88 protein-coding genes, 2 other RNA genes and 2 pseudogenes (1 of these 92 running past the window's edge) are annotated in these 115,343 nt (G+C 64.6%); 54 read left to right on the top strand and 38 right to left on the bottom strand.

The features are described from left to right. From yidC to mnmE, 3 genes are all read left to right on the top strand, one after another. On the top strand, positions 1-627 hold the 3' end of the coding sequence (gene yidC / locus ASF90_RS16260) for a membrane protein insertase YidC (protein WP_055852554.1). 1,098 nt of this gene lie to the left of the window's left edge; only the last 627 of its 1,725 coding nucleotides appear in the window; its start codon lies beyond the left edge, outside the window; it ends in the stop codon at positions 625-627. A gap of 91 nt (positions 628-718) precedes the next feature. Further along, on the top strand, positions 719-3,424 hold the full coding sequence (locus tag ASF90_RS16255) for a polysaccharide deacetylase family protein (protein ID WP_055852551.1): 2,706 nt from the start codon (positions 719-721) through the stop codon (positions 3,422-3,424). Positions 3,425-3,585: 161 nt separating this feature from the next. Continuing rightward, on the top strand, positions 3,586-4,929 hold the full coding sequence (gene mnmE, locus ASF90_RS16250) for a tRNA uridine-5-carboxymethylaminomethyl(34) synthesis GTPase MnmE (RefSeq protein ID WP_055852549.1): 1,344 nt from the start codon (positions 3,586-3,588) through the stop codon (positions 4,927-4,929). A 100-nt stretch (positions 4,930-5,029) separates the two neighbouring features. Here the strand turns inward: mnmE and ASF90_RS16245 are convergent, their stop codons facing one another. After that, positions 5,030-8,074 carry a TonB-dependent receptor gene (locus ASF90_RS16245; RefSeq protein WP_055852546.1) on the bottom strand — a complete coding sequence of 1,015 codons (3,045 nt, stop codon included), beginning with the start codon at positions 8,072-8,074 and terminating at the stop codon, positions 5,030-5,032. A gap of 808 nt (positions 8,075-8,882) precedes the next feature. Further along, positions 8,883-9,725, bottom strand: coding sequence for a phosphatase PAP2 family protein (locus tag ASF90_RS16240; protein WP_055852542.1), 843 nt, complete (start codon positions 9,723-9,725; stop codon positions 8,883-8,885). 199 nt (positions 9,726-9,924) lie between these two features. On the opposite strand from ASF90_RS16240, the gene ASF90_RS16235 reads away from it, so the two are divergent. After that, entirely contained in the window at positions 9,925-12,231 is a 2,307-nt protein-coding gene (locus tag ASF90_RS16235) for a TonB-dependent receptor (protein ID WP_055852540.1), read from the top strand. A gap of 97 nt (positions 12,232-12,328) precedes the next feature. On the opposite strand, the gene ASF90_RS22670 is transcribed toward ASF90_RS16235, so the two are convergent. Continuing rightward, positions 12,329-12,403, bottom strand: a non-coding RNA gene (locus ASF90_RS22670) — sX9 sRNA. A gap of 77 nt (positions 12,404-12,480) precedes the next feature. Here ASF90_RS22670 and ASF90_RS16230 point away from each other — a divergent pair. After that, on the top strand, positions 12,481-13,581 hold the full coding sequence (locus ASF90_RS16230; RefSeq protein ID WP_055852536.1) for a glycerophosphodiester phosphodiesterase: 1,101 nt from the start codon (positions 12,481-12,483) through the stop codon (positions 13,579-13,581). A 234-nt stretch (positions 13,582-13,815) separates the two neighbouring features. Here the strand turns inward: ASF90_RS16230 and ASF90_RS16225 are convergent, their stop codons facing one another. Both ASF90_RS16225 and ASF90_RS16220 read right to left on the bottom strand, forming a co-directional pair. Continuing rightward, on the bottom strand, positions 13,816-14,601 hold the full coding sequence (locus ASF90_RS16225; RefSeq protein ID WP_055852532.1) for a rhomboid family intramembrane serine protease: 786 nt from the start codon (positions 14,599-14,601) through the stop codon (positions 13,816-13,818). Between the two features lie 414 nt (positions 14,602-15,015). Beyond that, positions 15,016-15,972 (bottom strand): TerC family protein, encoded by a 957-nt coding sequence (locus tag ASF90_RS16220; RefSeq protein ID WP_055852529.1) that lies wholly within the window; start codon positions 15,970-15,972, stop codon positions 15,016-15,018. A 265-nt stretch (positions 15,973-16,237) separates the two neighbouring features. Between ASF90_RS16220 and ASF90_RS16215 the strand changes: the two genes are divergently transcribed. Both ASF90_RS16215 and ASF90_RS16210 read left to right on the top strand, forming a co-directional pair. Continuing rightward, positions 16,238-17,404: a class I SAM-dependent rRNA methyltransferase gene (locus ASF90_RS16215; protein WP_055852526.1), complete on the top strand. Its 1,167-nt coding sequence runs from the start codon at positions 16,238-16,240 to the stop codon at positions 17,402-17,404. Positions 17,405-17,719: 315 nt separating this feature from the next. Further along, complete coding sequence (locus ASF90_RS16210; protein WP_055852524.1) at positions 17,720-18,040, top strand: hypothetical protein; 321 nt, start codon at positions 17,720-17,722, stop codon at positions 18,038-18,040. Between the two features lie 338 nt (positions 18,041-18,378). On the opposite strand, the gene ASF90_RS16205 is transcribed toward ASF90_RS16210, so the two are convergent. Beyond that, a complete protein-coding gene (locus tag ASF90_RS16205; protein WP_055852519.1) occupies positions 18,379-20,229 on the bottom strand; it encodes an Svx/AvrXca family virulence/avirulence protein in 1,851 nt (616 codons plus the stop codon). Positions 20,230-20,537: 308 nt separating this feature from the next. Here ASF90_RS16205 and ASF90_RS16200 point away from each other — a divergent pair, with 308 nt between their 5' ends. The 9 genes and pseudogenes from ASF90_RS16200 to ASF90_RS16170 all read left to right on the top strand — a co-directional run bounded on the left by ASF90_RS16200 (position 20,538) and on the right by ASF90_RS16170 (position 30,967). Then, on the top strand, positions 20,538-21,776 hold the full coding sequence (locus ASF90_RS16200; protein WP_055852516.1) for a dipeptidase: 1,239 nt from the start codon (positions 20,538-20,540) through the stop codon (positions 21,774-21,776). A gap of 96 nt (positions 21,777-21,872) precedes the next feature. Further along, on the top strand, positions 21,873-23,042 hold the full coding sequence (locus tag ASF90_RS16195) for a glycerate kinase (RefSeq protein ID WP_055852513.1): 1,170 nt from the start codon (positions 21,873-21,875) through the stop codon (positions 23,040-23,042). 148 nt (positions 23,043-23,190) lie between these two features. Further along, entirely contained in the window at positions 23,191-24,939 is a 1,749-nt protein-coding gene (locus ASF90_RS16190) for a diguanylate cyclase (protein ID WP_055852958.1), read from the top strand. Positions 24,940-25,089: 150 nt separating this feature from the next. Continuing rightward, on the top strand, positions 25,090-25,482 hold the full coding sequence (locus tag ASF90_RS16185) for a DUF2628 domain-containing protein (protein ID WP_055852509.1): 393 nt from the start codon (positions 25,090-25,092) through the stop codon (positions 25,480-25,482). Positions 25,483-25,890: 408 nt separating this feature from the next. Then, a complete protein-coding gene (locus ASF90_RS16180; protein WP_236699291.1) occupies positions 25,891-26,583 on the top strand; it encodes a hypothetical protein in 693 nt (230 codons plus the stop codon). Beyond that, positions 26,576-27,226, top strand: a complete 651-nt coding sequence (locus tag ASF90_RS24315; RefSeq protein ID WP_236699290.1) for a hypothetical protein — start codon at positions 26,576-26,578, stop codon at positions 27,224-27,226. The genes ASF90_RS16180 and ASF90_RS24315 overlap by 8 nt, the downstream gene beginning before the upstream one ends. Positions 27,227-27,231: 5 nt before the next feature. Continuing rightward, the gene (locus ASF90_RS24310) at positions 27,232-28,011 is read left to right on the top strand and encodes an XVIPCD domain-containing protein (protein ID WP_236699289.1); all 780 of its coding nucleotides are present in this window, start codon (positions 27,232-27,234) and stop codon (positions 28,009-28,011) included. 95 nt (positions 28,012-28,106) lie between these two features. Continuing rightward, a pseudogene (locus tag ASF90_RS24305) lies at positions 28,107-28,253 on the top strand (TonB-dependent receptor); the annotation flags it as partial. Positions 28,254-28,486: 233 nt separating this feature from the next. Then, on the top strand, positions 28,487-30,967 hold the full coding sequence (locus tag ASF90_RS16170; protein WP_055852506.1) for a GH92 family glycosyl hydrolase: 2,481 nt from the start codon (positions 28,487-28,489) through the stop codon (positions 30,965-30,967). A gap of 259 nt (positions 30,968-31,226) precedes the next feature. Here the strand turns inward: ASF90_RS16170 and ASF90_RS16165 are convergent, their stop codons facing one another. Together ASF90_RS16165 and ASF90_RS16160 are read right to left on the bottom strand one after the other, a co-directional pair. Then, positions 31,227-32,642, bottom strand: coding sequence for an amino acid permease (locus ASF90_RS16165; protein ID WP_055852503.1), 1,416 nt, complete (start codon positions 32,640-32,642; stop codon positions 31,227-31,229). A 152-nt stretch (positions 32,643-32,794) separates the two neighbouring features. Next, complete coding sequence (locus ASF90_RS16160) at positions 32,795-33,415, bottom strand: glutathione S-transferase (protein WP_055852952.1); 621 nt, start codon at positions 33,413-33,415, stop codon at positions 32,795-32,797. 277 nt (positions 33,416-33,692) lie between these two features. Between ASF90_RS16160 and rmuC the strand changes: the two genes are divergently transcribed. The 5 genes from rmuC to ASF90_RS16135 all read left to right on the top strand — a co-directional run bounded on the left by rmuC (position 33,693) and on the right by ASF90_RS16135 (position 37,920). Further along, positions 33,693-35,219, top strand: coding sequence for a DNA recombination protein RmuC (gene rmuC / locus ASF90_RS16155; RefSeq protein WP_193552572.1), 1,527 nt, complete (start codon positions 33,693-33,695; stop codon positions 35,217-35,219). 554 nt (positions 35,220-35,773) lie between these two features. Next, positions 35,774-36,154 (top strand): hypothetical protein, encoded by a 381-nt coding sequence (locus ASF90_RS16150; protein WP_055852496.1) that lies wholly within the window; start codon positions 35,774-35,776, stop codon positions 36,152-36,154. A gap of 82 nt (positions 36,155-36,236) precedes the next feature. Further along, positions 36,237-36,788, top strand: a complete 552-nt coding sequence (locus tag ASF90_RS16145; RefSeq protein WP_055852492.1) for a glutathione peroxidase — start codon at positions 36,237-36,239, stop codon at positions 36,786-36,788. Between the two features lie 55 nt (positions 36,789-36,843). Further along, on the top strand, positions 36,844-37,086 hold the full coding sequence (locus ASF90_RS16140; protein ID WP_055852488.1) for a hypothetical protein: 243 nt from the start codon (positions 36,844-36,846) through the stop codon (positions 37,084-37,086). 264 nt (positions 37,087-37,350) lie between these two features. Beyond that, positions 37,351-37,920, top strand: a complete 570-nt coding sequence (locus ASF90_RS16135) for a hypothetical protein (protein WP_055852484.1) — start codon at positions 37,351-37,353, stop codon at positions 37,918-37,920. 316 nt (positions 37,921-38,236) lie between these two features. Here the strand turns inward: ASF90_RS16135 and ASF90_RS16130 are convergent, their stop codons facing one another. The 6 genes from ASF90_RS16130 to ASF90_RS16105 are packed head-to-tail and all read right to left on the bottom strand — an operon-like array spanning position 38,237 to position 42,351. Continuing rightward, positions 38,237-39,295, bottom strand: coding sequence for a VacJ family lipoprotein (locus ASF90_RS16130; protein ID WP_055852480.1), 1,059 nt, complete (start codon positions 39,293-39,295; stop codon positions 38,237-38,239). Between the two features lie 10 nt (positions 39,296-39,305). Continuing rightward, a complete protein-coding gene (locus tag ASF90_RS16125) occupies positions 39,306-39,599 on the bottom strand; it encodes an STAS domain-containing protein (protein ID WP_055852476.1) in 294 nt (97 codons plus the stop codon). Beyond that, the gene (locus ASF90_RS16120) at positions 39,589-40,251 is read right to left on the bottom strand and encodes an ABC transporter substrate-binding protein (protein WP_055852473.1); all 663 of its coding nucleotides are present in this window, start codon (positions 40,249-40,251) and stop codon (positions 39,589-39,591) included. Before ASF90_RS16120 ends, ASF90_RS16125 begins: the two co-directional genes overlap by 11 nt. Continuing rightward, complete coding sequence (gene mlaD, locus ASF90_RS16115; RefSeq protein WP_055852472.1) at positions 40,248-40,799, bottom strand: outer membrane lipid asymmetry maintenance protein MlaD; 552 nt, start codon at positions 40,797-40,799, stop codon at positions 40,248-40,250. Before mlaD ends, ASF90_RS16120 begins: the two co-directional genes overlap by 4 nt. 8 nt (positions 40,800-40,807) lie before the next feature. Beyond that, positions 40,808-41,557, bottom strand: coding sequence for an MlaE family lipid ABC transporter permease subunit (locus ASF90_RS16110; protein ID WP_055852470.1), 750 nt, complete (start codon positions 41,555-41,557; stop codon positions 40,808-40,810). Beyond that, positions 41,557-42,351: an ATP-binding cassette domain-containing protein gene (locus ASF90_RS16105; RefSeq protein WP_055852468.1), complete on the bottom strand. Its 795-nt coding sequence runs from the start codon at positions 42,349-42,351 to the stop codon at positions 41,557-41,559. The genes ASF90_RS16110 and ASF90_RS16105 overlap by 1 nt, the downstream gene beginning before the upstream one ends. A 395-nt stretch (positions 42,352-42,746) precedes the next feature. Here ASF90_RS16105 and ASF90_RS16100 point away from each other — a divergent pair, with 395 nt between their 5' ends. After that, positions 42,747-43,034, top strand: a complete 288-nt coding sequence (locus ASF90_RS16100) for a hypothetical protein (RefSeq protein ID WP_055852465.1) — start codon at positions 42,747-42,749, stop codon at positions 43,032-43,034. Positions 43,035-43,040: 6 nt separating this feature from the next. Here the strand turns inward: ASF90_RS16100 and ASF90_RS16095 are convergent, their stop codons facing one another. The 4 genes from ASF90_RS16095 to ASF90_RS16080 are packed head-to-tail and all read right to left on the bottom strand — an operon-like array spanning position 43,041 to position 45,328. Further along, the gene (locus tag ASF90_RS16095; RefSeq protein WP_055852461.1) at positions 43,041-43,598 is read right to left on the bottom strand and encodes an N-acetyltransferase; all 558 of its coding nucleotides are present in this window, start codon (positions 43,596-43,598) and stop codon (positions 43,041-43,043) included. Between the two features lie 4 nt (positions 43,599-43,602). Beyond that, a complete protein-coding gene (locus ASF90_RS16090) occupies positions 43,603-44,139 on the bottom strand; it encodes a tail fiber protein (RefSeq protein WP_055852458.1) in 537 nt (178 codons plus the stop codon). Between the two features lie 57 nt (positions 44,140-44,196). After that, entirely contained in the window at positions 44,197-44,724 is a 528-nt protein-coding gene (locus tag ASF90_RS16085) for a tail fiber protein (protein WP_055852951.1), read from the bottom strand. 58 nt (positions 44,725-44,782) lie between these two features. Further along, positions 44,783-45,328, bottom strand: coding sequence for a tail fiber protein (locus tag ASF90_RS16080; protein ID WP_055852455.1), 546 nt, complete (start codon positions 45,326-45,328; stop codon positions 44,783-44,785). A gap of 261 nt (positions 45,329-45,589) precedes the next feature. Between ASF90_RS16080 and ASF90_RS16075 the strand changes: the two genes are divergently transcribed. The 8 genes from ASF90_RS16075 to ASF90_RS16040 all read left to right on the top strand — a co-directional run bounded on the left by ASF90_RS16075 (position 45,590) and on the right by ASF90_RS16040 (position 63,168). Beyond that, complete coding sequence (locus ASF90_RS16075) at positions 45,590-50,398, top strand: putative Ig domain-containing protein (protein ID WP_055852451.1); 4,809 nt, start codon at positions 45,590-45,592, stop codon at positions 50,396-50,398. 580 nt (positions 50,399-50,978) lie between these two features. Then, positions 50,979-54,383 carry an exodeoxyribonuclease V subunit gamma gene (gene recC / locus ASF90_RS16070; RefSeq protein ID WP_055852449.1) on the top strand — a complete coding sequence of 1,135 codons (3,405 nt, stop codon included), beginning with the start codon at positions 50,979-50,981 and terminating at the stop codon, positions 54,381-54,383. After that, positions 54,380-58,285 carry an exodeoxyribonuclease V subunit beta gene (locus ASF90_RS16065; RefSeq protein WP_055852446.1) on the top strand — a complete coding sequence of 1,302 codons (3,906 nt, stop codon included), beginning with the start codon at positions 54,380-54,382 and terminating at the stop codon, positions 58,283-58,285. Before recC ends, ASF90_RS16065 begins: the two co-directional genes overlap by 4 nt. Before the next feature lie 222 nt (positions 58,286-58,507). Further along, complete coding sequence (locus ASF90_RS16060; protein WP_055852443.1) at positions 58,508-61,120, top strand: AAA family ATPase; 2,613 nt, start codon at positions 58,508-58,510, stop codon at positions 61,118-61,120. 50 nt (positions 61,121-61,170) lie between these two features. Next, positions 61,171-61,704, top strand: coding sequence for a hypothetical protein (locus ASF90_RS16055; protein ID WP_055852440.1), 534 nt, complete (start codon positions 61,171-61,173; stop codon positions 61,702-61,704). A 160-nt stretch (positions 61,705-61,864) separates the two neighbouring features. Further along, positions 61,865-62,155 (top strand): HigA family addiction module antitoxin, encoded by a 291-nt coding sequence (locus ASF90_RS16050; RefSeq protein WP_055852437.1) that lies wholly within the window; start codon positions 61,865-61,867, stop codon positions 62,153-62,155. A gap of 148 nt (positions 62,156-62,303) precedes the next feature. Next, entirely contained in the window at positions 62,304-62,780 is a 477-nt protein-coding gene (locus ASF90_RS16045; protein WP_236699287.1) for a hypothetical protein, read from the top strand. Positions 62,781-62,973: 193 nt separating this feature from the next. After that, positions 62,974-63,168, top strand: a complete 195-nt coding sequence (locus ASF90_RS16040) for a hypothetical protein (RefSeq protein WP_055852435.1) — start codon at positions 62,974-62,976, stop codon at positions 63,166-63,168. A gap of 426 nt (positions 63,169-63,594) precedes the next feature. On the opposite strand, the gene ASF90_RS16035 is transcribed toward ASF90_RS16040, so the two are convergent. Continuing rightward, positions 63,595-63,927, bottom strand: coding sequence for a hypothetical protein (locus ASF90_RS16035; protein WP_055852432.1), 333 nt, complete (start codon positions 63,925-63,927; stop codon positions 63,595-63,597). Positions 63,928-65,030: 1,103 nt separating this feature from the next. Between ASF90_RS16035 and ASF90_RS16030 the strand changes: the two genes are divergently transcribed. Continuing rightward, positions 65,031-65,588, top strand: coding sequence for a hypothetical protein (locus ASF90_RS16030; RefSeq protein WP_055852431.1), 558 nt, complete (start codon positions 65,031-65,033; stop codon positions 65,586-65,588). A 551-nt stretch (positions 65,589-66,139) separates the two neighbouring features. Continuing rightward, positions 66,140-66,955 (top strand): peptidoglycan-binding domain-containing protein, encoded by an 816-nt coding sequence (locus ASF90_RS24520; protein ID WP_330218881.1) that lies wholly within the window; start codon positions 66,140-66,142, stop codon positions 66,953-66,955. A gap of 278 nt (positions 66,956-67,233) precedes the next feature. On the opposite strand, the gene ASF90_RS22660 is transcribed toward ASF90_RS24520, so the two are convergent. The 4 genes from ASF90_RS22660 to ASF90_RS16015 all read right to left on the bottom strand — a co-directional run bounded on the left by ASF90_RS22660 (position 67,234) and on the right by ASF90_RS16015 (position 70,576). Further along, complete coding sequence (locus tag ASF90_RS22660; protein WP_153066498.1) at positions 67,234-67,833, bottom strand: hypothetical protein; 600 nt, start codon at positions 67,831-67,833, stop codon at positions 67,234-67,236. 2 nt (positions 67,834-67,835) lie between these two features. After that, on the bottom strand, positions 67,836-68,972 hold the full coding sequence (locus ASF90_RS22655; protein WP_082473579.1) for a toll/interleukin-1 receptor domain-containing protein: 1,137 nt from the start codon (positions 68,970-68,972) through the stop codon (positions 67,836-67,838). 191 nt (positions 68,973-69,163) lie between these two features. After that, positions 69,164-69,640, bottom strand: coding sequence for a TIR domain-containing protein (locus ASF90_RS22650; protein ID WP_082473578.1), 477 nt, complete (start codon positions 69,638-69,640; stop codon positions 69,164-69,166). A 117-nt stretch (positions 69,641-69,757) separates the two neighbouring features. Next, positions 69,758-70,576, bottom strand: a complete 819-nt coding sequence (locus ASF90_RS16015; protein WP_055852424.1) for a restriction endonuclease — start codon at positions 70,574-70,576, stop codon at positions 69,758-69,760. Between the two features lie 836 nt (positions 70,577-71,412). Here ASF90_RS16015 and ASF90_RS16010 point away from each other — a divergent pair. The 3 genes from ASF90_RS16010 (at position 71,413) to ASF90_RS16000 (ending at position 74,078) form a co-directional block, all read left to right on the top strand. Then, a complete protein-coding gene (locus ASF90_RS16010) occupies positions 71,413-72,483 on the top strand; it encodes a pectate lyase (protein ID WP_236699286.1) in 1,071 nt (356 codons plus the stop codon). Between the two features lie 244 nt (positions 72,484-72,727). After that, entirely contained in the window at positions 72,728-73,624 is an 897-nt protein-coding gene (locus ASF90_RS16005) for an RluA family pseudouridine synthase (RefSeq protein WP_055852421.1), read from the top strand. 127 nt (positions 73,625-73,751) lie between these two features. Continuing rightward, positions 73,752-74,078 carry a hypothetical protein gene (locus ASF90_RS16000; RefSeq protein ID WP_055852418.1) on the top strand — a complete coding sequence of 109 codons (327 nt, stop codon included), beginning with the start codon at positions 73,752-73,754 and terminating at the stop codon, positions 74,076-74,078. 106 nt (positions 74,079-74,184) lie between these two features. On the opposite strand, the gene ASF90_RS15995 is transcribed toward ASF90_RS16000, so the two are convergent. Next, positions 74,185-74,616: a hypothetical protein gene (locus tag ASF90_RS15995; RefSeq protein WP_193552571.1), complete on the bottom strand. Its 432-nt coding sequence runs from the start codon at positions 74,614-74,616 to the stop codon at positions 74,185-74,187. A 231-nt stretch (positions 74,617-74,847) separates the two neighbouring features. Here ASF90_RS15995 and ASF90_RS15990 point away from each other — a divergent pair, with 231 nt between their 5' ends. Continuing rightward, positions 74,848-75,249, top strand: a complete 402-nt coding sequence (locus ASF90_RS15990; protein ID WP_055852415.1) for an antitoxin Xre/MbcA/ParS toxin-binding domain-containing protein — start codon at positions 74,848-74,850, stop codon at positions 75,247-75,249. 403 nt (positions 75,250-75,652) lie between these two features. On the opposite strand, the gene ASF90_RS15985 is transcribed toward ASF90_RS15990, so the two are convergent. Further along, on the bottom strand, positions 75,653-77,260 hold the full coding sequence (locus ASF90_RS15985) for an alpha/beta hydrolase-fold protein (protein ID WP_055852413.1): 1,608 nt from the start codon (positions 77,258-77,260) through the stop codon (positions 75,653-75,655). A 225-nt stretch (positions 77,261-77,485) separates the two neighbouring features. Then, positions 77,486-77,950, bottom strand: coding sequence for an XVIPCD domain-containing protein (locus tag ASF90_RS23525; RefSeq protein WP_330218880.1), 465 nt, complete (start codon positions 77,948-77,950; stop codon positions 77,486-77,488). A 318-nt stretch (positions 77,951-78,268) separates the two neighbouring features. Between ASF90_RS23525 and ASF90_RS22640 the strand changes: the two genes are divergently transcribed. Then, entirely contained in the window at positions 78,269-78,556 is a 288-nt protein-coding gene (locus tag ASF90_RS22640; protein ID WP_156364979.1) for a hypothetical protein, read from the top strand. On the opposite strand, the gene ASF90_RS15975 is transcribed toward ASF90_RS22640, so the two are convergent. Beyond that, positions 78,543-78,977, bottom strand: a complete 435-nt coding sequence (locus ASF90_RS15975) for a DUF6393 family protein (protein WP_236699285.1) — start codon at positions 78,975-78,977, stop codon at positions 78,543-78,545. The genes ASF90_RS22640 and ASF90_RS15975 overlap by 14 nt on opposite strands. Before the next feature lie 698 nt (positions 78,978-79,675). On the opposite strand from ASF90_RS15975, the gene ASF90_RS15970 reads away from it, so the two are divergent. Together ASF90_RS15970 and ASF90_RS22635 are read left to right on the top strand one after the other, a co-directional pair. Then, on the top strand, positions 79,676-80,164 hold the full coding sequence (locus tag ASF90_RS15970; protein ID WP_055852410.1) for a hypothetical protein: 489 nt from the start codon (positions 79,676-79,678) through the stop codon (positions 80,162-80,164). Between the two features lie 102 nt (positions 80,165-80,266). Continuing rightward, a non-coding RNA gene (locus ASF90_RS22635) (sX9 sRNA) lies at positions 80,267-80,343 on the top strand. Positions 80,344-80,472: 129 nt separating this feature from the next. Here the strand turns inward: ASF90_RS22635 and ASF90_RS15965 are convergent. Together ASF90_RS15965 and ASF90_RS15960 are read right to left on the bottom strand one after the other, a co-directional pair. Continuing rightward, positions 80,473-81,585 (bottom strand): type II toxin-antitoxin system RelE/ParE family toxin, encoded by a 1,113-nt coding sequence (locus ASF90_RS15965; protein WP_055852409.1) that lies wholly within the window; start codon positions 81,583-81,585, stop codon positions 80,473-80,475. Next, positions 81,572-81,778: a hypothetical protein gene (locus ASF90_RS15960; RefSeq protein ID WP_055852407.1), complete on the bottom strand. Its 207-nt coding sequence runs from the start codon at positions 81,776-81,778 to the stop codon at positions 81,572-81,574. The genes ASF90_RS15965 and ASF90_RS15960 overlap by 14 nt, the downstream gene beginning before the upstream one ends. Positions 81,779-82,027: 249 nt before the next feature. On the opposite strand from ASF90_RS15960, the gene ASF90_RS15955 reads away from it, so the two are divergent. Further along, entirely contained in the window at positions 82,028-82,552 is a 525-nt protein-coding gene (locus tag ASF90_RS15955) for a hypothetical protein (RefSeq protein WP_055852405.1), read from the top strand. Positions 82,553-82,585: 33 nt separating this feature from the next. Here ASF90_RS15955 and ASF90_RS15950 read toward each other — a convergent pair whose 3' ends face one another. Together ASF90_RS15950 and ASF90_RS15945 are read right to left on the bottom strand one after the other, a co-directional pair. Further along, a complete protein-coding gene (locus ASF90_RS15950) occupies positions 82,586-83,851 on the bottom strand; it encodes a phospholipase D-like domain-containing protein (protein ID WP_055852402.1) in 1,266 nt (421 codons plus the stop codon). A 168-nt stretch (positions 83,852-84,019) separates the two neighbouring features. Then, complete coding sequence (locus tag ASF90_RS15945; RefSeq protein WP_055852398.1) at positions 84,020-84,568, bottom strand: RNA 2'-phosphotransferase; 549 nt, start codon at positions 84,566-84,568, stop codon at positions 84,020-84,022. A gap of 333 nt (positions 84,569-84,901) precedes the next feature. Here ASF90_RS15945 and ASF90_RS15940 point away from each other — a divergent pair, with 333 nt between their 5' ends. Both ASF90_RS15940 and ASF90_RS15935 read left to right on the top strand, forming a co-directional pair. Beyond that, positions 84,902-85,453 carry a YdeI/OmpD-associated family protein gene (locus ASF90_RS15940; protein WP_055852394.1) on the top strand — a complete coding sequence of 184 codons (552 nt, stop codon included), beginning with the start codon at positions 84,902-84,904 and terminating at the stop codon, positions 85,451-85,453. 194 nt (positions 85,454-85,647) lie between these two features. After that, positions 85,648-87,009, top strand: coding sequence for an MFS transporter (locus tag ASF90_RS15935; RefSeq protein ID WP_055852391.1), 1,362 nt, complete (start codon positions 85,648-85,650; stop codon positions 87,007-87,009). A 252-nt stretch (positions 87,010-87,261) separates the two neighbouring features. Here ASF90_RS15935 and ASF90_RS15930 read toward each other — a convergent pair whose 3' ends face one another. The 5 genes from ASF90_RS15930 to ASF90_RS15910 all read right to left on the bottom strand — a co-directional run bounded on the left by ASF90_RS15930 (position 87,262) and on the right by ASF90_RS15910 (position 92,582). Next, the gene (locus tag ASF90_RS15930) at positions 87,262-89,433 is read right to left on the bottom strand and encodes an FUSC family protein (RefSeq protein WP_055852388.1); all 2,172 of its coding nucleotides are present in this window, start codon (positions 89,431-89,433) and stop codon (positions 87,262-87,264) included. Further along, positions 89,430-90,890 carry an efflux transporter outer membrane subunit gene (locus ASF90_RS15925; RefSeq protein ID WP_055852385.1) on the bottom strand — a complete coding sequence of 487 codons (1,461 nt, stop codon included), beginning with the start codon at positions 90,888-90,890 and terminating at the stop codon, positions 89,430-89,432. The genes ASF90_RS15930 and ASF90_RS15925 overlap by 4 nt, the downstream gene beginning before the upstream one ends. Further along, positions 90,887-91,810 carry an efflux RND transporter periplasmic adaptor subunit gene (locus ASF90_RS15920; protein WP_055852382.1) on the bottom strand — a complete coding sequence of 308 codons (924 nt, stop codon included), beginning with the start codon at positions 91,808-91,810 and terminating at the stop codon, positions 90,887-90,889. The genes ASF90_RS15925 and ASF90_RS15920 overlap by 4 nt, the downstream gene beginning before the upstream one ends. After that, positions 91,807-92,025: a DUF1656 domain-containing protein gene (locus ASF90_RS15915; protein ID WP_074052590.1), complete on the bottom strand. Its 219-nt coding sequence runs from the start codon at positions 92,023-92,025 to the stop codon at positions 91,807-91,809. The genes ASF90_RS15920 and ASF90_RS15915 overlap by 4 nt, the downstream gene beginning before the upstream one ends. A gap of 101 nt (positions 92,026-92,126) precedes the next feature. Next, a complete protein-coding gene (locus tag ASF90_RS15910; protein ID WP_055852379.1) occupies positions 92,127-92,582 on the bottom strand; it encodes a MarR family winged helix-turn-helix transcriptional regulator in 456 nt (151 codons plus the stop codon). Positions 92,583-92,712: 130 nt separating this feature from the next. On the opposite strand from ASF90_RS15910, the gene folE reads away from it, so the two are divergent. From folE to ASF90_RS15880, 6 genes and pseudogenes are all read left to right on the top strand, one after another. After that, positions 92,713-93,315, top strand: coding sequence for a GTP cyclohydrolase I FolE (gene folE, locus ASF90_RS15905; RefSeq protein ID WP_055852376.1), 603 nt, complete (start codon positions 92,713-92,715; stop codon positions 93,313-93,315). Between the two features lie 19 nt (positions 93,316-93,334). Further along, complete coding sequence (locus ASF90_RS15900; protein ID WP_055852372.1) at positions 93,335-94,804, top strand: DUF3375 domain-containing protein; 1,470 nt, start codon at positions 93,335-93,337, stop codon at positions 94,802-94,804. After that, positions 94,791-95,495, top strand: a complete 705-nt coding sequence (locus tag ASF90_RS15895) for a DUF4194 domain-containing protein (protein WP_055852368.1) — start codon at positions 94,791-94,793, stop codon at positions 95,493-95,495. The genes ASF90_RS15900 and ASF90_RS15895 overlap by 14 nt, the downstream gene beginning before the upstream one ends. A gap of 528 nt (positions 95,496-96,023) precedes the next feature. Continuing rightward, positions 96,024-96,245 (top strand): annotated as a pseudogene (locus tag ASF90_RS24300) (hypothetical protein); the annotation flags it as partial. Positions 96,246-96,557: 312 nt separating this feature from the next. Beyond that, on the top strand, positions 96,558-100,562 hold the full coding sequence (locus ASF90_RS15885) for an SbcC/MukB-like Walker B domain-containing protein (protein WP_055852365.1): 4,005 nt from the start codon (positions 96,558-96,560) through the stop codon (positions 100,560-100,562). 604 nt (positions 100,563-101,166) lie between these two features. Further along, entirely contained in the window at positions 101,167-103,227 is a 2,061-nt protein-coding gene (locus ASF90_RS15880) for a TonB-dependent siderophore receptor (protein WP_055852939.1), read from the top strand. Positions 103,228-103,252: 25 nt separating this feature from the next. Here the strand turns inward: ASF90_RS15880 and ASF90_RS15875 are convergent, their stop codons facing one another. Continuing rightward, positions 103,253-104,026 (bottom strand): TSUP family transporter, encoded by a 774-nt coding sequence (locus ASF90_RS15875; RefSeq protein WP_193552549.1) that lies wholly within the window; start codon positions 104,024-104,026, stop codon positions 103,253-103,255. Positions 104,027-104,617: 591 nt separating this feature from the next. On the opposite strand from ASF90_RS15875, the gene ASF90_RS15870 reads away from it, so the two are divergent. The 6 genes from ASF90_RS15870 to bphP all read left to right on the top strand — a co-directional run bounded on the left by ASF90_RS15870 (position 104,618) and on the right by bphP (position 113,537). After that, complete coding sequence (locus ASF90_RS15870; RefSeq protein WP_055852359.1) at positions 104,618-105,007, top strand: YchJ family protein; 390 nt, start codon at positions 104,618-104,620, stop codon at positions 105,005-105,007. A gap of 812 nt (positions 105,008-105,819) precedes the next feature. Continuing rightward, on the top strand, positions 105,820-106,026 hold the full coding sequence (locus tag ASF90_RS15865; protein WP_055852355.1) for a hypothetical protein: 207 nt from the start codon (positions 105,820-105,822) through the stop codon (positions 106,024-106,026). A 334-nt stretch (positions 106,027-106,360) separates the two neighbouring features. Next, the gene (locus ASF90_RS15860) at positions 106,361-108,523 is read left to right on the top strand and encodes a lytic murein transglycosylase (protein ID WP_055852352.1); all 2,163 of its coding nucleotides are present in this window, start codon (positions 106,361-106,363) and stop codon (positions 108,521-108,523) included. 1,154 nt (positions 108,524-109,677) lie between these two features. Continuing rightward, positions 109,678-110,943 carry a TCR/Tet family MFS transporter gene (locus tag ASF90_RS15855; protein ID WP_055852348.1) on the top strand — a complete coding sequence of 422 codons (1,266 nt, stop codon included), beginning with the start codon at positions 109,678-109,680 and terminating at the stop codon, positions 110,941-110,943. A 99-nt stretch (positions 110,944-111,042) separates the two neighbouring features. Next, positions 111,043-111,636, top strand: coding sequence for a biliverdin-producing heme oxygenase (locus ASF90_RS15850; RefSeq protein ID WP_055852343.1), 594 nt, complete (start codon positions 111,043-111,045; stop codon positions 111,634-111,636). Beyond that, positions 111,633-113,537 (top strand): bacteriophytochrome BphP, encoded by a 1,905-nt coding sequence (gene bphP, locus ASF90_RS15845; protein WP_055852340.1) that lies wholly within the window; start codon positions 111,633-111,635, stop codon positions 113,535-113,537. Before ASF90_RS15850 ends, bphP begins: the two co-directional genes overlap by 4 nt. A gap of 223 nt (positions 113,538-113,760) precedes the next feature. Here the strand turns inward: bphP and ASF90_RS15840 are convergent, their stop codons facing one another. Continuing rightward, entirely contained in the window at positions 113,761-114,936 is a 1,176-nt protein-coding gene (locus ASF90_RS15840; protein ID WP_055852337.1) for a benzoate/H(+) symporter BenE family transporter, read from the bottom strand. Positions 114,937-115,343 lie beyond the last annotated feature (407 nt).

The following is a 115,343-nucleotide window of genomic DNA, read 5'->3' as shown; positions in this document are numbered from 1 at the left end:
TTCTGGGTGCTGAGCCACCTGCACAGCTTCCTGCACAACTGGGGCTGGGCCATCATCGGCCTGGTGGTGCTGCTGCGTCTGGCGCTGTATCCGCTGTCGGCCGCGCAGTACAAGTCCGGTGCCAAGATGCGCCGCTTCCAGCCGCGCCTGGCGCAGTTGAAGGAGCGCTATGGCGATGATCGCGCCAAGTATCAGCAGGCGACGATGGAGTTGTTCAAGAAGGAAAAGATCAATCCGATGGGCGGCTGCCTGCCGCTGCTGATCCAGATGCCGATCTTCTTCGCGCTGTACTGGGTGTTGGTGGAATCGGTGGAGCTGCGTCAGGCACCGTGGCTGGGCTGGATCCAGGATCTGACCGCGCGCGACCCGTACTTCATCCTGCCGGTGCTCAACATTTCCATCATGTGGGCCACGCAGAAGCTGACCCCGACCCCGGGCATGGACCCGATGCAGGCCAAGATGATGCAGTTCATGCCGCTGGTGTTCGGCGTCATGATGGCCTTCATGCCGGCCGGTCTGGTGTTGTACTGGGTCGTCAACGGCGGCCTTGGCTTGCTGATCCAGTGGTGGATGATCCGCCAGCACGGCGAGAAGCCGAGCAAGATCATCCAGGCCAACGCCAAGTAAGTCTTAAGAAAGGTTCAAGAAGGCCCGCCGCAAGGCGGGCTTTCTGCATGCAAGTCCCTCTCCGTTTGTCGCCATTGCCAAGGACGTCGTCGTGAAGCCATTGCCGTTGCATCGCCTGTTGCTATGCGCAAGTTGCGCGGGACTGCTGGCGCTGGCCGGCTGCGGCAAGCGCGATGCCGGTACCCAGGCATCTGCTTCGGCGCCGCCGGCCGGTGGCACTGCCACTGCCGCCGCACAAACGGGCGACGCCGCCAAGGCGCGTGCGCTGATTGCACAGCTGCGCGAACAGCTGGATCGGCACCGCCGCATCATCGTGTTGCTGGCCGATGAGGACAAACAAAGCCCGCGCGATCGCGCCACCTCCAGCAGCGTGGGGCAGCAGCTGTTCCATGAAAATCTGGAACAACGCGAACGCATTGCCGCCGCGTTTGAAACCGTGCTGAGCTCGCGCGACTCAAGCCGCTTCGCCGCGATCGCCACGGTACTGGACGAAGTGGAATCGGCGCCGGATCTGTTCGATGCCGACCGCCTGGCATTTGCCGAGGTGCTGCGCGAGCTGCATGCGCGTATCGGCAAGGATTCGGCGCTGCCGGCAGTCAAACTGCATCAACGCATCGGCGAGGATCTGGAAGCGCTGGACGAGATCGAGCGCAGTTACAACACCGAACTGACGCAGATTTTCAGTCGCTTCGATCGCACCCGGGCCATCGTGCCCAAGCGCGAAAAGTGGGACGACTACGTGGCGCATTTGCGCACCTTGTACACACGCGAAAAGATCCTGCGCGACCATGGCGTGGTGGAGCCGTATCCGTTCTCCGCGCGCGACAGCGACAGCGAAGTGTTCGGCCGCGATCTGCCGCCCAAGACGGTGGTGCTGACCTTCGACGACGGCCCGCACAAGGCCTACACCGAAGAAATTGTGGCGATCCTCAAGCGCTACGACGTGCCCGGCGTGTTCTTCGAAGTAGGGCGAAACCTCGGCAGTCTGGATGCCGATGGCAAGCCCAAGCTGGCGCCATTGTCCAAGATCAGCCATACGCTGATGGAGGAAGGCTATGCGGTGGGCAATCACAGCCTGACCCACGCGCAGTTGTCCAAGACCACCGGCGATGCATTGCGCAGCCAGGTGCTGGATACCGATACTTTGTTGCGTGCAGTAGATGACAAACGTGCGCCGCTGTTCCGGTTTCCGTATGGCGCGCGCAATGCCGAAGGGCTGCAGCTGCTGGGCGAAGCCGGTCTGAAGTCGATCATGTGGAATATCGATTCGCTGGACTGGGCTGACCCGGTGCCAGAGTCGATCGTGCAGCGCGTGCTCGACCAGGTGAACAAGGAACAGCGCGGCATCGTGCTGTTCCATGACATCCACGACCGCGCGGTGAAAGCCTTGCCGCAGATTCTGGACCGGTTGATCGCCGACGGGTATCAGTTCGCCGGCTGGAACGGCCGCGAGTTTTCGGTGGCGCGTGCACCCAGCGCCGTGGCCGACGCAACGGTGACCACCGGCTATGCCAAGTCGTGGGCGATCGTGATCGGCATCGATGACTACGCGCACTGGCCCAAGCTCGAATATGCAGCCAACGATGCGCAAGCGATCGCCAGCACCTTGACCGGCCCGCTGGGATTTCCGTCGTCGCAAGTGATCGTGCTGAAAAACAGCGAAGCCACGCGCAACAATATCCTCGCCGCCTTCCATGACCGGCTTGGGGAAGGGCGGGCGCAGACCAACGACCGCGTGTTCGTGTTCTTCGCCGGCCACGGCGCTACGCGCCGGCTCGCCTCCGGGCGCGACCTGGGCTACATCATTCCGGTCGACTCGGACCCGGAGCATTTGGCCAGCGATGCGATTGCGATGAGCGACCTGCAGAACATCGCCGAAAGCCTGCAGGCCAAGCACGTGTTGTTCGTGATGGACGCCTGCTACAGCGGGTTGGGTCTGACGCGCGGCGGGCCGACCTCCAGTGCGTACTTGCGCGAGAACGCGCGCCGCATTGCGCGCCAGATGCTCACAGCCGGCGGCGCCGATCAACAAGTAGCCGATAGCGGGCCGAACGGGCATTCGGTGTTTACCTGGGTGCTGCTGCAGGCGCTGGCCGGCAAGGGCGATCTCAATGGCGATGGCTTGATCACCGGGACTGAGTTGGCTGCGTATGTCGCACCGGCAGTATCGGCGGTGTCGGCGCAGACGCCGGCATTCGGCAGCCTGCCGGGATCGCAAGGCGGCGAGTTCGTGTTTCAGGTGCCCAGCGGCGAAGAATTCCTGACCGCCGATACTGCGCAGTTGTCGGCCGATGCGATCGCACTCAACGGACGCGTGGACGCCGCGCGTCCTGCTGCTGCGACTACCGGCGCTGCGGTGGCGGCTGCGCCGGTCACGGTCAAGACCTTGCAAGGTGGCGAAGCCAAGCTGGTTTTGCCGACTGCAGTGAAGAGCAGCGATCGTCAACGCGCGCAGTTGGCCAACGAGCGCGGTTTGCAGTTGTACAAGGAAAAACGTTACGCCGAAGCCGCCGAACAATTTGCCGAAGCCTTGAAGCTGCGCCCGGATTTTGCGCTGGCTGCGAACAATCTCGGGTTTGTGTATTACCGCCAGGAACGCTTTGCCGAATCGGCGCGCTGGCTGGAAAACACGCTCAAGATCGATCCATCGCGCGCGGTGGCGTATCTCAATCTTGGCGATGCCTACGCCAAGGCCGGCGATCGCGACAAAGCGCGCAAGGCGTATTCCACTTATCTGGAACTGCAGCCGCAAGGCAGCGGTGCGGCGCAGGCGCGCGCGCAGTTGCAGACGCTTTGATGCACAGTGGCGAGCACTAAGGCGGGCACACCATCCAGGACAGGCCTGCGCCCAGATGGACGCGTGCCAGCTAACGCCCGAGCATCGGCCACACGGCTGACGGCTGTGCAGGCATTTTGATCGTCACCCATTTGGTTCCAATCCACGCAAGAGCAGTGCCCATGTCCTCTTCCACGTCCACCATCGTTGCCATCGCCAGTGCTGCAGGAACCGGCGGCGTGGGCATCGTGCGGCTGTCCGGGCCGCAAGCGGTACAGATCGCAACGCAGCTGGGCATTGCGCCGTTGCAACCGCGGCATGCGCACTACGCGCGCTTTCGCGATGCGCAGGGCGAGGTCATCGACGACGGCATTGCGCTGTGGTTCAACGCGCCACGCAGCTTTACCGGCGAAGACGTGGTGGAGCTGCAGGGGCATGGCAGCCCGGTGGTGTTGCGCCAACTGGTTGCACATTGCGTTGCACTGGGGGCACGCCAGGCACGCGCCGGCGAGTTCAGCGAACGCGCTTTTCTCAACGGCAAACTCGATCTGACCCAGGCCGAAGCGATTGCCGATCTGATCGCTGCCGGCGATGTGCGTGCGGCACGTGCCGCGCGGCGCTCGCTGGACGGTGTGTTCTCGCGCCGCGTCGATGCAGTGAGCGACAGCCTGACGCGCTTGCGCGTGCATGTGGAAGCGGCGATCGACTTTGCCGACGAACCGCTCGATACATTGGGTGGTACGCAGGTGCGCGAAGGATTGCAGCAGGCGCGCACATTGCTGGCGCAACTGCTGCGCGATGCAGAACGCGGGCGCAAGCTACGCGACGGTCTGCATGCAGTGTTGATCGGCCCACCCAACGCGGGCAAGAGTTCGTTGCTCAACGCGCTGGCCGGCAGCGATCGCGCCATCGTCACCGATGTGGCCGGCACCACGCGTGACACCTTACATGAAGCGATCCTGCTCGATGGCTTCGAGTTGACCCTGGTCGATACCGCCGGACTGCGCGATGGCGGCGATGCAATCGAACGCGAAGGCATGCGCCGCGCGCGCGCCGAATTGCAGCGTGCCGATCTGGCGCTGGTGGTGCTCGACGCACGCAACCCGCAAGCCGCGCGCGAGGCGATTGGCGATGCCATCGACGCCGTCCCGCGCCAGCTGTGGATTCATAACAAATGCGATCTGCTGGACAACAGTGCACCGCTGCTCGATACCAATGCAGTAGCGGTCTCGGCAACCACCGGCCAGGGATTGGAACAGCTGCACACCCGCCTGCGCGAGCTCGCGTTAGGCGATGGCGTTGAAAGCGTGGACGGCGAATTCTCCGCACGCACCCGGCACGTGGATGCATTACGACGTGCCGAGCAACATGCCGATGCAGCCGATCTGGAACTGGGATTCGAACAACTCGAACTGGCCGCCGAAGAGTTGCGCCTGGCGCATGCAGCGCTGGGCGAGATCACCGGCAAGCTGAGCGCCGATGAGTTGTTGGGCAAGATCTTTTCGAGTTTCTGTATCGGTAAGTGAAGCGCCTCTGCGCGATGCGCCGCCAAGAGCCTCGTGAGCCGACAAATAAAAATCCGGCCTTTTCAGGCCGGATTCGTAACGCACACAGTGATGCGACACTTTAAAAGTCGTAGCGGGCAGTCAACCGGAACGAGCGCGGCGTCTGATAGTTCTGATCGTTCAGATAGTTCGGGCTGATCACATCACGCGAGGCTTCACTGAACTCGTCGTACTCGGTGACTCGGTCGTTGTTGAACAGATTGAACACGTCGAGCTTGATGCGCAGCTTGTTATCGGCCCAGTTGGGCACATAAGCGGCGGCCAGATCGAAGGTCCAGGTCCACGGCGTGCGGCCTTCGTCGCCACGTTGGCGTAACACGCGGGTACCGTCTGCGTTCAAGCAATAAAAGCTCGAGCCGCTGTAGCCGCTCAGGGTGCCCTGGTCAGGCTGCGGGATGTCGTCCAGCGGGATATAGCCCTGGCAATTGATCGGGCGCCCGGACTGCAGCACCAGATTTCCGCCAAGCTGCCATTCCGGCGTGATCGTATAAGCACCGAACAGCTTGAGCGTGTGCTGACGATCGTTCGGGGTCGGCCCATAGGTGCCATCGGTGAACAGGCGGTGGTCGAAGTCCTGGGTGAGGCCGGCGTCCTCCTGTTCCAGCGTGGAATTGACGTAGCCTTCCACGTTGCCGCGTGTCCTGGCGAACGTATAGGAGCCCTGGAAGTTGAACTTCTCGCCAGTGCGCTCCCAGAAGAACTCCAGAGCGGTATGCAGGCGGCGATATTCCGGCAGGCCAAGATACGAGGCCGGCAAGGTCGCCAGTTCCAGTTCGCCATCGCCATTGAGATCGACGTTGATGGTCACATCGCTGCCCGGATTCAAGAAGTAGCAGCTGGGCACCGAGCCCGGATCGAAATCCGGAAAGCCATTATCCGCCGCCCAATCGATCCACGGATTGGTGGTGCAGGTGTCGTCCATCCCGGACTTCACTTCGCGTCGGATCATGCGCACACCGGCCATCCAGTTTTCCGTCAACTGCAGTTGGCCACCGAGGATGATCTCGTCCTGGTACATCGGCGACAGGTTGGTGGACGCGACAGAGGCCGGATTGGGCGCAGTGAGCGAGCCATTGGTCTGGGTCTGGCCGATTTGCGCGCCTTGGCCCACCGGCGTGCCATCGGCTTCGCTCCAGCCATTGACGAAGTACCAGTTGGACACAGTCGATTCGGCGCCGGTGGCACGGATACTGGAGTTGGTCGCCACCGGGATGTAATAGCGGCCTGCGGTACCGAACAGCTTCAAGCTGGAGTCGCCCAGCACATCCCAGGAGAAGCCCAGGCGCGGGGCCATTTTGTAATCGGATTCGATCCAGGCAATACCATCGCCGTTCTTGTTTTCGAACTTCTCACCGCGCAAGCCGAGCACGGCGAGGAAGTTTTCGGTGACCTGCCAGTTGTCTTCCAGATAAAACGCGCTGTTGGTGTTTTCGTATGTGGAGCTACTGGTCTGATAGACACGCGAGCGTGCGTACAGCGCATTGCGCGGAACCAGCTGGCCGTTGACCGTGCGACCAGGCCGGCCCGCAAACGCACCGGTGGCCACCGAAGTACCTGGCACCGTGTAATACGCCCAGTTGATGCCACCGGCGTAGGTCCGGCCACGGTGACTGGATTCGTACTTTTCCTGATCCACGCCGAAGCGCAGCCGGTGATCGCCCAGTACCCATTCGCCATCGACACGGAACGCCTTGCGGATGTCCTCGTCCGGCTCTGCGTCGGCGTCGGCGATGGTGGAGATCGTGCCCGGGTTGCAGCCGATGTACCGGTCGATCACGCTGGTGGTCAGGCCGAAGCTATAGGCCCACGGGCATTCGCTTCCGGCCGGGTCGGCCGGCAGGCGGGAGTCGATCAGATTGCTCAGGTAGCCGTATTGCGCCGACAGTGTGAAGTTGTCGGTGAAGTAGCCGGTGTACTTGAGGATGCCGATCTTGCCGCCGTTTTCCATCTCGTACTGCTCGATCGGCACTTCGTGCCGGCCAACGTTGTAACGGTTATCGCCGTTGGCGTCGGTGGCGTATTCGTACGTGCGGTACTTGGTCTTGGCCTGGTTGTAGATGCCGGTGAATTCGACCAGGTTACTGTCGTTGATATACCAATCGAGTTTGACCATGCCCTGCGGGGTCGTGTCACTGACGCGCCGGCTGGTCAGCGCATAGAAGTTGTCTTGACTCTCCTGGCGGCCTTCCACCATTGCAAAGAAGAACAAGCGGTCCTTGATGATCGGGCCGCTCGCATAGGCAGAGTAAATGGTGCTGTCGAACTGATCGTCGCTGCGGTACTGGTACAACGGGTCTGCCGCATCAGGATCGCGCTCGCGGACGTTTTTACCTGCCGCAGCACCCCAGTCCGGCGCCCATTCCACGCTACCGCCGTAGTGCCATTCGTTAGAGCCTGCCTTGGTGACGATGCTGACGATGCCGCCCAGCGAGCGGCCGTACTCGGCGCCGTACCCACCTGTTTTGACCTGCAGCTGGCCGATGCTCTGGAACGGCAGATTGGCGAACGACAGGAACGTGCGCATGTTGGTGACGTCGAAGCCATTGATGTAGTAGCCGTTTTCGGCCACCGACGATCCGCCGAACGAGGCAAGGTTGCCCGCACCCAAACCGCTATCGCCGCGGACCGCGCCCGGCGCGAGCAGCGCGACCGAAGAGACGTCGCTGGCCACCGGCAGCGAGACCATCTGATCGGCGGTGAACACGGTGGTCGATTCCACCGAAGAAACGTCGATGGGGTTGAACGCCTGCGCGCCAACCACTTCGATCCGGTCGAGCGTTTTGGCCTGACTGCCGAGCATCACTTGCGAGCCGCTGCCAACCTTGACCTCGACCTCGCGGGTCACTCCATCGGAGGTGATGATGTACTTGCCCGGAGGCAGCTGGCTGAAGGTGAATCTGCCATCTGCGGCGGCGGTCGCCGAGCGGCTCACGCCCGTCTGCGGGCTCTGGATGGCGATGGTGCTGCCGGGCTGCCCACTACCGAAAATGGAGCCAACCGCGCTCTGCGCCTGCACCCCACCGATGACGCACATGCCCAGCGCCAGGCTCAACGCGCTGCGCTTGATGTTGCGCGATAACGAACTACGAACCCCTGGACGCGTCATTCCTCTCTCTCCTGATGAATTCGGTCACGGATACTGCAGACGTGGGACTCGACTGCGAGCGCAGTCGAGGGGGAGCTGGGTTTCAGGGCACGATGTCGACAACCCGAACGGATGTCACATTCCTGAAGCCTGTCTGAAGATTAATCGAAGATGTACGGAAATGTCATCATCCGGCAAAGATTGCCAAATTCAGTGCTTTTGGGCCGAGATTCGGACGCGCAGATGCTGTAAGGGAATGAAGTATTCAGCCGTGAGGTACCAGCGCTAGACAGGCGGCAGTGCTACAGGGGGCCAGGTCGTCGAAGCGGAGCGATACCAGGACCCCGGGACTTGTAGCGTCAGGCGTTGCAAGACAGGCGTCGTGCTTGCCCAGGCGGTGTGTGGATGCTGGATCGCCACGGTCACTGCATGATCAAGAAGGCGTAGCGCGCCGAATAAGGGCTGCAAGGCCGCTTCACGACTCGTTGAGAACGCGCAGGTGCTGCTGCACCCCGGGTTATTGGAGCGCCTGCTGCAAGGCCTACGACGCTGCCCGGCCTGGCGCCGGTTCTGCGTGCTCGGGCGGTAGGCCTGCTGCGGTAGGTCTGCTTGGGTCCGCGTACCAGTGGCGCATAGGCCCACGCTAAGGCGCAGTTTTCCGCGTTCCTCGTGCATGACGCGGCTCTTCGCTTTGTTGGTGTCGCACGTGCATCGGCCGCAGATCGGTGGGCTGTCGCCGGCCGACGTTCGGTAAGACCGCTGCACACAGGCCAGCGCACTTCAGGCTGGCATGGCCGTTCCAGTCAAACAGGGCAACGTGCGCTGTTGCCTACATCGCGCCCGGCAACACTGTCTGCAAAGCCGCCGTTTCCGCTGCGCATGTGGCCGAATCCGCAGGCTTGGCCTTTGCGATTTCGCGGCGTGCAGCGATCAGATCCTTTTCAAACCCAGGGTTGCCGTGCAATGCGGCGACGGTGGCCGCGCCCATCATTCGGCCTTGCAGGACATCGCTTTGCCAGTGCACGTTGCAGACCAGGCGGCTGTCGCCGAAGGCGCGGCCGCGTGCCAGGAGCGCGTTGCGTTGGGCGGGAGCGATCTCGGACAGGATCAGGCCCCAGGTCCAGCCGATGGCGGTGTGGCCGGACGGGTAGGAGCCATTCTTGCGCAGTGCCGCATCGTCAGCCGGGGTGCACATCGGCTGCGCATTGCGCATGAACGGGCGCGGGCGCTGATAGCGTGACTTGGCGGCGCTGGTACTGCTGCTGGCGTCGCGCATGCTGCGCTCGAGCAGGCGCAGCAGATGCGGCGTGCTGGTCTGATCGATCTGCACGCCCAGCGCGCAGCTGAAATGGCTGGCGGCGTCGGGAAAGCTCAGCACCGCGTCGCGCGCAGCCAGGTCCCAGCGTGGTGTGCCGCGCAGCGCGAGCATGGACTTGGCGATGGCTTCGTCGTTGGCGAGCGCGGCGCTGCCGTCCTGCGGCGGGGGCGGCACCAGCTGCAGGCTGTCGGGCAGCTGCTGTTTTTCCAGGTATCCACGCGCGTCGGTGGCGAGCACCGAGTCCGTCGGCTTTGCCGGTTGCCGGGCACTGGCCACGCCGCTGCCGATCACCAAGGCAGCAATGGCGACGCTTGCCAGCGTCCGTTGCGAGTGGCGGGCGATGCGGTGGGCCATGGACGATTCCTCGAAAGCAGTACGACGGGAAGAGTCGCGCAGATTACGACGTACAGATGACACGCGCATGCCAGCACAACGCAGCGACAGCGCGGCATGCGCAGCAGCTGTCTCGGCACTGTCATCTGAGCGTCGCATCGACGCAAGACAGCTGTCGCACGCTTGCCGTCATCTTTTGACTCGTCCCCCAACGCCACTCATGCCCAAGACCCATCTCTTAAGTGCTGCCGTTCTCACTGCGCTTGTGTTGTCGCCGGCCGCGCATGCCGCCGATACGCCGGCCGACGTGTCCGCCGATACCGGCTCCACCGTGCAGCAGCTCGATGCGGTGTCGGTGATTGGCCAGGGCGAAACGCGTCAGGTGCAGCGCATCACCCAGCAGGACATTCCGGTGCTGCCGCCGGGCACCAGCATCCAGAAGCTGCTCAACCGCATGCCGGGCGTCAACGTGCAATCCAACGATGCCTTCGGTGCCAATGAAGAATCGCAGACGATCAGCCTGCGTGGCTTCAATGGCACGCGTCTGGGCTATACGCTCGACGGTCTGCCGCTGGGCGATAACGCCTATGGCAACTACAACGGCCTCAACATCAGCCGCGCGTTGATCGCAGAAAACTTTGGTGGCGTGGAGCTGGCCTCGGGCATCGGTGCGTTGGGCACGGCGTCCACCAGCAACCTCGGCGGCACCATCCAGTACTACTCGGCCGACCCGTCCAGCGTGTTCGGCGGGCAGGTCTCGCAGACGCTGGGGTCCGATGCCAACCGTCGCACTTTCCTGCGCGTAGATACCGGCGATTACAACGGCTTTTCTGCGTATCTGTCGGGAATCGAAGCCACCGCGGACATGTGGGCGCGTCCGGAATCGCCGACCACCACGCGGCAGTTCAACGCCAAGGGCGTGTACCAGTTCGACGGCGGCAAGCTGACTGCTTTCGCCGATACCTCGCGCACCTCGCAGGCCGATTATTCCTATCTGTCCAAGAGCGGCATGGCACGTGGTCTGGGCTGGGACTGGAATCTGTACGCACCAGATTGGAACCGTGCACTGGCGGCCGCGTACTGCGCGCCGGCCACGCGCAATGCCGCACGTTGCGGCTTCAGCGGTGGCGTGGATAACGTCGACGACGCGTACTACCAGAGCCGTGCGCTGCGCGACGACGATCTGTTCTATGTCGCCGGCGACTTCCAGCCCAACGATGCGATCAGCCTGCACACGCAGGTGTATCACCATGAAAACAAGGGGCAGGGCCATTGGTGGTCGCCGGGCCAGGCCTCCAATCCGGGCACACCGCAGGCACTGCCGATCTCGATCCGCAGCACCAATTACTGGATCAACCGCACCGGCGGCATCGCCTCGCTGGGTTGGGACCTTGGCCCGCATCATCTGGAAGCCGGGCTGTGGTACGAGCGCAATCACCACGATGTGGAGCGCAATTTCTACTGGATCACCGGGCCGGTGGACGACGACAAGTTTCTGCAAAATCCCAACCGTCGGCTGTTCTCGCAGAACTACGTGATCACCACCCGGCAGTTCTACGTGCAGGGTAGTTTCAAGTTTCTCGACGAGCGCCTGAGCCTGGATCTGGGCATCAAGAGCCCGAGCACCGAAATGACCGCACGCGAGACGCCGGGCATCGCGGTGGAAGCGCCGGTGGCCACTGGTTCGATCAAGGCCAGCGAGTCGGTGCTGCCGCAGATCGGGCTGGGCTATCGCCTTGCCGAAGGCCAGGAAGTGTTTGCCTCCTACGCAGAAAACATCGCTGCGTTTCAGGGCGGCGGCGCCGGTGGTCCGTTGCTGGTGACCCAAGCTTCGTTCGATGCCAGCGTCGGTGCGCTGGAGCCGGAAAAGTCGCGCACCATGGAAGCCGGTTACCGCTTCGTGCGTGATCGCTTCGAGGCCTCGCTGGTGGGCTATGACGTCACCTTCGACAACCGTCTGCTCTCGCTCAATCCCTGCCCCAGCATCCAGCAGGGCACCACGCCGGCCTGCACCACGCGCTTCTTCAACGTGGGCTCGGTGAGCAGCCGCGGTGGCGAACTGACGGTGATCTGGAAGCCCACCAGCTACCTGCAGTGGTACAACTCGGCGTCGATCAACCGCTCCACCTACGACGACAACTACGTGCAGAACGGGGTGACCATTGCCACCGCCGGCAAGACCACGGTGGATACGCCCAAGCGCATGTTCGCTAGCGAAATCGCCTTCAATTACGCCGGTTGGAACGTCAACCTGCGCGGCAAGTACACCGGTGAACGCTTCTACACCTACACCAACGATCAGGGCTTTGGCGGTTACACGTCATTCGATGCCGGTGCCGGCTATGAGTTCGGCCAGGTCAGCGTGCTGCAGTCGCTCAAGCTCTCGCTCAACGTCACCAACCTCACCGACAAGCGCTACGCCTCCAACCTCACCGCGTTCGCCAACAGCGATCCGAATGGGCGGCAGTTGGCGTTCCACGCCAGTGCGCCGCGGCAGGTGTTCTTGACGCTGGATGCCAAGTTCTGAGGACGGGATTTGGGAATGGGGAATCGGGAATCCTAACAGCAGGTCTGGTTGCTGCTGATTGATTTCCGATGTTGATCGACGTGAATAGTCTTAGAGTGGCTGACACCACCTAGCGAGTGATTGTCGGGCGGGCGCGGACGATGCGGAGGAAGCGGGATGCACGGGCGTGCATCTCTGCTCGATCGTCGGCCAAGCTGGTATGGCGATGACGCGGTGGTGTTGATGGCTGCTTTTTCGTAGGAGAGAGGCATGATGCAGTTCCACCGTGCGTTGGTGTTGGGAGCGATGATGGTCAGCATGAGCGGGCCCGTTTTGGCCGAGGCGCCGTTGGCCAAGACGGTGCAGATCTTTGCGCACCGTGGCGCCAGTGCGTTGCGCCCGGAACACACCTTGGCCTCTTACGCCAAGGCGATCGTCGATGGCGCCGATTTTGTCGAACCAGATCTGGTGTCCACCAAAGATGGCGTGCTGGTGGCGCGCCACGAGAACGAGATCGGTGGCACCACCGATGTGGCCAGTCACCCGGAGTTTGCCGCGCGCAAGACCCGCAAGACCATCGATGGGCAATCGATGGAAGGCTGGTTCACCGAAGACTTCAGCTTGAACGAGTTGAAGACGCTGCGCGCGCGCGAGCGGTTGCCGCAACTGCGTGGCACGCGCTGGGACGGGCAGTTTCAGATCGTGACCTTCGACGAGATCATCGATTTCGTCGCAGCCGAATCTGCCGCAACCGGGCGCACGATCGGGCTGATTCCGGAAATCAAGCATCCGAGTTATTTCAGTGCGCTCGGTTTGCCGATGGAAGACAAGGTGCTGGCCGCCTTGCACGCGCATGCGTATACGCGCACGGCGCCGGTGGTGATTCAGTCGTTCGAGACCGGCAATCTGCGGTACCTGCGCGGCAAGATCGGGCGGCAAAGCAACATCCGCCTGCTGCAGTTGCTGGGTGGGGCGCAGATGCCGTTGCCCGATGCGGGCAAGGGCGACGCGCCCGGCACCTATGCGCAGTTAATGACCCCGGCCGGGCTCAAGCAGGTTGCCAGCTACGCCGATGCGATCGGGCCGGATATCCGCGCCATCATTCCGCTGGACGCGCAGCAACGGCTGGGTACGCCGACCAGCCTGGTGCGCGATGCGCATGCAGCCGGATTGCAGGTGCAGCCGTATACGTTCCGTCCGGAAAATTACTTTCTGGCCGCCGATAACCGCAGTAGCGGCGCGGTGACCGAGCGTAACGACGCAGGTGCCTTGGCCGAGCTCAAGACCTATCTAGACACGGGCATCGATGCGTTCTTTGCCGATGATCCGGGTCTGGCGCGGCGTGCGTTGCGCGGGCAAGCACCGCGATAGGTAGCGCGTTCGTAGGAGCGCGCCTGAGCGCGACGGGCATCACCGGGGTAGCTGCATCGCGCGCGGGCACACTCGCGCGGGATGCGATGACGACGCACTTCGTGTTGCAGCAACGCTCACGTTGCGTGATCCTCGGACACCTATCGTGCCTGGCATCGTCGGTAACGCCCCGTCGCGCGCAGGCACGCTCCTACGGGAGCTCAGCATCGTTTCGATCATCGTTTCATGCAGGTACTAAGTACCTGGTGGGCGCTCGCGCGGCGGGAAATGCAGTACCACGTTTTCCGAGCCGTCGTCCTGGCGTTGCCACAGCACCGGTACCTGACGCGGCGGCGGTGGTTCCAGCATCGCGTGCTCGGCGTCGCGCACTTCCCAGGCGGCGTCCTCGTCCTCATCTTCCCAGCTGTAGCGCGGCTTGGCTTGCTGCGGGTCGCGCAGGCGTAGCAGCAGCGCGGCGATCAAGCCGGCCACCGCGCCGCCCAGATGCGATTGCCAGGACACGCCGGCTTCGTGCGGCAGGATGGTCACCAACATGCCGCCGTAGAACAGGAAGGCGATCATGCTGGTGGCGATGGCCGGGCGGTCGCGCCTTAGCAGGCCCAGCACAAACACCAGAAACATCAGGCCGTGGGTGACGCCGCTGGCGCCCAGGTGGCGGCTGCCAGGCTCGCCCAGCAGCCACGCGCCCAGCCCCGAGCCCAGCCACAGCAGCGGCAATGCCATGGCGGTGGCGCGCGGGTACACGCTGCCGGCCAAGGTGCCCAGAATCAGCAGCGCCGCCGCATTGGCGCCCAGATGCGCGAGCGAGCCGTGCAACAGCGGCGCGGTGAGGATGCCGATCAGCCCGTCGGCCTGCAGTGGCGCGACCGCCCAGGCGCGCCAGTCGAACATGCCTTGCGCGGTGAACACCGCCACCAGTAGCAACACGGCGGCCAAGCTGATGTTGAAGGCGCGCAGGACCCGCGAGCGGTCCAGGCGGCTCTGGGTGGTGGCATCGGAGGCAACAGAATGCGGTGTCATACATTCACGGATGGCGGCGTGGTTTTGCCTTTGCAAGCCCCGTGAGCGCGGGATAACCGGATCCGGCGACGGGACAATCCCGCCGCCTGCCGGGCTGATGCAACGCCCGGCAGGCAGGCCGCGGCGGCAAACAATTCACCGCAGAGGATCGGGTGGCAACCAGGGCGCGGCGCCGATGTTCCGGTATCGCCTGTGGTGCGCTGCGGCCCAGCCGAGCAGTGGGCGGCGTAGCCACCGATCAAGGCCGAAGACCACGACCCGGCTCAGTGGCAAGAGACGAAGCGAAACCGCGGCGTCCCTTGCACCACCATCTGCAGCAAAGCACAACTCCGATTGCCGATTGCCGATTGCCGATTGCCGATTGCCGATTGCCGATTCCCGATTCCCGATTCCCGATTCCCGATTCCCGGCCGGTCAGTGCCCGGCAGGCTTGGCCGGGCGCAACAGGCTCAGCATGATGGTGGCCACCAGGATCGTGACCACGACCGCCAGCGAGACCAGCACCGGGATCTTGTACAGATCGATGATCATCATCTTGGTGCCGATGAACACCAGGATCACCGCCAGGCCGTACGGCAGCAGGTGGAAGCGGTCGGCCATGCCGGCCAGCAGGAAGAACATCGCGCGCAGGCCCAACACCGCAAACACGTTGGAGGTCAGCACGATGAACGGGTCGGTGGTGATCGCAAAGATCGCCGGGATGCTGTCCACCGCAAAGATCACGTCGATCACCGCAATCAGGATCAACACCACAAACAGCGGGGTGAACCAGCGCTTGCCATCCTTGATCACGCTGAGCAGGTTGCCGTGGTACTGCGGGCTCAGGCGCAGATGGCTGCGCATCCAGCGCAACACCGGGTTGGTCTCCAGATCCGGCTCCTTGCCAGCGGAGAACCACATCTTGATGCCGGTCAGCAGCAGAAACGCACCGAACACGTACAGCAGCCAATGGAACTTGGCCAGCAGCATCGAGCCGGCGAAGATCATGATCGCGCGCAGCACGATGGCGCCCAGTACCCCGATGATCAGCACGCGCTGGCGCTGTTCTTCGGGCACGCCGAAGTAGGTCATGACCATCAGGAACACGAAGATGTTGTCGACCGCCAGCGATTTTTCGACCAGGTAGCCGGTCAGAAACTGCAGCCCGATCTGATCGGCCCGCGCATCGCCCATGGTGCCCTGCAGGTACCACCACAGCCCGGCATTGAAGGCCAGCGCCAGCAGCACCCAGCCGATGCTCCACCAGGTGGCTTCCTTGAAGGTGACCTTGTGGGCGCCGCCATGGCGCATCAGCACCAGATCGATCAGCAGCGCGGCGATCACCACCGCCCCGAAACCGCCCCATAACCAGACATTGCCAATGGTTTGCATAAAAGAATCCCGAAAAGTGAAACGACCTGGACAGCCGGTTGGGCTGAGGCCTTGTGACACGGAAATCGTGGATTCCGGGTGACGGACCTTCGCCTGCGCGGCGAAGGTCTCGCTCGCAACCGGCCAGACCGGTTGCCGTTGCACCGGAGCGTCTGCCGGAGCAGGACTCGTAATGACGGCGACAACGTTGGGAGCTACTCCCCTTCTGGGGCCGATTCTGCGTGCCGGGGACGGGCACGTCAATCCAGCCGGATACAATAGGTGAATGAATACTCCTGTCCCCGTCGTCCGACTCAAGAATGCGTGGCGTTCCAGCCACCCGTGGATCTTCCAGAAGCTGGTCGAAAAGCCCATCGCCAAGCCCAAACCCGGCACCATCGTCGATGTGGTCGGCGTGGATGGGGAATGGATCGGCCGCGGCTTCTACAACGGCCACTCGCGCATCGCCGTGCGCATCCTGGAAACCGACCAGTCGGTGCCGGTGGATGCGGGCTGGTTTTCGCGCAAGATCGCCGCGGCGGTGAGCCTGCGCCGCGACTGGCTCAAGCTCGACGGTGTCTCCGATGCCTGGCGCGTGGTGCATAGCGAAGGCGACGGCCTGTCCGGCCTGGTGGTGGACCGCTATAGCGACCTGGTGGTGGTGGAGTTCTTCGCCGCCGGCATGTTCCGCCATCGTGAGTGGATCTACGAGGCGCTGCGCGAGCAGTTCCCGGGTTGCCGCTTCCACAGCTTTGCCGACGAACACGTGCAAAAGCAGGAAAGCTTCGACTTCCACAGCAACACCACCACCGAAGCGTCCGTGATCACCGAGCACGGCATCAAGTTCCGTGCCGACCCGGCCGGCGCGCACAAGACCGGGTTCTTTGCCGACCAGCGCGATAACCGCCAGTGGCTGAGCGAGCAGGTGGAAGGCAAGACCGTGCTGGACCTGTGCTGCAACACCGGTGGCTTTGCGGTGTATGCGGCCGCGCGCGGTGCGGCCGAGGTGCTGGGCGTGGATATCGACGAAGACGTCATCGCCATTGCCAAGGGCAACGCCAAGCTCAACAACGTGCGTCCGAAATTCGTGCAGGCCGATATCTTTCCGTGGCTGCGCGATGCGGCCAATCGCGGCGATCAGTTCGATGTGGTGATCCTGGACCCGGCCAAGATGACCCGCGACCGCGAACAGGTGATCCCGGCGCTGAAGAAGTACCTGGACATGAATAAATTGGCGCTGGGCGTGGTCAAGCCCGGTGGCCTGTTCGCCACCTTCTCGTGCACCGGCTTGGTGGCCGAGCAGGAGTTTTTGGACATGCTGCGCCGCGCCTCGTATTTCTCCGGCCGCACCATCCAGATCCTGAAAGTGGCCGGTGCCGGCCCGGACCATCCGTTCATGGCGCACGTGCAGGAATCGCGCTATCTCAAGGCCGTGTTCTGCCGCGTGATGTGACAGCGGTAGTGATGAGGCAGCGGGCGATGCGTAGCGCCCGCTGCGTGGTTGGGCACCGGCGGTGGCATGGCAGTCGTGGCGGCCCGATGACGGCGCCGCTGTGTGGCTGCGTTGCACTGCAGGTAAGCGGTGCACGGTGGGTGCTCGCATCTGCCGCCGCAGCGCGTGGCGTGTGCTGTTCCATGTGGTGCAGGTGAGGCGGTACGGTCATCGTCATCGCGCAGCGGATGCAGGTCTGCGCGCGATGGCAATGGGTGATGGCAGCGCACTGCAGCCGGGACTTCAACGCAGATATTCACTAGGGAGCGCCAGCCGATGACGTCCAGCGACGAAGACGAACGCAAGGCCTTGCGCCGGTTGCTGCGCGAGATCGAGCGGCCCAATGCCAGCCTGCTGGCCAACAACTGGCCGGTGTTTGGCGTGTGGCTGCTGTTTTCGGGGGCGTTCATGTATCTGTTCCAGACCGGCACCGGCTCGCCGCTGCACCCGTTGCTGCTGGCGCTGGGCTCCACCTGTCTGGGCGTGTTCGGCGCGTGGATCGTGTTCCGCTCGGTGTGGGCGCGGCAATGGCCGCATGTGCGCGAGCATATCGATGTGGAAAGCCTGCGCGCACGGCTGGCCGAACTCGACGATTGAGCCTGCGTTGGACGTGCAGCGTGCACGGTAGCGTCGATGTGCAGTGCTGGTGTGCCTGCGGCCATAGCGCTGCATGCAAGCACACGCCTGCTTGCGATCGCTCTCAAACCCATTCGTCACACAGGACCACGCGCTGCTTTCAACACCTTGCAGCTGTGGTGCGTGACGTGGTCAAAACAGACAAACCAAACGCGACGTGCACAGGCCGAACAAACCACACTTGCCAATGACGCGCGCATGCGGCGTGTGCGTTGTGCGCGCACAACGATGGCCGTCCCTGGCCTGTGTGTAGAGTCTTCTTGCGCTGATGCGCAGCTACCCGCTGCAGCTGTGCAAGATCACCAGCCGGCTGGCCGCGCGGTGATTTCCGGCACCGCCTGGCGCAGGTCTGCACCAAACTCCGGGTTGGTCATCGTGGCCGGATCGACAAACCCGTAGAACACGCCCTGGGTGGGCGAAGCGCCTTGTTCTTCGACATCGCCACGCAGCTGTGCGGTGCCGCCGACGTTGATGGCGCCGAACGCACCCGGGCCCATGAACACGGTATGCGCCTGCGCAGTGGCACCGATGGTGGCGCCCGGATGCCACACGGTGAGCCCGCCGAGCACCGCATTGCCCTGCACCGTGCCGCCCATCACCGTGGCGCGGTCATCGATGCGTGCATTGCCCAGCACATTGCCGGCCAGCACGCGTGCGCGTGGCCCCACGTAGGCGGTGGAGGCGACATTGGCGGTGTTGGCGACCCAGCCGCCGCCGTTGGCATGACGACGTCCCACCGGGGTGGGTGTGGGCGCATTGGGCTGGCTGCCGGCTGGCGCGGCATTGGTCAGCGTCACGCTCCACGGGTAGCGGTAGATCGCGTAGTAGGACTGGTCCCACTTGATCTGCTGCATGGTGCTGGGCGCGCCCATCACCATCAGATACACCGCGCGGTCGCCGCTCTTCAGCGACATGCTGACGCTGGCCTTGGCGCCGCGCTGCAGCGTGCTGTAACGCGCCTTGCCGGCACTGTCGATGGCCACTACGCCCCAGCGCCAGTCCGAGTCCGGGGTGGGAATGCTGGACGGATCGTTGAGCAGGCCGGGCAGGCTGGTGACCGCTGCTGCGCTCTGCACCTGGCCCTCGAAGGCGACCTGGATCGTGGCGGCGCCGCTGGCGGGGATCAGCTGTACCAGGTTGTAGCCCCAGCGCTGCGGTGCCCATTCGAACGGCACGCGATAGCGGTTGGCCTGGCCGGCCACCGGGTCGAGCACGGTCATGCGTAGCGCACGGTCGCGGTTGTCCCAGTCCTGGGTGCGCTGCGGGTCGAACGACAGATTGCTGCCGTAGCGCGCGCGATACAGCACGCCCTGGTCGCTGCCGTCGGGATTGGTGTAATCCCAGTTGACGTTGCGCATGGCCCAGTCGCCGAACACATCGTTCAGTTGCGACTGCGTCCAACCCATGTTGGTCTTGATGACCGAAAACGGATCGGCGCTGCGACGCGCCGGGTTATCGATGCGCGGTGCCTTGCTCCACATGTCGTTGATGATGGCGTAGCCGTAGCGGTTCTTCAGATACTCCATGAACTGCCAGTTGCAATAACGGTCGCGCGTGGAGCCCAGATACACGTGCGGGTAGTTCACCAGCATGCTGGAGCAATGCACGTCGCTGCCGTGGAATTCCGGCAGCTGATGGGTCATCCAATTGGCGTGCGATTCCCAGATCCAGCCGGTGTATTCGGACTCCTGCAAGCCGCCAGCCTGATACTGCAGTGCATGCGTGAGTTCGTGCGCCAGACCCCAATGGTCGCGCAGGCCGCCCGGCGCCATCCACATGCCCATGCCGCCGCTGCTGGTGGCACCGCCGCTCAGGCCGAAGCTCGGGTCCAGATGCAGGTTGGCCTTGTACTTGGTGGCGACATTGCAGAACGGCTCGGGAAATTGCAGACGATTGATGAAGGTGTCCCAGACCATTTCCAGATGCGCGCCGGCCGCACGCACATCCGCGTCGGAGACGCCGTTACCATTCCAGCGGAAGGCGAAATGCGCGGTTTCGTAGCGCACCGGCGGCATGCCGATTTCATTGACGCGCGCCGTCCAGGTGCCGGCGGTGCAGGCCGCACTCGCGGTGGAGGCCGCGCCAAGGCCGGTGGCGATCAAACCAAGGGTGAGCAAGCGCCGGGGCAGCGCACGCGATGCGATGGACATAGAGGGATCTCGCCAAGAGGGAAGGTGTTGCGCACACCCGCACGTCGCGCGCTGAAAGCACGGCGATCTGCGGGTATCGGGAGTGGGGGATGCCGCCAGCGACGGCCGCGCAAGTGTGCGCAGCGCCGACCGCCGCGCAATTGCTTTGGCAGTGTATTTTTTAGAACTGCAACGCGTTCGGCGCTCGTGGTGTGGCGCTGGTTGAACTTGTGCGTGCCATGACCGGGCCATTTGCGTGCACAACGCGCGGCCAGCGCGCGGCCGCGCTGCGGCTATGATCGGATGACCCCACCTGTTTGCGAGCGCGCATGAATCTTCAACTGCGATGTGTGGCCGTGTTGCTGAGCCTGGCTGGCTCGGCGCATGCGCTGGAGTTTTCCAAGGCCGAGTTGGCGCGCGCCACCGCGCTGCAAAAGCGCCTGGTCACCCTGGATTCGCATCTGGATACGCCGGCCAATCTGGAGCGGCCCGACTTCGATATGTTGCAGGCGCATGCCGGCAATCGCCTGTCGCAAGTGGATTACCCGCGCATGGTCGACGGCGCGCTCGATGGCGGGTTCTGGGCGGTCTACACCGGCCAGGGCAATCGCAGCGCCGCCGCCCATCTCGATGACCGCGATGCCGGGCTGCAGCGGCTGATGAAGATCCATCAACTGCTGGCCGCACAGCCGCAGCGGTTTGCGTTTGCGAGCACGCCCGCCGATGCAGCGCGCATCAAGGCCGATGGCAAGCGGGTGGTGTACATCAGCATGGAAAATGCCAGCCCGCTGGTCGCCGACCCCACGCTGCTGCGCTTCTATTACGCGCAGGGGCTGCGCCTGATGAGCACGGTGCACTTTCTCAACAACGAGTTCGCTGACTCGGCCACCGACCCCAAGGGTCCGGAGTGGAAGGGCTTGAGTCCGGCCGGCAAGCAACTGGTGCAACAGGCGCAAGCGCTGGGCATCGTGATCGATCAATCGCACGCCTCCGATGCGGTGTTCGATCAGTTGATTGCGCTATCGCCGGTACCGATCGTGCTCTCGCACAGCGGCGCGCGTGCGGTGTACGACCATCCGCGCAACATCGACGATGCACGCTTGAAGGTGCTGGCCGAGCACGGTGGCGTGATTCAGGTGAACTCCTACGGTGGCTATCTGGTCGACAGCGGTGCCAGTGCCGAGCGTAAAGCCGCCGAAAAGGCGCTGACTGACCAGTACGGCGGCTGGGAACACGTCAAGATCGCCGACGGCTCCCGCCTGAGCGCCGCGCTCAAGGCGCTGGATGCGCGTTACCCAATCAAGCGTGCCACCGAAGAGGATTTCTTCGCCCATCTGGAACACGTGCTGGCCGTGGTCGGGCCCGACCACGTGGGTATCGGCATGGATTGGGATGGCGGCGGTGGTGTGGTCGGGCTGGAAGATGTTTCCAAGCTCCCGCGCATCACCGCCTGGCTGCAGCGCAAGGGCTATACCGAAGCGCAGATCGCCGGCATCTGGGGCGGCAACCTGCTGCGGGTGATGCAACAGGCGCAGGACTACGCGGCCAGGCAGGCCAAGGCGACGTAGGGCGATGTACCGCACCTTGCAGGTGGCATTGCCGCAGCGCATCGGCGCGGCCGCGCCTTGTCCCCTATCGCAGGCACGTCCGCAGGCGCGTCGCTGGTGAGAGTCGTCATCGCCCCGGATGCGTACAAGGAGAGCTTGTCCGCGCGCGCGGTGGCCACGCAGATCGAAGCGGGGTTTGCCGAGGTATTCCCGCAGTGGCACTACACCACCGTGCCCATGGCCGATGGTGGCGAAGGCACCGTGGATGCGTTGGTCGCTGCCACCGGCGGGCGGGTGATCGCATGCACGGTCAGCGGCCCGCTCGGCACGCCGGTACAGGCCTTCTTCGGCCTGACCGGCGACGGCGCCACCGCGGTGATCGAAATGGCCGCCGCCAGCGGGCTGGCCCTGATACCGCCAGCACAGCGCGCGCCGCTGCACGCCAGTACTGCCGGAGTGGGTGCGTTGATCCTGGCCGCGCTGGATGCCGGCGCGCGGCGTTTCATCATCGGCATCGGCGGCAGCGCCAGCACCGATGGCGGCGCCGGCATGGCACAGGCGCTGGGCGCGCGGCTGCTGGACGCGCACGGTGCGCCGATCGGCTCCGGCGGTGGGGCACTGGCGGCGTTGGCGCGCATCGACACCGCTGGCCTGGACGCGCGGCTGCAGCAGTGCCACATCGAGGTGGCCTGCGATGTCGACAACCCGCTGATCGGGCCGACCGGTGCCTCGGCAGTGTTCGGCCCGCAAAAGGGCGCCACCCCGGCGATGGTGCGCCAACTCGACGCCAACCTGCGGCACTACGCCGATGTGGTGCAGCGCGAGCTGGGCGTACGCCTGCACGCGCTGCCTGGCGGCGGCGCGGCCGGCGGGCTGGGCGCCGGGTTGGTGGCGTTCCTGGGCGCGCAGTTGCGTCCAGGCGTGGAGGTTGTCGCCCAGGCGCTGAGGCTGGAAGCGCTGATCGCACAGGCCGATCTGGTGATCACCGGCGAAGGCCGTGTCGACAGCCAGAGCCTGCGCGGCAAGACTCCTGTGGGCGTGGCACGCCTGGCGCAGCGGCACGGTATCCCGGTCATCGCCATTGCCGGATCGCTGGGCAACGGCGCTGAACAGCTGCACGCGGAGGGCATCGCTGCGCTGTTCTCGGTGGTGCCTGGCGCCTGCACGTTGGAGCAGGCGTTGGCCGACGCTGCCCGCAATGTCCGCGTCACCGCACGCAACCTGGCGGCAGCGCTGCAGGTGGGCGGCGCGCTGATGCAGCGCTCTGCCGCCGACCGCCGCGAATGAGGGATCACGTGAACCAGGCCAAGCGGGCGTCCACCCCCTGCACAGCGGCCGCAGCGCATCCTGTGTCCCGGCGCACGGATGCGCCGATTGGCACTCATGCACAGTCCGCTAGACTGGGCGGATTGCACGGGCACGAGCGAGCTTGCCGTTGAATCAGCGCGATACCGTTGTGTCATCCACCACCAGCGAGGCGCAGCGTCTGGCGCGGCTGGCGTTGTTGCAGGTGATCGATACCGAATCCGAACCGTTCTTCGATGCCCTTGCGGCTGCCGCACAGGCCATCGCCGGCACGCCCATCGCGCTGGTGTCGCTGGTGGACGAGCATCGGCAATGGTGGAAGGCCAACATCGGCTTGCCGGGCGTGTCCGAGACCCCGCGCGAGCTGGCGTTCTGCGCCCATGCCATTCAGGGCGATGCGGTGATGGAGGTGCCCGATGCCCCGGCCGACCCGCGCTTCTCCAGCAACGCCCTGGTCACCGATACACCCGGCATCCGCTATTACGCGGGCGCCCCCATCGTGCTGCCCGATGGCCTGCGCATGGGCACGGTGTGCGTGATCGACCAGCGCCCGCGTCAGCTGCAGCCGGCCCAGCTGGCAGCTCTGCAACAGCTGGCCAAAGTGGCCGCCGAAGGCCTGGAGCAGCGCCGGGTAATGCTCGAACGCGCCGACATCAACGCCCAACTGCAGCAGCGTCTGCGCGAGAGCGAAGCGTTTCTGGAGCGCACCGGGCGGGTGGCCGGCGTTGGCGGCTGGGAAGTGGATGTCGGCACCAATACGCTGACCTGGTCCGACGAAACCTGCCGGCTGCACGACTTGCCGCCGGGCTACCAGCCCACGCTGGGCGAAGCCATCACGTTCTATCCGCTGGAGGCGCGCGCGGTGATCACCGAGGCGGTGGAACTGTGCGTGCGCGACGGCACGCCCTGGGATCTGGAGCTGCCATTGATCAGCAGCACCGGCCGCCGCCTGTGGGTGCACAGCACCGGCGCGGTGGAACATGTCGACGGCCGCATGCGCCTGATCGGTGCAATCCAGGACGTCACCGACCGCCATCGCGCGGTGGACGCGCTGGCCGCCAGCGAGCGCAAGTTCCGCAAGATGTTCCAGTACAGCCTGGGGCTGATCTGCACCCACGACATGGATGGCCACCTGGTCAGCGTGAACCCGGCGGCAGCGCGCTCGCTGGGCCGCAGCGTGGGAGAGATGGAGGGCCGCTCGCTGTTCGAGCTGATCCGCCCGGAGCGGCATGACGGCGTGCGCGGCTACCTGTCGCGCATGGTGCTCGACGGCCAGGATTCCGGCGTGATCGAGCTGGTAGCCGGCGATGGCAGCCTGCGCCACTGGAAATACCACAACGTGCTCGACGTTGAGTCTGACGCCACCATCGTCCTGGCCCACGCCCAGGACGTCACCAACCAACATCAGCAGGAAAAACAGCTGCTGGAATGGTCGTTCACCGACCCGCTGACCAACTGCTTCAATCGCCGCTTCCTGGACGACCTGGACAAGCGCGATGCCAGCGTGCGCTGGGGCTGTGTGGTGGTGGACCTGGACAAGTTCAAACTGGTCAACGACACCTACGGCCACCAGCGCGGCGATGAAGTGCTGGTGCAGATGGCCTGGTTTCTCAATGCCCCGTTGCGCCGGCAGGACCACCTGGTCCGGCTGGGCGGCGATGAGTTTCTGGTGCTAATGCACCAGGCCAGCGAGCAGCAGCTGCAAGAGCTGGTGCGCACCTACACGGCGGCCGGCGACGATGCGCCGATCCTGTTCACGCTGGGCACGGCCTTGCGCCAGGAAGGCGAAGCGCTGACCGCGGTGGTCGACCGGGCCGACCATTCGCTTTACGCCATCCGGCGCGCGCGGCGCGGGTCCGGGATCGGCCAGCAGCGTTAGCGGCTGGCCGCGCGGGACGTTCGGGGGTGGCCGGGCAAGGCCGGTTGCGCGTGGCTGGCGGCCTGCAACGCTGCAGAATCTGCCCCAAAACACGTGCTCCTGAATACGCGATCGCCTATCATGTAACCGTTTTCAACTACATGGATTGGAATGGATACCTTCGATCGCACCCAACTCAGCCCCAAGTGGCAGTTTCGCTTCGACTTCTTCGACCGTCACGGCAGCCCCAAGGAGCCGACCTACAAGGAGGCACTGAAGACGCTGAGCTTCGGTGACAAGGTCAAGATCGGCATGAATTTCTATGCCTTCTTCTTCGGCTGCATCTATTTCTTCATCATCGGCCTGTGGCGCAAGGCGTTGAGCCTGATTGGCATCAGCCTCGTGCTGGGCATCGTGGCCGCGTTCCTGCCGGCCGCGTTCCAGAATGTGCTGTGGCTGCCGATGTCGTTGTTGACCGGCATGATCGCCAACTACGCCTATTACCTGGACAAGGCCAAAGGCAGCACCAGCTGGAACCCGTTCGAAGGCATGCGCTGGATCTGACGTCACCGCAACATCGCAGCGCCGGCCCCTCCCGCCGTCGCCAACGTGTCGCCAAGCCCGGTCCGATGACCGGGCTTTTTTGTGGCGACGAAAAAGTAGGCGAGGCGTCGCTTGTCTGCGGGCGCCGCACTGATGCAAATCTACCGATTAGCCCTGACCTTCAGTTGTAGCACCTCCGCGCTTATCGCTAAATCCGCCCAATGCAAGACCGCGATGAGGTCCTGGCTGAAATAACTTCGGACCGGCTCCTCGCGTCAGCGGCGCCTAGAGCGGACATCAAGGAAAACACCAGGAAAACGAAGCTATTTGCAGGACTGCAACAAACATCCTGCTGAGGGTCAGGGCTAATCAGGCAAATCTATGGCTTGGCATTAAGCTATCCAACCTTCAAGCACCGGAGTGTTGGCCATGGATTCTCTTCGCCAAGGGCACCGCATTGCCAAAGTTGTTTCGACCAGCGCTTTGCTGCTGGTATTGGCCGCATGCGCGGAGCCGTCGAATGCCCATCAGGAGAAAGCCATGCAGGATGTCACCTCCGCCGACCTTAAGCGCGAGCAGGACCGCGTCGCCGCACTTGTCGATGCCGCCGCTCCTGAGCGTTCGGCGCCAATGATGGCCTGGGACGGCTATCCCGCATTGCAACCAGGGGCTGAGCACACCCCAGAGCAGCTTCTGAAGCAGATCGAAGCACTCGCCAAGGCTCTCCATGTCCAAGCAGACTCCGACCCGGCCAATGTGGAGCGCGTGTTGGGAATCGCGCTTCCTCCCGACGCCAAACATGAGCGCACAGGGGTGACTGGCAGTGTGGGGCAGGGCACTTACGAATGGGCGGTGTGGAAGCCATCACCCAAGCACCCTGGGCACCGGGTGGAACTGACACTCACCCCAAACGCCTGCCTGGCCTACGAGGGGCTGAAGAAGCAGATGGAGGCTGATCGGTTCCAGGTGTATGTGCCCACGTTTGGCGATGATCAGCGAATCACGTTCCACAAGGTCGTCGGCCCGTCGCTTGGGCTCTACATTGCCGCGAATCCTGACCGACGGGACGCACCGACCTGCGTGACGATCGTCCGCTTCGAGATGGAGCGCAGCGATGCCTGATACCCGCATCGAGCGCATGCTCCAAGAGACCGAGCAGCAATCGTCTCTGTCCCCAAGTGCAGCCAAGGACCTCCGCGAGGCGGTGGAGTCATCGCCTTATCTGATTGAGGTGATGACCAAAGCCATCGACAACGGCGACCTTGAGCACATCAAGTTCGCTCGCACGCCCAACGAAGGTGGGCACTACAACCACGGCGAAAAGACGATCAGCGTCAACGCCGATGTATTGCAACGACCGACCCGGTCAGAGCGGATAGACCAGCTCACCGGAGTCCTAGGGCACGAAACGGGGCACGCTTTGATGGCCCGTTCCAATGAGATCAGCACCTACAAGCTGTCCTATCGAATCGATGAGGCGCTCAAAGAGGGTGCGCGCTACGGCGAGGCAACGGTGGAAATCACTCCTTTGGCAAAGGAATACATCAACGCTTCCCGGGAAAATGAAGCGCTCGCCGAACTGGTATCGATGAATTCGGTGGCCAGTCGGGTCAAGCACCAAGACCCAGACGTCAGCCAAGCCGAACTGCTTCAGCGCCTCGACCCGACTACGCCCTGCGTCACGAACGGGCGGTTGGCTCCAGGCATTCAGATGGATGCCCAGGCATCCAGCACACCGACAACCGCATCGACAGCCTTGCGGTAAAAGCCGTGGCGATTTGTCAGTTCGATCAGTCCGGTAAAGGGCTGGGCGCGTTAGGGCAGTCTGACTACAACGCCCTTTACTTGTCTTACGTCGTGTCCGCCGGGGCTGCCGTATCCCGTGACTTGGACAAGGCTTCCAGCCAGTCGATTCCGAGCCTTGGCCTCAACCTGAAAGAGCTTGGCAGTTCGGTGGAAGAAGTCCAGGCGGCGGGGACTTCCTTGGGTGGACAGGGGAAAGCCTTTGGATTCACCGACACTTCCGACGGGCAGCTACGTCCCACCGAGGTGCGGCAGATCGGAAAAGGCGGCGTCGGTCAGCCGGACACGGTGCCCCAGTCCGTCTCCCGCGACCAGGCCGTGCTGGCCGACAGCCCCGCTCATGCCGACCATCAGACCTATGCCCGCATTCACGACTGGGTCAAAGGCACGGGGAACTGGAGCGACGAGGAAAGCAAAAATGTTTCGGCTGCACTTTACAAGCAGCAGACCGAAGACCCGTTGCTGAAGCAAGTGGACCAGGTCACCGGGGGCCTAGGCCGGGATGGGGCCCACAACGTCTTTGCGGTCTACGCCCCACATGGAATAGGGGTCGCGCCAATGTTCCACACGCATGTCGATGGTCGCCAAGCCGCGCAAGAACCGGCACAACAGAACCTTCAGCAGGCCGAAACCATCAGGCAGGATCAGGTCCGCCAGCAGGCGTTGGAACAGACGCAGCAGCAAAATCAGCAGCAGCAGCAGCAGCAGCAGGAGCAGGAGCCAAGGATCACCATGGGCGGTCCTTGAAAGTGCTCACCGACGTGGCTGCCTCTAATTGAGAGATCACCGCCAGTCACGCCCACCTGCAATCGCTTAATGCCAAGCGCCTGATCTGCCGCCCGAGCGTCGGCCTGCAATGGCTGCTGGTCGACCACCTGTTGCTGCGCGGCAGTTACGCCATCAGTTTCCGTGCCCCGGACATGCATTCCCGGCTCGGCCAACCCAGCTCGGCGCAGGTGCGCACCCTGGATCACTCCCGTTGCATCGCCAGACGGACACAGCCGCTTTTCGGAATCGCGGTGTTCGGAATCGGCATGCACCACTTGTAGACTCGGACTCCGGTACGCCGTCAGCACGCAACTGGCGAGGATTCACCTTAGTTTTACCGGCTGTTCCTAGTCGTCGTTCGAGCACCGTCGTCATGCTGATCGCCGCGTCTTGCAGCGGTCGGTGCGCGTCATTCCACCTGCGGCCTTGGCCGCTCTCCCCCGAGGTGTCTTGCATGCTCTCTGCCGTTGCATCCGATCGCTCTTCGTTGCCTCTTCCATCAACCTCGCTGTGGCGCCGCGCCGCTGCCCTTTGCCTGCTCGGCATGGCGGTTGCGCCGCCGCTGGCCGCGCAGGACCCGGCGCAGGTCAACACCTTCATCGGCAGCAAGGACGACGGCAATACCTATCCCGGCGCGTCCGCTCCATTCGGCCTGATCCAGGTCAGCCCGATCGGCGCGCACTACGCCGGCTGGCGCTACGACGACCCCACTATTCGTGGCTTCGGGCATTCCTTTTTGTCCGGCGCCGGTTGCTGGGAGCAGGGCGGGCAGGTATCGATCCTGCCGGTGACCGGCAGCATCGGCCCGGGCGGGGATTTCGACACCGCCGACGCCAAGACCTTCGACCAGAAGCGCTATGCGGCGCGCTACACGCATGCCGGCGAAGTGGGCCAGGCCGGTTATTACAAGGTGCGGCTCACCGATTACGGCGGCATCGACGCCGAAGCCACTGCGCTTACCCGCGCCGCGGCCGAGCGCTACACCTTCGCGCCCGGCGCCGACACCGGCCACCTGCTGATCAACGTGGCCCAGGCCAACGACCGCCACGTGGTGATCGGCAGCCAGGTGCAGCTGGTCGGCGACCGTGTGGTGGAAGGCAAACTGGTCACGCAGAGTTTCTGTGGTGGCCACGAATACACCACCTGGTTCCGGCTGGAATTCGATCGCCCGTTCACCGCGCACGGGTTGTGGGGCGAAGACGGCGGCGTGCCCGGCGCGCGTCACGGCATGGGCGGTGAGCTCAAACCCAATGGCGCCTGGCTCAGCTTCCCGCTGGGCAAGGGCAAGGGCAAGGACGCGCGCGCGGTGACCGTGGTCAGCGCCATCTCGCATGTGGATGCCGACGGCGCACGCAGCAACCTGCGCGCCGATGGCATGCAGGGCGGCACGTTGCTGAGCCTGGAGCGGATGCGCCAGCGCGCGCAGCAGGTCTGGCGCACCGAACTGGCCAGCCTGCAGCTGGACGGGGCCAGCAAGGACGACCGCAGCGTGGCCTACACCGCGCTCTACCACGCCTTGTTGCAGCCGCTCACCGGCAGCGATGCCGATGGCCGCTACCGCGGCTATGATGATGCGATCCATCGTGCCGAGGGCTGGACCTACTACGAGTACTTTTCGCTGTGGGACACCTATCGCTCGCAAAACCAGTTGCTCGCCTTGCTGCGCCCGCAGCGCGCGCGCGACATCGGCCGCTCGCTGCTGGCGATCCATCAGCAAGGCGGCTGGCTGCCGCGCTGGGGCTACGCCAACTACGACACCAACATCATGACCGGCGATCCGGTGACGCCGTTCCTGGTCGACCTGTGGCGCTTCGGCGCGCTGCAGGGCAACGAGGCCGAGGCCTACGCCGCGCTACGGCAGAACGCCTTCGGCCAACCGCCGATCAACTCGCGGCATTCGGGGCGCTCGGGCAACGCGAGTTATCTCGCCAATGGCTTTGTGCAATACGACCGCGCGTTTCCGTCCAAGGGCATGGACGTGGACCCGCACCACGGTGGCTCGGCCACGCTGGAATACGCCCTGGCCGATTGCGCGCTGGCACAGATGGCCCAAGCCCTGGGCCATGCCGACGACAGCACCCAGCTACGCGCGCGCGGCGGCAACTGGCATCACGTCTGGGACGCCACGGTGCGCGATGCGGACACCAGCTTTGCCGGCTTCCCGCGTCCACGCCTGGAGGATGGCAGCTGGTACGCGCCGTCCAACGACCAGTACAGCCCACGTTCGCAACATGGCTTCCACGAAGGCACTGCCTGGCAATACCAATGGCTGGTGCAGCAGGACATCCCCGGCATGCTGCAGGCCATGCATGGCAGCGACCAGGCAGGCAAACGCCTGGACACCTTCTTCGCCTACGACGACCTGCTCAAGGACCCGCTCAACGGTGCGCGCACGCATTGGGTGGTCGGCCCGTACAGCTATTACAACCAGTACCGCTACAACCCCAACAACGAGCCCGACCTGCACGCGCCGTGGATGTACACGCTGATCGGCCAGCCGTGGAAGACCGCCACCGTGGTGCGCGCCGCGCAGCAGTTGTTCACCAACGCGCCTAACGGCGTCACCGGCAACGACGACCTCGGCACGATGTCGGCCTGGTATTTGTTCAGCGCCTTGGGGCTGTATCCGGCGGTGCCGGGCAGCGGCGAGTTCCTGTTGCACACGCCGCGTTTCAAGCACGCCACGCTGGACCTGGGTAACGGCAAACGTCTGCGTATCGATGCCCCCGGCGCCGATGGCCGCGCGCTGCAGTATGTGCAGGGCGTGCGCTTGAACGGCACGCCGCAGACCAAGGTCTTCCTGGATTGGGCCCAATTGCAGCAAGGCGGCACCTTGTCGTTTGCGCTCACCAAGCAGGCGCCCACGCAAGGCTGGGGCACGCAAGCGGATGCACTCCCAACCTCGTTCTGCGCCACGCCTGCAGCAGCACCTTGAGCCAAAGCTTCTCTCCTGGTTGCGGGGAGTGCGAGGGAAAGCCCTGACGTTGTCGGAGCATGTGCTAAAGCCCCTCTCCTGCGGGGCGATAAGGCACAGCTTGCGCGCCACTGGCGCGCGTGCCTGGGAGCGCCCGCGCTGTTAGCGCGGGCCGGGGCGCGGGTACGGAGCGAAGCCCCTGATCAAATTGGATAACACCAGGTTTCGCCCGTCCCCTCATCCGGCCCTTCGGGCCACCTTCTCCCGATGGGAGATGGAACTACCCAACCTTCGCCAAGCGGCTATTCCGCCGCCCATACGCCAGATAGACCGCCACGCCCAACACATTCCACAGCAAGAACCACAGCTGCGTCTTGCTCGGCAGGCTCCAGAACAGGTACAGGCAGCCCAGGATTGCTACCGGTCCCACCACCCAGGCCAACGGCGTGCGGAACGCCCGCGCACGGGTGGGTTCGCGCACGCGCAACACCAGCAAACATGCCGCCACGGCAGTAAACGCGGCCAACGTGCCGGCATTGGCCAACGCGGCGATTTCGTCCAGCCGCGCCACACCCGCCAACGCCGCCACCAGCACCGCGGTGAACAAGGTGATCGCTACCGGCGTGCCGGTGCGGGCGTTGACCTTGGACAAGCCACGCGGCAACAGCCCGTCGCGCGACATCACAAAGAAGATCCGGCTCTGCCCATACAGGAACGCCAGCAGCACCGTCGGCAGTGCGATGATCGCCACCGCACCGATCACCAACGCCGCCTTGCCGTGGCCCAGCTCGCGCATGATCAACGCCAACGGCTCCGGGCTCTTACTGAACACGGTGAAGCTCAACGCGCCCACTGCCGACAGCGCCACCAGCACGTAGATCAGCGTGCAGCCGATCATCGAACCGACGATACCGATCGACAGATCGCGCCCCGGGTTCTTGGTCTCTTCGGCGGCGGTGGAAATCGCATCGAACCCATAGAACGCAAAGAAGATGATCGCCGCTGCCGCCATCACCCCGCGCTCCACACCGTCCGGCCCCATCGCCTTGGAGAAGCCATACGGCATGAACGGCTGCAGATTGGCGCTGTTGAAGGCCGGCAAGGCGATCGCCACGAACACAGCCAGCGCAATGATCTTCAGCACCACCAGCACCGCATTGAGCGTAGCGCTCTCCTTGGTACCAGCCATCAACATGCCGGCCACCAAAAAGGTGATCACCACCGCCGGCAGGTTCACGATGCCGCCGGCGTGTGGCCCGGCAATCAATGCATGCGGCAGCTCGACGCCCACCCACTGCAGGAACCCGACGAAATAGCCCGACCAGCCCACCGCCACGGTGCTGACCACCAGCGAATATTCCAGCACCAGGCTCCAGCCCACCACCCAGGCGATGCTCTCGCCCAAGGCGGTGTAGCTGTAGGTGTAGGCGCTGCCGGCGGCCGGCATCATCGTGGCCATTTCCGCATACGCCAGCGCCGCGCAGGCGCACACGATGCCGGCGGCAACGAAGGACAGCAGCACGGCCGGGCCGGCCTTGTCTGCGCCCACGCCGATCAGCGTGTAGATGCCGGTGCCGACGATCGCCCCGATCCCCAGCGCGATCAGATGCGGCCAACTCAGGCTGCGCACCAGTTGCCGGCCGGCCTCGTGCACGGTGACCTGATCGATGGATTTGCGCCTGAGCCAAGACGACATGCGGACCTCGAAGGAACCAAAAGAATCAGCGAGTGTCGCCCAACGCGCTGCAGCAAAGCTATCGGTGGTGATGCGATTCGGGTTGAGGCGATACGGCTGCGTGTCCGGAAGCTACGCAGACAGATGACCCATAGGCCGCCACAACGGCGCCCCTAAGCCACCCCATTACACCCATGCCGCTGAAACCCGGCGCGCAGTCCGAGCTGCGCGTAATACGCCTCCACCGTAGGCAACTCCGGCCGATCGATTGGGCTGGCAAACCAGCGCTGCGTCGATAAGCCCAACACGATATCGGCCAGGGTGAAGTTTGCCCCGAGTACGAACGGACCGCGCTGCAGCTGTGCGTCGAGGATGGTCATATGCCGATTCCACTCGCGCACGCTGGCTGCAATCGCCTGCACATCGGTATGCGCCGCACTGCCACGCACCGTCGCCATGAACGCGTAACGCCAGGCGTTGTTGAGCTCGGTGGCCTGCCAATCCATCCGTTGCTCGACCAGTGCACGTGCAGCCGGCGCACTCGGCAGCAGATCGTCGCGGTGGCTGCGCGCGGCCAGATACCGGCAGATGGTGTTCGATTCCCACAGCACCACCGTGCCATCGCGCATCACCGGCACCAACGCATTGGGATTGAGCGCGCGAAACGCCGACGTGTCCACCGAGGCAAATCCGCTGCCATACGCATGCAGCGTGTAGTCCAGCGCCAACTCCTCGCACAGCCACAGCACCTTGCGCACATTGATGGAGGTCGGCTTTCCGTAGAGTTCGAGCATGGTCTGTCGCAGATTTGCCAGGCTGCTCACCTTAGCGTGTCATCACTTTTTCGCGCAGTGACCCAGACAAACCCCTGCACGAGTTCGACGCCCGCGTCGCAGCTACCGCCGTCCGCCGAGTGCGAACCTGCGCCAACCCACCGGGCACCGCGCCATGCCCCCGCACCGATGCATCCAGTCGCCAAGCCGCTGGCGCAGCTGTTGCGACCGGCCCCGTTACACTGCGCGCATGTCATCCGAATCCCTGATCCTTCTCGGACTGCTCGTCGTAGTCCTCGTGCTGCAGCTGCTCGCCCTGCTGCGGCGTCCTTCCACCAGCGGTCTGGAGCTGGCGCTGCGCGCCGAACAACGCGACGGCCGCGGCGAACTGCGCGAGCAACTCGAAGGCCTGGCGCGGCAGCAGGATGCGCGTCTGGAAACCTTCGCGCGCAATCTCACCGAGCTGTCCACCCGCACCGATCAACGTCTGGACCTGCTGCGCGATGCCCTTGGCGAAGATGCCCGCAAGGCGCGCGAAGAAAGCGGCCTGGCCCAGCAACGCACCGGCGAATTGCTGACCCTGAGGCTCACCGAACTGCGCACCCAGCTCGAAGGCTTCGGCCAGCAGCAGGAAACCCGCATCCACGTGTTCGGCCAGCAACTGACCGACCTGATCGCACGCACCGACACGCACATGGCCGCGTTGCGCGAAGCGCTGGCCGAGGATGCGCGCAAGGGCCGCGCCGAAGCCGGCGAGTCGCAGCAACGCTTCACCGAAGCGCTGAGCCAGCGCCTGAGCGAACTCACCCAGCGCAACGAGCTGCGCATCGGCGAGATGCGCGCCACGCTGGAACAGCAACTGGCCAGCCTGCAAAGCGACAACGCCAGCAAGCTGGAACTGATGCGCGCCACCGTCGACGAAAAGCTGCAGACCACGCTCAACACGCGCCTGGATGCATCCTTCAAGCTCGTTTCCGAGCGCCTGGAGCAGGTGCAGCGCGGCCTGGGCGAAATGCAGCAACTGGCCACCGGCGTGGGCGATCTCAAGCGCGTGCTCAGCAACGTCAAGGACCGTGGTGGTTGGGGCGAAGTGCAGCTGGAGAACATCCTCGAGCAGACGCTGACGATGGAGCAGTACGCGCGCGGCGTGCGGGTCAAACCCGAGAGCGCCGAAGCGGTGGATTTTGCGATCCGCCTGCCCGGGCGCGGCGACGACACGGTGGTGTGGCTGCCGGTCGACGCCAAGTTCCCGCGCGAGGACTACGAACGCCTGATCGACGCGCAGGAAAAGGGCGACCTGGACGCGATCAAGCAGTCGACTGCGCAGCTGGAGCGCGCCATCCGCGTGCAGGCCAAATCCATCAGCGACAAGTACGTCAGCCCGCCGCATACGACGGATTTTGCGGTGATGTTTCTGCCCACCGAGGGCCTGTACGCCGAAGTCATCCGCCGCGCCGGCCTGGTCGACCTGCTGCAGCGCGAACATCGCGTGGTACTGGCCGGCCCGACCACGTTCACCGCCTTGCTCAATAGCCTGCAAATGGGCTTCCGCACGCTGGCCATCGAAAAACGCTCCAGCGAGGTCTGGCAGGTGTTGGGCGCAGTGAAGAGTGAGTTCGGCAAGTTCGCCGGCATTCTGGAGAAGGCCGAGCGGCAGATCAGCACCGTCGGCAAGAGCCTCGGCGAAGCCAGCCGCAAGACCCGCACCATCGAACGCCGCCTGCGCGGTGTGGAAACCTTGTCCGGCGACCAATCCCAAGCGCTACTGGACGCTGCCGACAACGGCAACGGCAACGACGACGAAATCGGCGACGAGCAAGAGTGATCCACCCGCAGACGCCAGCCAGCAGACAGCAAACTTAGGAGCGCACCCGGGCGCGACAAGGCATTACCGGTAACGCCTCATCGCGGCCAGGTCCGCTCCTACACCACCAGCCGCAGGACGCGCACGATCGAATGCGGCCCGCGCAGCGCAGAAGTAGTTCGATCGCAAACGGCGATGCAGCAGCGCCCCTGCCCAAGAGACAACACACCATAGGTAGGAGCGCACCCGGGCGCGACAGGGCATTACCGGTAACGCCTCATCGCGGCCAGGGCCGCTCCTACACCGCCAGCCGCGCACCCTCAAATGCGGCCTGCGCAGCGCAGAAGTATTCGACCGCAAACGGCGATGCAGCAGCGCCCCGCCCAAGAGACAGCACACCATAGGTAGGAGCGCACCCGGGCGCGACAAGGCATTACCGATAACGCTTCATCGCGCCCGGGTGCGCTCCTACAGCAGCAGGGTCGAGGCGTCATCTTTCTGCGTCCTATGCCAAGCACACCACGCAGACATCGGCATCGCGATCCTGCGTACCTGACCTTTCAAAGAGAACTGGCATGTCGACCCGTTGGATCTACGCGGCACTGTCCGCGCTGCTGCTGGCTGCCTGCAGCAACTCACCTGCGTCTCGCGCAGAAGCCGCATCCGCGAGCACGCCCGCATCGCAAACCGCAAACGCCGACGCAGCCGCCTGCACCGCAAAAGGCGGGCAGCTGCGCCCGGTGGGCCGCATGCAGATTCCGCGTTGCATCGTGCCGTATGCCGATGCCGGCAAGACCTGCACCGACAAGGCCGATTGCAGCGGCGATTGCCTGGCCACCAGCATTGTGCCGGCCGGTACCGCCACCACCGGCACCTGCCAGCGCGACAGCGATCGCTTCGGCTGCCGTCAGGCTGTAGTGGGTGGCAAAGGCCAGGCGGCGCTGTGCATCGATTGACCGGCTGATATGCGCGCGGGCGACATCGCTCGCGCGCGCGGCGGTTTATGCTCTGGCGCTTCCCGCCAATCAGGACGCACCCATGACTTCGAGCATCCACGCCATTGCGGTGACACGCATCGATGGTGCACCGGCCACCCTGGCCGACTACCGCGGCAAGGTACTGCTGGTGGTCAACGTCGCCTCCAAGTGCGGACTCACCCCGCAATACGAAGGCCTGGAAGCGCTGTACCGCGACAAGCATGCGGCGGGCCTGGAAGTGCTGGCGTTCCCGGCCAACGACTTCAACGGCCAGGAACCCGGCAGCGAGGCGGAGATCGCCCAGTTCTGCCAGCTCACCTACGACGTCACCTTCCCGATGTTCTCCAAGATCGCCGTCACCGGTGCAGACACCCATCCGCTGTACCAGGCCCTGACCAGCGCGCGCCCGAGCGCCACCGGCGATGGCCCGATGCGCGAGAAACTCGCCGGCTATGGCATTGCCGCAAACCCCGCACCGGGCGTGTTGTGGAACTTCGAAAAATTCCTGATCGGCCGCGACGGCACCGTCATCGAGCGCTTCGCTCCCGATGTGCCGGCAGACGATGCGCGCCTGCGCGCAGCCGTGGATGCCGCATTGGCTGAGGCTGCATAACGCAGGCAGCCGTCGTTCAATGCCAGGCAAGACACGCGTTCGAGCCGGTGTTCTGATGCTGATCTTGATCAGCGTGCTTGCCTGCGTCACCGGTCTGGCGCTGTGGTACCACAGCCGCCTGGCCAATCCATGTCCTGGTGGCGCGCTCATCAATGGCGAGCCGGCAACGTGCTTTTACCGTATCGAATGGATGGAAAAGTGGCCAATGATTGCGGTTGTGCTTGTGGTCGGCTTTGCGTTTTGCCTGTTGGCTTCCTGGCTATCGTTCAAAATCCCAATCCTCCGCAAACGGATGTGACCACGCGCAGATGATGCGTCGATTTTCTTGCGATCGAAGATGAAAGTGACCGCCTGCATCGAGCATGTCCTGCCAAACCAGGCACGCGAATCAAGCGCGGCTGCGGCGAGGCAGGCGAAATGATGCAGATCCGCGCGACGCTAACGAATCACCTACGTCTCGCAACGACAGCGCACCAGCAGTAGACGCGGCGTTGGGGGCGAGCACTTGCCGCGCCGGCTGATAACGAGCGACTGGCCTGGCGTCTTTTCGAAGGAACTCTGGATGACCGACGACCTCACTCAGCTTTTTGATCGTGCGACCATCACGCGCACGGCATCTGCCGACGAGATCTCAGACCTCCAAGCGCAGATCGGCCCGCTGCCGCCTTCCTACGCGCTGTTTGCACGCACATTCGGCTACGGCACGACCAACGGCCTTTTCGTCATCGAGATGCCCTTCAGCATGTTCGGCAATGACGGTCTGCTCGTCCGAGGTGTCGAACTCCACGATCAAGTTCATTCGCTGGTCGACCAATACCTGGAAGACGGCATCGCGATCGGCGATCTCGATTGCCTTGAACCCCATGACGACGAAAGCCGTGACATCGCCCACTTCTTCGACGCGCTTCGTTTCTACGGCAGCAGCATCAACGGTGAGTATCTGTGCTGGCGCCGCGACCAGGACGATTTCAAGTTCCATGTCATCGACCGCGCCTGCTTCTCGATCCGTTGTGCCGGAACGAGCCTCATCCAGTTCATCCGCAAAGCGCAGACCAGCGAGATTAGAACAGTGCTTGGTTCCGGTTATCAGGCACTGCCGCGCACCTTCGAAGGCGCCACTGCCGAGGGCTGAGTACAACGTCATCCGGGTCTGCTGCGGACGGGCAATCTCAATGGGTTTCAGATCTAACGGCGGCCAGTCATCTTTTGCGCTCACCGCCGGTGCGCAGCCGCTGCCCGGCACCGGCATACACCACCTGTGCGCTCCGGTGCCGAGCGCACGACTGACGACTACTTGCCGAGTGGTGTTGGCCGCGCTAAAAACACGCAGCAATCAAGGCGGACGTGCCGGACACTGGCGCACGTCATCATCTGCATGATCTTCACAAAGCAAAAAGCCCGGGATCGCTCCCGGGCTTTCGATGCAGGTCACACCACAGCGCAACCGATCAACGAATCCACTGCGGAATCGGCATCGCGTCCACCGGCACGGTGCTGTCCTTGTCTTCGCGCAGATAGTCCGGCAGTTCGCCGTCTTCGGTGCGTCGGCTGCGTAGGTCGCGCACGATCTGATAGTTGCGGCGCTGCATCCAGGCATCGCGGGTCAGCGCGTATTCGTCGGGAGCCTGGTCGCGCAGCGAATCCAGCGACATCAGCTGCGAACGCGTATCCACCAGCTGCAAGCCCTGCAGGGCAAAGCGCGCACCGCCATCGTCGACCTGGCGCACCCACGACAGCGGAATATCGCCACCCAGGCCAACGGTGTCGCGCACGGTGCGTGGGCCAAACAGCGGCAGCTCGAAGTAACGCGAGTTACGCCAGCCCCAGGCACCCAGGGTCTGACCGAAGTCTTCGCTGCGGCGCGGAATGCCGGCGGCGGAGGCCGGGTCGAACAGACCGGCAACGCCCAACGTGGAGTTCATCACGAAGCGGCCCAGCGACTGCACCGCAAAGACCGGGTGGCCCTGCAGCAACTGATTGACCATGGTCAACGGCGTGCCGAGGTTGTCGAAGAAGTTGGTCACGCCCAGTCGCGCCGGTTGCGGCACCACCTTGGTGTATGCCGTCGCCAGCGGACGCGCCACGCCACGGTCCACCGCCAGATTGAAGCGATGCATGCCGCGGTTGTAGCGCTCCCACGGGTCGTAGGCGGGGGCGCCTGGCTGCGCAGGCGCGCCATTGGCACCGGCCTGCGGGGTCGTCGCACCGTACAAGGCATCGAAGTCGTCTTCGGCCGAGGTGGGCGCACCTGCAGTTGCAGCACCGGCATCGCTGCCGGCAGCGGACTGCTCGGCAGGCGCGGCGGCCATGCCGGCAGGCAGTGCATCGGGTGCGGCGAAACCCGCAGCGGCCGGTTGCGCGGTCACCCCGGCATCGTCACGCACCGGTGTTGCTGTGCTGGGTGCGGTATCGGCATTGGCCGACGGCGGTGCCGACTTCGGCGCGTGGCTGGCGCAGGCGCCCAGCAACAGGCAGGCCAACAAGGGGAGGGTGCGTAACTGGGTCATGGCGTGGCGCTCAGGCCTGAAAATCGAGAGTGGGGGACAAGCGATAGGCGGCGCGCAATTCGTCCAGACCGGACGTCTCACCCACCACCGCCGCAGTGCCGTTACCGCGCAACCGCGCGGCCAGTTCGGCCAGCATCGCAACGCCGGCACTGTCCAGGCGTTGTACACCTGTCAGGTCCAGCGTGCGCACGCCATCCAACTGGGCGATCGCCTGCGGCCAGGCCGCAGTGACCGCCGCACGGTCGAGCACGCCGGTCAACGCCAGCGTGTCGCCGTTGCGTTGCACGGTGCTGTTACTTGCCATTGGCCGGTGCCGCGCCAACCTGCAGGTTGCCGCTGCGCAGTTCCGCGGCGACCTTGGCGATGCCCTTCTCGCGCAACGGGCCGTCGAACTGGGTCTTGAAGGTCTGCACGTAGGAAATGCCTTCGATCATCACGTCGAAGATCTTCCACTGGCCACCGCTGTTGCGCATCAGGTAGTCGACCGGGGTTGGGTCGTTGCCGGCGCGCAGCAGGTCGGTGGAGACCTTGACGCCGCGGTTGCCCGGCAGCGCGCTCTCGGACTTGGCGCGGAAGGTCGGCTTGCCTTCGAAGTTCAGCAGCGCGGTGCCGTAACGCTGCATCAGGTTCTCGGCCAGCGCATCGGCAAACAGCTTGATGTCCGCGTCCGACGCACCACGGCCGTGCACGCCCAGCACCAGACGGGCCGAGTAGTCGCGGTCGAAGGCCTTGTTCAATTCGCCATTGATGTACTGGCGCAGGGCGGCCGGATTGCTACGGAACTCGGCGCGGCGCTGGTCCAGCGTGGTGAGGATGCGGGTGCTGCTGTCGATGACGGTCTTGGTGGCCGCGCCTTGCGCAGGCGCGCTGGCGGCGGCGGGCTGGGCCAGCACGGTGGCCGGTGCGCACACCAGCAGGGTCGAGGCCAGGATGGCGGAGAGCAGGGTGGTTTTCATTGGTGGTGAGGTTCCGTAGAGGGAGAAGCGGGCTGGGCAGGCGCGGGCGTCTGACCATCGGTGGCGGCCGGGGCATTGCTGCCACCACTACCGCCACCACTGAACATGTACTTGCCGACCAGCTGCAGCAGATCCACTGCCGGCTGGGTGAAGCCGATCTCTTCGCCCGGCTTGAGCGTTTCCGGGTCGCCGCCCGGCTGCAGACCGATATAGCTCTCGCCCAGCAAGCCGCTGGTGAAGATGCCGGCCGAGGTGTCGGCGGGCAGATCCTTGTATTTGGTGTCCAGCGACAGCGTCACCACCGAATCGAACTTGGTCGGATCCAGGTTGATCTCGGACACCTTGCCGATGGTCACGCCGCCGATCTTCACCGGCGCCTGCGCGCGCAGCTGGCCGATCTGGCTGAAGCGCGCGATCAAGGTGTACTGGCTGGAACCGAAGCCCCAGCGCTGATTGGTCGAGGCCACCGCCAACACCAGCAGCGAGGCCAGGGTCAGCAGCAAAAAGGCGCCAACGGCGAATTCGAGTCGTGGTCCACGCATGGCCATGGGCTATCTCACCTAAACAACATTGCAGAAAGGACGAAGTTGAACATCAGCACCAGCAGCGAGGCGTTGACCACCGCGCGGGTGGTGGCGATCGAGGTGCCTTCGATGGTCGGCTCGGCATGGAAGCCCACATAGGCAGCCACCAGCGCAGCCGTGCCGCCGAAGATCGCCGACTTGAGCATCGCCACGCCGAAGTCGTCCCAGAAATCGACGCTGTTGCTTAGCCCCGACCAGAATGTGCCGTTGTCGATGCCCAACACGTGTACGGCTTCGAAGTAGCCGCCGGTAATAGCCAGCGAACAGAACACGCCGGTCAGCAGCGGCACCGTCAGCACCGCCGCCCAGAACCGCGGCGCCACTGCCTTGGCCACCGGGTCGATGGCCATCAGTTCGAGCGCCTTGATCTGGTCGGTGGCGCGCATCAAGCCGAGTTCGGCGGCGATCGAGCTGCCGGCGCGGCCGATGAACAACAACGCAGTCAGCACCGGTGCCAGCTCGCGGTAAAGCGACAGTCCCAGCAGCGTAGACAGCGCGTCCGACGCACCGTAGGTGGTCAGCGTGCGGTAGCCCTGCAGCGTCAGCACCAGGCCGACGAAGGCGCCGCCCACGGCGATGATCGGCAATGAGCGCGCGCCGACCTTGTAGATCTCGCGCACCAGCTCGGCGATGAAATCGCGCGTGGGCAGCGAGCCGCGCAGCACGGTCAGCGAAAACAAGCCGGCGCGGCCGAAGGCGCGGATCGATTCAACCATGGCCATCAGGCAGCACTCCGGTCGCGACGCGGTGCGGCATCGAAGGCGATCGGACCATCTGGCTGGCCGTGCAGGAACTGCTGCACCAACGGATCGGTACTGTCCTGCAATTGCGCCGGCGTGCCGGCGAACACGATGCCGCCATTGGCGATGACCACCGCCTGGTCGCAGATCGGCAGCGTCTCGTGCACGTGGTGGCTGACGATGATGCTGGTCAGACCCAGGCTGTCGTTGAGGCGCTGGATCAGGCTCATGATCACGCCCGAGGCGATCGGGTCCAGCCCGGTCAGCGGCTCGTCGTAGATCATCAATGGCGGGTCCAGCGCCAGCGCGCGCGCCAGCGCCACACGTCGCGCCATGCCGCCGGACAACTCGCGCGGCCAAGCATCGGCGGCGGCAAGCAGGCCCACGGCGTGGAGCTTCATCTGCACCAGCCGCTGCAGCACCGGCGCCGGCAGGCGCGTATGCGTGCGTAGCGGCAGCGCGACGTTATCGGCCACGCTCAGGTCGGTGAGCAAGCCATTGCCTTGCAGCAATACGCCGACATTACGGCGCATTTCCAGCAACGCTCGGCTGCCATGCGGGATCGGGCTACCGAACAAGGTCACCGTACCGGCAACCGGGCGCAGTTCGCCGGTCAACGCCGCCAGCATCGTGGACTTGCCGCTACCGGAAGGACCGAGCACGGCAGTGATGCTGCCGCGCGGCACATCGAGCGAAACGTCGCGCAAAATCGTCCGCCCGCCGCGATCGATGCGGACACCGGACAACTGCACGACAGGAGAGGCGGACGCCGTCATCGAAGCCTTTAACAGAATTCCAACGCAATAGAGTAGCCGTCACACGGCTGAACATAACCGAACCGCTGCGTGCAGTATTGTCGCATTCATGCGGCAAGCGATGTGGGTGAGCATGTCGCCATCTGCGTAACAGCGTGTCCCGTAACGCAGGGACTGAAGCACTGCATGTCATTGCTGTTCAACGTACGCAGCAGTAGGGTAATTAGCGTGCGATCGCTCGGCACACCTGGCGATACTTGCACCGTCGTGTCGTTTCTCGCGGTCAGGTGTTTCGTCTGAGGGTTTCTGCCCGTCCTTCCGATCTGTCGAGTGCGTCGCGTTGTTGGCATCGCCGTCTTGTGGTGCCAGCGCAAAAGACGCGAGGATCCAGCTCTATCGTCGCCAAGGAATCATCCATGGAGTTGCTGACGCTTGAACACTTCGCCGGGAGTGTCAATGAAACCTTCGCTGCGTCATTGAACGAGGGCGAGGTGCCGTTTGTGTTGGTGGAAGCGCGGCCGCTGCAGGACGCACGCAATGCGCAACGTGCGCCGTTCTCGCTGTTGTTCCGCAATGGCTCGGCGTTTCTGTTTCCGCAGCAGACCTATCAGATGCGCCATGCGCGGCTGGGCGAGATCGGCATCTTTCTGGTGCCGGTGGCACGCGAGCGCGATGGGTTTTTGTATCAGGCCGTCTTTAATTGAGCGCGTTCAACTGACCAGGTGATCGTGCGGATGCCAGTGCATCTGCAGATGTGTCTGGTTGCTGCTGCCTGCAACGAATCCATGACGGACGTACAGGCGCTGCGCGGCGGGATTGGCGTGCAGCACATGCAATGACAGCGCGCATCCCGCCTCGCGGGCGCGTGCCTGCGCATGCGCTAGCAGGTGCGAGCCGATACCGCGGCCACGCCAGTCCGGCAGCAGGCTGATGTCGATCAAGGTGTGCTGGGGCGCAGTGCAATGCAGATAGAGCCTGCCGATACGCGCGTCGTTGGCCTCAACGATCAGAAAATCGGCATCGGCAAAATGCTGCCGGTAATGCGCGCGCTGCAGGTCGAATTGCTGGTCCAGAAACGCACGCTTGGTCGCTTGCGGCCATGGCACGCGCGCAAGCTCGTCGCTGCGCGTGCTGGCGTACAGCTCCTGCAACCATGGCAGGTCGGTATCGCGTTCCGAACGCAAGACGACGGCCTGCGTACCAGACCCGACCGCGTGGTCGTGGCCGAACGTTGCCGTCGCCGCCGTGCTGGAGAGCCGCTGGGCCATGGCCTCAATCGAATACCGGGTAATCGCCCTGCAGTGCGATGCAGAAGTTCACTGCCAGATAGGGCTGCCGGTTCTCGTGGGCCGCGCCGATGCCGGTGGGCTGCAGTGCCATCGGTGCGAACTGCCCCGTCGGTGGCGCGGGGACGAAGGGTCGGGCAGCGCTACTGCCCAACGACGACAGTGCCGCGCCGGAGACAGGCGTGCCGCTCTTCTTGGCTTGATCAGACTGCGAATACGCAGTGACACTGTGCTGATGCGGCGGAATCTGCGTGGTCAGCAGTGCAACCCCTGCCTCGCCGAACGTGTCGCCACGCTGCCGGTTGGTCAAACCCGGGCCTTGGCCTTGTTCGCAGCTGGCGCGCGCGCAGAAGTTCGGTAGCTGGAACGTCGTGCTTCCATTGCCGCCGTAGGCGGCGCCGAGCAACGAGAACAAGGCGCTGTTCTGCTGCACCGGCAAAGTGGCGCCATTGCACAGCGCCCAGCCCACGGGGTTGAAGTCGAAGCCAAACAACTGGATTTCGCCGAGATAGGGTTCGGTCATGGATAAAGTCCTTCGATGGAGCGGACAGACGACGCAGGCGCGCGCGGGGAATGGGGGTCAGCTCTGTTGCGGGAAGATGCCGGCGGTGGAGATGCAGTACTGCACCGTCAGTGTCGGCATGAGGTTGTCGTGCGGCATGCCACCACCAATGAACGTAGTCGACTGTGCGTCCATCGGCACCGCCGTGGCGCCGGCGATGTTGGTCGCGTAGAACACGTCGCCGGTGACCGCGCCGGGCAGCAGGCCGGCCGGCGCGGTGGCGGTCGCGGCCGCCGTCGTGGCCACCAGCGTGTGCGTGTGCGCAGGAAGCTGCGGGCCGAGGAGGGTGACGGTTTCGGTTCCGGAGACCTGGCCGAGCAGATAGTTGCTCAGGCCCGGCCCCTGGCCCTGGTGCAGAGGCAACCGTCCGCGCAGGTCCGGTACCCCGAACGTGTTCTGTCCGTCGCCGCCGTAGGTCGTGCCGATCAGCATGAACAAGGTTTCGTAGTCGGCGATCGGGAGCAGGCTGCCGTCGCACGCCTGCCAGTCCTGCGGGGTACGGCCGAAGCCGAACATGCGGATCTCGCCGATGAATGGAGTGGCCATGGTGTCCTTCCTGGTCAATGGTGCGCTGCGCGCCATCGGCGCGCGGAATAAGGGCGGATCAGCCGCGCGAAGGGAAGATGCCGTTTAGCGCGATGCAGAAATTGAGCGTGGTGTACGGCTGCAGGTTCGGATGCGGCTGGCTGCCGCCTGCCGCTCCCACAGTCGACGGATTCATCGTCACCAGCGTTCCTGGCGCCGCATACAGCGGCGAAGCCGGTCCGGTGGTGCTGGCGTTGTTGCCGAATAAGCGCCCGGCAGGAATACGGTTGTTGCCAGCCGCGCTCGAACACTGCAATAAATGATTGTGCGCAGGCAGATTGTCGGGCACCAGCGTGACGTTCTCTGATCCGCTCACTTGCCCCACCGGTGCCGCTGGCGGTTGCCAACTCGAATCTACTGATGGCCCAGCGCCCAGTGGCGTGCGTCCGCGCATGTCCGGCAACGCGAACGTGGTGCTGCCATTGCCGCCAAAACGGGTGCCGAGCACGCTGAACAGTGCCTGGTTCTGATTGACCGGTAATAGCTGGCCGTTGCATTGCGCAAAATATTTGGGTGCGAAAACGAAACCGGTCAGCATGATCTGACCGATGAAGAACTCGCTCATGCAGATCTCCCCGCGTAGTCCGCCGCCGAGCGAATGTCGGGGCTGAGGTACAGATACCTGCCGAGGTTGCGTACCACAAGGCACCAGTGTTCGAAACTGGAATGAAGTATTAATTTTTCATTCTTTAACTGGCAGTCAGTTCCTGTTTAAATAGTGCCGCAGTCCAAACATATGCCTTTTCAGGCATCACGTTGACTGATCTGAGGCACCAGGACCGTTGCCGACGCCATGGGGTGGCGTGATCTTTCGGGGGAAAGGGAAATGTCTACGAATCGCACCACGGCGTACGCGAGTGCGCGTGTCTTTACGCGTTGGCCGGTGATCCTGGCGCTGCTGTTGATCGCAATGCTGTATTCCGGCCTGGCCGCTGCGGCGGCCTCGCAGGTCTGTCCGACCATCAGCAGGACCGTGGCGCAGGGCGGTTCCGTCGTCATCGACGTGAGCAACTGCGACGGTCCGCTGGACTTCGGGCTCGGTTCGGACAGTAGTCAACCTGCGCACGGCACGAGTGTGCTTAGCGTTCAGGGCGTTGGCGGCGTTCCTGGGGCGCAGACCGTTACCTATACCCATAATAGCGATTCGGCGACGTCTGATAGCTTCTATTTCTTCGACGAGAACGGCGACACCATCACGTTCAACATCACCATCACCCCGGCGATTACCGCCAGCATCGCGGTGAGCCCGGCCAGTCGCAACGAAGACAGCGGTTCATCGTTCACCTATACGGTGACGCTGAGCCAGACCAGCGGTACGGCCACCACGGTAAACCTCAACCGTAGCGGCACCGCCACCAACGGCGTCGATTACACCGGCTCGGTGAGCAGCGTCGTGGTGCCCGCCAACACCGCCTCGGCCAGCTTCGCCGTCACCCCGGTCTCCGATACCTCGGTGGAGGCAGACGAGACGGTCGTGGTCAGCGTCGCCAGCGGCACCGGCTATGGCGTCGGCAGTCCGTCCAGCGCCACCGCAACCATCCTCAACGACGATCTGCCCACCGCGTCGATCACCTTGTCGCCGGTCAGTGTGGCCGAGGACGGTGCCACCAATCTGGTCTACACCGTCACGCTCGACCAGGTGCCGGCGAGCGCAGTGTCAGTTGCTTACAGCGTTGGCGGCAGCGCGACCTCGGGCACCGACTACGCGGCCGTGAGTTCGCCGCTGGTGATCGCTGCCGGCCAGACCACGGGCACCATCACCATCAACCCGACCGCCGACAGCACCGTCGAACCCGACGAGACCGTCGCCATCAGCCTGAGCGCAGGCAGCGGCTACAGCGTGGGCTCGCCCAACAGCGTCACCGGCACCATCCTCAATGACGACCAGGCGTTGCTGTCGATCAACGACGTCTCCGTGAACGAGGGCAACGCCGGCACCACCAATGCCACCTTCACCGTGTCGCTGAGCCAGCCGGCCGGCGCCGGCGGGGTCAGCTTCGACATCGCCACCGCCGACGGCACCGCTACCGCAGGCGTGGACTACTCCGCTTCCAGCCTGACCGGGCAGACGATTCCCGCCGGCAGCAGCAGCTATACCTTCACCGTGCTGGTCAACGGCGACACGCTCAGCGAGCCCAACGAAACCTTCTTCGTCAACGTCAGCAACGTCGCTGGCGCCGCCGTCAGCGACGCGCAGGGTCAGGGCAGCATCGTCAACGACGATACGCTGCCTGCGCTGTCGATCAACGATGTCAGCGTGAACGAAGGCAATAGCGGGTCCACCCTGCTCACCTTTACCGTGAGCCTGAGCGCGGCCAGCGGCCAGACCGTGTCGGTCAACTACTCCACCGCCGACGGCACCGCCATTGCCGGCAACGACTATGTCTCCCGCTCGGGCACGCTGACCTTCGCGCCGGGCGTCACTGCGCAGAGCTTGATCGTCACCGTCAGCGGCGACAACACTGTCGAACCCAATGACACCTTCACCGTGGGCCTGTCCAGCGCCAGCAACGCGTCCATCGCGCGCGCCACCGGCACCGGCACCATCGTCAACGACGATGCGGTGGTCACCGTCGCACCGGCGTCGCTGCCGGCAGCGACGGCAGGCAGCGCATACAGCCAGACGGTGTCGGCCAGCGGCGGTACCGCGCCTTATACCTTCGTGATCACTGCCGGTGCGTTGCCACCAGGGCTGACCCTGAGCGTTGCCGGCGTGCTGTCCGGCACTCCCACCGCCTCCGGCAGCTTCAACTTCACGGTAAGGGCGACCGACAGCGGCGCCCCGACAACCGGCAACCGCGCCTACACCCTGGTTGTTGCCGGTGCCACCGTCACGCTTCCGGCGACCTCGCTGGCCGCCGGCATCGCCGGTCAGGCCTACACGGCGGCCATTACGCCGGCGAGCGGCGGCATCGCGCCGTATACCTACACGCTGAGCGCCGGTGCGCTACCGGCGGGTATCACGCTCAATAGCGGGACCGCTGCGCTCAGCGGCACGCCCACGGCACCTGGTACCTACAACTTCTCCCTGACCGCCACCGACAACACGACCGGTACGCCGTCCACTGCCACTCAGAGCTACACGCTGACCATCGCCGCGCCCACGATCGTGCTGGCGCCCACCACGCTGCCCGCTGCAACCCGCGGTACGGCATACAGCCAGGCGTTGAGCGCCAGCGGCGGCACTGCGCCTTACAGCTACACGATCGCCGCTGGCGTGTTGCCGGGTGGCCTGACCCTGGCCGGCAACGGCACGCTGTCGGGCACGCCGACGGTGGAAGGCACCTTCAACTTCACGGTTGAGGCGAGCGATGCCAACAGCTTCACCGGGACGCGGGCGTATGCGTTGACAGTGGCCGGCCCGACCCTGGTGCTGCCCGCATCCACCTTGCCGGCAGGCACGGCAGGGCAGGCGTACACGGCAGCGATCAGCCCGGCCACCGGCGGCACTGCGCCGTACAGCTATGCGCTGAGCGCCGGCGCGTTGCCGGCGGGCATCGTGCTGGACACCGCAACCGGCGGGCTGAGCGGCACGCCGACGGTGTCGGGCAACTTCAACTTCACGCTCACCGCGTCCGACAGCACGCCCAGTCCTGCGGCGCAGGCCTCGCGCAGTTATGTGTTGACCATCGGCGCAGCCACGCTGGTGATCGGGCAGAACACGCTGCCACCGGCAGTTACCGGCACCGCGTATAGCCAGACGTTGACCGTGTCCGGTGGCGTGGCGCCTTACAGCTTTGCGGTGACCAGCGGCACCTTGCCGGCTGGTTTGACCCTGGCCGCCAATGGCACGCTGTCGGGCACGCCCAGCGGTGAAGGCGTCAGCAACTTCACCATCACCGTGACCGATACCAGTGCCGCCAGCGCTGCGCAGGCCTATAGCTTCAGCGTGGGCAGCGCCGCCCCGGTGGCGGTTGCAGACACCGCCGCGACCATGGATGGCACGGCAGTGACGGTGGCGGTGACCGGCAACGACACCGGCACCATCACCGCGATCGCCATCACCACCGCACCCACCAACGGCACTGCCGTGGTCGATGGCTTGCAGCTGGTCTATACCCCGACCGCCGGCTTCATCGGCACCGACGTGGTGAGCTACACCGCCACCGGCAGTGGCGGCACCTCGGCGGCAACCACGCTGACCATCACGGTCAATGCGCGGCCGGTTGCGGTGTCGGTGACCGCGGAGGCGGTGCCCGGCGAGGCGCAGCAGGTGGATATCACCCGCAACGCTACCGGCGGGCCGTTCGTGGCCGCCGCGGTGGTTTCGGTGCTGCCGGCCTCGGCCGGTACCGCCACCATCACCCGTGTCGGTGGTGCTGCCACCGCATCGGCGGCACGCGCTTCCGGCCTGTCGCCGGCCGCGACCGCGATGGCCGAAGTGCCTACCTTTACGCTGACCTTTACGCCCAACCCGGCATTTGTCGGCCAGGCGACGGTGCAGTTCACCTTGTCCAACGCGTTCGCCACCTCGGCGCCGGCCAGCGTGGTGTTCAACATCGCACCGCGCCGCGACCCGAGCCAGGATGCGGAAGTGCGTGGGTTGATCGATGCGCAGTCCGAGTCCACACGGCGGTTTGCGCGCGCGCAGATCGACAACTTCCAGCGCCGTCTGGAGGCCACCCATCGCGGCGGCGGTAGCTTCAGCAATGCGGTGAGCTTCCAGCCCACCTCGCATTGCCGCCAGGCCGAGCGCGGTGTCAGTGCGCAGCCGTGCAGCCCGGACACGCAAGATGCCGATAACGACTTCCGCGATGCGCCGGCAGTGGCGTCCAGCGGCACCGCGCAGGCGCAGGGGCAGGGCGATCTGGGTCTGTGGATCGGCGGTGCGATCCGCTCGGGCAGCTTGAACCGGCAGGCCAGCAGCAACGGTGTGGACTTCCAGACCGACGGCTTGAGCGTGGGTGCGGATTACCGGGTGGCGCAGTCGCTGGCGATCGGTGCGGGCCTGGGTTGGGGCCGCGACGACAGCGACGTGGGCAACAACGGCAGCCATAGCAAGGGTAATGCGTACACCATGGCCGTGTATGCCAGCTTCCATCCGGGCAAGGCGTTCTTCTTCGACACTCTGGTCGGGTACCAGTTGTTGTCGTACGACCTGCGCCGCTATGTGACCGACGATGGCTCGCTGGCCGAAGGCAACCGCGACGGCAAGCAGTGGATCGCGTCGCTGTCGACCGGTGCGGACCTGCAGCGCGACAGGCTGCAGATCACCCCGTATGCGCGGCTGGATGTCTCGCGCGCCACCCTGGACGGCTATAGCGAAGACGGCGTGGCACCGTTCGCGTTGCGCTATGCCGACATGGATGTGGCCACCACCACCGGTAACCTGGGCCTGCGTCTGGAATGGCGCCGCGAAGTGAGCTGGGGCCGCCTGACTCCGCAGCTGCGGGTGGAATATCAGCGCGACTTCCAGGGCCGTGGCGATGCCACCCTGAGCTATGCCGATCTGTCTGGCGGGCCGTTCTATCGCACCGGCCAGAGCGCGTTCGATCGCAACCGCTTGATGGTGGGCATCGGCGCGGCGTTGCTGACCGAACAAGGCCTGTCCACGCGGCTGGAATACCGTGGCATCACCGATGGCGACAGCGGCAACGACCAGACCTGGATGATCAATCTGGAAAAGAAATACTGATCGCGCCACGCGCGCCGCAGTAAAGGCAATGCGATGGGCCGGGCACTGCTCGGCCCATCGCGTTTGTGGCGCGTGCAGGAGTGGTAGGTAGGGCGCACCGAGGTGCGTGTCGGTTGCGGTTGGCTTACACATGCACGGAGCAGGCGACAGGTCGCACGCAGCATGGCTCGCATGACGCTGCGTAGGCTGCACGGCAGCAAGCGATGGCGATGGCGATTGCTGCCACTGGCCGTGCTCGCCTGAGCGCAGTTGATATGTTGCGGATGCCGCGTGTCGGCGCAGCACGTGCAGGCGCATCGGCCGTCGCCGGCATCGAGCGAGGTGCGTGTCGCTTGCGGTTGGCTTACACATGCACAGAGCAGGCGACACGTCGTGCGCAGCATGGCTCGCATAACGCTGCGTAGGCTGCACGGCCGCAAGCGATGGCGATACCGATCCCTGCCACGGGCCGCGCTCGCCTGACCGCAGTTGCCATGTTGTGGATGTCGCGCCTCTGTGCAGCACGTGCACGCACATCGACTGGAACGCATCGGGCAGGTCGACAGCGCATTCCCTCGCCATCCGGCACAATGCCGCACGCATGCACGCCACCTCCGCGCCCGATTTTCGTCTCTATCCTTCCAATGCGCTGGATACCCTGGCTGCCTTGCTTGCGCAGGAGCTGCGTCGGGCAGTGCCCGGGCAGCCAGTATTGCAGCCGGAGGTGGTGCTGATCCCGCAGGTGGCGATGCGGCGCTGGCTGCAGTCCACGCTGGCCGCCGAGCATGGTGTGGCGGCCAATCTGGAATTTCTCACCCCGGGCGAATTCGTGGCACGCGCGCTTGAGCGCAATCTCGGCCCGGCCGACGATGACCTGGACATGGCGACCACGCAGTGGCGCCTGTACGCGACGTTGCAATCGGATCTGGGCAGCGACGCCGCGCTGGCACCGCTGGCCGGCTATCTGGCCGATGGCGATGCGCTCAAGCCATGGGCGTTGGCCGGCGAGTTGGGCAACGTATTCGAGAAGTACCAGGCATGGCGACGCGACTGGCTGCTGCGCTGGGAGGGTGGCGCCGACCCGGACGACCCGCAGGCACGGCTGTGGCGCAGCATCGCCACCGGGCGGCAATACCGCGCGCGTCGCATCGGCCAGTATCTGGACCGTTACGCGCGCGCCGATGGGCCGTTGCCGCAGGGCTTGCCAACGCGCCTGTTCGCCTTCGCCATCCTCAATATCTCGCCCGACGTGCTGCGCGTGCTGGCCACGCAAGCGCGCGTAGGCACGCTGCATTTCTATCTGCCCACGCCCACGCAAGGCTATTGGGGCGATCTGCAGACGCTGTGGCAGCGCCGCCGCGAAGACGGCGCAGTGCAGCTATTCGTCGATCAAGTGCAGGAAAACCCGTTGCTGCAGGCCTGGGGTGCGGCCGGGCGCGATTTCATGGCGCTGGTGGGCGATTACGAGGTGGTGCATCCACTGGCCGAGATCGCCGCCTACGCCGACCCGCTCGACACCGGCCGTCGCGTACTTGCCGATGGCGGCCTGGGCGACAGCCTGCTGCGGCGGATGCAGAGCGATCTGTTCCATCGTCGTGCACCCGCCATGCCTGCGGCATTGCCAGCGGTGAATCTGCACGACCCCAGCCTGCAGGTGCATGCCTGCCACACGCGCTTGCGCGAGCTGCAGGTGTTGCACGACCAGTTACGCGCCTTACTCGACGACCCGCGCTTCGACCCGCCCTTGCAGCCGCGCGAGATTGCCGTGCTGTCGCCCAACATCGACCCGTATGTGCCGTATCTGGAGGCGGTGTTCGGCAGCCATGGCAGCGACGATGCATTGCCGTACGCCTTGGCCGACGCCAGCCCGTTGGCGAGCGAGCCGTTGGCCGAGGTGTTTTTGACCTTGCTCAAACTGCCGATCGCACGCTTTGGGCTGCATGAAATCCTCGACCTGCTGGCCAGCGCGCCGATCGCCGAGGCGGCCGGACTGGATGACGCCGGGCTGGAACGCCTGCGCACCTGGCTGCACGCGGCCGGCGCGCGCTGGGGGCTGGATGCGCTGCATCGGCGTCAGCATCAGGCGCCCGGCGATGACGCTTACACCTGGCGTTTTGCGCTGGACCGGCTGCTGCTCGGCCATGCCAGCGGCGCCGACGACGACATCGATGGCGTGGCGCCGTGGCCGCAGCTGGAAGGCAGCGCACTGACCGCACTCGACACGCTGATGCGGTTGCTGCGCGTGCTCGAACGCCATCAGTCCGTGCTGGCCGAGCCGATGCCGCCTGTCGACTGGCGCGAGCGTTTGCTCGAGCTGCTGGATGCGTTGATTCCCACCGCGCCATCGGCCCCGCGTGCGCAGCGTGCGTTGGATCGGTTGCGCAGCTTGATCGATCAATTCGCCCGCGATGCGCAGCGCGCGCACTACGCCGGCAAGGTGCCAGCCGAGGTGGTGCGTGCGCATTTTGAAGCGATACTGGGCGAGTCGGACACGCGTGCGCCGCTGCTGACCGGCGGCATCAGTTTCGGCCGCATGGTGCCGATGCGCTTGCTGCCGTTCCGCGCGATCTGTTTGCTCGGCATGAACGATGGCGATTTCCCGCGCCGCGACCCGGCCGCCGGGCTCAATCGGCTCACCGCAGAATTGGGCACCGAGCGTCGCCGGCATGGCGACCGTTCCACCCGCGAGGACGACCGCTTTTTGTTTCTGCAGTTGTTCGCCTCTGCGCAGGACGTGTTCTATCTGAGCTATCTCGGCGCCGATGCGCGCGATGGCAGCGTGCGCGAGCCGTCGGTGCTGGTCAGCGAATTGTTGGCGAGCGCGGCGCAGCACCACGCCGACCCTGCGGCGATCGACACGCTGGTGGTGCATCACCCGTTGCAGCCGTTTGCCGCCGCTGCATTCGGTGCGCTGGGCGATGACGGCGCGGACCCGCGGCGTTTCAGTTATCGCCGGCAATGGCGCCCGGCCGTGGACAGCCTCACCGGCCAGCGCCAGCCGCTGGCGCCGTGGGTGACCGGTGCGCTGCCGGCCGATCACATCGCCTTGCCCACTAGCGTGTCCATTGACGATCTACGCCGCTTGTTCGGCGACCCGGCCGGGCAGTTTTTGCGTCATCGCTTGGGCATGCGATTGCCCGACCCGGCCAGCGAAGACAGCGATCTGGAACCGCTACTCGCGCCCACGCGCGGGCTGGATCAATACGGGTTGCAGCAGCAGGTGTTCGAGGCGGCGCTGGCAGGTGAAGTGGACGGGTTGTACGAGCGGCTGCGCGCGCGTGCCTTGCTGCCATCGGGCCCGCTCGGCCGCCGTCAACTCGACGAGCGTGTGGCGCAGCTGCGCCCGTATGCCGATGCGTTTCGGCAATGGCGTGGCGATGCGCCGGCGCAGTCGCACCGCTTGCAGGTGCAGATCGGCGATATCGACGTCCACGGCCGCGTGCCCGGCTGGTATGCCGATGGCGTGGGGCGCGTGCAGGTCGGCGCGCTCAGTGGCCGCAGCGCGATCCGCCACGGCCTGGAATGGTTGCTGCTGCGCGCCGCCGGCGAGCGCGTGCCGTATGTGCGTTTCTTCGAGCAGGACGACGGCCTGGGCCCGTATCCCATCGATGCCGAACCGCTCTCGCAGACGCAGGCTCAACACGCCTTGGGCGAGCTCTTGCAGCTGTATCGCCACGGCCTGCAAATGCCGCTGGCATTTGCGCCGTACAGCAGCTGGAAATACCACCAGGCCGCGCGCAGCGACGATCTGGACAAGGCCATCAAGGACGCCGCCGGGCAATGGCAGGCCAGCTTCGGTTGGAGCGAATCGCACAGTCCGGAATTACGCTTGGTCAATCGCGGCCGCGACCCGTTTGCCGATGCGCAGCGCTTTACCGACTTCGCCACCACCAGCCATCGCGTGTACGACTTGCTCGAACGCGGCAACACCGACACCACGCTCGATCCTGAGCGTCTGATCGACAGTTGGCGGCACTGGCACGGCGCGCAGGACGACGCCGAATGAGCGCGCCCGTGAGCGACCCGTATCTGCAGTTGCCGCTGCACGGCGTGCGCCTGATCGAAGCCAGCGCCGGTACCGGCAAGACCTTCACCCTGGCCACGTTGTTCACCCGGCTGGTGGTCGAGCGTGGCTTGCGCATCGGCCAGATCCTGGCGGTGACCTTTACCGAAGCGGCCACGCAGGAATTGCGCCGCCGCATCCGCGAGCGCCTGGTGCTGGCCGCCTCCCTCGTCCCCGACGCCGTCGTAGGAGCGGACCTGCCCGCGACCAAACCACCTGCAACGCAGGCATCCAACGCTCCATCAGCGTCTATAGGAGCGGCGTCGGCCGCGACCGACCTCGCCGACGTCCCGTCGCGGCCAAGGCCGCTCCTACAGGAAGCGCCCGACGTCCTGCTCACCCGCGCCATCCTCAACGCGCATCTGGCCACCGGTGATGAAACCCCGGCCGCCTTGCGTCGCCGGCTGCAGCAGGCGGTGGAAGAGATCGACCTGGCCGCCGTGTTCACCATCCACGGCTTCTGCGCGCGCGTGCTGCGCGAACATGCGCTGGAAAGCGGACAGGCCTTCGCCGCGCCGCAACTGCTCGCTAACGACCGCGAACTGCTGGGCGAAGTGGCCGCCGATCTGTGGCGCCAACGTGCGGCCGATGCGGTGATGGCCGAAGACTTGATCGCGCTGTGGTCGGGCGGCCCGCCTGCGCTGGCCACCGATCTGCGCGCGTTGGTGCGGCACGCGGCGATCCTGCCGGCAGCGTCCGATGCCAGCAGCGACGATGCCGCCGCATTGCTGCAGGCGGTGCACGATGCACGCCACGCGCTGGCAAGCGCATTCCACGCGCATGGCACAGCCTTTTTCGAATCCATCATGTCCGCCATCGATGGCGGCATCTTGAGCAAGGTCAGTTACAAACCGGAGTGGCTCACCGCGCTGTGGCACTGGTTCGACAGCTTCGCCGCCGCGCCAACGCACGAGCACGCCCCGCATCCCAAGCTGCTCAAGTTGACCGCTACCGAACTGGCATCGGGCACCAACAAGAAGTTTGTCGATCGCACGCCGGCCTCGCCGATGAGCCACGAAATCGACGGCTATCTCACCGCGCTGGCACGTGTCGAAGAATGGCGCACACGCCGCCGCATCCGTCTGCTGCATGCCCTGCGCGACGATGCCATCGCACGGCTCGCGCTACTCAAGCGCCAGCGCCGTGTGCAGACCTACGACGATCTGGTCGATGGCGTGGCGCACGCGCTGCAAGGTCCGCAAGCCGATGCCCTGGTGCAACGCCTGCGCGCGCAATACGCCATCGCGCTGGTGGACGAATTCCAGGACACCGACGACCGTCAGTGGTCGATCTTTTCCACGGTGTTCGGCGAAGGTCCGCTCGCACGTGCGGCCGGTCTGGAGCCGGCGCTGTTTTTGATCGGCGACCCCAAGCAGGCCATTTACGGTTTTCGTGGCGGCGATGTGCGCACCTATCTGGCCGCCGCAATCACCGCCGAACTGGCCCCACCGCTGAGCCACAATTTCCGCTCGCGCCCTGGCGTGCTGGCGGCGATCGATGCGCTGTACGCGCAGGCCGGCTATACCGACGCCTTTCTCACCGACGGCATCGCCTTCCATCCGGTACAGGCCGGCACCAAGCGCAGCGATGCCGATTTGCAACGCGATGGCGCCACCGCCCCGGCGCTGACGCTGTGGCGCGCGCCGGAACCGCCGCCGCCTGCCGCCGCGACAGCGGCAAAAACCAAGCACGCAGGCAAGCCCAAACCCTGGAGCGCCGGCCGCGCGCGCGAGCTGGCCACCGCCGCCTGCTTGGCCGCCATCCGCGGCTGGCTGGCTGGTGGCCGCGACGGCACCGCCACCATCAATGGCAACCCGGTGCAGGCCGGCGATATCGCCGTGCTGGTGCGTAGCCACGGCGAGGCCACGCGCATCCAGCAAGCGCTGGGCGCGATGGGTATTCCGGCGGTCGCCGCCGGCAAGCAGAGCCTGTTCGCCACCGACGAAGCATTGGAACTGCTGGCCCTGCTACAGGCCTTGCTGGATCCCGGCGACGACAGCCGCCTGCGCGCCGCGCTGGCCACGGTGTTGATCGGCGAAGACGCCATCGCCATTGCCGCGCTGGAACGCGATGGCGAACGCCATCGCCGCTGGCAGCAACATGCACTGGACTGGCGCGAGCGCTGGCAGCGCGGCGGCCCGTTGGCGTTGATCGGCGAGTTGGGCGCCACGCACGGGCAACGCCTGCTCGCGCTGGTCGATGGCGAGCGCCGCCTCACCAATTACCTGCAACTGGCCGAACTGCTGCAGGAAGCCGACGTGCGCGCACTCGGCCCGCATGGTTTGGTGGACTGGCTGGCACGCCGCATCGCCAATGCCGACGATAACGACGAAGCCCAGCAACTGCGGCTGGAATCGGACGCGCGCCGCGTGCAGATCGTCACCCTGCACAAGAGCAAAGGCCTGGAATATCCGCTGGTGTTTTTGCCGTACATCGGCATCGGCCGCGGCGACAAGGGCGCTGGCCGCCATTGCGTGGTGCATGCGCCGGACAGCGGCCGTCAGCTGCATTGGAACGTGTCCAAATGGAGCCGTGAGAAAGACGACCCGACCTGGAGCGCCGCCGAAGCCGCCTGGAAGCAGGAACAACGTGCCGAAGACGCACGCCTGCTCTACGTCGGCCTGACCCGCGCCGAGCATGCGCTGTGGATCGCCAGTGGCAGCTTCCATCAGCACGAACGCACTGCTTTGTCCGGCATGCTGCGCGCGCTCGATGCGTTGCAAGGCGCGGCAGGCGAGGGCGCGGTGGTGGTGGACACCAGCACCCCGCCAGCCAACTTGCCGCGCCTGCCGCCGCCGCTCGAAGCGCAGGTGCCGCCGGCGCGCAGTCCGCAACGGCACATCGCGCCGGAATGGTGGGTCTACAGCTTCACCCAGCTGGCCAACGCCGATGCCGGCGCCGCCATCGACCCGATGGCCAGCGCCACCGTAGTCGGCAGTGGCGGCAGCGACGAACCGTCCGGCAGCGAGGCGGTGGCAGTTGCCGCGGCCACCGAGGCCGAACCGTTCGATGCGCGTTTTGCCGGCAACCGCTTCGGCGTGGTGATGCACGATGTGTTCGAACGCTGCGACTTTGCCGCCTGGCACGCGTGGCAGCCCGGCCAACCCGCGCCCGAGGGCCAGGCCACCGCAATCCTCGACGCCCTGCAACGCGGCGGCTATGCCCAGGACGATCTCGACGACGGCCTGCGCGTGCTCACCGCCCTGATCGGCCACACCCTCACCGTGGTATTGCCCGAAGGCACCCCCTTGGCCGCCGTGCCCGAGCCGCAGCGCCGCAACGAAATGGAATTCCACTTCGCCATGCGGCCCACCCGCGTCGATGCGCTGCTGGCGTTGCTGCATCGGTTTGGTGTGGTCGGCGACCGCCAGGCGTTCGGCGCGCGCCACCGCCTGGAAGGCCTGATGACCGGCCTGATCGATCTCACCTACACCGTCGATGGCCGCTGGTATGTGCTCGACTACAAATCCAACCGCCTGCCCAGCTACGACGCCGACGCCCTGGCTCGCGCCATGGCGCACAGCGAGTACGAGCTGCAGGCGCTGATCTACACCGTGGCCCTGCACCGCTGGCTGCGCTTCCGCCTGGGCGATGCCGCCGACGGCGGCGGCTACGACTACACCCGCGACTTCGGCGGCGTGCGTTACCTGTTCTGTCGCGGGCTAGATGCCACCCGCAATGCAGCCGAGGCCGGCTCCGCCAGCGCTGCCGTTCCCGGCCCGCCCGCCCCCGGCATCCACGCCTGGCGCTTCGACCCGGCCCTGGTCGACGCCCTGGACGCGCTGTTCGCCGGCAGCGCCCTGGAGCCGACCTCCAGCAACCCAGGCACGCCCAATGCCCACTAGCGCGCAGCCTCTCGCTGCCGACACACCAAAGCCCCTGTCCCTCCGGGAGAGCGCGCAGCCCGTCAGCGTCGACGTACCAAACCCCCTCTCCCCCCGGGGCGATAAGGCACTGGTTGCGCGCCACTGGCGCGCGTGCCCTGGAGCGCCCGCGCCGCTGGCGTGGGATGGGGCGCGGAGCGGGGGGTGGAGTGACGCTACGTCCGCGAGTCAGGCATCCACCTTATGAGCCCTCCAACCCTGCTGACCGTTCTCCACCAGAGCGGCGCCCTGCGCACGCTGGATCTGGCCTTCGCCCAAAGCCTGCAACGCCTGGCCCCAGACACCGACCCACAGGTCCTGGCGGCCGCCGCGCTCGCGTCGCTGGCAGTCACCAGCGGCCATGCCGGGCTGGACCCGGCGCGCGCCGCCATGCTGCTGGACCAACGCGACGGCCCATCTCCCGCATTCCCGGACCCCACCGACTGGCAACGCACCCTGGCCGCCTCGCGCTGGGTTGACCAACCGAACCCCGAAGACCCGGCCGCCGCCGACTGCCCGCTGGTCCTCGAACACGGCCTGCTCTACCTGCGCCGCTACCGCGAGTACGAACGCCGGCTTGCGCTAGGCCTGCAACGCGTCGCTGCCCAGCCCATGCCGGCGTTCGACGCCAACGCGCTGGCGCCGTTGTTCGCACAGCTGTTCCCAAACGCGACCGCAACCGCTCAGCCCGTGGACCCAACCCCTCTCCCCCAGGGAGAGGGTGCCCGAAGCGCGGGTGAGGGGTCGGACCTGCCCGCGCCATCCCACCACCAAAACGGCACGAAGCCACCGGCCCCGTCCCACTCCCCCGACCGCCAGGCCCAAGCCGCCGCGCTGGCGCTGCGTCGCGCGCTGTTGCTGATCACCGGCGGCCCCGGCACCGGCAAGACCACCACCATCGCCCGCTTGCTGCTGTTGCGCATCGCCCAGGCCCATGCCGCCGGCCACCCGCCGCCACGCATCGCCCTGGCCGCGCCCACCGGCCGCGCCGCCGAGCGCATGGCCGAAAGCCTGCGCGCCGCCGTCGCCCGCGCCATCGCCGCCGGCATCCAGCTGCTGCCCCATCCCGACGCAGCCCCGCCCAGGCCAACGACACAATCGCCGAACCCCGCCACGTCTCCTCTGCATCCAGCGACAGAGGCAGCAAACCTCGGTGCTTCACCTCTCCCGCAAACGACAGAGACAGCAGGCCCGCATGTTTCCCCTCTCCCGCAAGCGGAAGCAGCAAGCCCTTATGTCTCCCCTCACCTGCAAGCGGAAGCAGCAAGCCCTGATGTTTCCCCTCTCCAGCAAGCGGAGGCAGCAAGCCCGTATGTTTCCCCTCACCCGCTTGCGGGAGAGGGTGCCCGAAGGGCGGGTGAGGGCCCGCCACTGCCCTGGGAATCCCTCCTCCCCACCGGCGCCAGCACCCTGCATCGCCTGCTCGGCGTCATCCCGGATTCGCCAAACTTCCGCCATAACGCAGACAACCCACTGCCGTTCGACCTGATCGTCGTCGACGAAGCTTCCATGGTCGACCTACCGCTGATGTGCAAGCTGGTCGAAGCCGTGGCCGATGGCACCCAGCTGATCCTGCTCGGCGACGCCGACCAGCTGCCTTCGGTGGAAGCCGGCGACGTGCTCGCCGCCATCCTGCAGGCCGCCGGCCCCGGCGATGCCCTGCAACCGCACGACGCCGACGCGCTGCAACCGCTGCTCGGCAGCGCGCCCACTGGCAGCACGCCTGCCAGCATCCAGACCGTTAGCCACACCATCAGCCACACCCACAGCAGCGGCCTGTCCGGCCACCGCGTGCACCTGCTACGCGGCTATCGGCAAGCGGAAAACTTCGCACTCGCCCCACTGGCCGACGCCATCCGCGCCGGCGACGCCGACACCGCGCTGGCCCTGCTGCGCAGCGGCGAGCTGGCCGGCGTGCACTTCCACGAAGACGGCGACGACCCGCTCACCCTCGGCCGCGACGCACTGCTGGCCCACTGGCGCGCGCTGGCCGATGCGCAAGACCCCGCCGCCGCCCTGCGCGCGGCCAGCCGCCTGCGCCTGCTCACCGCCGTGCGCGCCGGCCCGCAAGGCGCGCGCGGCCTCAACGCCCGCATCGAACAACTGCTCGCCGACACCGGCTCCGGCGCCCGCAGACTCGGCGGCGCCTCGCCCTGGTTCCAGGGCCGCCTGCTGCTGATCACCGAAAACAGCTACCGCCACGGCCTGTTCAACGGCGACGTCGGCATCTGTTTGCGCAGCGACGCCAGTCCCTCTTCGGGGCAACGCGACGCGAATTCCTTCTCGGGGCGCGACGACACAAGCGCCACCTCAGAGCGCAGCGATGCAAGCACCGTCACAGCACGCAGCGACGCAGCTGCATCTTCCGGCCCAAGCCACCCCAGCGGCACCGCAACCCGCGCCGACCCCGCCGCCGACCGACGTGCCCAAGGCCCCTTGGTTGCCTGGTTCGAAGGCGACGGCGACGGCCAGGTGCGCGGCTTCCACCCCGCCGCCTTGCCCGCCCACGAGAGCGCCTTCGCCATGACCGTGCACAAGGCCCAGGGCAGCGAATTCGACGACGTCTGGCTGCAACTCCCCACCCGCGACGCCCGCGTGCTCAGCCGCGAACTGCTCTACACCGGCATCACCCGCGCCCGCCGCGCCCTGCACCTGGCCGGCAGCGAAGCGGTCATCCGCGCCGCGCTCGCCCGGCACGCCGCGCGCATTTCGGGATTGGCGTGGCGGTTGGGTGGGGAGCAGCCGCAAGCCGAATCACCGGCCATGCTGGTACACACCGAAGACCAGCAATCACCCCAACAGGGCTCATTGTTCTGAGTTATCCGGCCGCGCTACAACCTCAAGCCTGATCCACTTGTGCACACACTATGGAAAACACGTTCACTGCCTCTGCAAAGTATCTGGTGGAGCGCGGCTTGCAAGTTGTGCAGCGCTCTGAAACAGCACTTGTCGTCGGAATCCAGGGAGACCGCACGCTTGAGCTGCTCCAACTCGCCGATGGATATCGCATGTCGTCCTGGGCTTGCACGCCTGGACCAGGCGAGGACGACTTTGTCTGTCCATTCGCGACGCTCGACGCGCTGCTACTGGCAAGCTGGTGTTTCTATTTCGCAAAGCCGATTGAAATCTCCGGCTGGCAGATTAGTCTGCATAGAAGGCCTTACTGGTCGATCGCCAAACTCCAGTATCGCCTGGCAAATTTGGTACATGTCACAGAGCACCAAATGCAGGCCATCAAAGAAACGCGCCAGAGACAGAGCGTGTCGATGGCAACCGGAACTTGGTCGAACGCCGTCAGCCTTGGTGCACATAGCTTCCTCCTCGCAGGCACGCGCGAGGATTCCGCTGTAAGGCTACTCCTGCGTCGCGACCTTGAAGAAGGCTACGTCGTTAGCGTTTGATAAAATAATTAAAAGCAGGGCATAACATTGTTGCCAGATAAATATTTAAGCGCGTACTAGCGCTGATGTAGCAACGACCATCGGCGCCCCCGCCTCCGAAGCATGTAGGCGTGACCCAGTACGAAATCGGCAACGACCACCGAGCACAAGGCATCTGTCCATGACAGTCCTACCCAACATCCACCCCGGCGAAATCCTGCTTGAGGAGTTCCTTGAGCCGATGGGCATCAGCCAGAACGCCTTGGCGCGGGCCACCGGCGTGCCGCCGCGTCGTATCAACGAGATCGTGCTGGGCAAGCGCGGCATCACCGCCGACACCGCCGTGCGCCTGGCTGCGGCGCTGGGCACGACCGAGCGCTTCTGGCTGGGCTTGCAGGCCGACTACGAACTGGAAGAAGCGCACCGAGCGCTGGGCGATTTGCCATCACGGATCAAGCGGCTGGCGGCGTGATACGCATTGTTTTCAGCATGCCGCGTTAAGCACGTAACCAGAGCAGGTTAGCGAATCTGGTCTGACCGTTGCGCGGCAAGGCAGCACTCCCTGCTGCAACGCTTGGCTGTTGTAGGCAGTAATCAATTCTAGGAACAGGATCAAACCGATGGACCGACGTCGTCGCAAACGGATGGAGCGCTACTGGGCGCGGGCAGAAGCCAAAGCACGTGCTGCGGTCGACCGCTTGGATCCGGAAAGCTGGTTCGATCTGTGGCATACGCACGTGGACTGGAATGGCCGCGGCCTCTCCTCTGCTGAGCATCGGCAGATGGTTAATGCGGTTGCAGTGCGTGTGCTGTGCTACCTGGAGACACGTCTGGCGCATCGTGGTGCAGCGGTGCAACTGTGGGCGGACCTCAGTCCGGACACGATGGATACCGGCATCTACGCGCACTCTGCCAACCCGAACGGCACGACCTTCCCCGCGACCTTTCCCAACCTGGATTGGCAGCAGGCTCTGCCTAGGGAGGTCGCAGCGATACTGCCCGCCACGCATCGGGCCGGCATCGCGTCATGCGATGGCAGTACCTGGTACGTCGTGCAGCGTCAGCCCGATGCAGCCGGCACGGGGGGCCGCCAATGAATTCCACCGACAAAGCCCACCGCACCGCATGCTTTGTGCAGTCGGTGCCCGTCAGCCGCGGAGAGGGAAGCCGCCTGTCACCGGCGCCACCTAACGCCTGGCGCACGCCTGCTTCGGGTGCCGCAGAAGTCTCAAGATTGCGCCGCGCGACCAGGTGGCCCCGTGCCCTGGTTGCGGCAAAGCGTTGTGCGTGATGGGGCGCTCTTTCAAGGCGCCGCCGGCCCGCAACCATGCGCAGTGGATCAAGGTCGAGCGGCTGTACCGCGCGGGCTTTCGGTTCTTCAGTTACGGCAGCCACCTGTGCGCTCCGCTGCCCGCCAAGCTGTCTGAGGTGAATCGCTTCATCCGTGAGCATGCTACGCACCCGTTACGCCTGGGCGGTGCTTGAAGCCCCTCGTACAGCGCTTCTCTCAAAACGCGAGGTCAGGCGATCCACCTGACCCCGTTTTGCCGTCTGGCAGGCCGGGCGGCTTACTTGCCCTTCTTTTCCTGCTTGGCCGCGCGCTTTTCTTTCAGCGTCTTGGCCGGCTCTTTCTTCTGGCTCTTCTTCTGGTCCATCCCCTTGCTCATGACACCCTCGTAGTTGCTGGATTGATCGGTCGGGCAGCGCCATGACCCTGGCGTGCCTGCGCACTTTACGGCTTGTGCACCCTGGAATGGGAGGGGGGAGCGAGGCCGGGGGACAAGCGGCGTGTCAGGCGCAGCATTTTCAAGGAGCGGCGCCGGCAACTCCCGCAGCGGCCGGCAGCCCCAGAACGCAAAACGCCCGCGTGCGACGGTCACCGTCTGCACGCGGGCGCTGGCGGCACCGGCCCTACTTGGCCGGCACGCGCTGGTACTGCTCGCCACCGGTGTTGAGGTGGCCATTGGTCTCATCGATGGCGAAGTTCACCGTCTCGCCATCGTTGGTGACCTGCAGCGCCCCGTCCTTGTAGACGGCCGGGTAGCTCTCGGTCTTGGGCTTGCGGCTGAAGAACTTCGGCGTGGTGCTGCGGACCATGAAGGTCTCGCCATTGCGCGCGATGTCCATCGTCTCTTCCTGCGTCTGCACGTTGACCCAGTGGCCGACGAACTTTTCGCCCTCCACCTTGGCGCACCCGGTCACCAACAACGCCGCGGCCAGCGCGGTACCCATCCACTTCATCATCGTGCGTTCTCCAGTTGAGGCTGAGGCGAGGATGGCCGGTGGGGGATGTATGGGAGGTCAAGGCTGCCGTAATACGGCAGCGCTACTGCAGGGGCGGCCCACACTGTTGGTAATATCAAACCTGACCTAATCAAAAGAAGCGGACTACGCGTGAATTGGTATCGCATCGCTTTTACCAGCTTGCTCCTAACCTTAATCGCCGCGTTAGCGCTGTCTGCAAAATCAATAACCTCTTATTTCGATGAAGTGTCTGAACAGCCCGCGCCACGGCAGCAGGCCACAACTCCATCCACGCAGGACATGATTCTTATATGGACAGCGATCGTAGATCAGCCATATCCCGGATTGCCGTCTCCGCCTAAGGACAAAGACGCCCATGCGGCTACAAAACGTAAACCGGTTGTACTGCTCGATCGATCCACGCAGACGTGTGCAGGTACCAGAGCGCAGCAGCCGTGCGCTTCAAGTTTGAACCAAGAGCTGCTCTCAGGTTCTGCTGTCGATACATTGGTATCAAAGCAGGCGCGAGAGGCACTGATCCTAGCGAATGCTAGCTCAGTGACGGTACGGCTACCTGACGGTGACTACGTGCGAGGAGCGCCAACCGCTGCCGTCGACGCCTTATTGGCGGATTTTAACTGGGCGGCTTTCTACAAGACGTTCCCGGGGACGGCAGGGTACTTACAACTAAGCGTGCCAGTCCTCATCGATGGAGGCTCCCATGCATTGGTGTATGCCGAACAACGTTGCGATGGGCTATGCGGCACGGGCACGCTATATCTTCTGAGCCGCGCAGGAAATAGATGGAAGATCACCAATGGGCTTGTACTGTGGGTCAGCTGAGGTAGCCTCGTCGTCGTTGCAGTGTTGGATCATGAGGCTTCATGCCAGAGCAAGTACCCCGAAGTGAACCTGACCCCGTTTTACCAGTAAGGTTGGCTCTCCAGTCTCCATAGAGCTGACGGCTGGTGAGGGCCGCAGAGTAGATTTCGGCATGGAGTATGAAGTAGACACTTATGTATTCGAGAGGCGTAAGGGGTGTTGGTATCTAACACGGGCGATTAATCTCAGAGACTGACAAGGAATTGGGATATGGAAAAACAATGAGTATCGGTACCTACCACTTGAACACATCTGCAGTCTTCGCCGCAGTGCTTTGCTTCTCTATGACTGGATGCACTTCGTCCGCCCAGGCGGTTGCGTCGCAGCGCGAACAGAGTCGCCATAATGAGCAATCTGTCGCTGTTGATTGTCCCTCCAAAGATTTCGCAACGTTCCTTGAGCGCTATGCCGATTCTGCAGATGACAGTGTGCGTCTCCGCTTTACGGATGACCCGCTGGAATACGAGGTGCCAACGTACACAGTGGAGGACATGACTGATTCTTCCCCTCTTACGCACATCTCAGAAATAAAAGGGTCCTCCCGCTTTGAGCTATTCTCATATCGCTATTTCAGGAGTGCCAAAGTCTTCGATCACATCGATCCTGGCGAAGCAAATCCGCAGCCGGAAGGCGATGCCGGATTCCCCTTTAAGATTGAGGCCGGCGTGGGGGGGGATTACACCGTCTCTTTCGGTATGGAATATGAAGTAGATTCGTACCTGTTCAAACGTAGCAAAGGCTGTTGGCGCATGACGCGCGCGATCAACTTGAGAGACTGATAAGGAGTTGGTACATGGCTGCACAGGAAGCAACGCCCCAAATCCCCTATCGACTAATGCAGCTCGAATGGGACCAAAAAAAGGAATACCACAACGAGGTTGTCGAGAACTTCGACGATCTGGTCACGCATCATCCTTACGGCAACCGCGGCGCCAATCTGCAAAACGGTAGCGCTGTCGGTGGACAAAGAGGTCGAACGCTGGGACTAATCGGTGGCGAATTCCAAGAAATCGAGGTAGCCGAGCCAGGACAAACGCATGGCCTTCGTCCTGACCAAGTTCTGCTGAAGAAGGATTTCTTGCTCGAAGATTCCAGGCTACCCCCTGGGCCTGCTTCGAGGGCACTGGATGTCCCATCGCCCGTTGCTGGTGTGGTGGGCACTGCCGATGCGCGCCAGGGCTTGGTCGATGTGCTGGATCGGGAAGGCGGTGATGTCATCCTGCGTGTCCGGCACATGTCCCCGCTCCACGTGCAGGCCGGTGATCGAGTCGAGTATGGGCAGGCATTGGGAGTTCAGGGCAAACAGGCAACACAGGCAATCCACGTACACATGGAGGTTGATACTCGCTACTACCAACACTACGAGAACTACGTAGGCGATTTGGTCAGCGGTCGCCTGTCGATCGATGCAGAAAGGCGGGATCGTGGCATTGAGCCCAGGCCGTTCGTAGATGACGAAACAATCCGCATCGGTGAATCGTCTGAGATGGTTCGCAAGGCGCAGCAAACCTTGAATGCCGAAGGGTATCGCGGCGCTGACAATCAGCCACTTCAGGAGGATGGTGTCTACCGCCTGTCGATGCAGGCAGCAGTGATCAACTACCAGCAGGCGCATGGACTCTCTCAAACTGGAGACATTGATCCTGCGACATTGCAGCAGATTGCTCCGCGCATCTTCCCGCTCGAGTTGAATCGGGAAGATCACAATGCTGCGCCCACCTACCGAAATATCCAGGGCGCCGTGCCCTCGCAAGACCCACTACACCGTCAGGCCGAAGACGCCGTGCGCCGTCTGGAGCAGAGCCTTGGCCGCGACTATGACGACAACAGCGCTCGGCTTGCGGCTAGCAGCGCCCACTTGGCCAAAGCGAACGGACTAACGCAGATCGACCACGTCGTGTTGAGTAATCAAACAGCGTCCGTGGGACGGGGCGAAAACGTGTTTGTGGTGCAGGGCGCATTGGAGAACCCCGCGCATCTGATGGCCCACATGAAGACGAGCGACGCGATCGCTCAGCCTGTGGAGCAATCTCTTTCGCAGCTACAGACGCTGAGCGAAACGCAGCGGCAGCAACAGGCCCAGCAGCAAAGCCAGCAGCAGGATCAACAACAGCAGCTGAGTGCGCCCCAACATCGAATGGTCTAAGCAGCTAAAAGTTTCGTCTGGCAGCTTGACTCAATAGCCGACGAACTTCGTGCCTTCCACCTTGGTGCAATCGCTTATCAGCAGTGCCGCGGCCGGCGCGGTGCCCATCTACTTCATTATCACGTGTTCTCCAGTTGAGCTGCGCCGAGGATGGCGGGTGGGGGCATGTATGGGAGGTCAAGATTTCCCCTTAACGGCAGCTCAAATGTGAAAGCCGCTTGGCCGCTCAAAAATTAACCAAACGCCGTTATCAGAGCTCTCCTAGATCAAGCTTGCTACTACCGCATACCAAAAGTACGCCTTGGACTTGGCGAAGGTGGCGGAAAGATTTCATCGAATAACTTTGCGAAGTCGACCGTATTGCTAATGATCGCGTCGTCCTTCGTTAAATAAGATCCCAGTTGCTGGGCTGCGCCGCCCGGCGCAGTAAGAATAATTCGCTTGGCATCGGCATTATGCTCCCGGAACAAGGAATATTCCTGTTCAATCCCATCCATGCCACCTATGAAAACTCCCGCACCAAAACTTTGGTCGGTCAACATCCGGGTTCTCATTTCAGCCAAACTTGCAGTCATGTCATCACCCACACGATCTACATAAATGACATTATCGAATTTTTCATTTTCCTTTGGAAAGTCGTCTTCAAAAAAAATACTCTGATACAAGCGTACGCTTTCAGAGTAGTTAACTCCTAGATCCTGACAAACTGACCAAATCATTGGGGTTACGGACGGGTGCCCACCCCAAATTAATGTGTGGTAACGAATGATGCTGGTCACCAACTCGCGCACGGCAACCTGAATTAAAAACGGGTCACTGTCTTCATAAAAATTTCCACGACCCACCTTGGGGACGCTGGCTGACAGAAAAATACGCACTATCAATCCCTCCAATCTGCAAACTGCCAAGCGGCATTGCTAGCCTTGACCCAGCGCACGCCGGGAATATGTTGTCCTAACCAATCCAGATGTTCAACCCATGTAGAAAGTATGCCAATTTCGTCGTACGCCACTGCAGCTTCCATTGCACCTTTGTTAGACGACGCCAAATGTAAAATGTCTGATGTAGGAACACCTATATTAGGGAAGAGACGAATCAAGCTCCCATCCGCGAGTTCTATATGGACGGAGTTCTGATATCCCTGCCCACGCATTTGGCCTCCCACCTGAAGCACTGCTGTACGTAGTCTGCTAATTAAATTAATATTTCGAATCGCATGGCTTCGCGCGCGAAGTTTTTCCAATTGCTGTGAAATCCGATCAATAGCCGCTTCCGTGAGGCGTCCACTTTCCTTATCTATTTCCTCGTCCAATAGCTCGGCTCGTGCCGCTGTTTGGGTGCGTTTGTCGGGAGTATCGTCAGGCCAAGTCACGTTCAGCACTGGGATGTGTTTTGCTAAAGCTCGACCAAATTCAGCTGAAGTCCAGCGGCTTTGAAAGTAACTAGGAGTATGAAGCATCAACAAAACGTCGCAGTCACAAAGCCTGTGCCACAACTGCGCTTGAAAGTCTTCTGCAGGGGGTACACCCCTGGTATCCAAGAAAACCTCGAATTGGCGATTTGCCAGAGCGTCAGCTAATTGCACCGCTGCTTCTTTTGCTTCGTTGCGTTTATAGCTTAAAAAGATCCGTCTTTGACGCGGCAGCAAATTGAGTGTTTCGAGCAATACGCTCACCCCGCGCTCTAATCCTTGTTCTGCGATTCCAAGACAGTTGAGATGCCTTAAGCCCTCTGGAATTACGTGGGAAACTTCGTCAAAACTTGAAGCTACAGGCAAAATAGGTATTTTTGCGGCGAGTAAGCTCGCAGGGGGTGGAGCGTTATTGGGGCTAAGGTAAAGCACCACAGCCGGAATTGTTTCTTTGATGGATAGTTTTTCCGGATTCAAGATCCAAGCTACATCTCGACCTAATTGCAATCCAAAAGGCTCAATCATTTCAGCTATTTTTACGTGAAAAGTGTCTGCCAGAGAATCGTTGGGATCGCTGTATATTATAATCTCGTAAATTGCGCTCATGTTTTCTCTCGTGAATTCGTTACAAGCTGGTGACCAATGATTGCCTTGCCAATTGATTGATTTTGGTTGACTCAAGGTTGAAAATTCTAAAAAAACCAAGGATGTCGCCGGTATTAAAAAATAGCCGGCATATCGATCAAGATGTTATGCCGGCTTAAAAACTTTGTTACTTAGGTGTTGAGCTTTATTTTCTATCGAGCTTTAACTGCGTCATTGATCCACGTTTCAATATTTGATTTTATGTGGTCATAAACATTAGTGCTGATAGTGTACGGTGGGTCGTAGACCTTACCCACGATAGCTTCCCCATCAACAGTGAGGCCAGAAAATGGATTAGAACCCTTGGAAGATTGATTTCCATTCGAGTCTTTCAAGTTGTGGACATAAATTGCAAGAACTCCCAGGCCATCTTTCCATGCTTTTTTGATCTCATGCTTCACCCAGCGGCGTCCGGCTGTTTTCTCGCCAACCAACACGACGAGACATTTTTTGCCCTTCATATTGTCCGCTATCCATTTCTCGATTGCTGCATCACCCTTCTTTTTTACCTCTTCCCACTTATTTGCATCTAGCAACGGCTGTTCATCTATGGCTCCGATCTGTTTTACCTGCGAGACGCGCCAATTGTCCTGCTTGTAATGGAAGCTAAGAAAGCATTTCTCTGACATGTTAATTTCCTCGTCGCTGTTGTGGAGTGGGTCGAGCTGATAAACGACTAATATACTTGAGGTGTAAATATTGTTTTATCCGATAACTAAAAAAATTAAAGGATGGATGTATTTTGATCATGCACTCCCTCTGCACTTCGGTAATTGGGTGCAGCCCATGAAGTCCTCGCGGGTGTAACGATTCTTTCTCTGTACAAGCGTGCTACCGCAGCGCGGGCACGTTAGTGACGCGATGGTCGGAGAGGTATTGGAAGCAAATACAGGTTCAACGCATGATGGTGCTGGCTGCGCTAGCGCTTGTTGCACCGCTCGAATCATCCCCAACAACTGTTCGCCGCCAATCAATTCAATCGGCTTGCCTTGGGCGAAGTGCTCTGCATCCTTGGTGTACCTGCCGATACAGGCGATCTTGACCGCGTGAGCCTGGTGATGGGCTAGCAGGCCGAACATTTCGCGTACGACGCTGACGCCGACCTGCTGGCGCTTCCATTGCTTGCATTGCACCAGCGTACGGCGGCCGTCCTTGCGCAGGATCAGGTCGATGCCGCCGTCGGGGCCGCCCAGGCCGGTTTCTTCGACGCTATAGCCTTGTCGGCGAAAGGCGTCGCCCACCAGTTGTTCGAACTGGCGCCAGCCACCGGCCGCCAGGCTCTCCAGCGTGGTGCGTGTTTCCAGAAAGCGTCGGCGGCTGCGTGCGCCCAGGTAGGAGAACAACGCGGCGAGCCAGCAGATGCCGAGCAGCATCCACGCCAAGGGCGCGAACATGCCATCTGATTGCTGGGCAATACCTTGCGACAGCATCCCGCCGTGCTGAGAGAACCACCAGGTGATGCCGTAGCGCACTGCGAGATACGCGGCGATTCCCGCAACGAAGGCGGCCGGCCACGGCAATGCGGCCAACGCTTCAAATCCGCTCTGTTTCTTTCTGCGTCCCATGCAAGAACCCCCGTTCCAAGTTCGACCATAGCTGCTGAGACGTGTTTTGTCAGCAGAGCGCTCCTGCCGATGCGAACAACGTCCCATCAACGATCTGCGCGATGCACGCGATCGAAGAAACACTAAATTTGTCACTAGAAGCTTGAGCTCGCTTGTGCGTCTGGCCGCGCTCTTGCGCGTGTAGGTATGGGATGCGACCAATCCGGTGCAGTCGATCTTGTTGTGAACGTTGTCTGCCAACGCATCGTATGGGTATGGCTCGAACCTCTTCCTCCGTGATCGGAGAGAGAGACATCCTGCAGAGAGAATCGGCACGGCAAAGCGCGATCCCATTGCATGAAGCGGCTGTCGATGCCACGGACAAAGCCAGCGTCGGCAAGTTGTAAGCAGACGGTCTTCGATGTGTCTTTTTTTCGACACCGTACACGTCCCAACAGCGCGCGTTGCGATGCAGGCGCTGTGCGTTTTGCGCAATGTCTTCAACGTTGTCCCAATGGCTCGCGTGACATGCGTCGGCGCATTGTGGATTTGTGTGCATGCCATCACCCGCGATGGGTTCGCTGCGCAGCAAAACGCAACACACGCGCAATTTATAAGTGAATAGTCGTTTGCGGTTGAGTCTGTTTTGCTAGATTTCGCCCGCCATCGCGGCACCCTGCAATAACAGCGGTGTTGCCGATGGCCAGCATGCCTGCCGTCTTCGTCTTGCGACGTGCGTGCGGCAGGCAATCTCTTGCATGCGTCATGGGGACAACATGAAGATTGAATCGAGCAAGACTCTTGCGCGAAGTGGGATGCTGCGCGCCGTTTGTGGTGCGTGCCTGTGTGTGGCGAGCATGGCGGCGTTGGCCGATCCTGCGCGTGAGGTGGCCAGCACCGGGTGGGCAACGCAAAATGGTGGGACGCGTGGCGGCAGCGCAGCGGCGCTGGCAGATACGTTCGTGGTCGCCGATGCCGATGCGCTCAGGATGGCGTTGCGCGCACCGGTCGGTGCGGGCGGACGCCTGATCTATGTGCAAGGCGTCATCGACGTCAGTGGCGGTGTGGCCTATGCCACCAAGGCCGAAATGAAGCAGCGCGCGCGCCTGGAGATTCCGGCCAAAACTACGCTGATCGGGGTGGGAGCCGATGCCTGGATCATCGAAGGCTATCTGCTGGTCAAGAGCAACGATGTCATCCTGCGCAACCTCAACATCGAAAACCCTTGGGACCCGGAGCCGCTGTGGGATCCGACCGACGGCAAGCTGGGCAACTGGAATTCAGAGTTCGATGGGCTGACCATCGACGGTGCCAGCAATGTATGGATCGACCATATGGTGTTCACCGATGGACGTCGGCTGGATGATCGCAACGAAGTCGCCAATGGCCGCCATGTGCAACATCACGATGGCGCGCTGGACGTCAAGAATGGTGCCAACTACGTGACCATCTCGCACACGTTCTTCGATCACCACGAGAAGAACACGCTGATTGGCTCCACCGACAAGACCGACCGTGGCGATGTGGGCAAGTTGAAGGTCACCATCCACGATTCGCTGTTCAACGCGGTGGCATCACGCGGCCCGCGTGGGCGTTATGGCCAGATCCACCTGTTCAACAATCTGCACCTGGGCGACAAGGCCGATCCGGACTATCCGTTCAACTATGCGCATGGTGTGGCGATCCAGTCGGCGATTCTGTCGGAGAACAACACCTTCCTGGTGGGCGGTGCCAGTGGCTGCAAGGATGTGGTGCAGGACATCGGTGGCGGCAGGTATGTCGATCGTGGTTCGCAGGTCAACGGCGTGCCCATGGTCTGCACACTCAACACGGCGATCGGCTGGAAGCCGCCGTATACGTACGCGCTGCTGCCGACGTCGGAGGTGCCAGCCGCAGTGCTGGCAGACGTAGGAACCGGGCTGTTGTAGCGGCATGCGGCGCAGGCACGGGCCTGCGCCGCATGCATGGTGTCGACACGTGCGTCGGGATCAGTACACGCGACATACATGCCCGCAAGCTAAGCGGCAAGGGGATGCGTTGTCCGCCAACGCGCCGCTTGGAGATCGCTTGGGAATCGCATTCCCTGATCAGTGAGGCAGGCACGTTGCAGTGATAGTCGGTGCGGCAAGGTACGATCCCATTCAATTGTTTGAGTGCGCTGCCGCCGTCGCCATGTCCGCTCCCCGTCCGACCCTCGATGGCATTCCTGCCAGCCAGTTCCAGCTGCCGTCCGGCCCTTGGCACACGGTGCTGCAGGCGCTATGTGCGTGCTTTCCTGGCGTGTCGGCTGAGACGTGGCGCGATCGCTTCGCGCGTGGACGCGTGCTGGATGACCAGCAGCAGGCGTTGGATATCGCCACGCCGTATCGGCTTGGCGCAGAGATCTATTATTTTCGCGAAGTCGCGGACGAGCCGATCATCACGGCAACGGAAACGGTGGTACATGCCGACGCGCATATCGTCGTGGCCTGCAAGCCGCATTTTCTGCCCGTGGTACCTGCTGGTGCGTACGTGCGCCAAACGCTGCTGACCCGGTTGGTACAGCGCCTGGATAACCCGGCGCTGGTGCCGTTGCACCGCATCGACCGCGATACCGCCGGGCTGGTGCTGTTCTCGGCCAACCCGGCGACACGCGGGATCTACCAGGCGTTGTTTCGCGAGCGACGCATTCGCAAGCACTATCTGGCGGTGGCGCCGCCGCTGCCGGGGCTGACGTTTCCGTATGTGCATCGCAGCCGGCTTGAGTCGGGCGAGCCGTTCTTTCGCATGCGCGAGTGCGTGGGCGAACCGAATAGTGAGACAGTGATCGATGTAGTGGCGCGCGGCGCAGACGCGTGGATCTATCGGTTGGAGCCGGTCACCGGGCGCAAGCATCAGTTACGCGTGCATATGGCCGCGCTGGGCGCACCGATCCTGCATGACCGCTTCTATCCCGATCTGGAAGACCAGCGGCCAGATGATCCAGAACGGCCGTTGCAACTGTTCGCGCAGACGCTGGCATTCGATGACCCGCTCACGGGGGAGCCGCGGCACTTCACCGCGACGGTCGGGCCAATACAGTCAACCTGAAAACGATGGCACTACACCGACGTGGGCTACTAAAATATGCCCGCATTATCTGATTTTCAGATATTCGGGATAACGCGCTAGCGTGAGCTCGCGGGCATCCCGCCCGCACACGTCGAGCGCGAGTGCCATGACGACATTGAAACACCGCAAGACCGCCAAGCGGGCAGATGCCGTGCTGGCGAATAACCGACCGATGCACGACGACTTCACCTTCGGCGTCACCGTCGCGCAGATCGACCAGTTCCACACGCTGCTGCGCACGATCACCGCGCAGAGCGACATGGTGGCGGTGTGCAGCGGTAAGTCATTGGATGCCACCAGCCTGTCGGTGCTGGGCGAGAACATTTTCAATGCCGCACGCGCGGTGCGCGTGGTCGTCGACCAGATCCACGCGCAGCGGCTTAGCGATGATTGCGCAGTGCGGGTATCGCTAGCGCGCGGTAGCAAGCGGTAGTGCAGATATCAGATGCCGGGGCGCGCGCGTGCATGCGGCCCCGACGGGTGCCGGCATCGCACGGGATGCCGGCTGAAACGGTTCCGGCGCGTAGCGCCGGATAGCCTCAACGCACCTTGTACAACACCGCCGCACCGGGCCGTGGTTCGAACATCGGCACGGTCTGCTGCTTGAGTGCGGTGCCCTTGGCGTCCCACACCAGCGTTTCGACCGGGTAGTCGTCCTTGCGGGTCATCGTGTCGATCTGCTTGACGATCACGGTCTTGCCGGCGGGTACTTCCGGGTTCCAGGCGAACACGCCCAGGCGGCCATAGAACACGGCCGGAGCGGCGGCATCCAGGCGGCGGTCGGGGCACATCACCAGGCCACGCTCCAGCATCACGCGCAGCGCGCCGACGGGCACGGCCTTGACGGTGGGGCTGGTGCGCTCGGTGCTGTGGCCGGGGCAGACATTGGCCGAGCGGGTGATCATGTCTTCGGCGACTTGCCGGTCGGATTGGGCCAGCGCCGGCACGGCGGTGGCGGACAGGGCAAGCAGGGCAACGGCGGACTTCCAGTTCATCGGCGACTCCTCATGAGATGACACTCCAGAAACGGCGGCCCGGGTCACCCGGCGCCACCAGCAACGCGCCCAGATGCTAGCAAGGCGGTTGTTAAAGACTGCCGATGGCAATGCCGGCTGACTGACGCAACGGCTGTCGGGAGACTCCTGATTGAGCGCGGTCAGCCGCACCGTTAGCGTGCGCGCTAGACACTGCCGGACTGCACCGTGGAACGCGCCGACCTGATTGACTCACTGCTCATTGGCATGCGCCGGGCCGAAGCCCTGCGCGCACAGCCGTCCAGCTACAGCACGGCGCACAGCGCGCAGATGGCGGTCGATCACGGCAAGGCCGCCGACGCCGAGCTGGTGCTGTCGCTGTTCAAATTCAGCCCGGAGCATCTCAAGTTGCTGGGCGGTGCCGGGATCGAGGCGCTGGGCGAGATCGTGTGCCACGCCTGGGCACTGCACGGCGGCAATAACGAGGCGCTGATCCGCTGGTTTCGCGAACCGATGAACGCGCTGGACGGCCAGACCCCCGCCGCATTGGTTCGCTCCGGCAGTCTCAAGGTGTTGCTGCTGGTGTTGCGCCAGCAGATGGAGTGGGAATTGCCAAAGCGCTCGGCGTGAGCAGCTGAGAAACCGACTGTACTCACCGCATGGCGGGTTGGCCGGTGTTCGGTGCACGCGTGCAGACCGGTGATGGGCGCGTCGTCCAGAGCCACCTGACGACTGCTTGCGACGTGTTTTTAGCTGCTCTCAGCGGTAAGGCGACGATGCACGCGGTGTCGTCAGCGCGCGGTGTGGTCAATGCCAGGCATCTTGCGCGTCGTGCGCAGCACGTTGGCACACTGCATCGCGGTGCGCAGGTGCGTTGCTGCACGTAGCAGCCCTGCATGCGGTTGCACGAGCGCGCTGCTGCGCCGTGCGGTGTTGCAGCGCAGGCGCAGATATCGAGTTAATCGTCTGAGCGAAATCAGTCGCGCGCACCGCCGGGACGCCACTAGGTGGCACCAGCGGTGCAGCGGCGCAGTTACTGCTTCGGTCGCGCCACTGCGTACATTTCCGCGGCGATCTTCTTCATCAGGGCGTTGCCGTCGTCGCCTTCCTTGTACAGGTCGAAGTGGCTGCGGCCTTCCAGATAGCGGAAGTCGCTCTTGGCGCCCAGGCCGTCCAGCACCGACTGGAATTTATGCGCCGCGCCGTCCAGGTAGAACGTGTCGGCAGTGCCGACAATCAGGTGAATCTTGCCGTCCAGGTCCGGCTTGAGCGTGGGCCATTGCGCGGCCACGCGGGCGGCGATGTCGTAATGCGTGCGCCAGTAGGCCGCCACGGCCGGGTCGACCTTGCCGGTGTCGCGGTCGAACATCGGCACCGGGCGGCCGTCGGCGCCGCGCGGGGAGAACACCCACTCGAACGAGGTGAGCTGGCCGCCGTACGGGCCGAGCACACGTTCGAGCTTGGCGAAGGTTTCCAGCTCGGCCACCACCTTGCCCCCATCGCGGACCAGCGGGAACTGGCTGCCGTCGGGGCGCCGGTAGACGTTGGCATTGGGCGCGTACAGATCCGGGCCGGTGAAGTCGCGGAAGTCGCTGGAATCGGGCGAGGTGGACCAGGTGCCGCCGAACAGTTTGGGGTAGCGCGTCTGCAGCCACAGCGTGGCCCAGCCGCCGGACGAGTGCCCGGTCAAGAACCGGCCGCTGGCCTTGCCGTCCATCTTGTACTGGCGCTCCAGCGCCGGGATCAGCTCTTCGGTCAGCGCGGTGCCCCAGGGGCCATTGTTGACCGAGTCGGCGAACTCGTGGGTGCCGGTGGGCGTGGCCTGATCCAGGAACACCCAGATCATCGGCGGCATCTGCTTGGCCGCCATCGCGCTCCAGGTGGCGGCGATGCTGCCGGCAAAGCGGTTGTAGTTGCCGCCGAAGCCGTGGGTGACATACACGGTTGGGTAGCGCGTGCGGGCTTTGGCGTCATAGCCGGGTGGGGTGAGCACGCGTGCGCGCAGCGAGACCGGCCGGCCCCAAAACGCGCTCAGCGACGGACTCACCATCGAGGCATCGTTGGTGTGCAGCTTGGCCTCGGGCACGGCATCGCGCACAGCCTGCGGTGCGCGTGGCGACACCTGCCACGGGTCGTCCGAGACGGGCACTTTTGTGCTCAGCGTCAGTGCCGGCAGCGCTGCGCCTTTGCCCAGGGTGACCGCCGTCACCGCGCTCAGCAGGTCGCCGCCATCGCGGCCGCTGTAGCCATAGCTGCGGTCCGGGTCCAGCACGGCCTGGAACAGATAGGCGCCGGCCGGCAGCGCAGAGAACCCGTTCGGGTAGGCGATGTTGTCCAGATCGATCTGCACGCTGGCCCCCGGCGCTAGCCCGGCAACCTCCTGCGCGGCCACCGTGGTGGCACTGGGACGGAACGGGTTGGTATCCACCGCCTCCACCTTGCCGTCCTTGGCCTGCGCCTGCGCGTCCTTGGCCAGGGTGGCGAACACTAGCAGCCGCCCGGAGACGGGCTGGTCGGTGGCGCCGCCAAGGGTGACGCGCAGCAGGCGATGCGCGGCCACCGGCTCGGCGGCGTGCGCGGCGCAGGCGCACAGCAGGCCAACGGCCAGCCCAAGGCGAGGTGCAAGACGGTGCAGAGACATGCGGATCCTTTGAGACGCAGATGGATGGAGTGGGCGTGGCGGCCCTGGGCGGACTGTAGCCAGTTTGCAGCGTGGCGCGTGCTGCAATCGCGAGATCTAGTCACCGTATCCGATCTGAGTAACGTGAAACTTACTCAGGCGGCGCGAGCGACGGGAGTAATAGCGCCTGAGGAAGTCCACTGCACTGTGGGCATCTAGAGTTGCCGACTCCGGTCGCCAAGCAGCTCAAATGAGCAACGCCGACGCGCCAGGCAGCCTGGAACTGTGGCTGTAAGCGTGCTGCGTCGGTGAGCTAAGGGAGCAGCGCAATACAATCGCATTTCCAGCTGCTGCCCACCGCATTCCAAGCGCACCATGACTTGGTTGTTCCACTGCGCGTGATGCCTCTTGCGTAGATGTCTGCACGGTCTGCTGATTTGCAACTTCGAGTTTCTGCAGATTCTCGGCCAAGGGCTGATTGACGGCTTCGGCTTTGTCCACATGCGTGCGCAACACATCCATGTCGTTCCCAGGATTCTTGTACGTTGCGAAAAAATTGCCGTTCGTTTGACTGGGAATGACGTCCTGGATCTCGGGTAGAGGCGGGCGATTGAGTTTGGCCTGGACCGCCAGGGCACCTGCAATGCGTTCCTTGTCTTGCTGGTTGGTGTAGATGCCGGCATCCGGGCCGAGCTTATCGAGCCCGGCCAAGGCTTGCTTGAACAATGGGTCATCACGCAGCCGCTCTTCTTGCTGCGGATCGAGAGGTGCTCCACCTGCGCTGAAGGTGCGTCCCGAGTTGCCTAGTCCTGGCACCGAGGGCTGGATCGATTCGTCGAGCTGTCGTCCCGATGCAGGCGCCCAATGGCCGAAAACGCCGTCGTTCTTCGGTTCCGGAAGTCGTACATCCCGCAGCACGCTATCGGCCAGTGTGTTGGAGTTTTGCAACTGGGGATCGTAGGGGTAGTTGTCATCCTTGCTCTTGGCATTGGCGACCATGCTTACCCACGTTGCTGACAAGTCCGCACCATGTGCGATCTCTTCGCGGTATTGCTTTTGTCCAACCGCATTCGGGTTGTCCGGATGATCGGGGTTGGCCCGGTCATAGGGCAGGTTAGCCTCGACGTGCATCCGCCCATACGGCAGTCCAGGGTGCTCATCGCCGGTCCAGCCGCTGATGGTGTGCTGGTTGCCTTCCTTATCGGTGTAGAGAAGGAATTTGTGGTGGTATTCCTTACCCAGCGCAGCCCCGATGTTGCGGTATCCAACTTCGATCTTCTCGTCCATGACGTTCTCCGTTGGCTTACTGATTCTTGATGTGGACGGCGTCGATGTGTGTCACCTTGCCGCCGGTATCCAAAGAAAACGTCATCACGATGGAACGTGCATCTGGATCAAGCATTGCCTGCCCCCTGTTGTCCCTGATGACCACCTTGTCTGCAGTGTCTTCAACAATCTTTGAAGTTGGAGCTTTGCCGAATGTCTCCAGCACCACCGACTTCGTCGCCCCCAAAGGGATGTACTTGGCAACGGTGCTGCTTACGTCGACCTGTTCGAATCGGACGGGCTTTTTGGATGCATAAATCTCGTCAAGCATTGGGCTGGCTCCTGATTTCATCGTGTCTTCCTGTGTCGAAGCGGTGCGTGCGGTATCTGTATTGGCGCAGGACGAAAGCGGGAGCGCAAGCCAGATAAGTGCGAGCGTTGCAGCCCAACCGTTTAGCATGATGCGTGGCATGGCGACTCCTGATGCAACTAATCACTAGAATAAAATGCCCGAGAGGTCTTGGGCTTTCCCCAGGTAGTCTAGGACATCAACCTTCCTTAAAAACGGACGAGCCTAGCGTACTACACGCTCTTGGCCTTTGACGCATGGGTGAGCTGGGTCGCCAGGGTTAACTTGGAAAGAGCGCAATTTTGGTGCATCCAAATGTATGGATTGGATATTCCTGTAATCCATATCTCGTCAAATAGGTGGCCAAACTTCGGTAGCACGACTAGAAATGGTAGGCCCCCAAATGCTCCATATAGTCGTTCGTCTCGACTGATGCCTGAAGTGAACAGTGGAAGTCGCCGCGTTTACTTCCTAATTCCCAACTGCATCACGCAACGAAGTTGTTGAGACGATTTGCCGGGTTTGCTGCGTGCCGGTCTCCAAAGATTGACATGCCAGGGGCGCATCCAGCTGGGTGCTGTAGATGTGGTGCTTCCCACGCATACGCAAGAGGTCATCGAACGCAATCGATCATCTGCCGCTTGGCGTTATGCACAGGTGCCGTTGCGAATATTCATTCAAGGGGCAAGTGGCGGCAGCGCTAACAGTCGCTGCCGAGGCCTTGCATCACACACCAAGGAGTGATCGAAATGAAAAGTAAATCCAGCTATCGCTGTGCGCTTGCGACAGGTGGCCTCACACTGGCCGTGGCCGCATTGTGCATGGACGCTGCCGTTGCAGCACCAGTCACCGGGACGGACAAGGTCACACTGACCCATGTCTTCGCCACGCTGCAGAGCGGGCAGGAAGACAAGAAGCCGGAAGACATTGCCGCATGTCGTAAGCAGGTTGCGGCGCCGAGTTCCAAGTATCTGGGGATGGTGGTCACCACCACGTATTCCATCGATGCGCAGTCCCTGATCATGACCGCCTCGTCGTCGCTTCCCTCGCCCGTCGTGACACAGCCGCTGATGCTGACGGTGCCGCTGTCCCCGTTGGGGTTGTCTGGCGAATATGCCTTCGGCGCGTTTCGCCCGAGCGCGTTGCCCAATACCTATGTGCTGTTTTCGATCGGGCTGAATTTCAAGGGCCCCAAGTCATCGGTGCTCGTTCTCAACAGCGACAAGCCCTATAACTGCCTGGTCACCAGCGATCCGGCGCCGTTCAATGGAAAACTGGGCACCCAGCTGGGCAAAGACCAGGGGCGCTGATCTGCGCGACGTGCGAATTGCCGCCGAACGCGCTGACTAAGGGCAGCTAAAAAACCTACTGTGCTCACCGCCAGGCGGGCGCGGCCGGTGCTCGGAAGCGGCATGTACCACCCGTACATTCCGGTTCTGAGCGCGCCGTCCACACCCACCTGACGACTGCTCGCTACGTTGTGTTAGCCGCTCTAAATGGTCGGCGCGTTCGGTTGCGGTGTGCTGGCGATGGGCAACGCTGCCGCGGTTTTCGGTGAGCGTTTCTGGAGCACAGCGGGATTGCCTGCCGACATGTGTGGCAGACACAGATCCACGCATTACCGATACGGCCCCGGCCCGCGCCAGACCGGCTCGCCCTGGCGGTAGACCTCCATCATGTTGATGACCTCGCGGGCGTCGCCGATGTTCTTCAATTCCGGCGAATCCGGCGGCAGCAGGCGGCATTTGCTGGAGCCGCGTTTGAGCGCGACATCCAGCGGGCAGACCATGCGTTGCTGGGTGCCGGGCAGGATGATGGCGATCTCCTGCATGCCCTGTTCCTTCCACGCGCGCAGCTGGGTTTCGCTACGCACGTCGTAATAGACCTGGAAACCGCCGATATCCATGCTGGGCTGGGCGTTGCTGCGGTCGCGGCGGCGGCCTTCGCTGATGGTGGGCGTGTTGGCGCTGCCGTCTTCGGCGGCATCGGCGGGTTCGTCGAGCATGCCCGGTGGGCGGCCGGTCCAGGTTTCGGGGCGGCGCTGCGGCGGCGATGACGGTTCGGCTGGCGGTTGCGGCGGGGTGGGGCGCTGCACCGGGCGTGCACGGCGCTGCTCGGCCAGGCTGCCGCGGCGGGTGTTGCCCTGCGGCGGCACCGGGTTCTTGGCGTTCTGGACCAGCGTGGATTGCAGCGGTGAGGCGGCCGGCGGCGGCTGCACCGGCGCAGGCGTCTGCGAGGGCGGTGTGGGCGTCGGGGAGGGGGTGGGTTGCTGCGGCTGATCGGTGTCGCCGACAAAGTCCACCTTGGTGCGGCCACCGCTGGCCGAGCCTTGCGGCGGGGTCATGCTGGGGGTGGAGGCGGACAGCAGGATCAGCAGCATCAGCACATGCAGCAGCGCGCTGATCAGCGCGGCGATCCACGGCTCGATGCGTTCGATCAGCGGCTCGCTGCGGGGCAGCCAGTCGCTGGGGTCCAGATGGACGTGCAGCAGTTGCAGCGCGTCGTCGCGCACGCGGTAAACCAGCACGTAGGGCGTGTGCTTGACCACCCACTCGCGGGTACCGGGCACGCGGCCGGCGTGGCCACGCCCGGGCTGCTCGGCCAGGGTGCGGGTGGCGTCCAGCACATGCCGCGCCATCGCCGCGGCAATGGTCGGGTTGAGCGCGTGGTAATGATCCTGGGCGTGGGCGAGCTGCTTGGCGGCCGGGACGGTCCAGTCACGCCGCAACATCAACGCCCCATCTGGCGAACAGTGCGGTGACCTGGGCCGGTGCGGTGATGGCGCCCTGGTCGGCTGCGGCAATCCCGTCCAGCACCGCGGCCTGGAAGCTGGCCGCCCCCACGACGCGCACCACGTCCTGCCAGTCTGCCGTGTCGGGCAGCGTATCGATCAACGTCTGGGCGTGGTGCTTGATGGCGGACATGGCACTGCGGTGGGGGAGTACTGCCGGCAAGTCTACCGCCGCGGCCTTGATCCGCGTGTGGCAATGGCTGGCGTGCGCGTGTGCGGCGTTCACCGGAGGCGATGGCACCGGCGATCGGGAGAGCGACGCACCCAGGAGCCGGCCGCCGTGAAATACGCCGCCGGCCGCAGAAAGTGACACTTGGCACCTTGTTTGCGGTACCGGCGGGTTTCATCCTGCAGCCGTCACTGCACCCACACAGGATTGGTCATGCCCGCTGCTGCCATCGCACCGTTTACCCCGTACCTGTCGATGGCGGCCATCGCCTTCATTTACTACCGGCGCATCCGCCGCAGCTTCGGTCGCCAGCAGTGGAAGCCGGTGGGCACTGCGGTGCGTGCGGCGGTGCTGGTCATCGCCGCCGCCGCACTGGCGTTTGCGGTCTACGGATTACCGCAGGTGCGGCTGGGCGTTGCGCTGGGAACGGCGGCCGGCATCGGGCTGGGCGCGTTGTCGCTGCGTTACACGCATGCCGAATGGGTGGACGGCCACGGCTGGTACACACCCAATCCATGGATCGGCGGTGCGTTGATGCTGGTGCTGCTGGGCCGGCTGGCCTGGCGCTGGGGCGCCGGTGCTTTCAGCGAGGGTGCTGCCGCTGCCGGGTCGCAGGCCAGCCCGCTGACCCTGGGCATTGCCGCCGCACTGGTGCTGTATTCGCTGGTGCACGTGGGCGGGGTGTGGTGGCGCCTGCGCCAGCTGCGGTTGCAGGCAGCGGCTTCCGCAGTGATGTGAGCGGGTGCGGTGCGCGGCGTCGGTGACGCCGCATCACACCTGCGAACGGAACGGGAACACCAGTTTTTCGCCCAGCTTCTGCCGCAGCGGCCGCGCCCGCCAGCGTTCCAGCGTGTACTGCTCGGCGCGTTGCAGGTCGCGATCGAATACCTCGGTCATGCGTGCAGCCAGCGTGGCGTCGTAGACATTCAGGCTGGCCTCGTCGTTGAGGCGGAACGAGCGGATGTCGAAGTTAGTTGAGCCCACCGACACCAGCAGGGTGTCGATGATCAGCAGTTTGGTGTGCAGCATGGTGGGCCGGTATTCGTGGATTTCGATGCCGGCCTGTAGCAGCGGCTCCCAGCTGGCCTTGGACGCCAGCCGCACCGACACCGCATCGATATGTTTGCCCGGCAGCAGCACGCGGATCTTGACGCCACGGCTGCGCGCCTCCAGCAGCGAGCGGGTGATCAGCGCATCCGGCACGAAGTACGCCGCGGCCAGATCGATGGACGTGCGTGCCGCGGCAATGGCGATCAGATACATCAGGTGCATGCTCTCGCTGCCGCCGGCCGGCGAGGCCACGAACAGCTGCGCATCGCTGTCGCCGGCTGGCGCCAGCTGCGGGTAGTACTCGGCGCCGTTGAGCACGCGGCCGGTGGTCTTGATCCAGTTGTCGTTGAAGGCGGCCTGCACCTGCGCCACCACCGGGCCTTCGATGCGGTAATGCGAGTCGCGCCAATGCTCCGGGTCCTGCGCATCGCCCATCCATTGATCGGCCACGCCCACACCGCCGGTAAAGCCGATCCGGCCATCGATCACCAGCAACTTGCGATGGGTGCGGTTGTTGACGCGGTGAAGGTTGTACCAGGTGAGGGGACGGTAACGGTGCACTTCCACGCCGGCATCGGTCATCTCTTCGACCAGCGACGGGTCCATCTTCAAACTGCCGCCCCAGTCGATGGTGACGCGCACCTTGACGCCGGCCCGCGCGCGCTCGGACAGCGCCTCGCTGAACTCGCGGCCGATCTCGCCCGACCAGTAGATGTAGGTTTCGAAGGTGATCGTGTGCTGCGCTGCGCGGATGGCGGCCAGCATCGCCGGAAAGATCTCGTGGCCGTTCTGCAGCACCTGGATCTTGTTGCCGGGCAGGATCGCTGGCCCCAGCAACACCGACATCTCGCGTTTGAACTGCGGGTCCGAAACGTCGTAGCAATGGCTCGGAATATGCTCGAGCTTCTTCTCAGGTGTGGCGAAGTTGAGCAGCAGCAGCCCCACCAGCAAGGTGATGACGACGGTGGCCACGATGATCCATGTCATGCATCCAACTCCGATTCCCCTGCCACTGCGGCCACAAGCGGCCGGCATTCTGCCAAGGCGCGCGGCATGGGGGTTGTGAAGGCAGGCGCGTGCGCTGCGCTGCCAGGCACTGCCGTGATGCCGTGCCACATACCGCTGCGCGTGGCGGCAGTTGCCGGCGTGCGTGCGTCAGCTCGCCTGGGTCAGAAACGCCACCGGTACCGCGTCGATGAGCCACACACCATTGTCGGCTTCAAAAAACTGCAGGCCCTGGTCATGCATCTGCCCGGCCTGGACGATCAGCAAGACCGGCGTGCCATAGCGGGCGCCCACGTGCATGGCGGTCTGCGGATCGGCGGACAGATGCACATGGTGGCGTTGGCCCGGGCGCAGGCCTTCGCGCAGGATCGCGTCGAGAAACCGCGTGGCGGTGCCGTGGTACAGCAGCGTCGGCGGTGTCTTTGCCACGTGCGCAAGCGCCACGCTCGCCGTCGAATGACCCTGCACTGCACGGATGCGCAGGCCGTCGGCAGACAGCGCAAAGCGCTGCTTGTCGCTGCTGGAGACCACCGTGCCGATCAGCTCCGCATCCAGCGCCTTGCCGTGGGCATTGGCTGCCGCAATCAACGCGTCGATGTCTGCCCAGCCGTCGCGATCCAGCGTCAGCCCGATGGATTCCGGTGCATGCCGCAAGACGTAGCTGAGAAATTTACTGGTCTCGGTGTGATGCTTGCTCATGGTGATTGCGCTGGACGATCCGTGTGCCCTGGACGCTGGAGTTTACAGGTGGGGATAGAGGCGGCTGCCTGAGCGCCGGGCAGGTGCGTCTGGTGCGGCGGTTATGCAGTGCGTCCGTTTCTCGTGCGGCGTCCGCGCGTCTTCTGGCCAGTCGCTGCGTGTCATGAAGTGCTCGCCGCTTTGCGACGAAGCTGCAGACGCATCGATCGCGAGCTACAGCTTGCACCGCCATCTATCTGCGTCGCAGTGTGGGCGATCGGCCTCTACAGGCGCCCGCAACGCGCGCACTGCGCGGCAGCGAACGCGATCCCATGCAGTACTATCGTCCGCGCCATGGTCAAGCCAGCCGCCACCATCCGCTTCAAGGCGGCGCTGCTGCAACCGGCAGCGCCGGCCGATGCCACATGGCTGTTTCTGCAGCTGCCCGCGACGGCAAGCAACAAGCTGCCGTCGCGCAGCATGGTGACCATTGCGGGCACGTTTGCTGGGCATCCAGTGCAGGCGACGTTGCAGCCGGACGGGCAGGGTGGGCATTGGCTCAAGGTGGATCGCGCGCTGCAGCGCGCTGCAGGGGTCGCCGCTGGCGAGACGGTGGCGCTGGACATCGCGCCGGTTGCCGAAGAACCCGAGCCGGTGCTGCCGGACGATCTGCATGCCGCGCTGGCCGCGCACCCAAACGCGCGGGCCACCTGGGACGTCATCACCGCAGTGGCGCGGCGCGACTGGATCTTTTGGATCACCTCGGGCAAGAAGGCCGACACGCGGATCAAGCGCATTGCCACTACCTGCGACATGCTCGCCTCCGGCAAGCGGCGTGCGTGCTGTTTCGACCGGTCGGGGATGTACAGCAAATCGCTTGCGGCGCCAACGCCGAAAGCAGACTGAAGCGCTAAGACGACATCCAGTGCACGTCGGTGTGGAAGGACACAAGTGCACGCTCCGCGTTGGCTGCCGCCCGCTCGCAAACCGGACGGACTAGCCGCTTCCACGGCGGCTGCCTATGCGCCGAAATGCTTACATGCGTCACACAAGTGCGCACCTATACTCCCAGGCTGCCCCACCGAAGAGGTTCTGACCGCATGAGCGCACCCCCCTCGTCTCCGATCGCCGCCGGTTCTGGCGCAGCACCCGGTAGCCTTCGCCGCTCGGTGTCCAATACGCTCAAGGGATCGGCCGGCAACCTGGTCGAGTGGTACGACGTCTACGTCTACTCGGTATTTGCCACCTATTTCGAATCGCAGTTTTTTTCCAAGGAAGACAAGAACGCCACGATGTTCGTGTGGGCGATCTTTGCGATGACGTTTTTGATGCGGCCGATCGGTGCTTGGTACTTCGGTCGCTTTGCCGACCGCTACGGCCGGCGGTTGGCGTTGACGATCTCGGTGTCGATGATGGCGCTGTGCTCGTTCGTGATCGCGGTAACGCCGACGGTGGCCACCATCGGTATTGCCGCGCCGATCATCCTGTTGTTGGCGCGCCTGGTGCAGGGCTTTGCGACCGGTGGCGAATACGGCACCAGCGCGACCTACATGTCGGAGGCGGCGATTCCGGGCCGACGCGGGTTCTTGTCGTCGTTCCATTACGTCACCCTGGTGGGCGGGCACGTGCTGGCGCAGACCACCTTGCTGGTGATGCTGCACTTCTTCGATGCCTCGCAAGTGTCCGAATGGGGCTGGCGTGTGGCGTTCGGCCTGGGCGGTATCGGTGCGCTGGTGGTGTTCTGGTTGCGTCAGACCATGGACGAATCGCTGAGCTCTGAATCCATCGCCGATTCGCGCACCGGCAAGGCCAAAGCATCCGGCTCGATGCGCGAGCTGTTCGTCAATCAGTGGCGTCCGCTGTTGCTGTGCTTCTTGATCACTGCCGGTGGCACCATCGCGTTCTACACCTATTCGGTGACCGGCCCGAAGATGATCCAGACCGCGTTCGCCGGTGGCGACGTGATGGCCGGCACCATCATCAACCTGGTTGCGCTGACGGTGCTGATGCTGATGCAGCCGGTGGGCGGTTGGCTGTCGGATATCGTGGGGCGCAAGACCTTGCTGGTGTTCTTCGGCATCGGCGGCGTGCTGTACACCTGGTTCCTGGTGACCGAGCTACCCAAGCAGACCGACTGGTTGACCGCGTTTGCGATCCTCACCGTGGGCTTTGTGATCCTGACCGGCTACACCTCGATCAATGCGGTGGTGAAGGCGGAATTGTTCCCCACCCATGTGCGTGCGCTGGGCGTTGGCCTGGGCTATGCACTGGCGAACTCCGCGTTTGGTGGCACCGCGCCGCTGTTGTATCAGGCCTCGTTGAAGACCGGTCACGTGAGCGAGTTTGTGATCTACGCAACCGCGGTGATCGCGGTGTCGTTGGTGGTGTACATGTTCTTCCTGACCAACAAGGGCAGCAACTGGCTGGATGACGAAGCGGCGATGCGTCAGCGCAAGCGGTGATGTGTTGATGCAACCTCAAGCTTGATAGCTAGCTCCCTTCTCCCTTCGGGAGAAGGTGCCCGAAGGGCGGATGAGGGGCGCCTCAGGCGACTAGCATGCCAGCCATGGTGAACGCGTCGCCACGCGTCGCCAAGGTGAAGCATCGATATTGCGGTCGTGCATTGGGACACCCCAACCCCAACCCGCGCTCCGGCCCGCGCCAGCAGCGCGGGCGCTCCAAGGCACGCGCGCCAGTGGCGCGCAGGCAGTGCCTTATCGCCCCGCAGGGAGAGGGGCTAAATCAGGCTTCTGGTGTCTGGCATTTGCGTCCTTCTGTGCCATCTCGGCAAACACGCTGTAACGCAGCCCGATCAACCCCAGCAACGCGTCATCGCGATGCGTTCCCGCCGGCACCTTGCCCACGCGCGCCAGCGAGGCATCCAGACGCGTACGTAGGGCATCCGGTGCAGGCAACGGACGCTTGTGCGCGATCTGTTGCCGGTAGTGCGCAGCGACGTCGGCCAGGATGGTATCCACCGCGTCCACGCTCGATGGCGGCAAGCCGTGCCGCGCGCTGCGCAGCTGCAGGATGTTCAAGCCCAGGCGTACTTCGCTGAGCATATCCATCGATGCCAGGTCGCTGCCTTCCGGCGCCAAGGCCAACCTGGGCGCTAGCAAGCCGAGCAGATCCAGCATGCGTGCGGCGAACTGGTGGCGGTCCTGCGCACCATGGCCATCGGCGGCGTCGGCCAGCGTGCGCCAACCCTGGCGGACCAGGCGACGCGCGCTCCATTCGGCGCCGACCGAGCGGAACACCTTTGTGAGCACCACCGCAAATCCGATCCCCAGCACCATCGCCACGGCAGCGTTGACGAAGCTCTGGATGTTGGCGTTGTAGGTGTTCTGCAGGCTGAGCAGGGCGGTGAGATTCACCACCAGCGGCAGCGCGATCAACATGCTCTTGGGCCGATGCAGCAACGCGCCGATGGGCAGAAACACCGCCGCCAACAGCAGCACCAACATCGGGAAGTCGTGGATCGCAGGGAAGATGCCGAACAGGTAAATACCTGCGACCACGCTGGCGACCACCGCCCAGGTCAGAAACGACACCATGCTGGGTGCGGGGTCGTCCTGCGCTGCAAAGAACGCGGCCGTGACCGCAGCCATCATCGCGCCGTTGCCACCGCCCTCCCAACCGATGCCGATCCACAACACGCAGTACGCCAGCAGCGCAAAGCCAGCGCTGAGCGCGGAAAACGCCGCCATGCCGAAGTCGATGTGGCGCGCGCTGCTGGCAGGGACGCCTGCATCGGCGGTCTGGGGCCGCGATATGCCGAGGCGTTGCAGCAGCGAGGGTCGCAGGCGCGAACGCACACCGGCATCGCCTTGCGCAGCGTCCATCGATTCGGCTGTTGCAGGCTGTCTTGCCGCCGGCAGCGCGGTGCCCCGCACCAGCGCCTGTTCCAGCGCGCGGCAGTCTTGCCAGAGGTCGAGCAATTCTTCCAGGCGCAGCAGCAAGCTCGCCAGCAGCAGATGCTCGATGTCCTGATCGACTACCGGGCGCAGCGCGGCGATGCGTGCGCGCAACGCGTCGACATCGGCATCGCTGCCTGCGTCCTCGCGCTGATCCACCCAACCGGCGACGTCATCCAACAGCGCCTTGAGTGCGGGCGGCTGTGCAGACCCATCGCGCTGCAATGCATCCAGCCGATCGGCGATCGACGACAGCACCGGCAGCAGCATCAGCATGCGCGCGCGCAGTTGCTCCATCGCCGGCGCCGCACTGGCATGCCGCGGGTCGTCGTGACGGACGAAGGCGATCAAGGCCTCGAACTGCACCAGGTCTGCCGCCAGCCGGTTACGCGGCGTGTGCGAGTCGCCACGCTGCAGCACTTGCCGGCACCATTGCGCGGCGTCCTGCATCCAGTTGCCGATGCGTGCGGTGACCATCGGCCGCACCGAAGCGGGGAACACCAGCGAGGCGAACAGCACCGCCATCACCGTGCCCAATACGATCTCTTCGCTGCGCGCCACCACGGTGTCGAAGATGCCTTCCGGCGCAGTCACCGCAGGAAAGCCGATAAACGCGGTGGTGTAGCCGGCCAGCAAAAACGCATAGCCGCGCGGGCCGCGATTGAGTAGCGCCAGAAACAGGCAGGCCGACAACCACAACGCCATCGCCGCGCTCAGCAATAGCGGCGTTTCGACCAGATTCGGCAGCATCACCAAGGTGGCCGCGCCGGCCAGCACGGTGCCGAGCACGCGGTACACGCCCTTGGCGCGGGTAGGGCCGAGCAGTGGTTGCGAGACGATATAGACGGTGGCCATCGCCCAATACGGCCGCGACAGATTGCCGGCCAGCGCCACGTACAACGCGGCGATCGAGGCGGCAAAGGTCTTGACCGAAAACAGCCAGGCTTGGCGATCGCGCAGCAGTGCGTTCATGGCGCGGCAGTGGCAGCGGTGGCGTCGCTAAGTGCGTCCGTGTTCCAACCGCCGCCCAGCGCCAGAAACAGCTGGAGTTGATCCTGCGACACCTGCGCCTGCGCAGTGGCCAGGGTCATGTCGGCGGTGGCCAAGGTGCGCTCGGCATCCAGGCTGGACAGATACGGGGTGCGCCCGCCTTGATATAGCCGGCGGTTTTGCGCCGACGCCAGTTCGGCCTGTTGCTGCGCCTGTTCCAGCAGATGCAGGCGGTCCAGATCCTGTGCGTAGCGCGAGAGTGTGGTCTGCACCTCGCGCAGTGCCTGCAGCACGGTGTTGTCGAACTGCGCCAGCGCGGCATCGGCGCCGGCTTCGGTGGCGCGCACGCGGGCACGCGCACCGCTGGACGGCAGCGTCCAGGAAATCAGCGGGCCAAACGACCAGGCATGCGTGGCCGGCTCACCGAAATCCGCCAGCAGGCCGGTGGCGCCGATCGAACCGCCCAGGCGGATATCCGGATACAGCTCGGCGGTGGCCACGCCGATACGCGCAGTGGCCGCGGCCAGCCGCCGCTCGGCCTGGCGCACGTCCGGGCGACGGGCGAGCAAGCTGCGGCCATCGCCAATCGGGATGGGTTGCTGCAAGGCCGGCGCATGCGCGCAGCGGTCGACACCGGCAGGCACTTCGCCGGGCGTTTTGCCGAGTAAAGCGGCCAGTTGATAGCCGGCTGCCTGGCGGCGCGCGCGCAGCGGCGGCAGGGCGGCTTGCAGCATCGCCACCTGCGCGGTGGCGCGGGCCAGATCCGGAGGGGTGCCGCGTCCGGCGGCGATCAGGCGTTGGGTGATCTCGCGGCTGCGCTGCTGCAACTGCAGCGAATGCTCGGCCACCTGCAGTTCGTGGTTGGCGTGGCAGATCTCCACATAACTGCCGGCGACCTGCGCGGCCACGTTGACACGGGCCAGATCGATCGCGGCCTGCGCCACCTGCGTATCGGCGTGCGCAGCCTCGGCGCCGCGTTGCAGCTTGCCGAACAGGTCGAACTGGTACGACACGCCAAACTTGCCATCGGCCAGGTTGAACACCGGCAGCTTTTCTTCCTGCAGGAAGGCTTCGGCCGACACCTGCGCGCGGCTGACGCCGGCTTCCACCTCGTAATCGAAGCCGCCGGCATCCATGGCCTGTTCGTAGACCGCTGCGGCACGGCGCAGGTTGGCGCTGGCCACTTTCAACGCGACGTTGTCGTGCAGCGCCTGTTCGACCAGGCCATCGAGCATCGGGTCCTGATACAGCGCCCACCAGCGTGCCGGCAGCGGCGCGCCGGGCTGCACCTGGTCGTTGCCGGTGTCCAGAAACGCGGCATTGGCGGCCGGCCGCTGGTAGGCGGATTGGTCCGGCAGCGCGTAATTGGGGCCGACCGTGCTGCACGCGGCCAGCACGGTGACGGCTGCGCTCAGAGCGAGCAGACGCAGACGGTTCATGGCGCGGCCTTTGCCTGCACACGTGCAGGCGCCCCAGCGGATGGCGACGGCGCGGCATCGGGCAGGATCGTCACCGTGGCGGTGCGCCCGGCAATCAGCTGCACGTGCGTAGGCACCTGATCCAGCGCAATGCGCACCGGGATGCGCTGCGCCAGCCGCACCCAATCGAACGCCGGGGTGACATTGGGCAGCGCGCCGGCGCTACCGCTGCGGTAGCGGTCTTCGATGCCGGCAGCGATGCTTTGCACATGCCCGTGCAGGGTCACTGGCTCGCCCATCAGGCGCACGTCCACGCGCTGGCCGGCATGCACGCCATGCAGGCGGGTTTCTTCGAAATAGCCATCGACGCGGAACGAGCCGGTATCCAGCACCGCCACCACCGGGCGCCCGGCGCTGACGTAATCGCCCACGCGCACGGTGCGGTCGCTGACATGGCCATCGGCCGGGCTGCGCACCTGCGTGCGGTCCAGATTGAGCTGGGCCAGATCCACCGCCGACTGCGCGGTGGCTACGGCGGCCTGCGCCTTTTGCACATTCGAACGGCGCACCTCGGCATCTTCAGCCGCCACCAGGTCCTGCAGGCTGCGGTCGCGCGCAATCTCGCGGCGCAACTGGCTCAGCGTGGCCTGGCGCTCGGCCAGCGCGGCTTGCGCCTGTTCCAGCGCAATCGCATAGCGCGCGCGGTCCACCACAAACAGCAGCTGGCCGCGCGTGACCGCCTGGTTGTCGTCCACCGCCACCGATTCCACCAGCCCGGACACATCCGGCGCCACCTGCACCACATCGGCGCCTACGTGCGCATCGCGCGTCCACGGCGCGTCCATGTAGTACCGCCACAACTGCTGCAGCACCAGCGCGGCCACCACCACCATTGCCAGGGTCAGCAGCGCCGGCCCCGCGGTCTTGATCAACTTTTTCACGATTGCATCCAACGGGTAAGGAAAAACAGGCCGCCCAACAGCGCGATGTACAGCGCCAGGTTGAACAGCGCCGGGTGCCAGACATGGCGATACGCACCGGCGCGGGTCAGCAGCGCGCCGATGGCGCTGTTGAGCAGGTAGGCCAGCGTCATCAACGCCAGCAAGGTGGGAACGAACACACCGTAAAGACTGAATTCGCCGTACATCGGGCACATCCTGGGAAAGGGAAAAAACCACGCCCGGCGCAGCGCAGCACGCGCGCCAGGGCCTGCGGAACGTCACAACCGGCGTCGCAGGACGACGCCTGACAGCTGACTCAGTCGGGCTGACTCAGCCGCGCATGCGCCTGCGCGATCTGCTCCCACAGCGTCAGCACCGTCTGCACCTGCGCTTCGCTGAGCGCGCCGAAGACCTCGGCGCGCAGCGCATCCAGGCGGATCTCGATGCGCCCGACCAACGCATGGCCTGCGTCGGTGAGCCACAGCTGGTTGGCGCGGCGGTCGCTGCTGTCTGCCTCGCGGCGCACCAGCGCCTGTGTGCAGAGCTTGTCGAGCAGGCGCACCAGCGAAGGGCCTTCCATACCCAGCTGCTGTGCCAGCGCCACCTGCCGGATACCGCCGCCGGAGCGTCCGATCATCAGCAGCGGCCCGGTGCAGGCGCTGGACAGGCCGAATTCGGCAAAGGCCTGGTCGGCCAGCCGCTGCCACTGGCGGGCGGCGACCAACAGGCCGGAGCTGAGCTGGGCGCGGGGAGAGAGAGTGCTAAGCGTCATAATAGTTAGGATGCTATCAATTCAACAATGAATCAATAGTCACTGAACCCGGCCCAGCGGCCACAACCGCCACTGGGGCCGCCGGCCCGTCCTCGGGTACCATGCTCGCCCCCTTTGGGTGCACCTGCGCATGAGCCAGTCCGACCAGCCCGATTCCTCCGTTACCCAGGCCCAAGCCGAAGATGCCGTGCGCACCCTGCTGCGCTGGGCCGGCGAAGATCCGGCCCGCGAAGGCCTGTTGGATACCCCGCGCCGTGTCGCCGAAGCCTATGGCGACTGGTTCAGCGGCTACCGCGAAGAGCCGCGCGAATACCTGGAACGCACCTTCGAGGAAGTCGCCGGCTACGACGAACTGATCGTGCTGCGCGACATTTCCTACGAAAGCCATTGCGAGCACCACATGGCGCCGATCATCGGCAAGGTGCACGTCGGCTACCTGCCCAGCGGCAAGGTGGTGGGCATCAGCAAGCTGGCCCGCGTGGTGGAAAGCTACGCGCGCCGCTTCCAGGTGCAGGAAAAGATGACCGCGCAGATCGCCCAGTGCATCCAGGACGTGCTGCAACCGCGCGGCGTCGGCGTGGTGGTCGAAGGCTCGCACGAGTGCATGACCACCCGCGGCATCCACAAGCGCGGCGTCAGCATGGTCACTTCCAAGATGCTGGGCAGCTTCCGCGAAGACGCGCGCACTCGCGCCGAATTCCTGCAGTTCCTCGAAGTAGGCGGCAAGCGTTGAGGCAGCCCCTGCAGTCGCCATGAAGCACCAGGCACGGATTGCCGGCTACCGCCAGTTGCGCGACCAGCCGGCGTGGAAATTGCTCGCCGCCGATCACGCCCCGGAGCTGATCGGCCTGCTGCAGACCCTGTTGCTGGACGGCGAGCGCCGGCTGCCGTCGGCGGTGCTGCATGCGCGCCTGCAGCATCAGCTGGATGCATTGCGCGGCGATGAACTCTCGCGCGAGTTGCCGCGCACCGCGCAGGCGTATCTGGCGCATTGGCTCTCGCAGGGTTGGCTGGAACGGCGCCTGCCCGAAGGCGCGGCCGAAGAGGACTACGAACTCTCGCGTGCGGCCACCCAGGCCATTCGCTTCATCGCGAGCCTGCGCGAGAGCGGCAGCAGCGCCACCGAAAGCCGGTTGTCGCTGGTGATCGAGCAACTGGTACAACTGGCCGGCCAGACCGAGGCCGACCCGGCAACGCGCCTGGCTGCGCTGCGCGAAGAACGCGACCGCATCGATGCCGAGATCGAGCGCGTAGCGGCCGGCCGGGTTGCGGCACTGGACGGTAAGCGCGCGCTGGAGCGCACCCGCGACCTGATCCATCTGGCCGACGAACTGGCCGAAGACTTCCACCGCGTGCGCGATGACTTCGAGCAGCTCAACCGCCAGTTCCGCGAGCGCATCATCGATGACGAAGGTGCGCGCGGCGATGTGCTGGAGCAGTTGTTCAGCGGCGTGGACGTGATTGCCGACAGCGAGGCCGGGCGCACCTTCGAGGCGTTCTGGAGCCTGCTCAACGACACCCAGCAGAGCAGCCAGCTGGACAACGCGCTGGACGCGCTGCTCGCACGCGGCTTCGCACGCAAGCTGGACCGCCGCGAACGCGCTTTCCTGCGTGGGCTCACCGGCACGCTGCTGGAGCGCGGCGGCGAGGTGCACACGGTGATGCAGCACTTCGCGCGTAGCCTGCGCGGGTTTGTGCAGAGTCGCGGCTATCTGGAACAGCGCCGCCTCAATCAATTGCTCAAGCAGGCGCAGGGCGAAGCCCTGCAGCTGCGCGACAGCCTGCACGCCACCGCCGCCACCGGCTACACGCAGGCGCTGAGCGCCAGCCGCCTGCGCTCGCTGTCGCAGTGGCGGCTGCACGATCCACGGCTCACCCAGGTCGATGGCCGCGTGTATGCCGCAGACGCGGCAGAGATCTCGCTGGACAGCGTGGGCGACCTGGTCGCGCAATCGGAGATCGATCTGCGCACCCTGCGCAACGATCTGTACGTGCTGCTTGGGCAACAGCCGCGGCTCACCATTGGCGATGCCTTGCAGCAACGCCCGGCCGCGCAGGGGCTTGGCAGCGTGATCGGCTATCTGTCGCTGGGCACGCGCCATGGCGTGGTGATCGACGGCCACATGGAAATGGTGCAATGGGAAGGCGGCGACGGCATCTTGCGGCGCGCGCGCATTCCCTTGGTGTGGTTTACCCGGGAGAAACGCAATGAACTGGTCTGAGCAGGCCCCGCTGGATGCGGACGACGACAACGACGACGCCCGCGATGCCGCATTGACGCTGCCGGCGAGCGATGCCGCCAACGCCGCGTCGGGTGGCGCACTGTTCCTGGGCGACACCGGCACGCTGCCGTTCGATGCACGCCGTGCGCTGTGTCAGCTGTTGGCCGGTCCCAGCATCGACGCGCAACGGCACGGCAGCTTGTGGCCGGCGCTGCTGCGCAACGAAGCGGCAGTGCGCCAGGTGTTGTGCGAGCTCTTTCTGCAACTGGTGCTGGACCGCGAAGGCGGGGTGGCGTTCACCCGTCAGGCCGACACCGCCGAACTGGAATCGCCCAGCTTGCTGCGCAGCGCGCCGCTGACCTTCATCGAGTCGGTGCTGCTGCTGTTCCTGCGCCAGCAACTGGCCGAGGCCGATACGCGCGGCGAACGCGCGGTGGTGGACGAGACGCAGCTGGTGGAGGCGTTGTCGGTGTACGAAAAGAACGTGTCCACCGACAAGGCCGGGTTCACGCGGCGGGTGATGACGGCGATCGGCAAGATGCGCGACAACCAGTTGCTGTCGCGGTTGCGCGGCAGCGAGGAGCGTTACGAGGTGTCGCCGGTGTTGAAGTTGTTGTTCTCGGCGGAGGATGTGCAGGCGTTGGTGGTGGCGTATCGGGAGTTGCGAGAGGGGGAGGTTGCGTTGGAGTGATGCCGTTTGCGCCTGGGACGCCATCTCCCTTCTCCCTCTGGGAGAAGGTGCCCGAAGGGCGGATGAGGGTGCGGTGTCAGGCGGTGTGTGGTGTTGTGCGGGTTGTTTCTGCACCTGGGATGGCATCTCCCTTCTCCCATTGTTTCTGCACCTGTGACGGCATCTCCCTTCTCCCATCGGGAGAAGGTGCCCGAAGGGCGGATGAGGGTGCGGTGCCAGGTGGTGTGTGGTGTTGTGCGGATTGATTGATGTTTGGCTGTGAGCGGGTAGGGCAAGAGCTTTCACGCCCTTGCGGGCGCGAGTCACTTTTTCTTTGCTTGTGCAAAGAAAAAGTAACCAAAAAGAAAGCACACCCCGTCCTCGCCGCTGCGGTATGGGGCCCCGAATGCAAACTGCGCAAGCAACGGCAACGGCAACGGCAACGGCAACGGCAACGGCAACAACAACAACAACAACAACAGCAACAACAACAGCAACAACAACAACAACAGCAACAACAGCAACAACAGCAACAACAACAACAACAGCAACAACAACAGCAACAGCAACAGCAACAACAACAGCAACAACAACAGCAACAACAACAGCAACAACAACAGCAACAGCAACAGCAACAGCAACAGCAACAGCAACAACAACAGCAACAAGTGGGGCATGTACTAGCAACACAATGCTGAAAGCAGCAAAGCAGCAAAGCAGCAAAGCAGCAAAGCAGCAAAGCAGCAAAGCAGCAAAGCAGCAAAGCAGTAACGAAAAAACGAAGAAACGAAGAAACGAAGAAGGAGCGATGGGCGCGCGATCGGGCGATGTTGAAAAGGTGAGTAGTGCAGGTGTTCGACAATCCGCAGCTGTTGTCGCGCTCGTCCGGCTTTCACCGCAATTGGTTCAAGCACCACGCTGTTGTAGGAGCGACCTTGGTCGCGAAGCCGTCCCCTTGCCCCATCCGTATTCCTGCCTAACCCCTGCCTACCCGCATCCCGTACCACCGCCCCACAAAAATGCGTCACCGTTCGTAATGGTCTGTCCTTGGTGTCCCTGTCGTTCTGTTTTGGTGAGTGAGCAATGAATTCCCAGTCCAACCTGTCGCCGGCGTCGCCGGGTGCTTCCTTGTTTGCCGAGACGCTGGCCGAGCAGCGTGCGCAGCAGTTCCGCATGCGGCGCTTGCAGGTGCATAACTGGGGCACGTTCAACGGGTTGACCGAGGTGCCGATCGCCGAGAAGGGTTTTCTGTTCGTCGGGCGCTCGGGTTCGGGCAAATCCACCTTGCTGGATGCGATGTCGGCATTGCTGACGCCACCGAGCATCGTGGATTTCAACGCGGCCGCGCGTGAAGCCGAGCGCAGTGGGCGCGACCGCAGCCTGGTGTCGTACGTGCGCGGTGCGTGGGCCGATCAGCAGGACAGCGCCTCCGGCGAGATCGCCACCCAGTACCTGCGCAAGGGCGCGACCTGGACGGCGCTGGTGCTGGAATACCGCAACGCGCAGGGCGAGGCGGTGAGCCTGATTCGGCTGTTCTGGATCGCCGGTAGCGGCAATGCCGCGGCCGATGTGCGCCGCCACTACATGGTGGCCCCGCGCAGCTTCGATGTGGCCAGCGAACTGGATGGCTTCGACCTGGACCTGCGCAAGCTCAAGGCGCGCCTTGGCGAGGACGTGGCGCATTTCGACGGCTTTGCCGGCTATGCCGAACGCTTCCGGCATGCGCTGGGTATCAGCAACGAGATGGCGCTGCGTCTGCTGCACAAGACCCAGTCGGCCAAGAATCTGGGCGATCTCAATGCCTTCCTGCGCGGGTTCATGCTGGATGAGCCGCGCACCTTCGAAGCCGCCGACCGACTGGTGGAGGACTTCGCCGAGCTCGATGGCGCGCACCACGCCGTGGTCACCGCGCGGCGCCAGGTGGAAACGCTCAGCCCGGCACGCGCGCACCATGCCGCGCTGATGGACCTGCGCCGCAGCGTCGGTGAGCTGCGTGAGCTGCAGCTGGGCGTGGACAGTTACCGCGAGCAGCAACGCGTCGCCTTGCTGCAGGCGCGCCTGCTGGAACTGGACAGCCAGGACCGCGGCCTGGCCGGCGAAGAAGGCCAGCGCCGCGAATCGCTGGACAACCACGAGCAGAAACTGGCCGGGCTGGAACGCGAGCAACGCGCCGCCGGTGGCGAGCAGATCGAAGAACTCGAACGCGAGCGTGTGCGGGTGGAGCGCGAGCGCGACGAGCGCCTGCGCCGCCGCGCGCAGATCGAACAGGCCTGCCGCCAGCTCGGTACTGCGCTGGCAGCCGGCGCCAGCGGCTTTGCCGCGCAGGTGGCGCACGCCCAGAGCGTGCTCGATGGCGGCAAACAGCACGCCAGCGCGCTGGACGAGGCCATTGCCGAGCGCATGGGCGAGCGCCGCGACGACGAGCGTCGCTTTGCGGACATCCGTAGCGAACTCGATGCGCTGAAGAAGGCGCCGTCCAGCCTGCCCGCACCGATGCAGGCACTGCGCGCGCGCTTGTGCGAAGACACCGGCATCGCCGAATCCGCGCTGCCCTTCGTCGGCGAGCTGCTGCAGGTGCGCGCCGACCAGGTGGCCTGGCGCGGCGCGATCGAACGCGTGCTGCACGGGTTTGCGCAGTCGTTGCTGGTGGACGAGCGGCATTACGCGCAGGTCAGCGAATGGGTCAACCGCACCCACATCGGCACGCGCCTGGTGTACTTCCGCGTGCGTCGCAACGACGAACTGCATTCGCGGCGGGTCGATCCTGATGCGCTGCCTGGCAAGCTGCAACTGCGCGAGCACGCTTTCACCGACTGGCTGCGCAACGAGCTGACTCGCCGCTTCGATTACGCCTGTGTGGACAACGCCGCCGCGCTGCGCAATGCCGACCGCGCCATCACCCGCGAAGGGCAGGTCAAGCATCCCGGCGATCGCTATGAAAAGGACGACCGCCACGCCGTCAACGACCGCAAGCGCTGGCTGCTGGGGCACGACAACCGCGACAAGCTCAAGGTGTTCGAACGCGAAGCGCAGGCGCTCGCGCAGCGCATCGCCAGCTGCGAAGCCGACGTGGCCGCGCTGCGCAAGCAACGCGAGCAGGACCAGGAAAAACAGCTGGCCGCGCACACGCTGGTGGAGCGCGACTGGGACGAGATCGACGTCGGCCCCAAGCTGCAACGCCTGACCGATATCGACGAACAACTGCAGCAACTGCGCGAAGGCGACAGCGGCCTGCGTGCCTTGGGCCAGGCCATCGAGACTGCGCGTACCCTGCGCGATCAGGCCAAGCGCACCTTCGAGGACGTGCGCCTGGAACGCGCACAGCTGGCGCGCGAGCGCGTCCGCCTGGAGCAGCAGCAGGCCGGCGGCGCAGGCCGTGCCGGCACCGCCGCGCTCACTCCCACTCAGTTGCAGGGCCTGCACGAACGCCTGGCCGCGCTGGCACCGCTGTCGCTGGACAATCTGGAAGCGCACTTTCGCGTGGTCGAACGCGGCCTGGCCGAGCAGCTGGCCGAAAGCCAGGGCCGCGACAGCCGGCTCAGCGCGCAATTGCTCGAATGCTTCCGCCGCTACTGCCAGCAGTGGCCCGAAGACAGCGGCGACTTCACCGTGAGCCTGTCCAGCGCCGACGATTTCCTTGCGCGCCTGGACCGGTTGGAAAGCGACGGCCTGCCGCGTCACGAGCACCGCTTCTTCGATTTGCTGCAGACCCAGAGCAAGAACAACCTGCTCGCCCTGCAGCGCCACACCGCCGAAGCCCACAAGGGCATCAAGCAGCGCATGGACGAAGTCAACGCCAGCCTGGAGCAGGTGCCGTTCAACCGCGACACCATCCTGACCATCGAGGTCAGCGACCGCCGCCTGGCCGAGGTGCAGGAATTTCAGCAGCAGCTGCGCGCCGTGCTATCGCATCAGCAGACCGAAGACCGTGCGCTGGCCGAGGCGCAGTTCGCCACCTTGCGCACCTTGGTGGCGCGTCTGGGCGCGCAGGAGCCGGAGGCGCGACGCTGGCGCGAACAGGTGCTGGATGTGCGCCTGCATGTGGAATTCATCGGCGTGGAGCTGGACGCGCAGAGCCGTGCGCAGGTGGAGATCTATCGCAGCGGCGCCGGCAAGTCCGGCGGCCAGCGGCAGAAACTGGCGACTACCTGCCTGGCGGCAGCGTTGCGCTATCAACTCGGTGGCGAAGATGGCGAACTGCCGCGCTATTGCGCGGTGGTGCTGGACGAAGCCTTCGACAAGGCCGACAACGAATTCACCGCGCTGGCGATGAACATCTTCGAAAACTTCGGCTTCCAGATGGTGGTGGCCACGCCGTTGAAATCGGTGATGACGCTGGAGCCGTTTATCGGTGGCGCATGCTTTGTGGAAATCAGTGGCCGCCACAACTCCGGCGTGTTGCTGATCGAGTACGACGAACAGGCGCAGCGGCTGAAATTGCCCGAGCGCTCGCGTGGCGAGGAACCCGCGGCCTCGCAGGCCGAGCCGCCAGCCACGGCGGCGCAGCAACGCCACGTAGCGGCGGTGAGCGATGCACCGTCAGACCGCGAGGCAGACGAGCAGGCGACAGCGGGCGCGGCGATCGCTGCACCAACTGAAGCCGTAGTCGCGGCAGCGACGCGTCGTGGCAAGGGCAAGCCGGCCACTGCAGCGACTTCTTCCGCGCCGGTGTCTGCACCCCGCAGCACGCGTGCGGCAGGCCCAACGCGCACGGCAGCCACGGCAGACGGCGCTGCATCAGCCAAGCGCACATCGGCGGTGTCGGGCGCACGCCGCACCCAGGCTGCAACGCCGGGCAAGTTGCCCAAGGCCGCTGCAAAACCCGCTGCCAAGCCGGCGCTCAAGCGCCCAGCTGCCGCTGCCAAGCCTGCCGCCAAGTCGACATCTGCTGCTGCAGCTACAGCTCGCACCGTCAAACCGACGTCCAGCCCCACGCGTGCCGCCAAGGCGCCAGCAGGCGCAGCCAAGGTCGCCTCATCGCGGCGCACGTCAGGCAAGCAGGCCGCAACGCCAGCGTCAGCGGCATCCACCAAGGCGCGGCCCGCACCGGCGCGTGGTGCGGCATCGAAGGCACGCAGCAAACGCTGAGTGCCCGGCGCGGCTGTGCCGAGGGAGCCGCCGTCCGACGCGGCGTCACGGCTCGCTACCGCCGCCGCAGACATGCGACACGGCGCTGGCGGCGACGAGCGACACGCTGCGCGGCGTAAGTCTGCTCAGGTATCGCCAGCGTCGGTAGACGGCAGCCGACACGTCGACTGCGTCGTTCTCTCAAGCGATGACGTCGCCCGAGCGCTGCGACACATGCGCAAGGCTCCGCCTGCACACACGTCATTGAAAAAGAGGCACCGTTGCGAACGTAGATGTCGGCGCTTTTGTCCGGCGTGCAAACACCGAAGGTGCACCTCGCTCAAATGACGGTAACCGGCAAGGCAAACCGCACAGCGCGCTGTACCTGCCGCCAGCTGGACCAAAAAATCCGTGTCTGCCCAGGCCAACGCGCAGCCTTCTGCGTCGCAACGCCCGAGTGCGCGGCCCAGCTGCGCGCCAGCATGCAGCCGTTTGCATGGTCAAACGAGCGGCGGACAACCGACCACCCAGCGCAGGCACACTCCACATTTGCAGATAAGAATCGTTATCATCTCAGATCCTGATGTGTTCGCAACCGCGCACATCGCTCCCGCCGAAGATGTCGATGACCCCACGCCCCCTGCCGCGCCCGTTGTTGTTGGTGTCCCTGTTTGCCGCATTGCCGGCCGCCGCGCAGGAGGCCAGCCTGCTCGATGCCATCGTGGTGAGCGAGCGACGCGCCTTGTACCGCCCGGAAAAAGCCGCCGGCGCCACCCGCACGCAGACGCCGGTGGAGCGCATCCCGCAGGCGATCCAGGTGGTGCCGCGTTCGGTGATCGACGAGCAGCAACTCACCCGGTTGGTCGATGTGGTGGCCAATGTGTCCAACGTGCAACCGGGCGGCACCCAGGGTAATCGCTCGGAAACCTTCGTCATTCGCGGCTTCGAAGCGTCGTCGTATGCGGTCGACGGCATCCTGCTCAACCCGGCGCAGAACTTCACCGAGACCGTGCGCGACCTGGCCAATGTCGCCCAGGTGGAAGTGCTCAAAGGGCCTGCGGCGGTGTTGTACGGGCGCGGCGAGCCCGGCGGGGTGATCAATCTGGTCACGCTGCGGCCGGACGACACGTTTAGCGGCAACGCGTCGCTGCAGGTGGCCGAACATGGCCTGCGCCGCGTGCAGTCCAGTATCACCGGCCCGCTGAGTCCCACGCTGTCTGCCCGCGTCAGCGCCGCCGCGCAGCAGACCGGCAGCTTCCGCGCTGCGCAGGCCGATGGTGACCGCGTCTTCGTCTCGCCCTCGCTGGCATGGCGGCCCACTGCGCAGCTGCGTGCCGATCTGGATCTGGACTACACCCGCCAGACCAGCCCGGGCGATCGCGGTCTGGTCGTCATCGACGGGGTGGTGCGTGGTCCGGCAGAGCGCAGTTTCGGTGAGCCGTGGTCGCGCAATCGCGGCACCTCGCGCACTGCACGCGGCCGTATTGAATATGACGCGAATGAGTGGCTGACGCTGCGTCAGATCCTCAATCACCAGGACGGTGACAGCGGCCGCGACGTGGCCGACTTCACCGGCTTCAGCGCCGACCGTGCGTTTCTGCAGCGCCGCGCCGTGCGTCAGGAGCAGCAGGTACGCGCCACCACCTCGCAGACCGAAGCGTTGGCCCGTTTCGATACCGGCCCGCTACGCCATCAGGTGCTGACCGGCGCCGAATACGTCGATGCGCATCGCCAGACAGATGAAGCCCGCGCGCCGTTGGCCCGCATCAGCGTGAGCAACCCCGTGCAGGGCGCACTACCGGGCCGCTACGTGCCGGCGCGGCAGATCGAGGTCGATGCGCGCTACGCCGCGTTGTACGTGCAGGACCAGATCAGCATCGGGCAGCGCTGGGACGTGCTGGCCGGCGTGCGTTGGGACGACGTGCAGCAGACCACCGCCGACAACGGCGCGCGTACCCGCGAAGACGGCCGACGCGCCTCGCCGCGTGTGGGTGTGGTGTGGAAGGCCGCGCCGCAGCTGTCGCTGTATGCGAATACGTCGACGTCGTTTCGCCCGCGCAGCGCCACGCTGTTTGCCGGCGGCAGCGCACCGCCGGAGACCGGCCGCCAGTACGAGATCGGCCTGAAAAGCGCACTGCTGGACAACCGCGTACTTGCCACTGCTGCGGCGTTCCAGATCACCAAGGACAACGTCGCCACCAGCGATCCGGACAACAGCGGCTTTGTGCTGGTCACCGGCCAGCAGCGCGTGCGCGGCGTCGAGCTGGACATCACCGGCGAGCTCACCCAACACTGGCGGATGATTCTCGGCGCGGGGTATCTGGATGCGCAGGTCACCCGCGACAGCGTGATTCCGGTCGGTAATCGCCTGCGCGGTGTGCCGCGTGTCAGCGCCAGTCTGTGGAGCACTTACCACGTGGCCACCGGTCCGTTGTACGGCCTGACCCTGGGCGCCGGTGCGGTGCATGTCGGCGAGCGCGAGGGCGACTTGAACAACAGCTATCGCATTGCCGGCTATACGCGGTTCGATGCCTCGGTGGCGTACCGTTTCGGCGGCCGTTATCAACTGGCGCTGATGCTGCGCAATGTCGCCAACCGTTTCTATATCGAGCAACCGGTGACGCAGACAACCAACTACCCGGGTGCACCGCGCACGCTGTCGGCAACGTTGAGCATGGAGTTTTAGAAAGGCGAGGACATCTGCAGCGTGATCAGTGCAGCAGGTCCCAGCCCATCTTGCCGATCAGCACCACCACCAGCACCAGGAATAACTTGCGGATCAACGGCGTGCCACCGCGCAATGCCATCCGCGTGCCGGCCACCGCGCCGGCCACGTTTGCCACCGCCATCGGAATGCCCAGCGCCAGCATCACCTGGCCGCTGGGCAGAAAGAACGACAGCGCTGCCAGGTTGGTGGCCAGGTTCACTACCTTGGCCGCCGCCGAGGCGCGCAGAAAATCCAGCCCGAAAAAGCGAATGAACAAGAAGATCAAAAAGCTCCCCGTGCCCGGACCGAAGAACCCGTCGTAAAACCCGATCGCCGCGCCCATCGCCAAGGCGGTGATCAACTCGCGTCGACCGATCTCGCGCGGCCGATGCAGCGCGCCGAAATCCTTCTTGATCAGCGTGTAGATCAACATCGCGATCAGCAACAGCAAAATCAGCGGCCGCACCGCCTGCTTGGGCAACAGGCTGACTGCCGTCGCGCCCAGAAACGAAAACGTAAACGCCGCGGCAGTGGCATACAGCACCGGCCGCCACGGGAAGCGCACCGTGCGCGCATACCGCCACGCCGACGCCCCGGTGCCGAACATCGCGCTGAACTTGTTGGTGCCCAAGATCAGCGACGGCGCCTGCTGCGGCAAGGTCGCAAACAATCCCGGCAACTGGATCAACCCGCCGCCGCCCACCGCGGCATCCACCAGCCCGGCAACGAACGCAATGCACAGCAGCCACGGCAACTCGGTGGGAATCAGTTCCAGCACAACGGCGCTCCGCACGACGGGGGCGACAGCATAGCGAGTGCACTGACGGCACGCGCCGCAGTGACAGCTAACGGAACGGCGGCAGGCGTAGCAGCGTCGGGAGTAGCAGGATCAGGCGTAGTAGCGATAGCAGCAGGTCGCGTGAGCCGATGCCTGACCCCCCACGTCACCCACGTACATACCCAATCGATAACGTGCAGCATCCAGAGCACGGAATCCAAAGCCCCTCTCCCCCGCGGGGCGAAAGGGCGCGGCTTGCGCAGCATGAACACGCGCTTCTTGGAGTGCCCTCGCAGCAAGCGCTGGCCGCGGAGCGGGGGAGGGGACGGAAGCAAGTCCTGCTGCAGTCCAATGGCAGCATCGCGATCCATCACGTCCACCTCCCAGCCACACCCGCGAATTGCGACGCAACGTGCGGCACGAAAACGCAGGAAGTAAGCAGGAATCTTCAATGCAGACCACCCAACATCGCAGAACATCCACCTAGCAGTTGTCCACCAACCCCACAGACTGCTCATGACATATGGACGCTCGCTGCCTGCTGATCACCGAATCCCGAATCCCGAATCCCGAATCAAGCACAATCCCCCCATGGCGAACTCTGCATCCACCGATCCCTGTCCCTGCGGCCGCCCCGCCGACTACGCGCGCTGCTGCGGGCTCTACCACGCCGGTGCCGCCGCGCCGGATGCCGAAACCTTGATGCGCTCGCGCTACAGCGCTTATGTGCGCCGCGATGTCGACTACCTGTTGGCCAGCTGGCACCCGTCCACGCGCCCGGCCGAACTGTCGCTGGACGAAGGCGGCCGCACCACCTGGCTCGGCCTGACCATCCAGCGCGCAAGCGTCACCGGCGAGGACACCGCCGAGGTGGTGTTTCTGGCCCGCTATCGCATCGGCGGTGGCAGCGCGGTGCGCATGACCGAACACAGCCGCTTCGTCCGCGAAGATGGCCGCTGGCATTACCTCGACGCCCGCTGAGTGCCGCCAGCGGTGCTAGAGATTGCACAACGTGCTGGCCGTTTCCGTTGCCAGCAGTGGCTGATCGTCCAACTGTGCGGAAGACCGCGCGTACATCCGTGTTTCGACGCCTGCCCTCGCCAAGTGCAGCCAGCGGCGCTGCACTTAACGCAACGTGCTGGCCAGCCCGTCGAGCAACTGTGGTTGATCAACCCACCGTGCGAACGACCACACACGCATCCGTGCTCCGACACTTGTCGCAATGACAGAGCAAAGGGCGACGTAAGAAACGTGCGGCCGCTTCAATCGACCACCGCAAGCGCAACCGCGCGCAACCAGGTCTCACACAGAGACAATTCAAACCATTCTCCCATCGGGAGAAGGTGCCCAACGGGCGGATGAGGGTGCGTCCTCTGGCGCACTCGCTCCTCGACCCAGGCCGATCCCCCAAATCCCTCATAGGGGAAGACCACCCTCAACGCCCCTGCCGCCCTTCGTATTTGATGTCTTCCAACCAGCCAGCCGCCGCCCCCAACCAGCACCATCGGGAATGCAGCGCGGTAGATAACCTTCAGCGAGCCATCGTTCCGTAAGGGGACCGCACGCTCAGAACCGAAGCGGACGCCTGATCCATGCTATTACCGAGCACCATCCGCGCCCGCCTGGTAGCTGCGCAGCCGTGATTGGTATGCGCCATGCCATGCAGCACCTCCACCATCGCCGCCTCACCCGACCAACGGCGCCCATCGCGCCACTTTGTCGACACAGCGTTCGCAGCCGATCCGGGAAGCTTGCCGCGCGGCGAAGCTCGCCGCGGGGGGCGGACAGCGATCATGGCAACCTTCAACTTCTGGCAATGGGCGCTGACGGCCTTGGTGGTCTTTGCAATCGTGTTGCCGGCGTTGCTGGCCATGTGCATGGTCCGTTTTGGGCCTCGCCACGATGCGCCGCGCCGCGCACGCCTGCGCCGCGTTGTCGAGACCGGCGCCTCCACGCCAGCGTTGTCGCTGCTGAGCGGCATCACCGGCGACGGCAGCTGACGCGTCAACGCTGACGCCCGCGTTACCCCAGCTGCAATCGCAAGCCGGCCGGCGCAAGCACACTCCTGATTCAAGCGGTTGACTGGTGAACAACTCGATGCCGAGTGTGTGCCGTTCAAGGACGGCAGCAGACACCGGGCGCCAGCCCCGCAACCCCTGAGCCAACGCACCGCCCACACATCCATCGCACCCGCACCGCCGCGCGCGGCAACCACCGCGTCACGCCGCCGCCGCTTGCACGCCTCGACCCAGCCAGGTTGGCTATCCTTCCGGACCGATTCGCGACTGGAGCGCTTTACCGCATGACGTCCGTCCACCCGCCGGCCACCGCGCCATGACGCCGACCCGGCGCGCCTTGCCGCTGTTGATGGTCTTGCTGCCGTTGGTCGCCTGCGCCGACCCTGCCTTCGACCGTTGCCTGGCCGGGTTGCAGACCCAGGCCGCCGCCAAGGGCGTGGACGCCGCCAGTTTCCAGCGTTTTACCGCCGGGTTGGCGCCCGATCCCAGCGTGTTGCCGCTGTTGGACGCGCAACCGGAGTTCACCACGCCCATCTGGGACTACCTCGCCAGCCTGGTCGACAGCCAGCGCGTCACCGACGGCCAGGCCATGCTGGTCACCCACCACGACTTGCTCACCCGCCTGTCCGAGCAGACCGGCGTCGACCCGGCCACCATCGTGGCGGTCTGGGGCGTGGAGAGCGACTACGGCCGCGTCACCGGCAAGCGCCCGCTGCTGGTTTCGCTGGCCACGCTGTCGTGCGCAGGCCGCCGCCAGCCGTTCTTTCGCGGCGAATTCCTCGCGTTGCTCAGCCTGTTGCAGCAGGGCGATCTGTCGCCGGATGGCTTGACCGGCTCGTGGGCCGGCGCGTTCGGGCAGACCCAGTTCATGCCCTCGACCTATGCACGGATTGCGGTGGACGGCGACGGCGACGGCCGCCGCAATCTGGTCGCCAGCATTCCCGATGCGCTGGCCTCCACCGCCAACTATCTGGTCAAGGCCGGCTGGGAACGCGCCCGCCCCTGGGGGATGGAAGTCACCCTGCCGCGCGGTTTCGATGTCAGCAAGGCCGGCCGCACCCGCCGCCAACCCTTGCAGGCCTGGCAGGCTGCCGGCCTGCTCGGCACCAACGGCAAGCCGCTGGCCCCGACCGGCCTACCCGGCGAGACGCCGGCCGCGCTGCTGCTACCGGCTGGTGCCACCGGCCCGGCCTTCCTGGTGTTCCGCAACTACGACGCGATCTACGCCTATAACGCTGCCGAAAGCTACGCGCTGTCGATCGCGCTGCTGGCCGACCGCCTGCGCGGCGGCCCCGGCCTGGTTGCCGCCTGGCCCACCGACGACCCCGGCCTGGGCCGTCCGGAACGCCGCGACCTGCAACAGTTGCTGCTCGCCCGCGGCTACCAGATCGGCGAGGCCGACGGCATGGTCGGCAGCGCCACCCGCCGCGCCATCCAGGTCGAGCAGACCCGGCTGGGCCTGCAGCCCGCCGACGGCCGCCCCGGCCAGCGCATCCTCACCGCTTTGCGTGCCGCGCCGCCGCTCACCGGCATGGCCGCCGTGCGCGGCACCGCTTTCAAGCTGCCGGCCGCGTACCCCGCATTCGCCCAATCTCCCATCGTCCACAAGGCATCCCCCATGTCCGACACCACCGGCCTCACCACAGGCGACTTCCATGGCTTCCCCTCGCTGCTGATCGACACCCCGTTCTCCACTGCCGCCATCAGCCTGTTCGGCGGCCAGTTGCTGTCGTTCGTGCCCAAGGGCGGCCAGGACGTGATGTGGCTGTCGCCGCTCGCCAAACAGCCGCCCACCCCGATCCGCGGCGGCGCGCCGGTGTGCTGGCCGTACTTCGGCCGCCAGGACCAGACCGGCGAGGTGCCCGCGCACGGGTTCGTGCGCACCGTGCCGTGGCAACTCACCGAGAGCCACCGCGAAGACGACGGCACCGTGGTGCTCACGCTCACCCCGCCGGCCTTCGACGATCTGGCGCTGCGCCTGCGCATGACCCTGCGCATCGGCCGCACTCTCGAACAACGCCTGATCACCGAAAACACCAGCGGCGCCCCGGTGCGCTTCACCCAGGCGCTACACAACTACTTCCGCGTCGGCGACGCGCTCAAGGTCAGCGTGCAGGGCCTGGATGGCCTGGACTATCTCGATAAATACGAGAACTACGCCACTGCGCATCGCCAGCAAGGCGACTGGAGCCTGCGCGACCCGCGCGATCCCGGCCGCAGCGACCGCATCTACACCAACGCCGGCGGCCGCTACACCCTCACCGACCCGGTGCTCGGCCGCCGCATCGTCATCGCCACACAGGGCAGCCGCTCGCTGGTGGCCTGGAACCCGGGCGAGCAAGCCGGCAAGAAAATGGCCGACGTGGGCGAAGGCTGGCGCGACTACGTCTGCCTGGAGGCGGCCAACGCCGGCCCGGACGTCATCGAACTGGCCCCCGGCGCCAGCCACACCCTGACCCAGACCATCAGCGTCGAATAACCTGGTGGCCTGCGCCGCAGCCGGTGTGGCGCGGGTCCACCCAGCCGGCCGCGCACATTGTCTGTGGGTGGCCGTGGGCGAGGGCTGGCGCAGTTGCTCGTCAACGGATGCTGAGCGTTGATGTGGCCTCCATTCGATCCGGCTGAGCGTGGCGACGGCGTGCGCGCTGTCTGATCGCCGCGCAGTTCCTTTGATTGGAGCCTGCATGAAGGATGCAGCGGCCGAAGGGCAGGAGCATCAGGCGGAACGGGTTGGAGACGCACTGCAGCCGAATTACACGCAGCCGCCGCACCCTCACCCCAACCCCTCTCCCGCCGGGAGAGGGGCTTGAGCATGGCGCCATTTCTCCATGCGCAGGCAGACGAGAGACCTCCAAGCCGCATCGCACGACCCACTCCCTTCTCCCACCGGGAGAAGGTGCCCGCAGGGCGGATGAGGGTACGGTGTCAGCAAGAACTCCAGCCGGGACCCACCCGCACCTCAACTTCTCCATGCACAGGCAGACGAGAGACATCCAAGCCGCATCGCACGACCCACCCCCTTCTCCCATCGGGAGAAGGTGCCCGCAGGGCGGATGAGGGTACGGTTTCAGCAAGGACTCTAACCGGACCCACCCGCACCAACGTCTCCAAGCGCAGGCAGACGAGAGACATCCAAGCCGCATCGCGCGACCCATCCCTTCTCCCACCGGGAGAAGGTGCCCGAAGGGCGGATGAGGGTACGGTTCCAGCAGGGGCTCCAGCCGGGACCCACCCCGCACCTCTATTTTTCCAAGCGCAGGCAGACGGGAGACCTCCAAGCCGCATCGCACGACCCATCCCTTCTCCCACCGGGAGAAGGTGCCCGCAGGGCGGATGAGGGTGCGGTGTCAGCAAGAACTCCCAGCCCAACGCACCCGCACGTCCAGTGCTGCTCCTAGCTAAAAAATCAGCTGACATCGCCCTTCAGGCACCAAGTCGCTCAGCCCGATTCGCACAAGCCCCACCAAACCCAAGCGATCTCCACAGAGCGATTGCACCAATCTCCTGCGGCCGGGCCCAATCCAGCCGCTCGCACCGCTCCTAAGCCTCGTCCCCCACGCCTGGTCACCCACCCAGAGCCGATCCGAGCCAATCCGCAGCTACACTTCCCGCCTCGCCATCCTGGGCCGCGCGATGTCTCTCTCCGCCGATTCCGCTCCAGCCCCGGGGCGCCGCCGCGCCGCGTTGATCTTCATCTTCATCACCGTGCTGATCGACGTGCTGTCCTTCGGCGTGATCATCCCGGTGCTGCCGGATCTGGTGCGGCATTTCACCGGTGGCGATTACGTGGTGGCCGCCGGCTGGATCGGCTGGTTCGGCTTCCTGTTCGCCTCCATCCAGTTCGTCTGCTCGCCGCTGCAGGGCGCCTTGTCCGACCGCTTCGGCCGTCGCCCGGTCATCCTGCTGTCGTGCCTGGGCCTGGGGTTGGATTTCATCCTGATGGCCATCGCCCACAGCTTGCCGATGCTGCTGTTGGCACGGGTGATCTCGGGCATCTGCTCGGCCAGTTTTTCCACGGCCAATGCCTACATCGCCGACGTCACACCCGCCGACAAACGCGCCGGCGCGTTCGGCATGCTCGGCGCCGCGTTCGGCATTGGCTTTGTCGCCGGCCCGTTGATTGGCGGTTGGCTGGGTGGCATCGGCTTGCGCTGGCCGTTCTGGTTTGCCGCAGGCCTGGCGCTGTTGAACGTGCTGTACGGCTGGTTCGTGCTGCCCGAATCGCTGCCGCCCGAGCGCCGCACCGCACGCCTGGAGTGGTCGCATGCCAACCCGCTGGGTGCACTCAAGTTGCTACGCCGCTACCCGCAGGTGTTCGGCCTGGCCTCGGTGGTGTTTCTGGCCAACCTGGCGCATTACGTCTATCCCAGCATCTTCGTGCTGTTCGCTGGTTACCAGTACCACTGGGGCCCGCGCGAAGTGAGCTGGGTGCTGGCCGGGGTCGGGGTGTGCAGCATCATCGTCAACGCGCTGCTGGTCGGCCGGATCGTGCGCTGGCTGGGCGAACGTCGCGCCTTGTTGCTGGGCCTGGGCTGCGGGGTGGTGGGCTTCGTCATCTACGGGTTGGCCGACAGTGGCGCCGCCTTCCTGATCGGCGTGCCGATCAGCGCCTTCTGGGCGATCGCTGCGCCAGCCGCGCAAGCCTTGATCACCCGCGAAGTCGGCGCCGATGCGCAGGGTCGCGTGCAGGGCGCACTGACCGGATTGATCAGCCTGGCCGGTATCGCCGGGCCGTTGTTGTTCGCCAACGTGTTTGCCTGGTTCATCGGCAGTGGTGCGCCACTGCATCTGCCCGGCGCGCCGTGGTTGCTGGCCGGTGTGCTACTCGCCGCCGGGTGGGTGATGGCATGGAAGCGCGCAGGGCGGGGCGGTGGCATCGCTCCGGCAGCGCAGGGCTGATGCCAACGTATTCATCCAGCACTCGCGTCCGCTTTATCTGATTTGCGCAGGCGCTGCTAGGCTGGTGCACTCCGTGCCGCGGCACCGCCTCGATTGCTTATGTGTCCTGACACCCTGGCTGTTCCGCCATCGGCCGCGCACGTGCTGCGGCACGCCACCCAGGACACCCATCGCCTGGTTGAAGCGGTGCCGTTGATGCAGGCCCTGGGGCAGGGACAGGTCGATCGCGCCAGCTATGCGCAGATCCTGCGTCGCCACCACGCCTTGCTGGCCGGCTTCGAAACGCATCTGGGCGATTGGCTCAGCACCCTGGTCGGCAACGGCTGGCACTATCGCCGCCGCGTGCCGGCCTTGCGTGCCGACCTGCGGGCGCTCGATCAACCACTGGATCTGCCGATCGCACTGCCCGCTGCGCGCACCGATGCCACGCGCTGGGGCATGTTGTATGTGGTCGAAGGCTCGCAGCTTGGCGGCCGGGTCATTGCGCGCGGTCTACGCAAGCACCAGCCCGGCCTGGCCGATGCGCTGCAGTATTTCGAACTGGCCGACGAAGACCCCGCCGGTTGGCGCCGCTTCCAGGCGGTCCTCGATCAGCGCCTGGATTCCCCCCACACGCAGGCTGCCGCCATCGCTGGTGCGCAAGCCATGTTTGCCCACTTCCACACTTGCCTCGCTGCGGAGCCGTGCCCGTGAATCAGCCCACCGAACCCCTGGATATGGATGTTTGCGCGCGCGAGCCGATCCACATCCCCGGCTTGATCCAGCCTTATGGCGTGTTGCTGGTGATCGAACCGGCCGACGGCCGCATCGTGCAGGCCAGCACCACCGCAGCCGACCTGCTCGGCGTGCCGATGGACGCCTTGCTCGGCATGCCTTACGCCCAGGTGCTGGAGCTGCCCGACGCGCAGCCCTTCGCAGTGGACGATCAACCGCAACACCTGTTGCATGCGGAGGTGCGCTTCCCCAGGCGCGCTGCGCCCACCGACCACCCCTGGGTGGCCGCCTGGCATCTGTATCCCGAGCAGTGGCTGATCGAAATCGAGCCGCGCGACGCGCGCCTGATCGACGTCACCCTGCGCGAAGCGCTGCCGCTGTTGCGCAGCATCGAGCGCGATCCCGGCATCGCCGAAGCCGCGGTGCGGGCGGCCAAGGGCCTGCGCAGCATGATCGGCTTCGACCGGGTGATGATTTACCGCTTCGACGAAGAGTGGAACGGCGACGTGATCGCCGAGGCACGCCAACCCGACCTGGAGGCCTACCTCGGCCTGCATTACCCGGCCACCGATATCCCCGCCCAAGCGCGCGCGCTGTACCTGCGCAACCGTGTCCGCCAGATCGCCGATGTCGGCTACCGGCCATCGCCGATCGAGCCCACCCTGCATCCGCGCCTGGGCACCCCGGTGGATCTGAGCGACGTCAGCCTGCGTAGCGTCTCGCCGGTGCATCTGGAATATCTGGCCAACATGGGCGTGACCGCCACCCTGGTCTCCTCGATCGTGGTCAACGACGTGCTGTGGGGGCTGATCGCGTGCCATCACTACAGCCCGCATTTCACCAGTCACGCCATGCGCGATGCCACCGATGCGGTCACCCGCGCGCTAGCCGGACGCATCGGCGCCTTGCAGGCGGTGTCGCGCGCGCATCTGGAATCGGTACTGCTCACCGTGCGCGAAAAGTTGATCACCGACTTCAACGCCGCCGACCACATGACCGTGGAGCTGCTCGCTGACATGGCGCCGGATCTGATGGACGTGGTGGATGCCGACGGAGTGGCGATCTTCCACGGCAACGAGATCAGCCGCCACGGCAGCACGCCCGATGCCGCCGCGCTCCGGCGTATCCGCAACCACATCGAATCCGAGCACCACGAGGCGCTGCGCGAGGACGCCGTCGGCGCCTTGCATGTGGATGCCATCGGCGAGGTGTTCCCGGAGCTGGCCGATCTCGCGCCACTGGCGGCTGGTTTCATCTTTGTGCCGCTGATGCCGCAATCGCGCAGCGCGCTGCTATGGACACGCCGCGAACAGGTGCAGCAGGTCAAATGGGCCGGCAATCCGCAGTTGGCCAAGTTGCCGGATATCCCCAACTCACGACTGTCGCCCCGCAAGAGCTTCGATCTCTGGCAGGAAACCGTGAGCGGCCGCGCGCGCCGCTGGTCGCCGCTGCACCTGGAGTCGGCACGCAGCCTGCGCGTGTTGATCGAACTGATGGAGCGCAAGCGCTTCCAGCAGGATTTCACTTTGCTGGAAGCCTCGCTGTCGCGTCTGCGCGACGGCGTGGCCATTATCGAGCGGGGCGCCGCCGCCGCCGCGCACCGGCTGATCTTCGCCAACCCCGCATTCGCCGACCTCAGCCAGGCCGAGGTTGCCGAGCTGATCGGTTGCGACATTCTGACCCTGGTGGCCGACGATGCCGCCAGGTCCAAGGTCGAACTGCTCGAGGACGCCCTGCGCCTGGGCCGCGCCGCCTACGTCACCCTGCCGCTGCGCGCCCACGATGGCTCGCCCATCTATCGCCAATTCCATCTCGAACCGCTGCCCAGCCCCAGCGGCGTCATCGCCCACTGGCTGCTGCAGCTGCGCGATCCGGAATAAGTGCCGCCCGACGCATTGACGTCGAGTGGCGGTTGCAGGCGGCCGCTGCTGTCGCATCCATCGCGTCGGGCAGCATCACCAGCGGCCCGGGCAACGATGCGCCCCTTCAGCGTCTTGAGTCACTGCGTATCGATCAGTGGTGGTGCCGCTCAAAGCCTGAGGGAACACACCAAAGGACATCGAGCCCCGGCAGCGCTGCCAGCGCTGAGGTGCAATCGCCGCGTCAAGCGCGCGGCCGCAACAGCAACAGGGTGACGGTCCCGGCCACCAGCCCCCAGAACGACGCACCGATCCCGCCCAAGGTCAGCCCGGAGGCCGTCACCAGGAAGGTGACCAATGCCGCCTCGCGTTCGCTGTCTTCGCGCAAGGCTGCCGCCAGGCTGTTGCCGATGGTGCCCAGCAGCGCGATCCCGGCAATCGCCATCACCAGCTCGCGCGGGAACGCCGCAAAGACCGCCGCCACGGTCGCCCCGAACAAGCCGATCACCATGTACAGCACGCCCGCGCTCACCGCGGCGGCATAGCGCCGGGCAGGGTCCTCATGCGCCTCGCGGCCCATGCAGATCGCCGCGGTGATCGCGGCCAGGTTCAAGGCGTAGCCGCCGAACGGCGCCAGCAACGTATTGACCACACCGATCCAGCCGATCGTCGGCGAGATCGGCACTTGGTAGCCGGACGCGCGGATCACCGCCACGCCGGGCACGTTCTGCGAGGCCATCGTCACTACGAACAATGGAATCGCCAGCCCGACCACCGCCGCCCACGACAGCGACGGCACCACCAGCACCGGATAGGCCAGCTCCAGCTGCACGCTATTCCAGTGCATCAGCCCACCGCCCGCCGCAATCGCAATGCCTACCAGTAAGGTCGCAATCACCGCATAGCGCGCAAACCAGCGCCGGCCAACCAGATAGGTCGCCAGCATCGCGATTGCCAGGACCCGCTGGCTCTGCATCGCCACGAACAGATCCAGTCCAAAGCGCAGCAGCACCCCGGCCAACATGCCGGACGCCAGGGACACCGGCATGCGCTTGATCGCCCGCTCGAACAACCCGGAGAACCCGGCCACCAGTCCAAGCACCGCCGCAACCACAAATGCACCGACCGCCTCACGCAAGGGAACCCCTGCGGCGCTGCCGATCAGCATCGCCGCACCCGGCGTCGACCAGGCCGTCACCACCGGCACGCGGTAGCGCAGCGACAACCCGATGCACGTCACGCCCATGCCAATGCCCAGCGCCCACATCCACGATGCGATCTGCGCCTGGTCCGCGCCCAGATGTCGCGCCGCCTCGAAGACGATCACCGCAGAACTGGCAAATCCCACCAGCACAGTGACAAAGCCTGCGGCAATCGCTGACAGGGATAGATCGCGGAACAGGTTGCGGGCTGGCGGCATCGTATGGCTCCTCCGGGCCCTGCATTCTTACCGAGCCGACCAGTCAGCGGTACCGAAGCGTGGAGCGCACCTCTCTATATAGAGGCGACCATAGAGCGCGCTGGTGTTCTTGCCGTGTTGGAGCCTGCCCAAGAAATTCGGCGCTTTGTCATGCCCGTGTCAAAAAGTGCTTGCACTTCTGCACAGGCTCGATAAACTGCGCGACCTCGCTCAGGACGGCGGCGCTTCTTCAAGCACCGCAACAACGAACGGGGCGAATCAGAAACACCGAAAGGTGTTGACGAAACGGAAAAGCCGGCTATGATGGGCGGCTCGCTACACGGAAAGACGCTACGGCGGATTGAAGTGCAGCGGCGGCAACTTCCTCTTCACGAGGGGTTGACGGAGATGAAAAGCCTGCTAATATG

It is taken from the genome of Xanthomonas sp. Leaf148 (genome assembly GCF_001423585.1).
Classification (GTDB): Bacteria; Pseudomonadota; Gammaproteobacteria; order Xanthomonadales; family Xanthomonadaceae; genus Xanthomonas.
This window is presented reverse-complemented; position numbering and strand designations above follow the sequence as displayed.

Coding starts and splice junctions, on each gene's coding strand:
- ASF90_RS15965 (WP_055852409.1), bottom strand. CDS start 81,585: ATGTTGCGGCGTGACTGGACCGTCCCGGCCGCCAAGCAGCTCGCCCAC.
- ASF90_RS16225 (WP_055852532.1), bottom strand. CDS start 14,601: ATGACACCGCATTCTGTTGCCTCCGATGCCACCACCCAGAGCCGCCTG.
- ASF90_RS16230 (WP_055852536.1), top strand. CDS start 12,481: ATGATGCAGTTCCACCGTGCGTTGGTGTTGGGAGCGATGATGGTCAGC.
- ASF90_RS15865 (WP_055852355.1), top strand. CDS start 105,820: ATGGCAACCTTCAACTTCTGGCAATGGGCGCTGACGGCCTTGGTGGTC.
- ASF90_RS22655 (WP_082473579.1), bottom strand. CDS start 68,972: ATGAGCGCAATTTACGAGATTATAATATACAGCGATCCCAACGATTCT.
- ASF90_RS15850 (WP_055852343.1), top strand. CDS start 111,043: ATGTGTCCTGACACCCTGGCTGTTCCGCCATCGGCCGCGCACGTGCTG.
- ASF90_RS16090 (WP_055852458.1), bottom strand. CDS start 44,139: ATGACCGAACCCTATCTCGGCGAAATCCAGTTGTTTGGCTTCGACTTC.
- ASF90_RS16170 (WP_055852506.1), top strand. CDS start 28,487: ATGCTCTCTGCCGTTGCATCCGATCGCTCTTCGTTGCCTCTTCCATCA.
- ASF90_RS16050 (WP_055852437.1), top strand. CDS start 61,865: ATGACAGTCCTACCCAACATCCACCCCGGCGAAATCCTGCTTGAGGAG.
- ASF90_RS16125 (WP_055852476.1), bottom strand. CDS start 39,599: ATGGCAAGTAACAGCACCGTGCAACGCAACGGCGACACGCTGGCGTTG.
- ASF90_RS15925 (WP_055852385.1), bottom strand. CDS start 90,890: ATGAACCGTCTGCGTCTGCTCGCTCTGAGCGCAGCCGTCACCGTGCTG.
- ASF90_RS16160 (WP_055852952.1), bottom strand. CDS start 33,415: ATGCTCGAACTCTACGGAAAGCCGACCTCCATCAATGTGCGCAAGGTG.
- ASF90_RS24315 (WP_236699290.1), top strand. CDS start 26,576: ATGCCTGATACCCGCATCGAGCGCATGCTCCAAGAGACCGAGCAGCAA.
- ASF90_RS15885 (WP_055852365.1), top strand. CDS start 96,558: ATGAATTCCCAGTCCAACCTGTCGCCGGCGTCGCCGGGTGCTTCCTTG.
- ASF90_RS15915 (WP_074052590.1), bottom strand. CDS start 92,025: ATGTGCCCGATGTACGGCGAATTCAGTCTTTACGGTGTGTTCGTTCCC.
- ASF90_RS15895 (WP_055852368.1), top strand. CDS start 94,791: ATGAACTGGTCTGAGCAGGCCCCGCTGGATGCGGACGACGACAACGAC.
- ASF90_RS16075 (WP_055852451.1), top strand. CDS start 45,590: ATGTCTACGAATCGCACCACGGCGTACGCGAGTGCGCGTGTCTTTACG.
- ASF90_RS16120 (WP_055852473.1), bottom strand. CDS start 40,251: ATGAAAACCACCCTGCTCTCCGCCATCCTGGCCTCGACCCTGCTGGTG.
- ASF90_RS16040 (WP_055852435.1), top strand. CDS start 62,974: ATGGGGCGCTCTTTCAAGGCGCCGCCGGCCCGCAACCATGCGCAGTGG.
- ASF90_RS16010 (WP_236699286.1), top strand. CDS start 71,413: ATGGCGGCGTTGGCCGATCCTGCGCGTGAGGTGGCCAGCACCGGGTGG.
- ASF90_RS15860 (WP_055852352.1), top strand. CDS start 106,361: ATGACGCCGACCCGGCGCGCCTTGCCGCTGTTGATGGTCTTGCTGCCG.
- ASF90_RS16045 (WP_236699287.1), top strand. CDS start 62,304: ATGGACCGACGTCGTCGCAAACGGATGGAGCGCTACTGGGCGCGGGCA.
- ASF90_RS16145 (WP_055852492.1), top strand. CDS start 36,237: ATGACTTCGAGCATCCACGCCATTGCGGTGACACGCATCGATGGTGCA.
- ASF90_RS16130 (WP_055852480.1), bottom strand. CDS start 39,295: ATGACCCAGTTACGCACCCTCCCCTTGTTGGCCTGCCTGTTGCTGGGC.
- ASF90_RS15900 (WP_055852372.1), top strand. CDS start 93,335: ATGAAGCACCAGGCACGGATTGCCGGCTACCGCCAGTTGCGCGACCAG.
- ASF90_RS15975 (WP_236699285.1), bottom strand. CDS start 78,977: ATGCCACGCATCATGCTAAACGGTTGGGCTGCAACGCTCGCACTTATC.
- ASF90_RS16140 (WP_055852488.1), top strand. CDS start 36,844: ATGCTGATCTTGATCAGCGTGCTTGCCTGCGTCACCGGTCTGGCGCTG.
- ASF90_RS15970 (WP_055852410.1), top strand. CDS start 79,676: ATGGACGCTGCCGTTGCAGCACCAGTCACCGGGACGGACAAGGTCACA.
- ASF90_RS15840 (WP_055852337.1), bottom strand. CDS start 114,936: ATGCCGCCAGCCCGCAACCTGTTCCGCGATCTATCCCTGTCAGCGATT.
- ASF90_RS24520 (WP_330218881.1), top strand. CDS start 66,140: ATGGAGGTTGATACTCGCTACTACCAACACTACGAGAACTACGTAGGC.
- ASF90_RS16035 (WP_055852432.1), bottom strand. CDS start 63,927: ATGATGAAGTGGATGGGTACCGCGCTGGCCGCGGCGTTGTTGGTGACC.
- ASF90_RS16215 (WP_055852526.1), top strand. CDS start 16,238: ATGAATACTCCTGTCCCCGTCGTCCGACTCAAGAATGCGTGGCGTTCC.
- ASF90_RS22640 (WP_156364979.1), top strand. CDS start 78,269: ATGTGCGATCTCTTCGCGGTATTGCTTTTGTCCAACCGCATTCGGGTT.
- ASF90_RS16200 (WP_055852516.1), top strand. CDS start 20,538: ATGAATCTTCAACTGCGATGTGTGGCCGTGTTGCTGAGCCTGGCTGGC.
- ASF90_RS16180 (WP_236699291.1), top strand. CDS start 25,891: ATGGATTCTCTTCGCCAAGGGCACCGCATTGCCAAAGTTGTTTCGACC.
- ASF90_RS16000 (WP_055852418.1), top strand. CDS start 73,752: ATGACGACATTGAAACACCGCAAGACCGCCAAGCGGGCAGATGCCGTG.
- ASF90_RS15945 (WP_055852398.1), bottom strand. CDS start 84,568: ATGAGCAAGCATCACACCGAGACCAGTAAATTTCTCAGCTACGTCTTG.
- ASF90_RS22650 (WP_082473578.1), bottom strand. CDS start 69,640: ATGTCAGAGAAATGCTTTCTTAGCTTCCATTACAAGCAGGACAATTGG.
- ASF90_RS16100 (WP_055852465.1), top strand. CDS start 42,747: ATGGAGTTGCTGACGCTTGAACACTTCGCCGGGAGTGTCAATGAAACC.
- ASF90_RS15870 (WP_055852359.1), top strand. CDS start 104,618: ATGGCGAACTCTGCATCCACCGATCCCTGTCCCTGCGGCCGCCCCGCC.
- ASF90_RS16085 (WP_055852951.1), bottom strand. CDS start 44,724: ATGGCCACTCCATTCATCGGCGAGATCCGCATGTTCGGCTTCGGCCGT.
- recC (WP_055852449.1), top strand. CDS start 50,979: ATGCACGCCACCTCCGCGCCCGATTTTCGTCTCTATCCTTCCAATGCG.
- ASF90_RS16235 (WP_055852540.1), top strand. CDS start 9,925: ATGCCCAAGACCCATCTCTTAAGTGCTGCCGTTCTCACTGCGCTTGTG.
- ASF90_RS15985 (WP_055852413.1), bottom strand. CDS start 77,260: ATGTCTCTGCACCGTCTTGCACCTCGCCTTGGGCTGGCCGTTGGCCTG.
- ASF90_RS16240 (WP_055852542.1), bottom strand. CDS start 9,725: ATGGCCCACCGCATCGCCCGCCACTCGCAACGGACGCTGGCAAGCGTC.
- ASF90_RS16105 (WP_055852468.1), bottom strand. CDS start 42,351: ATGACGGCGTCCGCCTCTCCTGTCGTGCAGTTGTCCGGTGTCCGCATC.
- ASF90_RS15950 (WP_055852402.1), bottom strand. CDS start 83,851: ATGACATGGATCATCGTGGCCACCGTCGTCATCACCTTGCTGGTGGGG.
- ASF90_RS16015 (WP_055852424.1), bottom strand. CDS start 70,576: ATGGGACGCAGAAAGAAACAGAGCGGATTTGAAGCGTTGGCCGCATTG.
- ASF90_RS15855 (WP_055852348.1), top strand. CDS start 109,678: ATGTCTCTCTCCGCCGATTCCGCTCCAGCCCCGGGGCGCCGCCGCGCC.
- ASF90_RS16110 (WP_055852470.1), bottom strand. CDS start 41,557: ATGGCCATGGTTGAATCGATCCGCGCCTTCGGCCGCGCCGGCTTGTTT.
- ASF90_RS15960 (WP_055852407.1), bottom strand. CDS start 81,778: ATGTCCGCCATCAAGCACCACGCCCAGACGTTGATCGATACGCTGCCC.
- ASF90_RS16065 (WP_055852446.1), top strand. CDS start 54,380: ATGAGCGCGCCCGTGAGCGACCCGTATCTGCAGTTGCCGCTGCACGGC.
- ASF90_RS16210 (WP_055852524.1), top strand. CDS start 17,720: ATGACGTCCAGCGACGAAGACGAACGCAAGGCCTTGCGCCGGTTGCTG.
- ASF90_RS15930 (WP_055852388.1), bottom strand. CDS start 89,433: ATGAACGCACTGCTGCGCGATCGCCAAGCCTGGCTGTTTTCGGTCAAG.
- mnmE (WP_055852549.1), top strand. CDS start 3,586: ATGTCCTCTTCCACGTCCACCATCGTTGCCATCGCCAGTGCTGCAGGA.
- ASF90_RS16055 (WP_055852440.1), top strand. CDS start 61,171: ATGGAAAACACGTTCACTGCCTCTGCAAAGTATCTGGTGGAGCGCGGC.
- ASF90_RS16060 (WP_055852443.1), top strand. CDS start 58,508: ATGAGCCCTCCAACCCTGCTGACCGTTCTCCACCAGAGCGGCGCCCTG.
- ASF90_RS16165 (WP_055852503.1), bottom strand. CDS start 32,642: ATGTCGTCTTGGCTCAGGCGCAAATCCATCGATCAGGTCACCGTGCAC.
- ASF90_RS16220 (WP_055852529.1), bottom strand. CDS start 15,972: ATGCAAACCATTGGCAATGTCTGGTTATGGGGCGGTTTCGGGGCGGTG.
- ASF90_RS16030 (WP_055852431.1), top strand. CDS start 65,031: ATGAGTATCGGTACCTACCACTTGAACACATCTGCAGTCTTCGCCGCA.
- ASF90_RS15935 (WP_055852391.1), top strand. CDS start 85,648: ATGAGCGCACCCCCCTCGTCTCCGATCGCCGCCGGTTCTGGCGCAGCA.
- folE (WP_055852376.1), top strand. CDS start 92,713: ATGAGCCAGTCCGACCAGCCCGATTCCTCCGTTACCCAGGCCCAAGCC.
- ASF90_RS16205 (WP_055852519.1), bottom strand. CDS start 20,229: ATGTCCATCGCATCGCGTGCGCTGCCCCGGCGCTTGCTCACCCTTGGT.
- ASF90_RS16185 (WP_055852509.1), top strand. CDS start 25,090: ATGGATACCTTCGATCGCACCCAACTCAGCCCCAAGTGGCAGTTTCGC.
- ASF90_RS16245 (WP_055852546.1), bottom strand. CDS start 8,074: ATGACGCGTCCAGGGGTTCGTAGTTCGTTATCGCGCAACATCAAGCGC.
- ASF90_RS16095 (WP_055852461.1), bottom strand. CDS start 43,598: ATGGCCCAGCGGCTCTCCAGCACGGCGGCGACGGCAACGTTCGGCCAC.
- ASF90_RS16080 (WP_055852455.1), bottom strand. CDS start 45,328: ATGAGCGAGTTCTTCATCGGTCAGATCATGCTGACCGGTTTCGTTTTC.
- ASF90_RS16135 (WP_055852484.1), top strand. CDS start 37,351: ATGACCGACGACCTCACTCAGCTTTTTGATCGTGCGACCATCACGCGC.
- ASF90_RS15940 (WP_055852394.1), top strand. CDS start 84,902: ATGGTCAAGCCAGCCGCCACCATCCGCTTCAAGGCGGCGCTGCTGCAA.
- ASF90_RS15955 (WP_055852405.1), top strand. CDS start 82,028: ATGCCCGCTGCTGCCATCGCACCGTTTACCCCGTACCTGTCGATGGCG.
- mlaD (WP_055852472.1), bottom strand. CDS start 40,799: ATGGCCATGCGTGGACCACGACTCGAATTCGCCGTTGGCGCCTTTTTG.
- ASF90_RS15880 (WP_055852939.1), top strand. CDS start 101,167: ATGACCCCACGCCCCCTGCCGCGCCCGTTGTTGTTGGTGTCCCTGTTT.
- ASF90_RS15910 (WP_055852379.1), bottom strand. CDS start 92,582: ATGACGCTTAGCACTCTCTCTCCCCGCGCCCAGCTCAGCTCCGGCCTG.
- ASF90_RS16150 (WP_055852496.1), top strand. CDS start 35,774: ATGTCGACCCGTTGGATCTACGCGGCACTGTCCGCGCTGCTGCTGGCT.
- ASF90_RS16005 (WP_055852421.1), top strand. CDS start 72,728: ATGTCCGCTCCCCGTCCGACCCTCGATGGCATTCCTGCCAGCCAGTTC.